At 43.6% G+C, this 115,343-nt stretch carries 99 protein-coding genes and 13 pseudogenes (1 of these 112 only partly in view); 54 read left to right on the top strand and 58 right to left on the bottom strand.

The window, feature by feature from the left end; translation table 11 throughout:
• Nucleotides 1-93 precede the first annotated feature (93 nt).
• Entirely contained in the window at nt 94-1,656 is a 1,563-nt protein-coding gene (locus KW548_24595; GenBank protein ID QXX08749.1) for a methyl-accepting chemotaxis protein, read from the top strand.
• Between the two features lie 29 nt (nt 1,657-1,685).
• Here KW548_24595 and KW548_24590 read toward each other — a convergent pair whose 3' ends face one another.
• Entirely contained in the window at nt 1,686-2,648 is a 963-nt protein-coding gene (locus tag KW548_24590) for a hypothetical protein (GenBank protein ID QXX08748.1), read from the bottom strand.
• Nucleotides 2,649-2,799: 151 nt separating this feature from the next.
• On the opposite strand from KW548_24590, the gene KW548_24585 reads away from it, so the two are divergent.
• Nucleotides 2,800-3,270: an Lrp/AsnC family transcriptional regulator gene (locus KW548_24585; GenBank protein QXX08747.1), complete on the top strand. Its 471-nt coding sequence runs from the start codon at nt 2,800-2,802 to the stop codon at nt 3,268-3,270.
• 50 nt (nt 3,271-3,320) lie between these two features.
• Here the strand turns inward: KW548_24585 and tkt are convergent, their stop codons facing one another.
• Both tkt and tal read right to left on the bottom strand, forming a co-directional pair.
• A complete protein-coding gene (tkt, locus tag KW548_24580; protein ID QXX08746.1) occupies nt 3,321-5,312 on the bottom strand; it encodes a transketolase in 1,992 nt (663 codons plus the stop codon).
• A gap of 83 nt (nt 5,313-5,395) precedes the next feature.
• Nucleotides 5,396-6,346 carry a transaldolase gene (gene tal / locus KW548_24575; GenBank protein QXX08745.1) on the bottom strand — a complete coding sequence of 317 codons (951 nt, stop codon included), beginning with the start codon at nt 6,344-6,346 and terminating at the stop codon, nt 5,396-5,398.
• Between the two features lie 453 nt (nt 6,347-6,799).
• Between tal and KW548_24570 the strand changes: the two genes are divergently transcribed.
• Complete coding sequence (locus KW548_24570; protein QXX08744.1) at nt 6,800-7,780, top strand: sugar-binding transcriptional regulator; 981 nt, start codon at nt 6,800-6,802, stop codon at nt 7,778-7,780.
• Between the two features lie 632 nt (nt 7,781-8,412).
• On the opposite strand, the gene KW548_24565 is transcribed toward KW548_24570, so the two are convergent.
• From KW548_24565 to moeA, 4 genes are all read right to left on the bottom strand, one after another.
• Nucleotides 8,413-9,240, bottom strand: coding sequence for a sulfurtransferase (locus KW548_24565; GenBank protein ID QXX08743.1), 828 nt, complete (start codon nt 9,238-9,240; stop codon nt 8,413-8,415).
• Nucleotides 9,241-9,316: 76 nt separating this feature from the next.
• Entirely contained in the window at nt 9,317-9,637 is a 321-nt protein-coding gene (locus KW548_24560) for a hypothetical protein (protein QXX08742.1), read from the bottom strand.
• Nucleotides 9,638-9,938: 301 nt separating this feature from the next.
• Nucleotides 9,939-10,688, bottom strand: coding sequence for a molybdopterin-synthase adenylyltransferase MoeB (gene moeB, locus KW548_24555; protein ID QXX08741.1), 750 nt, complete (start codon nt 10,686-10,688; stop codon nt 9,939-9,941).
• Nucleotides 10,689-10,699: 11 nt separating this feature from the next.
• Nucleotides 10,700-11,935 carry a molybdopterin molybdotransferase MoeA gene (gene moeA, locus KW548_24550; GenBank protein ID QXX08740.1) on the bottom strand — a complete coding sequence of 412 codons (1,236 nt, stop codon included), beginning with the start codon at nt 11,933-11,935 and terminating at the stop codon, nt 10,700-10,702.
• Between the two features lie 263 nt (nt 11,936-12,198).
• Between moeA and folE the strand changes: the two genes are divergently transcribed.
• Both folE and dbpA read left to right on the top strand, forming a co-directional pair.
• A complete protein-coding gene (folE, locus tag KW548_24545; protein QXX08739.1) occupies nt 12,199-12,852 on the top strand; it encodes a GTP cyclohydrolase I FolE in 654 nt (217 codons plus the stop codon).
• Between the two features lie 112 nt (nt 12,853-12,964).
• The gene (dbpA, locus tag KW548_24540) at nt 12,965-14,341 is read left to right on the top strand and encodes an ATP-dependent RNA helicase DbpA (GenBank protein QXX08738.1); all 1,377 of its coding nucleotides are present in this window, start codon (nt 12,965-12,967) and stop codon (nt 14,339-14,341) included.
• A 231-nt stretch (nt 14,342-14,572) separates the two neighbouring features.
• Here the strand turns inward: dbpA and msrB are convergent, their stop codons facing one another.
• Both msrB and KW548_24530 read right to left on the bottom strand, forming a co-directional pair.
• Nucleotides 14,573-15,709: a peptide-methionine (R)-S-oxide reductase MsrB gene (gene msrB, locus KW548_24535; GenBank protein QXX08737.1), complete on the bottom strand. Its 1,137-nt coding sequence runs from the start codon at nt 15,707-15,709 to the stop codon at nt 14,573-14,575.
• Nucleotides 15,710-15,855: 146 nt separating this feature from the next.
• Nucleotides 15,856-17,061: an aromatic amino acid transporter gene (locus KW548_24530; GenBank protein QXX08736.1), complete on the bottom strand. Its 1,206-nt coding sequence runs from the start codon at nt 17,059-17,061 to the stop codon at nt 15,856-15,858.
• 580 nt (nt 17,062-17,641) lie between these two features.
• Between KW548_24530 and KW548_24525 the strand changes: the two genes are divergently transcribed.
• The 6 genes from KW548_24525 to KW548_24500 all read left to right on the top strand — a co-directional run bounded on the left by KW548_24525 (nt 17,642) and on the right by KW548_24500 (nt 21,988).
• Entirely contained in the window at nt 17,642-18,217 is a 576-nt protein-coding gene (locus KW548_24525; GenBank protein QXX08735.1) for a DUF479 domain-containing protein, read from the top strand.
• 36 nt (nt 18,218-18,253) lie between these two features.
• Nucleotides 18,254-19,516, top strand: coding sequence for a DEAD/DEAH box helicase (locus tag KW548_24520; GenBank protein QXX08734.1), 1,263 nt, complete (start codon nt 18,254-18,256; stop codon nt 19,514-19,516).
• A 132-nt stretch (nt 19,517-19,648) separates the two neighbouring features.
• The gene (locus KW548_24515) at nt 19,649-20,155 is read left to right on the top strand and encodes a GNAT family N-acetyltransferase (protein QXX09524.1); all 507 of its coding nucleotides are present in this window, start codon (nt 19,649-19,651) and stop codon (nt 20,153-20,155) included.
• Between the two features lie 10 nt (nt 20,156-20,165).
• Nucleotides 20,166-20,561: a GFA family protein gene (locus tag KW548_24510; protein QXX08733.1), complete on the top strand. Its 396-nt coding sequence runs from the start codon at nt 20,166-20,168 to the stop codon at nt 20,559-20,561.
• Between the two features lie 19 nt (nt 20,562-20,580).
• On the top strand, nt 20,581-20,994 hold the full coding sequence (locus tag KW548_24505; protein QXX08732.1) for a GFA family protein: 414 nt from the start codon (nt 20,581-20,583) through the stop codon (nt 20,992-20,994).
• A gap of 220 nt (nt 20,995-21,214) precedes the next feature.
• On the top strand, nt 21,215-21,988 hold the full coding sequence (locus tag KW548_24500; protein QXX08731.1) for a transporter substrate-binding domain-containing protein: 774 nt from the start codon (nt 21,215-21,217) through the stop codon (nt 21,986-21,988).
• 572 nt (nt 21,989-22,560) lie between these two features.
• Here KW548_24500 and KW548_24495 read toward each other — a convergent pair.
• Nucleotides 22,561-23,687 (bottom strand): annotated as a pseudogene (locus KW548_24495) (fatty acid desaturase).
• Nucleotides 23,688-23,953: 266 nt separating this feature from the next.
• On the opposite strand from KW548_24495, the gene KW548_24490 reads away from it, so the two are divergent.
• Nucleotides 23,954-24,514, top strand: a complete 561-nt coding sequence (locus tag KW548_24490) for a GNAT family N-acetyltransferase (protein QXX08730.1) — start codon at nt 23,954-23,956, stop codon at nt 24,512-24,514.
• Between the two features lie 244 nt (nt 24,515-24,758).
• On the opposite strand, the gene KW548_24485 is transcribed toward KW548_24490, so the two are convergent.
• The gene (locus tag KW548_24485; protein ID QXX08729.1) at nt 24,759-26,066 is read right to left on the bottom strand and encodes a D-serine ammonia-lyase; all 1,308 of its coding nucleotides are present in this window, start codon (nt 26,064-26,066) and stop codon (nt 24,759-24,761) included.
• Nucleotides 26,067-26,238: 172 nt separating this feature from the next.
• On the opposite strand from KW548_24485, the gene dsdC reads away from it, so the two are divergent.
• Nucleotides 26,239-27,180 (top strand): DNA-binding transcriptional regulator DsdC, encoded by a 942-nt coding sequence (gene dsdC / locus KW548_24480; protein QXX08728.1) that lies wholly within the window; start codon nt 26,239-26,241, stop codon nt 27,178-27,180.
• Nucleotides 27,181-27,222: 42 nt separating this feature from the next.
• Here the strand turns inward: dsdC and KW548_24475 are convergent, their stop codons facing one another.
• Nucleotides 27,223-28,986, bottom strand: coding sequence for a methyl-accepting chemotaxis protein (locus KW548_24475; GenBank protein ID QXX08727.1), 1,764 nt, complete (start codon nt 28,984-28,986; stop codon nt 27,223-27,225).
• Nucleotides 28,987-29,101: 115 nt separating this feature from the next.
• On the opposite strand from KW548_24475, the gene KW548_24470 reads away from it, so the two are divergent.
• Entirely contained in the window at nt 29,102-29,728 is a 627-nt protein-coding gene (locus KW548_24470; GenBank protein ID QXX08726.1) for a beta-phosphoglucomutase family hydrolase, read from the top strand.
• 38 nt (nt 29,729-29,766) lie between these two features.
• Here the strand turns inward: KW548_24470 and KW548_24465 are convergent, their stop codons facing one another.
• Together KW548_24465 and KW548_24460 are read right to left on the bottom strand one after the other, a co-directional pair.
• Nucleotides 29,767-31,071: an inosine/guanosine kinase gene (locus KW548_24465; GenBank protein ID QXX08725.1), complete on the bottom strand. Its 1,305-nt coding sequence runs from the start codon at nt 31,069-31,071 to the stop codon at nt 29,767-29,769.
• A 109-nt stretch (nt 31,072-31,180) separates the two neighbouring features.
• Nucleotides 31,181-31,651 (bottom strand): CreA family protein, encoded by a 471-nt coding sequence (locus KW548_24460; protein ID QXX08724.1) that lies wholly within the window; start codon nt 31,649-31,651, stop codon nt 31,181-31,183.
• A 147-nt stretch (nt 31,652-31,798) separates the two neighbouring features.
• Here KW548_24460 and KW548_24455 point away from each other — a divergent pair, with 147 nt between their 5' ends.
• Entirely contained in the window at nt 31,799-32,299 is a 501-nt protein-coding gene (locus tag KW548_24455; GenBank protein ID QXX08723.1) for a flavodoxin, read from the top strand.
• Between the two features lie 242 nt (nt 32,300-32,541).
• Nucleotides 32,542-33,188: pseudogene (locus tag KW548_24450) on the top strand (HAD-IA family hydrolase).
• Between the two features lie 9 nt (nt 33,189-33,197).
• Here the strand turns inward: KW548_24450 and KW548_24445 are convergent.
• The 4 genes from KW548_24445 to torT form a co-directional block, all read right to left on the bottom strand.
• The gene (locus KW548_24445; GenBank protein QXX08722.1) at nt 33,198-33,395 is read right to left on the bottom strand and encodes a hypothetical protein; all 198 of its coding nucleotides are present in this window, start codon (nt 33,393-33,395) and stop codon (nt 33,198-33,200) included.
• 238 nt (nt 33,396-33,633) lie between these two features.
• Nucleotides 33,634-34,272: a bifunctional 4-hydroxy-2-oxoglutarate aldolase/2-dehydro-3-deoxy-phosphogluconate aldolase gene (locus KW548_24440; GenBank protein QXX08721.1), complete on the bottom strand. Its 639-nt coding sequence runs from the start codon at nt 34,270-34,272 to the stop codon at nt 33,634-33,636.
• Between the two features lie 61 nt (nt 34,273-34,333).
• Nucleotides 34,334-34,789 (bottom strand): methylglyoxal synthase, encoded by a 456-nt coding sequence (locus tag KW548_24435; GenBank protein ID QXX08720.1) that lies wholly within the window; start codon nt 34,787-34,789, stop codon nt 34,334-34,336.
• Between the two features lie 22 nt (nt 34,790-34,811).
• Nucleotides 34,812-35,813 (bottom strand): TMAO reductase system periplasmic protein TorT, encoded by a 1,002-nt coding sequence (torT, locus tag KW548_24430; protein QXX08719.1) that lies wholly within the window; start codon nt 35,811-35,813, stop codon nt 34,812-34,814.
• A gap of 80 nt (nt 35,814-35,893) precedes the next feature.
• Between torT and torS the strand changes: the two genes are divergently transcribed.
• Both torS and KW548_24420 read left to right on the top strand, forming a co-directional pair.
• The gene (torS, locus tag KW548_24425; GenBank protein ID QXX08718.1) at nt 35,894-38,767 is read left to right on the top strand and encodes a TMAO reductase system sensor histidine kinase/response regulator TorS; all 2,874 of its coding nucleotides are present in this window, start codon (nt 35,894-35,896) and stop codon (nt 38,765-38,767) included.
• A 37-nt stretch (nt 38,768-38,804) separates the two neighbouring features.
• Nucleotides 38,805-39,299, top strand: coding sequence for a GNAT family N-acetyltransferase (locus KW548_24420; protein ID QXX08717.1), 495 nt, complete (start codon nt 38,805-38,807; stop codon nt 39,297-39,299).
• 151 nt (nt 39,300-39,450) lie between these two features.
• Here the strand turns inward: KW548_24420 and KW548_24415 are convergent, their stop codons facing one another.
• Entirely contained in the window at nt 39,451-40,599 is a 1,149-nt protein-coding gene (locus KW548_24415) for an iron-containing alcohol dehydrogenase (protein QXX08716.1), read from the bottom strand.
• Nucleotides 40,600-40,784: 185 nt separating this feature from the next.
• On the opposite strand from KW548_24415, the gene KW548_24410 reads away from it, so the two are divergent.
• Nucleotides 40,785-41,672 (top strand): AraC family transcriptional regulator, encoded by an 888-nt coding sequence (locus KW548_24410; protein QXX08715.1) that lies wholly within the window; start codon nt 40,785-40,787, stop codon nt 41,670-41,672.
• A gap of 166 nt (nt 41,673-41,838) precedes the next feature.
• Here KW548_24410 and glgC read toward each other — a convergent pair whose 3' ends face one another.
• The 5 genes and pseudogenes from glgC to fruB form a co-directional block, all read right to left on the bottom strand.
• Nucleotides 41,839-43,056 carry a glucose-1-phosphate adenylyltransferase gene (gene glgC, locus KW548_24405; GenBank protein QXX08714.1) on the bottom strand — a complete coding sequence of 406 codons (1,218 nt, stop codon included), beginning with the start codon at nt 43,054-43,056 and terminating at the stop codon, nt 41,839-41,841.
• A 155-nt stretch (nt 43,057-43,211) separates the two neighbouring features.
• Nucleotides 43,212-45,113: a diguanylate cyclase gene (locus KW548_24400; GenBank protein QXX08713.1), complete on the bottom strand. Its 1,902-nt coding sequence runs from the start codon at nt 45,111-45,113 to the stop codon at nt 43,212-43,214.
• A gap of 210 nt (nt 45,114-45,323) precedes the next feature.
• Nucleotides 45,324-47,061: pseudogene (gene fruA / locus KW548_24395) on the bottom strand (PTS fructose transporter subunit IIBC).
• Nucleotides 47,062-47,078: 17 nt separating this feature from the next.
• Nucleotides 47,079-48,029, bottom strand: coding sequence for a 1-phosphofructokinase (gene pfkB / locus KW548_24390; GenBank protein QXX08712.1), 951 nt, complete (start codon nt 48,027-48,029; stop codon nt 47,079-47,081).
• 9 nt (nt 48,030-48,038) lie between these two features.
• A complete protein-coding gene (gene fruB / locus KW548_24385) occupies nt 48,039-49,175 on the bottom strand; it encodes a fused PTS fructose transporter subunit IIA/HPr protein (GenBank protein QXX08711.1) in 1,137 nt (378 codons plus the stop codon).
• Between the two features lie 264 nt (nt 49,176-49,439).
• Between fruB and cra the strand changes: the two genes are divergently transcribed.
• A complete protein-coding gene (cra, locus tag KW548_24380) occupies nt 49,440-50,420 on the top strand; it encodes a catabolite repressor/activator (protein ID QXX08710.1) in 981 nt (326 codons plus the stop codon).
• Between the two features lie 47 nt (nt 50,421-50,467).
• Here cra and KW548_24375 read toward each other — a convergent pair whose 3' ends face one another.
• A complete protein-coding gene (locus tag KW548_24375; protein QXX08709.1) occupies nt 50,468-50,986 on the bottom strand; it encodes a hypothetical protein in 519 nt (172 codons plus the stop codon).
• A gap of 97 nt (nt 50,987-51,083) precedes the next feature.
• On the bottom strand, nt 51,084-51,452 hold the full coding sequence (locus KW548_24370; protein QXX08708.1) for a NirD/YgiW/YdeI family stress tolerance protein: 369 nt from the start codon (nt 51,450-51,452) through the stop codon (nt 51,084-51,086).
• A 165-nt stretch (nt 51,453-51,617) separates the two neighbouring features.
• On the opposite strand from KW548_24370, the gene KW548_24365 reads away from it, so the two are divergent.
• The 4 genes from KW548_24365 to modC are packed head-to-tail and all read left to right on the top strand — an operon-like array spanning nt 51,618 to nt 55,640.
• Nucleotides 51,618-53,081: a cobyric acid synthase gene (locus KW548_24365; protein QXX08707.1), complete on the top strand. Its 1,464-nt coding sequence runs from the start codon at nt 51,618-51,620 to the stop codon at nt 53,079-53,081.
• A gap of 5 nt (nt 53,082-53,086) precedes the next feature.
• The gene (gene modA / locus KW548_24360; protein QXX08706.1) at nt 53,087-53,833 is read left to right on the top strand and encodes a molybdate ABC transporter substrate-binding protein; all 747 of its coding nucleotides are present in this window, start codon (nt 53,087-53,089) and stop codon (nt 53,831-53,833) included.
• A gap of 11 nt (nt 53,834-53,844) precedes the next feature.
• A complete protein-coding gene (gene modB, locus KW548_24355) occupies nt 53,845-54,537 on the top strand; it encodes a molybdate ABC transporter permease subunit (protein QXX08705.1) in 693 nt (230 codons plus the stop codon).
• Complete coding sequence (modC, locus tag KW548_24350) at nt 54,534-55,640, top strand: molybdenum ABC transporter ATP-binding protein ModC (GenBank protein ID QXX08704.1); 1,107 nt, start codon at nt 54,534-54,536, stop codon at nt 55,638-55,640. Before modB ends, modC begins: the two co-directional genes overlap by 4 nt.
• A gap of 37 nt (nt 55,641-55,677) precedes the next feature.
• On the opposite strand, the gene KW548_24345 is transcribed toward modC, so the two are convergent.
• Complete coding sequence (locus KW548_24345) at nt 55,678-56,115, bottom strand: DUF3069 domain-containing protein (protein QXX08703.1); 438 nt, start codon at nt 56,113-56,115, stop codon at nt 55,678-55,680.
• A gap of 175 nt (nt 56,116-56,290) precedes the next feature.
• Between KW548_24345 and KW548_24340 the strand changes: the two are divergent.
• Nucleotides 56,291-57,222 (top strand): annotated as a pseudogene (locus KW548_24340) (diguanylate cyclase).
• A gap of 67 nt (nt 57,223-57,289) precedes the next feature.
• Here KW548_24340 and KW548_24335 read toward each other — a convergent pair.
• A pseudogene (locus KW548_24335) lies at nt 57,290-58,524 on the bottom strand (GGDEF domain-containing protein).
• A 222-nt stretch (nt 58,525-58,746) separates the two neighbouring features.
• Between KW548_24335 and KW548_24330 the strand changes: the two are divergent.
• The 9 genes from KW548_24330 (at nt 58,747) to KW548_24290 (ending at nt 67,224) form a co-directional block, all read left to right on the top strand.
• Entirely contained in the window at nt 58,747-59,118 is a 372-nt protein-coding gene (locus KW548_24330; protein ID QXX08702.1) for a late competence development ComFB family protein, read from the top strand.
• Between the two features lie 12 nt (nt 59,119-59,130).
• Entirely contained in the window at nt 59,131-59,406 is a 276-nt protein-coding gene (locus tag KW548_24325; GenBank protein ID QXX08701.1) for a transcriptional regulator, read from the top strand.
• Nucleotides 59,407-59,702: 296 nt separating this feature from the next.
• Nucleotides 59,703-61,238 (top strand): Re/Si-specific NAD(P)(+) transhydrogenase subunit alpha, encoded by a 1,536-nt coding sequence (pntA, locus tag KW548_24320; GenBank protein ID QXX08700.1) that lies wholly within the window; start codon nt 59,703-59,705, stop codon nt 61,236-61,238.
• A gap of 12 nt (nt 61,239-61,250) precedes the next feature.
• On the top strand, nt 61,251-62,627 hold the full coding sequence (gene pntB / locus KW548_24315) for a Re/Si-specific NAD(P)(+) transhydrogenase subunit beta (GenBank protein QXX08699.1): 1,377 nt from the start codon (nt 61,251-61,253) through the stop codon (nt 62,625-62,627).
• Between the two features lie 148 nt (nt 62,628-62,775).
• Nucleotides 62,776-64,230: a sensor histidine kinase gene (locus KW548_24310; GenBank protein ID QXX08698.1), complete on the top strand. Its 1,455-nt coding sequence runs from the start codon at nt 62,776-62,778 to the stop codon at nt 64,228-64,230.
• Complete coding sequence (locus KW548_24305; GenBank protein QXX08697.1) at nt 64,205-64,864, top strand: response regulator transcription factor; 660 nt, start codon at nt 64,205-64,207, stop codon at nt 64,862-64,864. The genes KW548_24310 and KW548_24305 overlap by 26 nt, the downstream gene beginning before the upstream one ends.
• Nucleotides 64,864-65,736, top strand: a complete 873-nt coding sequence (locus tag KW548_24300) for a DUF2861 family protein (GenBank protein QXX08696.1) — start codon at nt 64,864-64,866, stop codon at nt 65,734-65,736. The genes KW548_24305 and KW548_24300 overlap by 1 nt, the downstream gene beginning before the upstream one ends.
• A gap of 59 nt (nt 65,737-65,795) precedes the next feature.
• A complete protein-coding gene (locus tag KW548_24295) occupies nt 65,796-67,010 on the top strand; it encodes a conjugal transfer protein TraF (GenBank protein ID QXX08695.1) in 1,215 nt (404 codons plus the stop codon).
• 64 nt (nt 67,011-67,074) lie between these two features.
• Complete coding sequence (locus tag KW548_24290) at nt 67,075-67,224, top strand: YoaH family protein (protein QXX08694.1); 150 nt, start codon at nt 67,075-67,077, stop codon at nt 67,222-67,224.
• Between the two features lie 604 nt (nt 67,225-67,828).
• Here the strand turns inward: KW548_24290 and KW548_24285 are convergent.
• Nucleotides 67,829-68,275, bottom strand: a complete 447-nt coding sequence (locus KW548_24285; protein ID QXX08693.1) for a hypothetical protein — start codon at nt 68,273-68,275, stop codon at nt 67,829-67,831.
• 176 nt (nt 68,276-68,451) lie between these two features.
• Complete coding sequence (locus KW548_24280; protein QXX08692.1) at nt 68,452-68,757, bottom strand: hypothetical protein; 306 nt, start codon at nt 68,755-68,757, stop codon at nt 68,452-68,454.
• A gap of 432 nt (nt 68,758-69,189) precedes the next feature.
• On the opposite strand from KW548_24280, the gene KW548_24275 reads away from it, so the two are divergent.
• The 3 genes from KW548_24275 to KW548_24265 all read left to right on the top strand — a co-directional run bounded on the left by KW548_24275 (nt 69,190) and on the right by KW548_24265 (nt 70,781).
• Nucleotides 69,190-69,876, top strand: coding sequence for a hypothetical protein (locus KW548_24275; protein ID QXX08691.1), 687 nt, complete (start codon nt 69,190-69,192; stop codon nt 69,874-69,876).
• A 169-nt stretch (nt 69,877-70,045) separates the two neighbouring features.
• On the top strand, nt 70,046-70,603 hold the full coding sequence (locus KW548_24270) for a hypothetical protein (GenBank protein ID QXX08690.1): 558 nt from the start codon (nt 70,046-70,048) through the stop codon (nt 70,601-70,603).
• Between the two features lie 10 nt (nt 70,604-70,613).
• On the top strand, nt 70,614-70,781 hold the full coding sequence (locus tag KW548_24265) for a hypothetical protein (GenBank protein ID QXX08689.1): 168 nt from the start codon (nt 70,614-70,616) through the stop codon (nt 70,779-70,781).
• 130 nt (nt 70,782-70,911) lie between these two features.
• On the opposite strand, the gene KW548_24260 is transcribed toward KW548_24265, so the two are convergent.
• Entirely contained in the window at nt 70,912-71,271 is a 360-nt protein-coding gene (locus KW548_24260; protein ID QXX08688.1) for a hypothetical protein, read from the bottom strand.
• 544 nt (nt 71,272-71,815) lie between these two features.
• On the opposite strand from KW548_24260, the gene KW548_24255 reads away from it, so the two are divergent.
• Nucleotides 71,816-72,088 carry a hypothetical protein gene (locus KW548_24255; GenBank protein QXX08687.1) on the top strand — a complete coding sequence of 91 codons (273 nt, stop codon included), beginning with the start codon at nt 71,816-71,818 and terminating at the stop codon, nt 72,086-72,088.
• A gap of 395 nt (nt 72,089-72,483) precedes the next feature.
• On the opposite strand, the gene KW548_24250 is transcribed toward KW548_24255, so the two are convergent.
• The gene (locus tag KW548_24250; protein ID QXX08686.1) at nt 72,484-73,218 is read right to left on the bottom strand and encodes a DUF2799 domain-containing protein; all 735 of its coding nucleotides are present in this window, start codon (nt 73,216-73,218) and stop codon (nt 72,484-72,486) included.
• A gap of 790 nt (nt 73,219-74,008) precedes the next feature.
• Between KW548_24250 and KW548_24245 the strand changes: the two genes are divergently transcribed.
• Both KW548_24245 and KW548_24240 read left to right on the top strand, forming a co-directional pair.
• Nucleotides 74,009-74,251, top strand: coding sequence for a hypothetical protein (locus KW548_24245; GenBank protein ID QXX08685.1), 243 nt, complete (start codon nt 74,009-74,011; stop codon nt 74,249-74,251).
• 149 nt (nt 74,252-74,400) lie between these two features.
• Nucleotides 74,401-74,571: a hypothetical protein gene (locus KW548_24240; GenBank protein ID QXX08684.1), complete on the top strand. Its 171-nt coding sequence runs from the start codon at nt 74,401-74,403 to the stop codon at nt 74,569-74,571.
• On the opposite strand, the gene KW548_24235 is transcribed toward KW548_24240, so the two are convergent.
• The 4 genes from KW548_24235 to KW548_24220 form a co-directional block, all read right to left on the bottom strand.
• Complete coding sequence (locus KW548_24235) at nt 74,568-74,840, bottom strand: hypothetical protein (protein QXX08683.1); 273 nt, start codon at nt 74,838-74,840, stop codon at nt 74,568-74,570. The two genes, KW548_24240 and KW548_24235, sit on opposite strands and share 4 nt — an antisense overlap.
• Before the next feature lie 352 nt (nt 74,841-75,192).
• Nucleotides 75,193-75,507 carry a hypothetical protein gene (locus tag KW548_24230; protein QXX08682.1) on the bottom strand — a complete coding sequence of 105 codons (315 nt, stop codon included), beginning with the start codon at nt 75,505-75,507 and terminating at the stop codon, nt 75,193-75,195.
• Nucleotides 75,508-76,384: 877 nt separating this feature from the next.
• Nucleotides 76,385-76,696 (bottom strand): stress response translation initiation inhibitor YciH, encoded by a 312-nt coding sequence (yciH, locus tag KW548_24225; protein QXX08681.1) that lies wholly within the window; start codon nt 76,694-76,696, stop codon nt 76,385-76,387.
• Between the two features lie 6 nt (nt 76,697-76,702).
• Complete coding sequence (locus KW548_24220) at nt 76,703-77,074, bottom strand: DUF3319 domain-containing protein (GenBank protein QXX08680.1); 372 nt, start codon at nt 77,072-77,074, stop codon at nt 76,703-76,705.
• A 98-nt stretch (nt 77,075-77,172) separates the two neighbouring features.
• Between KW548_24220 and KW548_24215 the strand changes: the two genes are divergently transcribed.
• The gene (locus tag KW548_24215; GenBank protein ID QXX08679.1) at nt 77,173-78,129 is read left to right on the top strand and encodes a tyrosine-type recombinase/integrase; all 957 of its coding nucleotides are present in this window, start codon (nt 77,173-77,175) and stop codon (nt 78,127-78,129) included.
• Here KW548_24215 and KW548_24210 read toward each other — a convergent pair.
• Both KW548_24210 and KW548_24205 read right to left on the bottom strand, forming a co-directional pair.
• Nucleotides 78,126-79,116: pseudogene (locus tag KW548_24210) on the bottom strand (D-alanine--D-alanine ligase). The gene KW548_24215 and the pseudogene KW548_24210 overlap by 4 nt on opposite strands.
• A 158-nt stretch (nt 79,117-79,274) precedes the next feature.
• On the bottom strand, nt 79,275-79,844 hold the full coding sequence (locus tag KW548_24205) for an SPOR domain-containing protein (protein QXX08678.1): 570 nt from the start codon (nt 79,842-79,844) through the stop codon (nt 79,275-79,277).
• 219 nt (nt 79,845-80,063) lie between these two features.
• On the opposite strand from KW548_24205, the gene KW548_24200 reads away from it, so the two are divergent.
• Nucleotides 80,064-82,745, top strand: coding sequence for a bifunctional acetate--CoA ligase family protein/GNAT family N-acetyltransferase (locus KW548_24200; protein ID QXX08677.1), 2,682 nt, complete (start codon nt 80,064-80,066; stop codon nt 82,743-82,745).
• A 38-nt stretch (nt 82,746-82,783) separates the two neighbouring features.
• On the opposite strand, the pseudogene KW548_24195 reads toward KW548_24200, so the two are convergent.
• Nucleotides 82,784-83,675 (bottom strand): annotated as a pseudogene (locus tag KW548_24195) (LysR family transcriptional regulator).
• A 256-nt stretch (nt 83,676-83,931) separates the two neighbouring features.
• On the opposite strand from KW548_24195, the gene KW548_24190 reads away from it, so the two are divergent.
• Entirely contained in the window at nt 83,932-86,064 is a 2,133-nt protein-coding gene (locus KW548_24190; protein ID QXX08676.1) for a TonB-dependent hemoglobin/transferrin/lactoferrin family receptor, read from the top strand.
• A gap of 449 nt (nt 86,065-86,513) precedes the next feature.
• On the opposite strand, the gene KW548_24185 is transcribed toward KW548_24190, so the two are convergent.
• The 4 genes from KW548_24185 to KW548_24170 all read right to left on the bottom strand — a co-directional run bounded on the left by KW548_24185 (nt 86,514) and on the right by KW548_24170 (nt 89,237).
• Nucleotides 86,514-86,765 (bottom strand): hypothetical protein, encoded by a 252-nt coding sequence (locus KW548_24185; GenBank protein QXX08675.1) that lies wholly within the window; start codon nt 86,763-86,765, stop codon nt 86,514-86,516.
• Nucleotides 86,749-88,476 (bottom strand): SgrR family transcriptional regulator, encoded by a 1,728-nt coding sequence (locus KW548_24180; protein QXX08674.1) that lies wholly within the window; start codon nt 88,474-88,476, stop codon nt 86,749-86,751. The genes KW548_24185 and KW548_24180 overlap by 17 nt, the downstream gene beginning before the upstream one ends.
• A gap of 75 nt (nt 88,477-88,551) precedes the next feature.
• Nucleotides 88,552-88,785 carry a DUF3389 domain-containing protein gene (locus tag KW548_24175; protein QXX08673.1) on the bottom strand — a complete coding sequence of 78 codons (234 nt, stop codon included), beginning with the start codon at nt 88,783-88,785 and terminating at the stop codon, nt 88,552-88,554.
• A gap of 2 nt (nt 88,786-88,787) precedes the next feature.
• The gene (locus KW548_24170) at nt 88,788-89,237 is read right to left on the bottom strand and encodes a hotdog fold thioesterase (GenBank protein ID QXX08672.1); all 450 of its coding nucleotides are present in this window, start codon (nt 89,235-89,237) and stop codon (nt 88,788-88,790) included.
• Between the two features lie 85 nt (nt 89,238-89,322).
• Between KW548_24170 and KW548_24165 the strand changes: the two are divergent.
• A pseudogene (locus KW548_24165) lies at nt 89,323-90,110 on the top strand (M48 family metallopeptidase).
• A gap of 35 nt (nt 90,111-90,145) precedes the next feature.
• Here the strand turns inward: KW548_24165 and KW548_24160 are convergent.
• Nucleotides 90,146-91,228 carry a site-2 protease family protein gene (locus KW548_24160; protein QXX08671.1) on the bottom strand — a complete coding sequence of 361 codons (1,083 nt, stop codon included), beginning with the start codon at nt 91,226-91,228 and terminating at the stop codon, nt 90,146-90,148.
• 234 nt (nt 91,229-91,462) lie between these two features.
• Between KW548_24160 and KW548_24155 the strand changes: the two are divergent.
• A pseudogene (locus KW548_24155) lies at nt 91,463-92,021 on the top strand (alkylphosphonate utilization protein).
• 301 nt (nt 92,022-92,322) lie between these two features.
• Here the strand turns inward: KW548_24155 and KW548_24150 are convergent.
• From KW548_24150 to KW548_24125, 6 genes are all read right to left on the bottom strand, one after another.
• Nucleotides 92,323-94,800 carry a cache domain-containing protein gene (locus tag KW548_24150; protein QXX08670.1) on the bottom strand — a complete coding sequence of 826 codons (2,478 nt, stop codon included), beginning with the start codon at nt 94,798-94,800 and terminating at the stop codon, nt 92,323-92,325.
• A 75-nt stretch (nt 94,801-94,875) separates the two neighbouring features.
• Nucleotides 94,876-95,670, bottom strand: coding sequence for a transporter substrate-binding domain-containing protein (locus KW548_24145; GenBank protein QXX08669.1), 795 nt, complete (start codon nt 95,668-95,670; stop codon nt 94,876-94,878).
• 90 nt (nt 95,671-95,760) lie between these two features.
• Nucleotides 95,761-96,459 (bottom strand): DUF1223 domain-containing protein, encoded by a 699-nt coding sequence (locus KW548_24140; GenBank protein QXX08668.1) that lies wholly within the window; start codon nt 96,457-96,459, stop codon nt 95,761-95,763.
• Nucleotides 96,460-96,583: 124 nt separating this feature from the next.
• A complete protein-coding gene (locus KW548_24135; protein ID QXX08667.1) occupies nt 96,584-96,772 on the bottom strand; it encodes a hypothetical protein in 189 nt (62 codons plus the stop codon).
• Between the two features lie 286 nt (nt 96,773-97,058).
• Entirely contained in the window at nt 97,059-98,018 is a 960-nt protein-coding gene (locus KW548_24130; GenBank protein ID QXX08666.1) for a TerC/Alx family metal homeostasis membrane protein, read from the bottom strand.
• Nucleotides 98,019-98,469: 451 nt separating this feature from the next.
• Nucleotides 98,470-100,215 carry a bifunctional metallophosphatase/5'-nucleotidase gene (locus KW548_24125; protein ID QXX08665.1) on the bottom strand — a complete coding sequence of 582 codons (1,746 nt, stop codon included), beginning with the start codon at nt 100,213-100,215 and terminating at the stop codon, nt 98,470-98,472.
• Nucleotides 100,216-100,447: 232 nt separating this feature from the next.
• On the opposite strand from KW548_24125, the pseudogene KW548_24120 reads away from it, so the two are divergent.
• Nucleotides 100,448-102,078: pseudogene (locus KW548_24120) on the top strand (ATP-dependent endonuclease).
• 79 nt (nt 102,079-102,157) lie between these two features.
• On the opposite strand, the gene KW548_24115 reads toward KW548_24120, so the two are convergent.
• Both KW548_24115 and KW548_24110 read right to left on the bottom strand, forming a co-directional pair.
• A complete protein-coding gene (locus tag KW548_24115) occupies nt 102,158-102,643 on the bottom strand; it encodes a DUF1097 domain-containing protein (GenBank protein ID QXX08664.1) in 486 nt (161 codons plus the stop codon).
• Between the two features lie 164 nt (nt 102,644-102,807).
• A complete protein-coding gene (locus tag KW548_24110) occupies nt 102,808-103,713 on the bottom strand; it encodes a LysR family transcriptional regulator (GenBank protein ID QXX08663.1) in 906 nt (301 codons plus the stop codon).
• A 224-nt stretch (nt 103,714-103,937) separates the two neighbouring features.
• Here KW548_24110 and focA point away from each other — a divergent pair, with 224 nt between their 5' ends.
• A complete protein-coding gene (gene focA, locus KW548_24105) occupies nt 103,938-105,392 on the top strand; it encodes a formate transporter FocA (GenBank protein QXX08662.1) in 1,455 nt (484 codons plus the stop codon).
• Between the two features lie 85 nt (nt 105,393-105,477).
• On the opposite strand, the gene KW548_24100 is transcribed toward focA, so the two are convergent.
• The 3 genes from KW548_24100 to KW548_24090 form a co-directional block, all read right to left on the bottom strand.
• On the bottom strand, nt 105,478-106,047 hold the full coding sequence (locus KW548_24100; GenBank protein ID QXX08661.1) for a YceI family protein: 570 nt from the start codon (nt 106,045-106,047) through the stop codon (nt 105,478-105,480).
• Nucleotides 106,044-106,583, bottom strand: coding sequence for a cytochrome b (locus tag KW548_24095; protein ID QXX08660.1), 540 nt, complete (start codon nt 106,581-106,583; stop codon nt 106,044-106,046). The genes KW548_24100 and KW548_24095 overlap by 4 nt, the downstream gene beginning before the upstream one ends.
• Before the next feature lie 162 nt (nt 106,584-106,745).
• Nucleotides 106,746-106,994 (bottom strand): DUF2164 domain-containing protein, encoded by a 249-nt coding sequence (locus KW548_24090; protein QXX08659.1) that lies wholly within the window; start codon nt 106,992-106,994, stop codon nt 106,746-106,748.
• 102 nt (nt 106,995-107,096) lie between these two features.
• On the opposite strand from KW548_24090, the gene KW548_24085 reads away from it, so the two are divergent.
• From KW548_24085 to dcuC, 3 genes are all read left to right on the top strand, one after another.
• Entirely contained in the window at nt 107,097-107,732 is a 636-nt protein-coding gene (locus tag KW548_24085; protein ID QXX08658.1) for a hypothetical protein, read from the top strand.
• 91 nt (nt 107,733-107,823) lie between these two features.
• Nucleotides 107,824-108,612, top strand: coding sequence for a lipase (locus tag KW548_24080; protein ID QXX08657.1), 789 nt, complete (start codon nt 107,824-107,826; stop codon nt 108,610-108,612).
• Nucleotides 108,613-109,092: 480 nt separating this feature from the next.
• Nucleotides 109,093-110,460: an anaerobic C4-dicarboxylate transporter DcuC gene (gene dcuC, locus KW548_24075; GenBank protein ID QXX08656.1), complete on the top strand. Its 1,368-nt coding sequence runs from the start codon at nt 109,093-109,095 to the stop codon at nt 110,458-110,460.
• A 60-nt stretch (nt 110,461-110,520) separates the two neighbouring features.
• On the opposite strand, the pseudogene KW548_24070 reads toward dcuC, so the two are convergent.
• Nucleotides 110,521-110,655 (bottom strand): annotated as a pseudogene (locus tag KW548_24070) (LuxR C-terminal-related transcriptional regulator).
• Between the two features lie 57 nt (nt 110,656-110,712).
• Here KW548_24070 and KW548_24065 point away from each other — a divergent pair.
• Nucleotides 110,713-110,802, top strand: coding sequence for a TIGR02808 family protein (locus KW548_24065; protein QXX09523.1), 90 nt, complete (start codon nt 110,713-110,715; stop codon nt 110,800-110,802).
• A gap of 87 nt (nt 110,803-110,889) precedes the next feature.
• On the opposite strand, the pseudogene galE reads toward KW548_24065, so the two are convergent.
• Nucleotides 110,890-111,907, bottom strand: a pseudogene (gene galE, locus KW548_24060) (UDP-glucose 4-epimerase GalE).
• 244 nt (nt 111,908-112,151) lie between these two features.
• Between galE and KW548_24055 the strand changes: the two are divergent.
• The 3 genes and pseudogenes from KW548_24055 (at nt 112,152) to KW548_24045 (ending at nt 114,538) form a co-directional block, all read left to right on the top strand.
• Nucleotides 112,152-112,886 carry a 5-oxoprolinase subunit PxpA gene (locus tag KW548_24055; GenBank protein QXX08655.1) on the top strand — a complete coding sequence of 245 codons (735 nt, stop codon included), beginning with the start codon at nt 112,152-112,154 and terminating at the stop codon, nt 112,884-112,886.
• 16 nt (nt 112,887-112,902) lie between these two features.
• Nucleotides 112,903-113,610 (top strand): allophanate hydrolase subunit 1, encoded by a 708-nt coding sequence (locus KW548_24050; GenBank protein ID QXX08654.1) that lies wholly within the window; start codon nt 112,903-112,905, stop codon nt 113,608-113,610.
• Nucleotides 113,610-114,538 (top strand): annotated as a pseudogene (locus KW548_24045) (biotin-dependent carboxyltransferase family protein). The gene KW548_24050 and the pseudogene KW548_24045 overlap by 1 nt, the downstream one beginning before the upstream one ends.
• A gap of 40 nt (nt 114,539-114,578) precedes the next feature.
• Here KW548_24045 and KW548_24040 read toward each other — a convergent pair.
• Nucleotides 114,579-115,343 carry the 3' portion of an FAD-binding oxidoreductase gene (locus tag KW548_24040; protein QXX08653.1) on the bottom strand. Its footprint extends 675 nt past the window's final position, so 765 of the gene's 1,440 nt are visible here — the last part of the coding sequence; its start codon lies beyond the right edge, outside the window — the gene reads right to left on this strand; it ends in the stop codon at nt 114,579-114,581.

Below are 115,343 nucleotides of genomic sequence, written 5' to 3'. Positions count from 1 at the left end.
AAAGTGTTACATGTGACTACTTTAATATTTTGTCATAATTTCATTTATTGTTTATATTCCCGTGCCACATAACTACAACAAAAGTTTACATTCATGATTGCTAGTCAAACTTCGTCGGAACGCGAAACCTTGCTTGACGCCAACGAACAGTTGGTGTCGACTACTGATCTGAAAGGCGTCATTACCTACAGTAACGAGGCTTTTTGTCGTATTGCCGAATTCACTCAGGAAGAACTGCTGGGTCAAAATCACAATATTGTGCGTCATAGCACTATGCCTAAAGCTGCATTCGCAGATATGTGGGCGAACCTAAAACAAGGTAAAGCATGGCGGGGTATTGTAAAAAATCGCACTAAAACAGGAGGCTTTTATTGGGTAGATGCCTACGTAACGCCTATCTACGCAAATGGTGAGATAACGGGTTATCAGTCGGTGCGTGTTAAACCTAAAAGAGAGTGGGTCACAGTGGCTGACAAAGCCTATCAATCTTTGCTGCACGCTGAGAAAACAGGCAAAAGTGTCTCACTGAAAATTCCCGACACTCTGCGTTATGCCATGTTAATTGGTTCTCTATCTGCCCCCATCATTGCGAATCTATTGTCACTCGAAGGCATTGCGAGTTGGGTCGCTAGTGCACTCCCAATCTCGGTGGCCGTATTGCTTTTCAGGCAAGAATTGGTCGATACGCCTAAACAGTTGAAAAAGCTTCAGTCAAAATATGATAGTGTCAGTCGTCTGATCTATTCTGGCAATACTCAATTCTCAATTGCAGATTTCCATATTAAGCTTCTTTCTGCACGAATTAGAACCGTGTTAGGCAGGATGACGGATTCAGCTAAACCGCTGCAAGATCTGTCTGATGGCTTAAGCGCAACAACCTTGCAGGTAACGCAAGCCCTTGAGCAGCAAACGAAAGATATTCGTCAAGTTCGTGAAGCGACCGAAGACGTGGAAGCGTCCGCCAACGAGGTTTCAACCAGCACACACGAAGCACATGATTTGATTGATGTGACACTCAAAACGTGTCTGCTTGCGAAAGACACTATCGACCAGACTCATGTCAATTTAGAGAAACTCAGTGTTCAGGCTGAAAAAGCGACCAATACCACGTATCAACTGAGTGAACAGGCTCAAAACGTCAGCCAGATGATGGAAGAAATCGGTGGGATCGCAGAACAAACCAACTTACTGGCGTTAAACGCTGCGATTGAGGCCGCCCGTGCTGGTGAGCAGGGACGTGGTTTTGCGGTGGTAGCGGACGAAGTTCGTGCATTGTCAGGCAGAACTTCCAATGCCACATTGCAAATTAAAGACAGTATTGAAACCATGTTGACGACGATTGAAGGTTGGCAACGCGACATCATTGCCAACCGTGAACAAACAGATGCATGTGGTGCAGTAGCAGAAGTAAGCGCAAAGCGTTTATCTGAAGTCGAAACCATGATGCAATCGATGAACGACTTGATGAGTACGGTTGAAGATGCGGCAACGAAACAACGCCAGCTTTCCAGCGATGTAAATTTGCACATTCAGTCAATAGCCTCTGCGGCTGAGCAAAACCTAGCAGCGACGCATTCCGTTAATCTGCACTCACAAGAGTTACGCAATCAAGTCAACGAGTTTTATCAGTTAGCTCAGCGATTTGAAGAAAAATAAACCAAGGCCCTGCACCAGCAGGGCCTTTATTATTGCTGAACGCTTTTGTAAAGATATCTCTGACAGGTGGGCTCGCTTATACGCTTAAGGATCTGTGACATAATAGCGATGACGACAAAAGCAAACAGCAACCTTCCCCAAAATATCGATACGAAGTCTGCACCAATCAACAATACGAGAATGGTGTCTTCAATCATGCTGTGGGCCAAGTTAAGCAACATGACGGCGGTAAACACATCTCGTGCTGGTATGTGGCCTCGTTTCGCTTCGTTGATCAGCAGGCCGCCACCGAAAGAAATACCTAATGTAATGCCGACTATGGTTAGGTTAGTCGCCTCTCTGCTTATCCCTAATACAGATAGAACAGGCTTGAGTGCCATCGCCATTAACTTCTCCACACCGAGCAGCTTTAGCATCTTTAAGGTAAATAATAAGACGGCAATGATGACAAGTATCACGAATAAGTTTTCGACTTGTGACCACGCCCATTGCAAATAAGTTTGCTCTGGAGGTACTTCTGGATTCCAAACGATCTGGGCCGGTGTATTTAGCAAATCGCCGAACTGATAAATCTGGTGGAGAACCCACGCAAACACCAGTCCACCCCCAACTCTGACTAACGTTGTCATCGCAATACTCACACCAGCGCGCTTGGCAATTGCTGCTTCAATCGGGATTGAGTGTGCGATGAGCATTAATGACCCCAAAATCGAGATCTGAGCCACGGTGAGTTCACTGTTGGTGCTCATAAAGATCAATAGCCCTGCGTACATATTAGTAAGCAGAGTTGTCGCCCAAACTAAGCCCATTTCATCGGGTAAACCGACAAAATTCATCAAAGGACTCAGCCATTGGCTAAGCAATGCAACGCCTCCTAGCTCTTCAACAACTTTAATGACGATGATAATTGGAATCATCACTTTATACAGAGTCCAGGTGACATCGATTATTTCTTTAAAAAGGTCATAAAAGAAACGTTGTAACTTTTCCATGTTGAATTCCACACTGAATGATTCGATGGCACAAATATTAATAAAGACATGAGAAATATGGATGTGTAATTTGCATGCTTGCTATGCCTCATATTTCTTTATTGAGTTAACTTTGTGTTAAAATTTCTTAAAAGTGCTCTCTGGAGAAATTATGGAAATTGACCGTTTAGACAGGAAGATTTTGTCGATACTGCAAAAGAATAATCGTATTGCGAATGTAGAGTTGGCGGAAGAAGTGGGGTTGTCGCCGCCAGCTTGTTTGAAGAGGGTAAAACGGCTTCGGGAAGACAAGGTGATCACGGGTGATGTCTCTATCATCAATCCCGAGCTGGCCGGTAATAAGATGAACTTGATTGTTTCAGTCGAAATGGAGCGAGATAGACCTGATATATACAGCGTGTTTCGCCAATCGATAACCAAAGCACCTGAAGTCACTCAATGCTATCAGATCACGGGAGGCTACGATTTCATGCTGGTGGTGAGCGTTCCAGATATCAAAGCGTATGAAAAGTTTATTGAACAGGTCTTGCATCAAGATAAGAACATACGCAAATTTCATACATCGGTCTCGACTCGCACGGTAAAGTTCAGCACTGAAGTGAATGTAGAAGAGATTGAATAAAAAAACGCCCTGCTAGCGTAGCAGGGCGTTTTCGTTCAATGATTCAATAATTAAGCTAAAAGCTCTTTCGCTGTGTTGACAACGTTTTCAGTGGTGAAGCCGAACATCTTGAACAGCTCACCTGCTGGTGCAGATTCACCGAAGGTGGTCATACCGATGATACGCCCGTCGAAACCAACGTACTTGTACCAGAAGTCAGCAATACCCGCTTCTACCGCGATACGTGCCGTCACGTCAGATGGCAGAACCGCTTCACGGTAAGCGGCATCTTGCTTGTCGAATGCATCTGTTGATGGCATGGAAACAACACGTACTTGCTTGCCTTCAGCAGTCAGTTCAGCCGCAGCGTTCACTGCTAGCTCAACTTCAGAGCCGGTTGCGATAAGGATAAGCTCTGGCTTGCCTGCGCAATCTTTCAGGATGTAACCACCCTTAGCAATGTTCGCTACTTGCTCAGCGTCACGCTCTTGCTGTGCAAGGTTTTGACGAGAGAAGATAAGTGACGTCGGTGCATCTTTACGTTCGATAGCCAGTTTCCAAGCCACTGCTGATTCCACTTGGTCACATGGGCGCCATGTGCTCATGTTTGGCGTTAGACGTAGAGAAGCCATTTGCTCAACCGGTTGGTGAGTTGGGCCATCTTCGCCAAGGCCAATAGAGTCGTGCGTGTAAACTTGGATGTTTTGCACTTTCATCAGAGCCGCCATACGCATTGCGTTACGCGCGTATTCCATGAACATTAGGAAGGTTGCGCCGTATGGTACGAAACCACCGTGCAGAGCGATACCGTTCATGATAGCCGTCATACCGAATTCACGTACACCATAGTGGATGTAGTTACCTGCTGGGTTTTCAGCTGAAACAGACTTAGAACCAGACCACATAGTTAGGTTAGAAGGGGCAAGGTCAGCAGAGCCGCCTAGGAATTCAGGTAGCATAGCACCGAATGCTTCTAGTGCGTTTTGAGACGCTTTACGTGATGCGATGTTGGCAGGGTTAGCTTGAAGGTCTGCAATGATTTGTGTTGCTTTCTCTTCCCACTCAGCTGGCAGCTCACCGTTCAGGCGACGCTTAAGCTCTGCCGCTTCTGCAGGATAAGCTGCAGCGTATGCGTCAAACTTCGCATTCCACGCCGCTTCTTTCGCTGCGCCCGCTTCTTTTGCATCCCACTCAGCGTATACATCTGCTGGGATTTCAAAAGGACCGTGCTCCCAACCAAGTTCTTTACGTGTAGCTGCAATTTCTTCAGCGCCTAGTGGAGCACCATGGCAGTCGTGTGACCCCGATTTGTTTGGTGAACCAAAACCAATGATAGTTTTAGTACAGATTAGGGTAGGACGTGGGTCTGCTTTCGCCGCGATAATCGCTGCGTTAATCGCTTCAGAGTCGTGACCGTCTACTGCTGGGATGACGTGCCAGCCGTACGCTTCGAAACGCTTAGGTGTATCGTCAGAGAACCAACCTTCTACTTCACCATCGATAGAGATGCCGTTGTCATCCCAGAACGCGATTAACTTACCAAGACCTAGCGTACCTGCTAAAGAACAGGCTTCGTGAGAAATACCTTCCATCAGACAGCCGTCACCCATGAATGCATAAGTGAAGTGGTCAACGATGTCGTGGCCTTCTTTGTTGAATTGTGCTGCTAGTGTTTTCTCAGCCAGCGCCATACCTACCGCGTTAGTGATACCTTGACCTAGTGGGCCAGTCGTCGTTTCGATACCCGGTGCGTAACCGTACTCTGGGTGACCTGGCGTCTTAGAGTGCAGTTGACGGAAGTTTTTCAGGTCATCGATAGACAACTCGTAACCGGCAAGGTGAAGCAGAGAGTAAATCAGCATTGAGCCGTGGCCATTTGATAGCACGAAACGGTCGCGGTCAGCCCACTCTGGGTTTGCTGGGTTGTGATTTAGGTGAGAGCGCCAAAGAACTTCAGCGATGTCAGCCATACCCATAGGTGCGCCTGGGTGACCAGAGTTGGCTTGTTGTACGCCGTCCATGCTAAGGGCACGGATAGCATTAGCTAGATGTTTACGATCCATAATAAATACCGAATATTATTAAATTCTATAAAGGAAAATTAAGAGGGGAACGCCAACGTTCCCCTTTTTAAAATAATTTGAGATTAAAGCTTAGCTTCGATCATCGCTTCAAGTTTGCCTTGGTCAACAGCGAAGTTGCGGATACCTTCAGCCAGTTTCTCAACGGCCATTGCATCTTGGTTGTGATCCCATAGGAACTCTGCGTGAGTCATAGCAGCAGGGCGCTCTTTAGCACCTTTAGAGTCAACTAGCTTCTCTACCACTTCACCTTCCGCAGCTTCTAGTTCAGCAAGAAGAGCAGGAGCGATAGTTAGACGGTCACAGCCAGCAAGTTCTAGGATCTCGCCGATGTTACGGAAGCTTGCGCCCATAACCACTGTGTTGTAGCCGTATTCTTTGTAGTAGTTGTAGATCTTAGATACAGATAGTACGCCTGGATCTTCTGAAGCTTCGAAATCACGGCCTTCTTTCGCTTTGTACCAGTCCATGATACGACCAACGAATGGAGAAATTAGGAACACGCCAGCTTCAGCACAAGCACGAGCCTGAGCAAATGAGAATAGAAGCGTTAGGTTACAGTTGATGCCTTCTTTTTCAAGGATCTCAGCTGCGCGGATACCTTCCCAAGTAGAAGCCAGTTTGATTAGGATGCGGTCGTTAGTGATGCCCGCATCGTTGTACATTTTTACTAGCTGGCGAGCTTTAGCAACGCTGCCTTCCATGTCGTAAGAAAGACGAGCGTCTACTTCTGTAGAGATACGACCAGGGATAGTCTTTAGGATTTCTTTACCGATGTTGACTGCAAGCATGTCGCAAGTGTCTTGTACTTGCTGAGCTTTGTCGCTGCTTTGAGATTTTGCGTATTCGATAGAAGCGTCGATAAGAGGCGCGTATTCTTCGATTTGAGCGGCTTTAAGAATCAGAGAAGGGTTAGTCGTTGCATCTTCTGGCTGGTATTTTTTAATCGCATCGATTTCACCAGTGTCTGCTACGACAGTCGTTAGTTTACGAAGTTGCTCTAATTTGTTGCTCATTTCGATCATCCTATTTAATGGGCGTTCACATAAAAACAGTTAATGTGAGTGGTGCAATTGCAAGCGAGTTAGCTAATCGTTTTTTAACCCTTTCCGAGTTCATTAAATCAACTAACCGGAATAAATTTCAGCGTGAGAGCATTTGTTGTGAACATTTGCTCTAACGATGAGTAAATGATGGGTTCATATTTATCTCATCCAGACAGAATGTCAATCGCTAATTGAAGGTTATGGTGATGTTCATCAACTATTTTTCCAATTGCTTTTGTCGGCTATTCGATTTAAACGTTTGCCAAGGCATGGCAAGGGTTAGAGAGAATATGCAGAGCATAATAAATAGCCTGAGAATTTGTCGCAGTGGTGAGCAAATGTTGCAATTATCTATAGTGATGACATATGCTACAGCACTGAGCAGATGTCATAGGTATTTTACCCTATAGGAACCCAAGCAAAATGAGCAAGTCACAACAAGATATGTCTGATGACAGCGCTGATCTACTGACCGAAATCTCCGTTGCCTATTATCAGGACGGGGCAACCCAGGAAGAAATATCCAAGAAGTTTTCTGTATCGCGGGCAAAAGTAGGGCGGATGCTAAAGCAGGCTCGTGATGAGGGTATCGTTGAGATTACCGTCAAATATCACCCCGTATTCAGTGCCAAGATCGAGCAAAGGCTCATTGAAAGGTTTGGTGTTAAGCGCGCTCTGGTTGCACTTGATCAGCCGAGCGAAGAGCAGCAACGTTTGCAAGTGGCAGGGTTAGTATCCAAATACATGGCCAGCTCCATTCAAAATGGGTCTGTTGTGACTGTCGGTCAGGGAAGGAATGTCTCCGCGGTTGCCCATCATATTGGCGTTATTCCTCAACGAGATGTGAAGTTTGTCTGTGGTATCGGCGGGATTCACCCTCGCGGCGGTATGTTTAACGCTGATCATATCTGCCGACAATTTGCCAAGAGCTATGGTGGTACATCAGAAACGCTTTATGCTCCTGCATACGCAGAAAACCCAGAACAGAAACACGCGTTTATGCAAAATGCGACAGTCAAGCAAACGCTGGATCTCGCTCGTAAGGCCGATGTCGCTTTGGTCGGGATTGGCGATATGAGTGAGAACAGCTATATGGTCGACTTAGGTTGGTTTACAGCAGATGAAGTGGTTCAATCTCGCATGCTTCAAGGGGTTGTTGGTGATTTTGCTGGCTATGATTTCTTCGATATTCAGGGGCAGTCTGCCAAAACCGTCATGAGTGATCGCGTTATTGGTCTAAGTATTGAAGAATTTCGCCCAATCTCAGAAGTGATTGCCATTGCGGCTGAGAACAGTAAGCCATTGGCGATGCTCGGGGCGCTGAGAACAGGCGTGATTGATGTGATTGCCACCAGCGTAAGCAACGCACTCACTGTACTTAACCTAGATGAGCAAATGAAATGACCGCGAGAGAATGTTCGCCCAAAAGCACGAGTCATGTCCTCGTGCTTCTCTTATAATTTGCCCTTTGCTTTCTCTTTTACGAAATCCATAAATGCCCTAATTCTAGCGGGCATCTGCAAGCCGCAGTTGTGTACAGCTAAGACTGACGCTTTAAGGCTCATCCCATCCGCTTTTAATCGCGTAAACTTGCCTTCCTTTAAGTCGTCTTCAACGGCGAGAATAGGTCAGCACATAATTCCATCAGGCTAGACACGATTTCACATCGCAGGGCAATTGGGTATCAATGAGCTTAGCGAAGTACCTAAGATCAGGTTGTACAGGTTTGACAACATGCACGTGGCGTGTTGCAAGCCAACAGAATCGATATACATGACCTAATTAGTACACGGATTTACATAGTAAATCGTCAAAATCTTGAAGGCCATCATGGAGCTAAGGAGCGCATTTGATTTGATGTCGGCGCTTTACCTACTACGTTTTTATTCGTCAATGGCCTGTTCGACAAAATGGGAAAGTTGAAATAGATGCGCCAACTGCTTTCAAGGCAGCGACATACTTAGGCATTTTTGATTGTAGGTTCAGTAAAAAAGAAAAGGCAGCCGTTATTGGCTGCCCTTGGTGTGAAATGAACGCTAGCTGATCGGTAAACTGTCGTCTGCACCCCATTCGGTCCACGAACCGTCATACACTGAAAGGTTTTGATATCCGCAAAGTTGTGCAGCGAGAAGAACAATCGCTGCCGTTACCCCTGAGCCACAGCTGAAAATGTGTTGAGATTTGCTGCTATCCATTGAGCGTTCCAAGATTGATTTTAGATCGCTAATAGGTTTGAGTTTGTGACCTTCCATCAACTCAGCGAAAGGCTGACATACTGAATTTGGAATATGGCCAGCTCGCACACCAGGTCTTGGCTCGGCGACTTCGGCATTGAATCGCGCATGAGAGCGTGCGTCAACGGTCTGGTTGGACGCGTTCGGGATTTGGTCAAGTACGTATTGCGCATCAACAAAGAAAGAAGGGTCGAGTTTGCCGTTAAAGTTACCTTCAGTAGCGGCATTTTTGTAAGAAGTGACAGTGTCATATCCAGCTAGCTTCCACTCGGTCAGGCCACCATTCAATATATACACTTCTTTATGTCCCATTGCTCTTAGCATCCACCATGCGCGCGGAGAAGCAAAAGTCCCGCTGTTGTCGTAGACCGCAATGATGGAATCTTGATTCAGACCAATGCTCTTTGCTAGCTGGTTGAAGCGGTATTCTGAAGGCATCATATGAGGAAGAGAAGCGTCAGGATCGCAAAACACAGAATCGTAATCAAAGCGAATAGTATTTGGAATTAAGTTCTGATTGTCTTTTTCCGGCTCTGATGGGATCTGAAATTCAATACTTGTATCTAGTACAACCAACTTTCCCGTTTGTTGCAGTTCAGCGAGCTGTTTTGGAGTGATCAAGGGTGACATAATACTTCCTTATATAAGTTTATGAATTTTATGCAACTAATTTACAACAGGGCTGTAGAGGTCACAACAGGGACAGTTAATGTTTATTGGTATAGGTGTTGCACTGTACATAGCGATAGCTGATAGCGTCAGAAAAGGGTGAGGATTTCTTGTCAAGTTCCACGATGGAATTGACAGGGCATTCAGTTTGAGGCGGGATGCTAATCATAGTTTGGCCACCATCGCCAAATTCAATATTCAGAAAGCGTCGATTTCCATCAAGTGACTGGGTGAGAGTTTGAGTTAAGACAAGCGCTTGAACTCTAGTGGTTTGCTTTGGCTTATTGATCGCTATCAGTCCAAGCAAGACCAGTGCTAACAGGAGCAGGGCGGCCAGAAATATTTTCGGGTTGTTCATAGGGTCTGTTGACCTTTTGCGGTTAAATTTTGTTCGAGATAAAAGCGTTTTAGTCGCGGCGAGAGGTTTGTCGCCTAGTGACCTAAGCAAAACACCTCTCAACAAAGAGTAAAACGCTTTTAGCCGAACCCTCTGGGCAGCGTTTGTGGTTCCTTTCTACTGCGTTATCGGCTTATCAGGTAGGGCAACTACATTTCAAACCCTCTGCCTTGTATAAAGAACCCACAAACTGCTGCAAAAATCAGCTCAAAAGGTCAACAGATCCTAATAACCTTTGTACTCCTGACCGTTTATGGTGAGTTTAGCTACAAACGGGGCAATTCGGCATTTTCATCAGATTCATTTCTCGCCATGACATGGTCATCGCATCGAGAATCAAAACCTTACCTTCTTTCGCCCGTCCATAATTGGCGATAACTTTGATCGCTTCCATAGCTTGTACCGCGCCGATGATGCCGACAACTGGCGCCATGACTCCAGCTTCAACACAGCTTAATGCTGCTGAGCCGAATAGCGAGCTTAAACACTGGTAACAAGGTTGTGCTTTATCCTGATAAGTGAAGACACTGACTTGGCCTTCCATTCTTATTGCTGCACCTGAAACAAGTGGTGTTTTTAACTGGTAGCAGAGGCGGTTAAGCTGATTACGAGTCTCTACGTTATCCGATGCATCAAGCACTAATGTATGCTGCTCGATTTCTGTCTTTAAATCCTCATCACTCAAACGTTGATCTATCGTTCGCACTTCTAGGTGAGGGTTCAGTTGTTGCAGAGATTCAGAGGCCGAGAGGACTTTCTTCTTACCAACGTCATCGTCATGATGAAGTACTTGGCGTTGCAGATTAGACAGTTCTACAACGTCATCATCAATTAAGGTCAGAGAGCCGACCCCTGCTGTTGCTAGGTATTGGCTTGACGCGCAGCCAAGCCCACCAGCACCAAGAATCAAAATCGAGCTTTGCTTTAGTGCTTCCTGGCCGTCAAAATCAAACTGCTTGAGTATGATTTGACGGTTGTAGCGAAGCATTTCTTGATCGGAAAGGATCTCCAATGTGCTCACTCCTAATATAGGGTTGAATTGAACAACTGGATATTCACGGTTTCACCGACTTCAACACGGCCACGCTCACGTTCCAAAACGACAAAGCAATTTGCCAAGCTCATAGAGCGGAAAGCGCCTGAACTTTGGTTTCCTGTCGTTTCTACCACAAACTTGCCATCTTCGATGGTGTAAACGCCGCGTTGATAGTCTGTGCGTCCCGGTGCTTTCTTAAATGCACTGCGAGTGATAGCTGGAATGGATTCAGGTGCTTTCCATTCAGTGTGTCCGGCAAGTTTCGCTAACATAGGCTGAACAAGAACGTACATTGTTAGCACTGCTGACACTGGGTTACCTGGAAGTCCGCAGAACCAAGCGGTCGATAACTTGCCAAATGCAAATGGCTTACCCGGCTTGATGGCAAGCTTCCAGAAGCCGATTTGCCCGAGTTGTTCCAATAACTCTTTGGTATAGTCGGCTTCACCGACACTCACACCACCCGATGTTACAACAACGTCAGCTAAAGTCTGCGCTTTTTCGAACGTTGCTTTTAGCTCTTGTGGGCAATCAGGAACAATACCAAGATCGACAGGTTCACAGCCGAAGTTTTCAATCAGAGGTTTTATGCCGTAACGATTACTGTCGTAAATCTGGCCTGCTTCGAGAGGCTCACCAAGGGGCTTCAGCTCATCACCTGTTGAGAAGAAGGCAACGCGAGGCTTACGAACGACAGTGACATGGCTGATACCCAAAGTGGCAATCATCGGGATATCTCGCGCGGTAAGGCGCGCACCTTTAGGCAGTACCACGTCATCTTTGCGAATGTCATCACCTGTAGGACGAATGTTATTCTGCGGCTTCACGTTAGTTTGATTGAACTGCACGCCTTGTTCTGTCTGCTCGGTATTTTCCTGCATGATGACGGCATCACAGCCATCAGGAATTTGAGCGCCCGTCATAATGCGAACGCATGTGCCTTTGGGCCATTCGCCCTCAAAAGGTTGGCCTGCAAAAGATTTACCCGCTAAAGGCAGAACATTATTGTTGTTTAAGTCGGCAATACGAATTGCGTATCCGTCCATTGCTGAGTTATCAAAAGGCGGAACGAAAATAGGGGAAAGTATATCTTCAGCAAGAACATAGCCAATGGCTTCGGCAAGAGGCAGTTGTAAGGTGGTTTGGATTGGTTTAATTGGCGACAGCATTTGTTCCATCGCATCTTCGATTGGCATCAAGCCAGGAGCATCACAGCAACCCATAATCGTGTCCTAAATCGTTATTATATGAGCTATTAATGAAAATTACTCTATCACAGAAGTCGTAGTCATAATAATGACCACGGATAAAATATGGATGTAATTACTCAAAAATCCGAGTATCCTTGTCAGCCATCCAAAAGGGGAAAGTCCCTTTATTTATGGGTATGTTCAGTTGCTCAGTAGTGGGCCGAGAGTTTGTCTGTCGCCTCAATCAAATCAAGTGGTTGAAGTTTAAACGGCAAGGTTATGTAAGAGGAAGTCGAATGTCAGGTCTTAGCGAATCCGCGAAGTTGGTAAAAGATGCGCTAGAAAGCCGCGGTTTGGAGACGCCAATGTTACCGAACCAAATCAGTCGTGAGGAGAAAAAAGAAAAGATTCAGTATCACATGCGTGAAATTCTTTCTCTTCTTGAGCTCGATCTTACCGATGACAGTCTTGAAGAAACGCCGCATCGCATTGCAAAGATGTACGTTGACGAGATTTTCTCTGGCCTTGATTACGCCAACTTCCCAAAAATCACGGTGATTGAAAACAAGATGGACGTGAGTGAAATGGTGCGCGTAAAAGGCATCACACTGACAAGCACTTGTGAGCATCACCTAGTGACGATTGATGGCCGTGCGACTGTGGCGTATATTCCGCGCGGAAAAATCATTGGCTTGTCTAAGATTAACCGCATCGTTCGTTTCTTTGCGCAGCGCCCTCAAGTGCAAGAGCGCATGACTCAACAAATTCTAGTCGCACTACAAACTCTGCTAGAATCTGATGATGTTGCAGTCACCATTGATGCCACACACTACTGTGTGAAATCACGTGGTGTGATGGATGCAACAAGCGAAACCACCACCACCGCGTTAGGTGGTATTTTTAAGAGCAACTCGGCGACGCGCCACGAGTTCCTACACGGAATTCGTTAGAGCGGCCGATACGCTTTACGAATTATTCAAAACCGCTTCCTTGTTGAAGCGGTTTTTACATTTTAACTGCTTACGGATCTACATTCGTTAGCCATCCTTGAAGGATACACTTGTGACAACCTCATTTAAGAGCCTGAATCTTAGAAGTGAACTGATAGAGACACTGAACAGCCTTAACTACACGGAAATGACGCCAATACAGCAACAGGCATTGCCGATTGTTCTTGAAGGCAAAGACGTGATTGGCCAAGGCAAGACAGGCTCGGGCAAAACAGCGGCGTTTACTCTTGGATTACTGAGTAATTTGAACGTTAAACGCTTCCGTGTTCAGACCTTGGTACTTTGTCCAACTCGCGAGCTCGCCGATCAGGTAGCAAAAGAGGTTCGTACACTGGCACGTGGCATTCACAACATCAAAGTGCTCACATTGTGTGGCGGTATGCCGATGGGGCCTCAAATTGGCTCGCTAGAGCATGGCGCGCATATCTTGGTGGGTACGCCTGGGCGTATTTTGGATCACCTTTCTAAAGGTCGTATCAATCTCGCTGAGATGAACACTTTGGTTCTGGATGAAGCTGATCGAATGTTGGAAATGGGCTTTGAAGAGGCCATTGACGCCATCATTGATGAAGCGCCTCAAGAAAGACAAACTTTATTGTTTAGTGCGACGTTCCCGAAAAACATTGAGTCCTTAGCGTCGAAAGTGATGCGTGATCCGCAAATGATCAAAGTGGAGTCAACGCATCAGACAACGACCATCGAACAGCGATTCTACAAGTTAAACACAACAGAAGAGCGTGATAATGCTCTGGAAGCGTTATTACTGACACACAAACCTGAGTCGTCCGTTGTGTTCTGTAACACCAAGAAAGAAGTCCAGAAGGTGACTGATGAGCTAAGCCACCGTGGGTTTAGCGTTGTCGAGCTTCATGGTGATATGGAGCAGCGTGAACGCGAACAGGCATTGACCATGTTTGCTAACAAAAGTGTCTCAATTCTTGTAGCGACGGACGTAGCAGCGCGTGGCCTTGATGTTGATAACCTTGATGCTGTGTTCAATTTTGAATTGTCACGCGACCCTGAAGTGCATGTCCATCGAATTGGCCGCACTGGTCGAGCAGGTTCTAAAGGTGTTGCGTTTAGCTTCTACAGTGAGAAAGAAGAATATCGTGTCGCACGTATAGATGAATACATGGATATCGAGATCTCTCCAGCTGTACTACCAGAAAAACCAGTTGAGAGACCTTTCTACCCTAAAATGCAGACGATTCAGATCCTGGGCGGTAAGAAGCAGAAAGTTCGTGCTGGAGATATATTAGGTGCTCTGACGAAACAGGCTGGACTGGATGGGAAGAAAATCGGCAAGATCAACATTCTTCCAATGGTTTCTTATGTAGCCGTTGAACACGAGATTGTAAAACCCGCATTGAAGCAGCTTCAAAATGGTAAAATGAAAGGGCGTAACTTTAAAGCTCGTGTGATGAAGTAACGCTCCCACTCAGTTTTTTTAAGGCCTCCGCACCGGAGGCTTTTTTCGTTTGCTACTGCGTAAATTTGTAAGTAACCCCAAGGCTTACAGACCAGCCGAGATCGCTTTGAATTAATGGGCTGTCCGAGTCGTGATGTTCCAACTCAAACTTTGTATGCATTTAGCAGCGGCAATAAAAAGAAAAGCCGACCCTTTGTTTAGGTTGGCTTTGGTCTCGACTGTTTGGATGGATTAACTGTCGAATAGATACATGTACTCACCGTAACCTTGTTCTTCCAACTCCTCGACCGGAATGAACTTCATGGCGGCTGAATTCATGCAATAGCGCAGGCCCGTTGGTGCGGGACCATCTTTAAAAACGTGGCCCAAGTGGGAGTCAGCAAATCGACTTCTCACTTCTGTTCTTGGGTAGACCAAATGGAAATCCGTTTTAGTGACGATGTACGCCTCATTAATAGGTTTGGTAAAACTCGGCCATCCTGTCCCCGACTTGTACTTATCAGTAGAAGAAAACAGAGGCTCACCCGACACGATGTCTACGTAAATACCGTGTTGTTTGTTATCCCAATACTCGTTACTGAAAGCTCGCTCGGTTCCTTCTTCCTGAGTAACGTAATACTGGAGATCGGTTAACTTAGCTTTAATCTGTTTATCAGAGGGCTTGCTGTAAGGTTTTACGTTTGAAACAGCCTTGTGATCATCAATCAGCTGGCGCAGTGTCTTAGGATTTTTTTCTCGATCATCACCAAAGATGTCATCTAGGTACTGATCGCGGCCTGATGCGTAACGATAATAGTTGTAACGGATCTTATTACGTTTGTAGTAATCCTGATGATAGTTCTCTGCTGGCCAGAACTTGGTGAACTGAATCAGCTCGGTTTTAAGCGGCTTTTTAAAAACACCAAGTGCTTCGATTTCCGCCATAAAGTTTTCTGCAACCTGCTTTTGTTCATCGTTATGGTAGAAAATCGCAGGGCGGTACTGAGGGCCACGGTCAACAAAGGAGCCTTTGTTGTCTGTTGGATCTATATGACGGAAGAATTGGTCGAGGACTTGTTCGTAACTCACGGCTTCTGGGTCATATTTTACTTCGATCACTTCAATGTGACCGGACTTACCAGAAGAGACCTGCTGGTAGGTCGGGTTTTCTAGCTCGCCACCCGAATAACCAGAAACGACATCAATCACACCATGTAGTTTTTCCAAGTCCGACTCTGTACACCAGAAACAGCCACCCGCTAATGTAGCGACCTGATAGTCGCCGTAAGCCGAGTTTCTTGTAACATCGCTACTTGCTGTGCCAAAAAACGACGCGAGCACAGCGGTTAGGGCAATAGCGGCAAACACTATCTTCGACTTCACTTTCATATCAACCTCTTCGATTGCTTTGTCTTTGACTAATAAGAAAGGCAAGTTGAAGGAAAAATTGCATTCGATTTCATTTTTCTGCAGATTTTTCGATTAGAAAACAAAAAGGGCAGCTGAAAAGCCGCCCTTTAAATGAAACGTTGAAATTAGCCTAGTGAAGGCAAAACACCCATAGTGATGAGCAGCTGGGCTGCGATGATGACAAAGCCAACGGTACCGCTGATCATCAAACCTGCTGTACCACCAAACACTTGGTAGCCACCTTGAGTTTCCTCTGCTATACGAGCTCTCTTGACCATCATAATAGGAAGGAAGATGGCTAAAACTGCTAGCGCAATCGCTGCGTATCCAAGAGCCATAATAAAGCCTTGTGGGTAGAACAGGGCGAAGCCCATTGGCGGGACAAAGGTAATAGCACCAACGACGATGCGGCTAGAAGCGGTTTTCTTCTTGTTGAAGCTATCGCCTAGGAATTCAAACAGACCCAAACTCACGCCTAAGAAAGAAGTCAGCAGTGCTAAGTCAGCAAAAACACCGATTGTCTGACCAAGGCCTGACTGGTGAACTTTGGTCGACAGCGTTGAAATCAGCCCGCTTAGACCTTGGTTATCGACCAACGTATCTTGGCTGACCACACCAAGGGTTACAATTTGCCAGAAAACGTAAATGATCAAAGGAATAGAAGAGCCAACAATAATGGCTTTGCGCAGCGAAGGGGTATTGCCATCTAGGTAGTTCACGATAGCAGGGATACTGCCGTGGAATCCGAAAGACGTAAAGATGACCGGAATAGCGGCGACGACAAGACCTTGCTCGACAGGCATGCTCAGCAGGTACGACTCAGTCACATTCGGTGCAAGAAACGTCAAAACCATCGCCATCGCGATCAGTTTGATAGTGAACAGTATGCGATTCACTTTGTCGACCGTAGCAGTGCCGATGGTCACCACAGCGGCGACTACTATCGTAAAGATGACGGTTGAGGTCATTCCCGAGATTTCGACACCAGTAAATTGCGAAATGCGCTCACCAAACTGTGCACCACCGCCTGCTATGTATGCTGCACAAAGTGAGTAGAACAAAAACAGCATAGAAAAGCTGGCGACCCATTTGCCTTTTTGCCCCAGAAACTGCTTGGCAAGAGTATGCAATGTTGCACTCGCGTCTGCGTGTTGGTGGAGTTCAACCATCAGTAGAGCGGTATAAGCCATTAGTGCCCAAAGCGCGACCATGATGATGAGTGAAGTAGTGAAGCCAATTCCGGCAGAAGCAAGAGGTAGAGCGAGCATACCTGCACCGATAGTCGTGCCGGCGATGATCAAAGTACTACCCAGAACCTTTGATTTAGTCATGTATAATTTTCTTTACGTTTTCTATTTGATTTGGATTTTAAAACTGAAATGAATGCATATTCCAGTAGGCAAAATCTACTTTTAAGGCATTTTGTGGAATTAAATCGATAATTACAAGCTAAATGTACATTTAAATAACCACGTGTGTAATTTTTTATTTACGGTTAGTCCGGTTTTAGATGACATTCAGCAAGGCAAACGTTTACTTGCGATAAAAATCATATCGCATTGATTATTTACTTTGTTCTTTCAAAAAACTGTCATATAAGTGGTTTAAAAAGGAGCAATAGACCTTATATTCATGTACAGACTTGAAAGCAGGTCTATAAAGTTGTTTGTAATTAAGGAGGTCAGAATGAGTGACCAAACATTGAACGAAGAATGCCTTGAATTGCTAGATGCTATGGAGATTGGTTTTGAACTGTCAGAGTATGAACAGTCAATCGAAGCGCTAGCAGAAGAAATCTTCAATAAATAATCGTTCGTTGAAATCAACATTCACGTTGATACCAGAAAGAGCCAGTGCAAATGCGCTGGCTTTGTGCTTTTATGAAATGATTGTTTCGTACTAGTTAGCACTATGAATTACCTCGCCCACCTTCACATAGCACAACACTGCGAGTCGAGCATGTTGGGAAATTTGCTCGGGGACTTTGTAAAAGGTAACCCTGAACACCGCTATTCAGCCGATATCGTCCAAGGAATAAAGCTGCACCGGTTTGTCGACACTACAACCGACAGTCATGCACTGATGTTAAAAGCCAAAGAGTACTTTCCCGGAAAGAGTCGGCGTTTTTCTGGAATTGCATTGGATATGTTCTGGGATCACTGTCTGGCGTCTGAGTGGCAACAGTACCATGCCACTAGCTTGCGAGATTTTTGTCTTGATGCCGAACGTAAAGTCCTTGCTGAATACCCAGAAACACTTCCCGAGCGTTTTATGGCTGTCAGCGGGGCGATGTGGAAAGGTCGGTGGTTAGAATCCTATCAAGAAATTGAGAATATCGAATACGCGCTGCAAAGAATGTCTACTCGTTCGCCAAGAATGGGGGAGCTCTCGCATTGTTTCGATACGTTAGAACAGCGTTATCAACCATTGAAAGAAATATTCCATACCTTGTACCCAGAGGTACTAAACGCTGCGAAAAGATTCTGATAGAATCGGCGACCCTGTTTCATTTGGAAAGTTACCATGTCTTCATTTCAACATCTGGGCCTGTCTCAAGCACTTGCATCTACTGTAGAAAAATTAGGTTTTGACACGCCAACGCCTATTCAAGAGCAAGCCATTCCTCACGTACTTGAAGGAAAAGATTTGCTGGCGGGCGCTCAGACAGGAACAGGGAAAACCGCTGCCTTTGGCTTGCCACTACTCAACAAGCTACTTGATCAGGAAACGTCGCGAGATCTTCAATCAAATGATGTCTTAGCCTTGGTGGTTGTTCCTACCCGTGAGTTGGCGCAGCAAGTTTTCGACAGCTTAACGGCTTATGCGAGTGCGACTGAGATCAAAATTGTGACCGCTTACGGTGGCACCAGTATGAATGTTCAGACGCAAAATCTGAGGCAGGGTTGTGACGTATTGATCGCAACCCCTGGACGTTTATTGGATCATCTCTACTGCAAAAACATCAATCTTAGAAAAACCAGCTACTTGGTACTGGATGAAGCCGATCGCATGCTAGATATGGGATTCATGCCAGATATCCAACGTATATTGAAAAAGCTCAACCCTGAGCGTCAGACTTTGTTCTTCTCTGCGACATTTGATAAGCGCATCAAGGCCATTGCTCATAAATTGATGAACGAGCCAGTAGAGGTTCAGGTAACGCCGTCAAATAGTACGGCTGAGACAGTCAAACAGATGGTTTACCCCGTCGATAAAAAGCGTAAAGCTGAACTTCTTGCCTACTTAATTGGTTCACGGAACTGGCAGCAGGTATTGGTGTTTACCAAGACTAAGCAGGGCAGCGATGCGCTTGCGAAGGAGCTTAAACTTGATGGAATCAAAGCAGCGTCGATCAATGGGGATAAAAGCCAAGGTGCACGTCAGAAAGCATTAGACGATTTTAAATTGGGTACAATTAGGGCGTTGATTGCAACCGATGTAGCGGCGAGAGGGTTGGATATTAATCAGCTAGAACAGGTGGTTAACTTTGATATGCCATACAAAGCCGAAGACTACGTTCATCGAATTGGTCGTACTGGCCGAGCTGGTCAAGAAGGTCTGGCGGTATCGCTGATGAGTAAAGATGAAGAATACTTGCTCGAAGCGATAGAGAGGCTCCTGGATGCTCGTTTGCCACAAGAGTGGCTACAGGGCTTTGAACCGAGTATTGAAGCGCCAACTGAAAATGAACGCGAGCGCGGTGCAAGACGAAAAAGTCGCTCTTCGGAAAAACGAAAGATGAAAGCGAAGCTCAAGATTCATGCGAATAGAGGCAAGAAGAAGTAGTTAGCCAAATTATTAAGAGCCGCAGAGATGCGGCTCTTTTTATGCGTGATTAACAAATTATCAATATAAACATAGGACTAACTGTATTTGAGCGATATATTGATCGCGGGCATTATTCATAAAGGACTTGATATGCAGCTTGAGCTACTCAAAGAAGGTGATGTTGAGAAACTTCTTGAGTTCGAGATTCAAAACAGAGAATGGTTTGAAGCCAATATCCCTCCGCGTGAGACAGACTTCTATTCACTTGAAGGTGTAAAAGAACACATTCAGGTATTCCTACTGGAGTTTGCCGCGAAAACTTTGGTTCCAATGTTAATCGTTGATGAAAGCGGCGCGATTCTTGGCAGAGTTAATGTCTCTAACATTAGCCAGCGCAGGAAAATTGCCCATATTGGCTATCGAGTTGGGAAATCCTTCACCAACCGTGGTGTTGCGAAATTTGCCGTCTCAAACATTATTCGAGTTGTTGAAAAAATGGGCGTTGAAAAGTTGGTAGCTTACGCATCCACTGAAAACTTGGCGTCACAGAAGGTATTAACGGCTAACGGATTTCGGCCAATGAAAGTAGTAAACAATTACGCGGAAATGCACGGAAAGCCGATTGACTGTATTGAGTATCAGTTACTAATCAATTGAGGAGCAATGGATGATCAAGCAAGTAGGTACAACACAAATCAAAGAATACCACAAAGCAACCTGCCACTGCGGAAGTGTTGAAATCGAGCTGCACCTTCCACAAGGGATCGATAAACCAAGACGCTGCGACTGTTCGATTTGCCGAAGAAAGGGGGCGATTGTCGCTTCCGTAAAACTAGACGGAATTCGTATACTTAAAGGCCAAGCGTTGCTTAAGCTTTACCAATTTAATACAGGAACGGCTAAGCACTACTTTTGCTCTGAATGCGGTATTTACACGCACCACCAACGACGCTCAGACCCAACGGAATATGGCTACAATGTAGGGTGTTTAGAAGGCGTTAATCCTTATGATTTGGGTGACGTTGTCACTTATGATGGTGTCAATCATCCAGCGGATCGTTGAACCTTAGTAAGGAGTTATCATGGAATTTCCGATCAAAGCGTCTTGCCAGTGTGGGCAACTCTCCTATCAACTTAAAGCAGCACCGATAAAAGTTGTTGCATGTCACTGCCAAGAGTGCCAGAAATTATCGACTAGCCCGTACAGCGTTACAGCTATTGTTAAGACTGAAGATATTGAATTTCAGGGAAAGTTGAATGAGTGGCAACGTATAGCGGACAGTGGCAACAAAAATATTGCCAAATTCTGTGGCCAATGCGGTAATCGTATTTATCACTATAACCCAGATGATACTGCTACTATCAAGTTGAAGTTGAAGCCAGTTGGTCGACAATATAGTGCTATGTTCGAGCCCGAGATACATCTGTGGTTAAGTGAAAAACAGAATTGGGTTCAAATTCCAAAACATATTCAGTGTTTTGACAAACAACCTTGATATTAGGAGCCGTTCAGGCTCCTTTTTGATACACAACATTTGGTCTTTAAATACTTAATTATCTCCATTAAAGCTTTTAATATTAATGACTTATTTTGTTTTTCTTGTCATAAGCAAAGATCTATCACGTTAACTGTGGCTTGACTTAGCGGGGGCTTGAACTATTACTTACCGATAGCAACAACGTTATGCTGATTGAACAGTTTTTGGAGTTATTACTATGAAAAAAACCTTAACTTTGCTGTGCGCAGTTATGGCTTCCTCCTCGGTCTTGGCAAAAAGTGATGTCACTGTGTATGGTGACGATTCATATCCTCCTTATTCGTACGTTGAAAGCGGTAGAGTAACAGGCATTTATACCGTTATTCTCGAACGGATTTTTTCCAAAATGCCCGATTACAATGTGACGATAAAAGGCGTGCCATGGAAAAGAGGGCTATCAGAAATTGAAGGTGGCAAGATCTTTGCTCTTTATCCACCATATAAACGCCCAGAGCAGCGTCCTTATATGGAATACGATGTGCCTATACTTGACGAAAAGCTGGTTGTGGTTTGCCAGAAATCGGTGTTAAGTAGCCCGAAACCCAATTGGCCAGGAGATTACATGGGTTTAACGATAGGCAACAATTCGGGTTTCTCAGCGGGCGGCGATGAATTCAGAGCCGCAGTGAAGGCGGGTAAAATCAAGCTCAACGAAACAAAAGGTACGCCTAAAAACCTGCTTAAACTCATTGCCGGACGCGTTGATTGCTACATGAATGATGCGCTTTCAATCCAGTGGGAACTGAAAAAGCTACAAAACGAAGGTAAGTATGACGGTCAAAGTGTTGTTGAAGGCGCTACGATAAGTTCTGAGCAGGGTTTCTTGGGTATAGTTACTGATGGTAGTCAGTTCCCATACAAAGAGGGCTTTAAAACTCAATATCATAAGATACTGTCTGAGATGAAAGAGAGTGGAGAAATTGACCAGATAGTCAATGAATTTATTAAATAAATAATACTTAAAACTGACAAAAAAAACGGAAGTGTTCAACTTCCGTTTTTTTTGTTTAAAATTGAATGTACTGGCTTCAATCTCTTGTAGATATAATTATATAAATAACATTATCCATTTTATGAAGGGTATAAATAATATAGATATTTGTGTTGCTTTTAATTGTGATATAAATTCACTTTCTATAGTTATTTGTCAAATATATCAATGACATGAGGTTAAGAAATGTGAGTTTTTATAGAGAGCTCCCTCTCAAAATGAATCTTTTTTTCTTATATTGTCCCATTTTTAAGACATACAGTTTATAATGCTCGCCAATAGTTTGTAAGTGATGGATAAACGCGTTGGTAAATAGCGTGGTTTGTTGTGTATGAAATATGAGTGCTAAGCATCTATTAGTAACGACAGTGATCCTGTCTATTTGTAATAGTATTTTATGGTGGTGTGTTTATCAGCTGGCTAGCCAAGCATAAAGCGGCTTTTGTGAACAGTAAGTACTGGTCTGGCATTGGTATAATAGAAATTCGCACTGTTACGAATGAAAAAGCCACCTAGTAAAGGTGGCTTTGATGTTACGCGTAGCGTGCAACAAGTAATTGCCAACTTCGTCGTTGTGCTTTGAAGTCTTGCTTCATCTGATGGTAGCGGACTTTGAGCACGGAATGTTCATACTTCTTTGCTAAATCGCTTTTCTTGCTCTCAAGGATTTCTTTCTTCAATTCATAATAGTCTGACATCTTACTCATCAGCACATCGAATTCCTTGTTTAACGTTTCGTTAAGCAGTGATGCATTGGGAAGCTTACTCACGTTCAGAGACGCTTTCGCTAACGCTTGCTTTGCCATCGCTTTTTCAATCTTCATCTTTGGCGTAACGCGGAGCTTTCTCGTCAGCCCAAGCCACGAACAAGATTTGATTAGCCACTTGGTTGGATCGTATTGCCACCAATGAATACCGTTACGATAATCGTTCTCAAAGATATGATGATAGTTATGGTAACCTTCACCAAAAGTGAATACTGCTAGGACGGCATTGTCACGTGCCGTATTTTTATCCGTGTAAGGCTGTGAACCCCAGATGTGGGCGAGTGAGTTGATAAAAAATGTCGAATGGTGACTCAGCACTAAGCGAACCACACACACCATAAGCAGCATTCCCCATATATCCTGATAAATCACACCGAGCAATAGGGGAGGCCAATGTTCATCACTATGGCTAGTAGCAAGTAGTATTTATGTTGCCACATCACGATTTTATCTTTCTGCAAATCGCGACAGTTGCCGTAATCAGAATAAGTGGCCGGCTTATAATGTCTTAGCATCCACCCAATGTGGGAGAACCAAAATCCACGTTTCGCAGAGTAAGGGTCTTTATCATTGTTATCGACATGTTTGTGATGAACTCGGTGATCAGAGCTCCAGTGCAACGCACTGTTTTGCAGTGCAAATGCGCCACCAAGAGCGAAAAGTAATCTTAGAGACCAATGGGCATCGTATGTTTTGTGGGACCACAGGCGGTGATAACCCGCTGTGATTGAAAGGTTACAAAAAGAAAAGGTGATCAGCAGCCAAAGCCAATGCTCCGCCTCGTATCCGAATTCAAAGCCATACCAAGGAGCAATGACAACGGCGACGATAAAACTAGAGAGAAAAAGCGTAACATTTAGCCATATTAGCGGTGGCTTTTCCTTTACAGACATGTCAATTATCCATTCAGCTAACAGTTGTGCGCCAGAATATCAGCGTACATGTGTAAGTCAAATGAAAGTTAAGTGTGGTGTGAGATCAATGAAGGATAAATCGGCTAGAAGTTATAAACCGAATGGTCAATAAGCATCATTGCGTGAGTATCAGAGCAGCCGTGGCAAATAATGTTGAATTTTCTTTAGTATGATTGGCTTTTAGTTAAATGTTTTATAGTATGAAGAGATACGCAATCCTTACAGGAAGTAATAAGGAACTATAAATGGAATTAAAAGTAGCTGAATATAGCGACTACGAACGCATTGCTTCTCTACACGCTCAAAGCTGGAAGAAATTCTATCAAGGCTTACTGGCCCCTGACTATCTTAACCATGATGTGATGGATGAACGACTCGCTATCTGGCAAACACGGCTGATCAACCCTCCTTTTAACCAGCATGTTCTTTTGCTGGAAGAAGGCGGACTGCTATGTGGATTCATTTGTGCTTTTGGTAATCATGACTTTGAAAAAGGCACCATTATCGACGCTTTACACATTGACGAGAATTATCGTGGAAGAGGGCTGGGGGTCAAATTGATTGCAGAAATGGCAAAGTGGATTGCGCAACACTTCCCTGACAACGGCGTATATTTAGAAGTGATTAAGGACAATCAACAAGCCGTAGAGTTTTACAACCACATTGGTGGTCAACTGGCTCAAGAGCGTTTGTGGAAAGCGCCTTGTGGTAGTCAGGTTCCTGAATTGGTTTACGCCTGGAACTCTGGTGATGATCTACTTGAACGTATCGGTGGCCATATTCAGGTAGAGGTCGTAACAGATTGATACAGTGCGGTCCTTTCTCCTGATAATTCTTGGACCATACCCAGAAGGTCGTTAGGCAATTTGGCATCAGCCTTTTCATTCACCTAATGGTCTGTGTTAAGACGAAACGTGATTAATCCATACGTTCTGGTGGGGTATTTCTGTTAGTCGAGCAAAATTAGGGGCAGAAGGGCCTAACAGCGCCACTGGTTGTCGCTGAACAAGCCCTCGTTATTTCTTATCAACAAAGTAGGGCATTGGTCGTTTATTTGGCCAGATACTTGTCCATTTCCTCTTTTGGTACCATTCCTCCACCTGTCGCCCAAACTAGATGAGTGGCGTTTTCAAGCTGTGTGTCGGATAGACCAAGCCTAACTAAGTATTCGTGATCTTGCGAGACGATGATTGGCCCCTTCATTCCGGCTAATGCGGAGGGCTCAAGTTTGATGTTTTCTGTTTGATTGAGTTTTTTAAGGTGAGCGAACAGGGTTTCATCTGACACCGTGTAATAGCCATCTATCATTCGTTCCATTGCTCTACCTACAAAACCGGATGCTCGGCCAACCGCTAGGCCATCTGCTGCCGTGACGTTATCCAGTCCAATATCCTGAACTGAAATTTCATCATGCAAACCTGTGTGAACGCCCAACATCATACATGGTGAATGTGTTGGCTCAGCAAAAAGACAATGTACGTGATCGCCAAAAGCGAGTTTCAATCCAAAAGCAACGCCTCCTGGGCCGCCACCAACCCCACAAGGTAAATAAACAAAAAGAGGGTGCTCTTCATCCACTAGAATGTTCATCTCTTCAAACTGCGCTTTGACTCTCTCTCCAGCCACCGAATAACCGAGAAAAAGCGTTTTTGAGTTCTCATCGTCAATAAAAAAGCAGTTCGGGTCTTGTTCTGCGTCAAGACGCCCTTGCTCAACGGCGACACCATAATCACTGTCATACTCTCGAACGATGACACCATGTTGACGGAGTTTGGCCTTTTTCCACTCTCTGGCATCTGATGACATGTGCACAGTGACATTAAAGCCAAGTTTTGCGCTCATAATACCAATAGACAGCCCGAGATTACCTGTTGACCCAACAGCGATGCTAAATTGCGAGAAGAAGGTTCTTAGTTCAGGTCTATTCAGATTTATATAATTGTCGTCCTCGTTCAGCAGCCCATGTTGAAACGCCAGTTTTTCTGCGTGGGTCAGCACTTCATAAATCCCACCGCGCGCTTTAATAGAACCGGAAATAGGTAGTTGGCTATCCATTTTGAGCATCAACTGACCCGCAATGTTGGTTTGGTACTCGGCCTCCAACGCTGATTTCATAGAAGAAATCTCACGAATGGGTGATTCAATAATGCCATTGCTGTCTTTGGTTTGAGGGAATACGTGAGCCAAGAAAGGCGCAAAACGTTTCAAGCGTGCGGAGGCGTCATCGGTATCCGCTTTGCCCAGCCCTACATATGGGAGGGCAATGTGAGTTGTCGTTACGGAGGGATTAAACCAGCTCGTTTCTACCAATTGAGTAAGGGTATCAATGAGAGGGTACTGTTTTATTAGATGGCGCATAGTCTTTCATCGGCTTAAAGGTGATGGTTTGATTAAACCTTTGTTCAGCAACTCTGGCAAATGATCAATTCTCACTTATAGATGAATCAGTTTCACTCAAATTAAGGGAGAGTTCTAGATTGAGTTGGTTTAAGATAAATTTGTTCACGTATAGCGAAATCAACCTAAAGCAATGAAAATTGATATAAGCACACGCCTCAATACTCAGTTAAATGCTCTCCAGCTCTCAAAGCTTTATACATTTGAGGTCGCTGCTCGTATGGGTTCTTTCGCTTTGGCAGCACATGAACTTTGTTTAACCCCTAGTGCGGTGTCTCATCAGATAAGCAAGTTAGAGAATGAGCTAAAGCTTCAATTGTTTGAACGTCAACATCGTAAGGTGACTCTGACTTCTGATGGGGAGCAGTTGTTTATGTCCGTGACGTTAGCCTTGTCGCAACTTAATAACAGCATCGAACAGGTAAAAAACGGTCATATATCGGGTGGTTTAACTGTGTATTCTAGGCCATCGTTTGCACATGACTGGTTGGTTCCAAGGCTATGTGATTTCAGTGAGCATTACCCATCAATCGACCTCAAATTGATCACGGGTAACGACACACTTGATTTAAATCGACATGGCATTGATCTGGCTATTTACTATAGCAATGTCACCCCTGATACCAATTGGAGCCTAAAATTGAATGAAGAGCATATGGTTCCTGTATGCTCGCCAAATTATGCTTCGCAATATGCTTTAAATAATGAAACGCAAGATCTTTCGAATTGCACCCTATTGCATGATAACCAGGCGTGGCACATTGATTCTTTGCTCGATGAATGGAAATATTGGCATGAACATTTTACTCAGTTTGAACTGAAAAATTGTCGTTCGATTGGATTTGATCAGTCGACCTTGGCGGTAAGCGCAGCTAAGCATGGGGCAGGAATCGCGATGGGGAGATGGAGCTTGGTAAAACAGGAGATAGAACGAGGCAACCTGATGATGCCGTTCCCAGAGCGAATGATTAAATCGGGGTATTACTATTATCTTATTGCGGTGCAAAGTACCTTGTCCGCTAAGCAGAAGTGTTTTGTGGATTGGATGAGCGGCCAACTGAAAACGTATAAATAAAAAGCGCTTTAGATAAAGCGCTTTTTAACTGCGTATTTCACTCTACTTAGATGTTTGGAATTCGGCGACAGCTTGGTCCATCTCACTTGCCTGTAAAGACACTTTGTCGACTTCAGTCAGGCAGTTTTGCGCTGAGTGCATGTTCCCTTCCGAGATACTATTCAGTTCAGTGATAGACTCGCTGACCTGGTTCATAACGATGCCTTGCTCTTCAATCGCAGATGCAATCCGTTCGGAGTTCGCCTGAATATTCGTCATGTCGGTAATAATTTGACCTAGACTTTCATCCAGTGTTTCTGAAGCACCAAGTGTTTGCTGGCCTTGATCGTTACATTGATCAATATTGGTCACTACCGTCGCCATTTGCGTTTGAATGGCTGTCACAACTTTTGTGATCTCCTCCGTCGATTGATGCGTTCTGCTGGCAAGCGCTCGAACTTCGTCGGCAACAACCGCAAAACCTCGCCCTTGTTCACCCGCGCGTGCCGCCTCTATCGCCGCGTTTAGTGCTAATAAGTTAGTTTGCTCTGCAATGCCTTGGATGATATTGACCGCGTCGCCAATTTTATCAACGTGATCGTTCAATGAGCTGATAGAGCCTTGGCTGTCTGATAGGATTTGCGATAACTGGCTGATATTTTTAACTGTTTCTTCTACAACTTCTCGTCCATGCTGAGCATTGACAGACGCTTGCTGAACGCCTTCAACCGCGACTGCTGTGCTTTCGGAAATCTCATTAATGGTCGCGACCATTTCTTGTACCGAGGTTGCCATCGTAGAGGTGTGATCAGCTTGAACATGAAATTGCTCAATGACACTTTGCAGCTCGTCGTGCATACTTTGAGTGCTTTGTGACAAGTCTGAAGATTTGGATTGAGTACCAGAAATAAGCGCTTCTAGTTTGTCGAGTAGTCGGTTGAAATAGTTACCGATCGCGACGAGCTCATTTTTCCCTGAAAGTTGAGCGCGGAGGGCAACGTTATTTGAGCGAGCGATCTCCTGAATAATGGAAAGTAGGGCCGAGACCTGTTGGTTTATTGATCGGGAAATTTGGAAAATAAAGCCGAGAATAAAGACCATAACAGCAACACTGACCCCTTGTTTAATCAAGGTGAGCTCTTTTCTGGTTGTCTCACTTTGTTCGTCGAGTGCAGCTGCGAAGGTTTTGAACTGTGTCTCCACCGCATGGGAGAGGCTACGAGCTTCGCCGAGCAGGCCTTCGTTATACTTTAGGCCGATGAGTTTCTTCTGAGCAACAACCTGATTCGCTGCAGCGATTAGTTCGCTGGCGTTGCTAGGAAGTAACTGGGTTTGAACCTCTCCTTTGGCAATATGCTTATCGAATTCGAACAGGTCAACCAACTGCTCGCTGGACAACGACGGTTTCAATGCCTTTAACTCTGTGTTGTAGGCACCGAGGGTTTTGACTTCAGGTTTGAGCCCTAGAGCATTGAACGCATTGACGAGATTGGTAAAACCGTTTTGATAACTGACGATATCCTGCCTTACCTGGGAGCTTGAAGGCAAATCATTACCCTCTAGAACAGGGGCGAGTTCAGATTCGAGATCAAGAAAGATGTCCATATTCTTGTTAAATTTATCAAGGTATTTCATGTCCATCCTGAGAAGAAAATCCTTTTCGTTTCTCCTGAGATTAAGAAGACGAATTTCCAGTTCAGCGACGAGTAAATTTGCTTTATTTAGTTGCTTGGTGGTTTGGGCAAAATGAGAGGTTGTTAAAAGTAACGAGACAACCCCTAAAATAGCGACTGCACCTAATGAATACAGTTTGTTCTTGATATTCATGAGACTACCTGAGTTAATTGAGCGGTTAGTTTTATCGGCTTCTGTTTGAAGAGTAGTTGTTGTTTATAGATATATCAATTAATCTGGTCTGGCCAGATTTTTATGGATGATAGCAATGTTTAATGTGGCAAATATCATAAAACTTAAACAATTGGAGCGGTATCAAGGTTTCATCTTTGATATGGACGGCACCCTAATCGATACCATGCCCGCACACCTGAAAGCTTGGGCGACAACAGCCATCGAGTTTGGATTTCCTTTTGCACAAGAATGGCTCCATAGCTTGGGTGGTATGCCAAGCTATAAAATAGCGTCTGAAATCAATAAGAAATATGGTTTGACGCTAGACCCCATGGCAGTATCCTGCTTTAAGATGAAGACCTTCGGTGCACTGGAGGATTTCGGACGACCAATAGAGTCTACCAATGAAGTACTCTCGCATTTTTACGGTAAAAAGAAAATTGCGGTAGGGACAGGAAGTCAACGCGAAAGCGCTTTGCGACTGCTGTCAGAAAGCCAGATCCTCGACAAACTGGATACTGTCGTGACGGCGACAGATGTCAAGCGTCACAAACCTCACCCAGAGACATTTTTAATCGCAGCTCAAGAACTTAACTTGTTACCAAGTGAGTGCGTTGTCTTTGAAGATACAGAGTTAGGAAAGCAAGCTGCACACGCAGCTCAAATGGACTGTGTCATGGTTGAAGGAAGTGGGTTAGCTTTCTATCCCTGCCCACACTAATAAATATAGAGCCGCATGACGGCGGCTCTATTAGTTTGTTATCTGTCCCAGTATGTCTCTTCAAGGCTATCTTCGCGTTCTGGCAGTGCGCGGCTTAGACGAGGGGAGTGCTGAGTTAACACTTCGTAACTGACTCGGTTTGCGTATTTACAGATCTGAGACAAAGAAGAATACGTCAGGTAAGGCTGATCATGCTTAGATGAGTTTGGCACGTTTACTTGGTGGTGGCTATTGGCTGCCATATCATGCAAAAGTGCCGACAGTGCCGCGTCTCCAGCGCCGTTGGTATTCTTAATTTCTAATGGTCCACCTAAGTATGGGCCAATGTGGGAGTATACTTTGACTGGTGTTGCACAGTCACTTTTACGCATGGCTCGACTAAATTCGTACTTATTGAACTCTGGAATGTTACCCGGCAGCAATGGAAGCTCAGTGGTACGCTTTACTGACTCTTCAGTGTAGCCAGCCATATAAAGACCCACTGGGCCAGATGTACACAATACCAGATCAACCCATTCCAATGCTTTATCGGCAGCAAGAAGAGGATCTTTTTCACCGGTAAGTGCTTCACCTTCCTCTTCGTTCATAGCAACGATAGAAATGTTTTCCTTAATGTAGTTTTGCCACCATTCAGCATTGCCTTCGATGACCCATTTTGTGCCAAGAGTCAGCACAACAGGTACATTTTTCGACTTGGCAATCTCGATAGCGCGAGCAACCGCTTGCGGCATTGGGTCCTCAGGATTACCACGCATCAGATAGGAAGATACGACCAAAGCAGAGGCTTTATCAAAGACGTCTTCAGGAATACTATCCGGACGCAGCTTATTCATATGGCCTTCATTAATGGCAAACGTACGCTCACCATTTTCTGAGATTAAGGTGTAACAACGGCCAATTGAACCTTCGACCATTTGAAGATGGTTTAAGTTCATACGAGAAGAAGTACGACATAGATAGCGGTAAGCAAAAGAACCAACTTCAATGTTCTTAGACATGACGCCTAGCAACACAGACTTACTATCTGCCAATACCGAATAGTTGTGAAGCGTATTACCTATGGTATCACCGGGGTATTGATGAGTGATTAGTTCACGCTCTACCAGCTCTTTATACAGCGCGTCCGCTTTGCTTTCTTCTAAGACCAGAGAATGTCCTTTACTCAAGTCGTATTTAGCTAGGAAGTCGTCATCCACACGAGCTTCGATATCCACAATTGTTTGACCAACACCGACAATGATAGGTCGGTAAAGCTTTGGCGTTTGCTTCATCTGGTTGACAAGTGGATCACGGGCGTGAGTAGGGAAGTAGTGCTTAGATTTGCGCTGTCCAGGAAACTTCATTTTTTGAGTGTAGTTGGAAATTTTCGCGCATCATATCACACCAATGAAAGATTGCTTTCATTTTTATTTCATAAAAGAGCCAACCAGAGAGAGTTGGCTCTTCTTCCATCTACTTCTCGGTCGTCGATGCTCCGTAGGCTTTTGTGCCCCAGAGCGGTACCGTCGAAAGGCTATGTTTGAAGCTGCCTGATGTTTCTTTGGTAGAGTAGGACAAATACATTAAAGTTTGGTTTTCGACATCCAAAATCCTACGTACCTTCATGCTTTTAAAGAAAATACTTTTTGATTTCTTGAACACCACTTCTCCGTTTTTGGATTGATCAATTTCAGCAATCATTTCTGGGGTGATTTCTCCTGTTTGACGGCAAGAAATTGAGCTATCACTTGGATCAGCAAGACTAAAATCTGCTTCAATAGACGCTATATGGCAGGTCACGCCAGTGACAACCGGATCTTTAAGGTGATTCAGTTTGATGTCTTTCATCGTGAATAAGCCGAGGCTGACATCGCCAACTTCTGTGTTGTCACAGGCCGTTAATCCCAACGCAAGCAATGATACGATCGCGACTTGTTTTAGCATATTGTTGTTTGTCCCAATAATTTAATTCTGTCTTTGAATGACTCTAGTTTGACACAGATATAAGAAGATATCTTCCAAAATACTTGAGACATCAGATCGTTATCGCTAAGCTTCACGTTAATTAAGAAAAAAGCAGTAATGATCTATATGAGCGAAAGTGCTAATTCAATTATCGTCGCCAAGAATCAATGGCTAAGTCAGCACGTAGATGTGGAGTTTCCGACCCAGGAAAGTCTTTTAGGCAGAGCACTATTTTTAGAGAAGAGTGCTGCTTGTGAGGTCAGAAAATTAAGTCATGAATCGGAGTCACACGAAGAATCTCGCACTCTCGATATATATAAAGTGGACTTTCATCGGTTGACAGTAATGTTTGCTTTATTGCAGTCAAAAAGGTGGGATAAGCATCATGAGCAAAAGCTTATTGTCGAGTTTCTTAGTCAGATCATATTCTCTGAGCCTTGTGATCTTTATATCGCTTTCCTAAATGGTGAGCCTGCCGCTTCAGCTATTGTGACTAAACAGCAAAATACCCTGCTGATTTCTGATATCGTCACATTAGGCAGCGAACGTGAAGCGTTTATCGCCTCTTTATTGAGTCATCAAAGCATTGAGTCAACACTATTCTCTGATATTTACATTGAATCTTAATTTCGATGTCTACCCTCGGTGAGATGCTTCCCTTTTGAATATCTCAACTCTCATGTTCGTTGTTCTACTACTTAGCTTTATGTCATTATTATTAAATTCATACAATTAGCGCGTGAATTAGTGACAGACTTGGTGTTTTTATCATCAACTCAGTGACATTTAATCGAAGTGTTAACCCCATCATTCCAATATCGATGACCTGGAATAATATTTTACCTAGTGCATGATAAAAGGAAGATAGGATGGGCAAACCTCAAACTCAGTGTGTGATATTCGATTGTGACGGCACCTTGGTGGACAGTGAGAAACTTTGTTGTCAGGCTTTGTGTGATGTGTTCAATCGATATGATGTTCATCTGTCTTTAGACATGGCAATAGAGCATTTTGAGGGGGGAAGCTGGCTGATATTCTTACTGATATGCGTGATAGACTCGGTCTTAATGTTTCACTGGACGAACTAGAACCCATATATCGTCAAGTGTTAGAGAAGCTTTTTGAGGCTCATCTTAAGCCAATGGACGGTGTATTTGAAGTGATTAGCTACCTAGAGGCGAAAGGGATTGAATATTGTGTCGCTTCAAATGGACCCAAGACAAAAATCGAGAAAACGCTACAAATTACGGGTTTGTTGCCTTATTTCGAAGGTAAGATCTTTTCAGCGTTTGATACGAATAGTTGGAAGCCTGATCCTGACTTAGTACACTACAGTGCTATGAATATGGGTTTTCGCCTTAACGAATGCATATATGTTGATGATACGCCCAAAGGTTTGGAAGCAGGTATTAGAGCTGGGGTGAAGACGATTCACCTAGTGGGGCTTAATGATAAGGTCCATTCCGATAAAGTTTTGAGAATCAGAACGCTGAAAGACCTAGAGGCTCTGGTTTAGTAATTGAAATCAATGAGTGTATTGATTCGTCACTGTTGTATCTAGCTTGTTGGTCGTCACAATAGGTTGTAAGGCAACCGCTTGTTCAATATCTTCGAAAAATGTTCCACATTGAGCACACAACATACTGCCTGTTTCTGACAACAGATATTCTTCGCTGCCGCATAAAGGACAACAAAGTATTTTTTCGTCTTGTCTCGATTCCATGAAAGCTCCAGCTGGCAACGGCCAAATTATATAACTAACGCTCTTTTTCTGTGAATAAACTAGAACACGCCTGTGCAACGCTATTCTAGTTAAATAATCGTTTGAATATAGCCAGTTTAACGAGTTTTCATAAACAATGGGAGTCGACTCATAAAATTATCAAAGCCGATACCCATCTCGGACTAGAGTTCAAAAAGTGTCAAACAAGAGCAATTCCTCGATCTAAGAGGAGTTTTATTTAGCGGTCGATATTGTTTACCAGTTCCACAGCTTCGCGCGTAAGGTTCGCCAACTCTGGCCAGTTTTTTTCTTCAATTAACCGCTTGTCAACCATCCAAGTCCCGCCACACGCCAGAACGCGAGGGATAGAGAGGTAATCTCTAATATTCTTTGAGTTGATTCCACCAGTAGGCATGAGCTGAATATCCGCATAGGGTGCCAATAGAGATTTGACCATATTTACACCACCAGATGCTTCAGCAGGGAAAAACTTGAGCGTCGTTAAACCAAGCTCTAAGGCGGCTTCGATGGTACTTGGGTTGTTCACACCAGGAATAATGTCAATACCAATCTGTTGGCACGCTTTGACTGTATTGGGGTTTAATCCTGGTGAAACGATGAAAGTAGCCCCTGCTTCTTTCGCCGCTACTGCCTGTTCTCTATTGAGTACAGTTCCAGCCCCAATCAACATGTTTGGCTGAGATTCTCTCAATAAACGAATGGCTTCAATCGCCGCATCAGATCTGAATGTAATTTCTGCCGCGGGCAACCCATTTTCCACTAAAACCTTGCCAAGATGCACAATATCTTCTGCATTGTCTATTGCTATCACTGGGATGACTTTAAGATTTCGTAGTTGTTCGCTAATCATTGACATGGATACACCTTATGTAGTGGAGTTAACGAGCCTATGTCTCTTTGGAGTATTGTTGTCATGTTTAAGTACGCTCAGCTAAATATGCTTCGTAATCTGGGATTTCTATGTCGACTTCAGATTCGATTAAGTCAGACTCGATTAGGAAGTTTGCCGTTGCGCGGTTTGTGGCGACTGGGATGTTCCAAACACTGGCGATACGGAGTAGGGCCTTTACATCAGGATCATGCGGCACAGCATTGAGTGGATCCCAGAAGAAGATAAGCATATCGATTTTTCCTTCCGAAATCAGAGCACCAAGTTGTTGGTCACCGCCCATCGGTCCGGAAATCATGCTCTTTATCGCTAGGCCTGTTTCTTTACTCAGCATAGAGCCTGTTGTGCCTGTCGCGTACAGAAAATGGCGCTGAAGCTTCTCTTTGTGCTCAGTAACCCAGCGAAGTAGCTCTGGTTTACAGTTATCATGCGCAACAAGAGCAACATGTTTGTGTGCAGGCATAGTGCGAGTTGTTTTCTGCATTCTAGATTGTTCCCTGATATCTCTAATTATTGACGTAAAATGTGGGTCGATACTCTGATGGAGACAAAGAATCCGATATCACCTGAGGTTTTAAGTTTTCAGGTGTCAGTGCCTCAATGCTCGGAGCTTCACTTTTCTCGTAAGGTTGACCTTTTAGATAGCTTACCGCTTGTTTTACAGATAATCGACCTTGTTTAACCATTTTGTCAGTAGGCGCAAATTCCACGCGATTTCTCAGCAGTCCGCGGTAAACGCCGTGACTGAGGTAGGTTGATATGAGTCCGATCTGATCCGTTTTTCCCACTGTCCTTAATTCGCTGATCGCCGCTTCAATCGCTACAGCACTACCAACTATATAGTCTAGGTCTTCGCGCTCGATAGATTGCTGAACAAGATTTCGCTGAAGCTCCTTGTCATTATCTGCCCAGTAGGTTTCAACAATCTGAATATCACTGTCTTCAATAGCAGTGAGAAAACCACGGATAACAGGCTTAGTGCCACCGCTAGAATCCGGACCGGGGAGTAAAACAATATTTTTAGTCCCGGAGCCTAGAGGATGTTTATCTTTCAAATATTGCCCTGTGTAATAGCCCATCCAATACCAATCGACGCCAACTTCGCCTTTGAGCTGTTTTCTTGAGTGACTACCCAAAATCAGTTCATTAACACTGGCAAAAACAGGAGTATCAACTGCGAATTGGCGCAAACTGTTCATATACAGATCAGGAGCGACTGTGCCCAAGATAATGGCGTCCGCTTTCCACCGCTGGCAGTTTTCAAGTTGTTCTTTTTGTTTAGCCTGATTTGGGTACCCGCCGGCTTCAAATACTTTCAAATCAACCCCAAGCTTTTTAGCCTCGTCTACCATGCCATAATTAACGGAAAGCCAATAAGAGTCTTTAAGGTGGGGGTAAAGCGCGCACAGTCTTAGAGGTCCTTCAGCGGCAGACAAAGAAGCCGGTATGAACGAGCACACCGCAATGGCCATTATAAACAGTCTTATTAGGGAGAAAGCTGGAAGCATGATGTATATCGTTGGTAATCGTTACATAAACACTGCAAAATATAGCGTATTCCCACAGTGCAAAGAAGTGTAATTACTTAATGTTACTTGCTAAAGCCAGTATTGGTCGGAAGTTGCTGTTTGCTTTTCTCGCAATGGCGCTGCTAGTACTGATTTCCGCCTTGATTGGTGTGTTCGGCTTTTCCTCGGTTGCGAAGACAGAAAGGAATGTTGTGAATTCCGCTATCCCTTCCATGATTGAAGCTAGACAAGTGTCTGAACTGAGTTCACGAATCATTGCTTCTGTGCAAACTCTCTCAAATTCTAAATCCGAACTTCAGCGCCAAAAGTCGGGTAAAGAATTGTTCTCTCAGTTGGAAAGTTTACTTCAACATATTAAACAGCTGGGTTCAGACTCTTTTGATTCCAAACTGTTAAGCACGCTAGAAGTTGACGTTCAAACCGTAATCGATACTTTGGTCGAGCTAGGTATCGTTGTAGAGAAGAGACTGGTTCTGGAAAAAGAATTGGGCACGCGGACGGGGGAACTTCGAGAGCAAGCCTCTGAACTAGAGGTCTTGACGCGTACACAGGTTTCAAATACCAGTACTATTGCCATCGCGAATGTCACTCATATTTATGATTTGTTGGAGAAGCAACGCACAGAGCAAGCCTATCAGGCTCTGGACACCTTAGTTGAAGTCGATTTAGACCTAGCCGAGCGCCTACATGAATTGCACTTATTAGCATTCAAAATGCTCAACCATATTGAAGAAACACGCACGATCTCTGACATTGACCGACTTCATACGGTGAGAGAAGAATTCAGTGACAACCTTGAAATCATGAAGCGTCGTGTCAAATCAGTGGAAGATCCTACGCGCTCTATTCAGATGGTCGAATTACTTGACAATTTAGAGCAGGGCAAGGTGGTTTTTGACGTGTTATTGCAACGTTACTCCAATGAAAAATCAGCCCAACAGCTGATGCAAGACACACTAACCCAACTAACAGCATTGAATACGACGGTTAACAAACTGGTGGATCACTCAAACCAAGCAACCACAGATGCAGTTGATGAGTTGAAGACGACACTTAAATACGCTCAACTCAGCCTGACCATTATTACTGTACTCGGTATGTTGACTGCTATCTTTATCGTTTGGAAAGTTGTCTATCTTTCTGTCCTCAAGCGCTTAGCAGAGTACTCGTCTGCATTGCTTTCTATTGCGCAAGGTCAGTTGAACGTTGATGTTGCAGTCAAGGGTAGTGACGAACTTGCCCATATGGGGCAAGCTATTATTACTGCCAGAAACACGGCTCAGGCGCTACAAGTGGTTGCCGAAAGTGAAGCTACAGCCAAACATGAATTGCAACAACATAAAGAGCACCTCGAAGAGCTCGTTACAGAGCGGACATATCAGCTACAAGACACCAACGAGCGCCTCAATCATGCGGTGTTAAATCATGCCAAGGCACGGAGACAGGCTGAGCAAGCCAGTCGCGCTAAATCAGCTTTCCTTGCAACCATGAGTCATGAAATTCGTACACCGATGAATGGCGTACTTGGAACCGCAAGACTGTTAAAAGAGACAGATTTGAATAAGCAGCAAGCGCACTTCGTGGACGTGATAAACCGAAGTGGTACGACACTACTGGCTATCCTCAATGATGTCCTCGACTATTCCAAAATCGAAGCGGGGCACCTAGAGATAAGAGCGGTTGACTTTAGCTTGTATGACATGGTTAACGACGTGAAACAACTCTTTGTAGGGCGCGCAACGGAAAAAGAAATCGACATTAGTGTCCTCATAGAAAGTGATGTGCATAAATTCCTCTATGGTGATGTCACTCGGATTAGTCAGGTACTCACCAATCTGGTAGGAAACGCCGTTAAGTTTACCGATCAAGGGCATGTTGATATCTATATCACCAACGATCCTGAGGTGCGAGGAAATGTGTTGTTTGACGTTTCAGACACTGGCATTGGTATCAGTGAACAAGAACAAGAGAACTTATTTGAGGCATTCACTCAGGCATCAGGTGGGATTGGTGCTAAAGGTGGAACTGGCCTTGGGCTAGCTATTAGCAAACGTATCGTCGAAGCCATGAAAGGGATTCTGACACTAGACTCAGAGGTCGGTCAGGGAAGCCGCTTTAGTTTTAGTATACCTTTAAGCCAAGGGTCAAAAGTGTCCGTAAAAGCGCCGAGTTTACGCGCTCTCCATGCCGCCAAAGTTTTGCTAGTTGAAGACAATCCAATAAACTGCATGGTCGCTGAAGGGTTCCTAAAGAGTTTGGGACACGAGGTTGTTATTGCCCCAGATGGAGAGTCTGCCCAAAAGTTGTACTCTGAGTGTGACTTTGATATTGCGCTGCTCGACATTAACTTACCGGATTGTAATGGTATTGAGTTGTTGGATAAGCTAAAAAGCTTGAGGAGTGACAGTGTCACTCCAATGGTTGCCGTTTCTGCTCATGTGTATAACGAAGAGGTCGAGAGCTATCTTTCTGCAGGGTTCGATGGATATCTACCCAAACCATTAGACAAGGATGCGCTTTGTAGTCTGATACAAGACAGTATCAAAGGACACCAGTTATCGCTTGCTCAAACAGCCGGTAAACAAACGCAAGGCGCCCCTTCATTGGTTCTGGACCCGAGCATTGTTCGTCGAGACAGTCTAGTTTTAGGGAATGATAAAATGAAAAAAATCATTAACTTGTTCGATGAAGGCGCCGATGAAACGATGCATCTTATGCAAACTGCCGTTGAGCATAATGACGCGAATCAAATAAAACAACTCGCGCATAAATTGAAGGGTTCAGCAGGAAGCTTGGGTCTGCTAGCATTATCGGATGTGTGTTTGAGGATTGAAAGTTCAACACAGCCCATCGCCGAGTATTTGGCGGCTCGGACGAAGCTCCAGGCCCTCATTGAAGATTCAAAACAGGCACTAAATGAACTGGTTGACTAGGTATAATTATGATAGAAATTGCCTCCCCCGACTTTTGATGTGTCAGATTAAAGAAACCGACTGGCCTCTATTTCTTCGCTTACATCAAGAGGAGGATGTAATACGTTACGCCTTTGATCAACCTGAGTTGGATGACATTCGCCAACGTTTTGAATCACGACTTCCTGTTTGGCAATGGGGAAGTGCCCATTGGTTGTGTTTAGTGATTACTGATAGCGTCAATCAGAGAGCCGTTGGTGTGACTGGGCTATGTATTGAAGACGAATCTGATGATTCTGTAGAGATAGGCTACCTACTACTTCCAGAATATCATGGCAAAGGTATCGGGACAGAATCACTCTTGGCTTTGATAAAACATATTAAACAATTTTTTCCAACGGTTAAAAACATTAATGCGATCGTTACTGATGGTAATGTTGCTTCATGTAAAGTCTTGGAAAAAGCTGGTTTTGAGCTTATGGAACGGGAAGAAAATGCCTATCAGATAGGTGGTAAGCTCTATGATGATTTGATTTATCGCTTTCACATCTGATTGTTATACCTAGATATAGAGGCAGCGTATAGGCGTCGCACTGCACACCACCCAACTGGAAGAGAACGCTAGGGAAAGCCGCCAAATTTGTTATTTATCCAAATGCTAAAAAGCAGCGTTTTGCTGCTTTTTAGCGTACCAACTGGGTGGGCTAAGCAATAGCCTGTGTGAGTATCTCACGACTTTCTTTGAGAGTAATCGCCTGATTTTCACCTAGCGCTTTCATACCATGCAGCTCTAGTTGATTCACTACGGAATCAATCGCATTTTGCTTATCGCTTCCGTGCTCAGTTAAGCGTGTAGGCACATGCATGGTTTGGTAGAAGCTTTCAATGGCATCAACCGTTCGCTCCGCCAAGTCAGCGCCTGACTCTAAGCCAAATACATTGGTTCCCATTTGCTCTAACTTGGCGCGTTTGTGTGTCATTTGATTGCGCAATAGCGAAGGTTGCACGATAGCCAGAGAGCGAGCATGGTCAACGCCCCAAAGAGCAGTCAGCTCGTGACCGATCATGTGTGTTGCCCAGTCTTGTGGAACGCCACTACCTATTAAACCGTTTAGCGCTTGGTTGGCCGACCACATCAGGTTTGCGCGCCACGCATCGTCGTCACGACTATCAAATTCTTCCCCCAGTTTCTTCAATGTGCGAAGTAAAGTTTCTGCATAGCCGTCTTGTACCATTGCTCCATGGTTAGTGGTTAAGTACTGTTCACAAACATGTACCCAAGCGTCGACAATACCGTTGACCAGCTGTTTTTCTGGTAGTGTTTTCATTACATCAGGATCCATCACGGCAAACTTTGGCTGTACAAATGGACTGAGGAAAGCGAGCTTGTCTTGTGTTTCCGCTTTTGTAATGACCGCCCCCATGTTTGACTCTGAACCTGTCGCAGGAAGGGTCAATACAGCACCGATTGGCGTCGCTTGTGTCACTGGGTGGCTACCTGTCAGAATATCCCAGCCATCACCGTCGTATTTAGATGCTGCCGCAACATACTTAGAACCATCGATCACTGAACCGCCGCCAACAGCGAGAATAAAATCAATGCCTTGTTGTTTTACGATATCAACGGCTTTATCAAGAGTCTCTTTTGTTGGGTTTGGCTCAACGCCTGAAAATTCAACCCACTCATGGCCTGTTAGAGCGTCCAAGACTTGATCATAAACGCCGTTGCGTTTTATCGAACCACCACCGTAGATGATTAAGACTTTATCTGTCGGTTGAATAGATGACTGGATAGAACTGATTTGACCTTGGCCAAAAAGGATTTGGGTAGGGTTAGCGTAAGTAAATTGCATTGTCATTCCTCTTGCTTCAGTTTATCGCCTGATAAGGCAGACTGATTAAGCACTTCGTCATGCGAAGCACTGGACTGTTTTAATGCATATTAGTATTGAAAAATGGTTTTAAAAATATCGAATCCTCTGTTTTTGTTGCCTAATCCTACTTTTTGTATATGCTGATAGAAAAATTGGGAGATAACATGACACTTGCTCAGTTAATGCAACAGTATGTTGATATCTATGAATTAAGCGATCTTGAAGGGGCGAGGGAAACCCAACTAGACGGTGTTTGGTTTTATCGCAGCAGTAAAGGAAACAAACGCCAACCTTTTGTTTACCAATCTGGCGTGATTGTTTTGGGGCAAGGCAATAAAAATATTCACCTTGGCGATCAGCCTGTGCAATACGGGCCTAACGACTACCTAGTGGTGGGCGTCCCTATGCCTCTTGAATGTGAGGCAATCCCAACTAACGGTCAACCTTTACTGGGTCTGACGATAGATATTGACTCACAACTACTGCACCGTTTGGTGAACAAACTTGAAGCTTTAGGCTTTACACCTTGCAAAGAGAACTTGCAGCAAACGTGTGGGTTGAGATCGGTCAGTATGGAAGCGTCAATGTTGGATGTGTGTAAACGTATCATACAGGCACTATGCAATCCGCTAGAACTAGCCTTGTTAGGAGACTCGCTAAAAGAGGAATTAGCTTATCGAGCGTTAACTAGCAGTGAAGGGCACGTGTTGTTTGATTTAGCTCACCACGAAGGGAAATATGCCCGAGTTGCCAAAGCGTTGGATAAAGTCCATCGAAACTACAGCGAGTCGCTTTCAGTACAGCACCTAGCGGAAGAGGCCAATATGAGTATGTCGGCTTTTCACAGTGCATTTCGTCAGATCACACTTGAGTCACCTATCCAGTATATTAAGAAAGTACGCTTAAATAAGGCCAAAGAACTGATTCAGCTCGAAGGGAAAAAGGTCAATGATGCGGCTAGGCTAGTGGGCTATAACAGTGCTTCTCAGTTTTCTCGCGAGTACAAGCGCCACTTTAATGAGACGCCGACAGGTTTGAAACTGCTTAATTAAGAAAAAGAGGAAAGGTTCCTTGAGAAAATTACTGTTTTTTTAAGGGGTTAGTATTGCCATACTCAGCCGAGTAACAAGAGCGGTCTAAATCGCTCTTGTTATACCCCTATAGGAGATCTAGTCAGTCTCTTATGCTAGCCCTCTTACATAAAATGAGAGGGCTTTTTTACAAAAACTGATAACTTTCTGGGACGACCACAATACCTTTTGGTGAAACATGGAACCTTTTGGCATCTTCGATTTTATTTAAGCCAATCTGCGTGTTTGGTGGGATTTTTACATGCTTATCAATAATACAGTTAACTAGTTGACTGCCTTCGCCTACCTCAACATCATCGAAGAGAATACTGTCGACAACCGTTGCACTGTCATTAATTCGCACATTGGGGGAAACAACAGAGTGTTGTACTGACCCACCTGAATTAATTACGCCGTTAGCAATGATCGAGTTGATGAAAATACCTTCATTTCCCGTTGCGGAAGAGACCGTACGAGCAGGGGGGCATTGAGCTTCATAGGTCCTTACTGCCCAATCAGGCTGGTAAAGATTCATTGGCGGAACGGGTTCCAGTAAATCCATATTAGCTTCATAAAAAGAATCCAATGTGCCGACATCTCGCCAGTAACAATCTTTGGCTACTCGTCCTTTATCATTGCAAAAATCATAAGCGTATACGCCCTTTGTATCGATGAGCTTGGGAATAATATCCTTTCCAAAATCATGGCTCGATTCTGAGCAGTCCGCGTCGTCGTCCAGCGCACTGCGAAGGACGTCCATATCAAAAATGTAGATTCCCATTGATGCAAGACTGCGATCAGGTTTACTAGGGATGGTGGGAGGGTTTTGAGGTTTTTCAACGAACGAGGTGATCATGCCGCTTTGGTCTATATCCATGACACCAAACTGTGTGGCTTCTTCTCGACTCACATCCATGCAGGCAATTGTCAGCTTAGCATTATTTAGTTTGTGTTCCTCAAGCATGGCAGCATAATCCATGCGGTATATATGGTCTCCCGATAGTACGACAACATATTTGGCGTCACTTCGCGATAGCAACCACAGGTTGTGATAGATTGCGTCCGCTGTGCCTTCATACCACTTACCACCGCCCCGCATTTGTGGTGGTACAACAGAGATGAACTCGCCAAGTTCAGGGTTAAAAATAGACCAGCCATCACGTAAATGCTTTTGTAGAGAGTGGGATTTATACTGAGTTAAGACAAGAATCTTTCTTAAACCAGAGTGTAGGCAATTGGTAAGCGTAAAATCGATGATGCGATACTTACCGCCAAAGGGCACAGCGGGTTTAGCGCGATCGTCAGTTAACGGGCTAAGCCGTGAACCCATTCCGCCAGCTAAAACTACCGTTAATGTGTCTTGCATGTCTTTCTCCCCGAATCAGTGCGTGTCGTTGCTTCTAAGAAAGTTAGTACAAGTTTCGAGCCAATATTCAACTTATTGAATTTGTGTGCGTTGCGTCTAAATGTGATGGCTTTGTCTTTTAAGTGGGTGCACTAATGTAGGGCGTTGCACCAAAATTAGGCAACCGTATTCATTTCTGCTGAAGAGAGAATGGACACACTATTTCGGCCTAGGGATTTAGACTCGTAAAGCGCAACATCAGCGCGTTTGTAGGTATTTTCGATAGAGTCATCCATTTCAGTGACGCCAATGCTGACAGTAATTTGTTCTTGATGTGCAAGTGACACCGATGTGCGTAATCGATTTGTGACGATTTCAGCTTCCTGTAGACGAGTATGAGGCATGATAATCGCAAACTCTTCACCACCGATTCGTGCGATGAAATCAGTTTCTCTAAGATGTAAATTTAGTGCAACGCCAACAGACTTAATAATTTTATCACCCTCATCATGACCCAATTGATCGTTGACGCGTTTAAAGTGGTCAATATCGACAATCGCGAAACACGTTGGTTCTGAGTCTCTATAGCGTTTGGTCCGTAAACATTGCATGGCCATTTCCTGATCGAATTTACGCCTGTTCCATAGACCGGTCATTGAGTCCTTTTCACTCATCTCCCGAAGCCTATTTTCGAGCTCTTTACGATGTGTAATATCAACAAATGACGCGACATAAAACTGGATCACGCCATTATTGTCAGTCACAGTCTGCATGCGCAAAATCTCAGTAATGAGTGAACCGTCTCGCCGTTTATTGACGACTTCACCTTCCCATAGCCCTTCTTTTTCAAGAGTTTTCCACACATTAATATAGAATTCCTGCTCATGTTTGTTCGCGGCAAAGAAAGAAGGTTGTTTCCCTTTCACTTCTTCAAAGGTATAGCCACTAACACGAGTAAATTCTTCATTCGTCTTAATGATTCGATTGTGACGATCGGTAATTAACATTGCGGACATGCCATTCATAGCGGCTCGCGCAATCTGGCTCTCCAAACTGTTCTTGGTGTGGTTAGAGTTCCAAGTAAGGAAACTAAAGGTGATGAAGACAATAATCACATAGATGGAAATAGCTTGAATCGTCAGTTCTTGTTTACGAGCAAGGTATAATTGCGAGGCCTCCTGCTGCGAGACCTCCGCCACTAAAATAAACTGAATGGGCCTATCTAGGGTATCGATCTCTGCTTTGACGTAAGAAAGCCATTTGCCTTGTTCGAAAATTGTACCATGTTGGTTTAGTAGAAGCTGACGCCACAGTTTAGGGTACATTCTACTCAACTGATATTGCGCATTCTCTTCCACAAGATGGCCCATGATGCGGTCCATTTTTTCCGACATGACGTAGTAGCCTTGTGCATTATATACATCAGGTAGTTCGCTGTTGAATTTGTTGTAAGCAAGGCGCTGATACAAATATTCGAAGTTTAAATTGGCAATGAAATACCCACGACGTTGAGATTGAATATCAACCGGCACAATGATGCGTAAGCTAGGCGTTAGAGGTTTCGCGATATCATTGTTTTCTAGCTCCAAATCGATCCCAAAGGTCCCCAATGTGTTGCTAGGAAGCTGTTGCGCGAATTCAAAGTAATCTCGATGTGATTTGTCTTGCAGTAAATGCTTAGGTACCACTATGCTCGCTCGCTGGTGATGATTGATTCGGACCACTTCTTGACCACTATTATCCAAGTAACGCAGTTGAGAAAAGTAGCCTTGGGTACGCACAACCAGTAACCAAAAGTCCTGCAACGTATCGAGATTCATCCTGTTTGGTTCAAGAACGGCACGGCGAAAAACCCCATTAGTTGAAAGAACGTTAATGGATTCTATAACTTTCGAAGAATGGGATTTTAATTCAGAACGCGCGTATTCAAGTTTGGTTTGTGTAAGCAGATCAACTTGCTTACGTGCTTGTTCTTCAACTTTCGACAACTCACTGGCAAAGTAAAGGGTAGGCACGAAGGCTAAAGTGATGAAAACGAGTACGAATTGCATAAGAATTCGGGAATTTAACTTGAACATTTAGCCCAGCGGCACCACAAACTTATCTAACAATACTATGAATAATTATATGGTCTTCAATCAATTTTACTGTGAGCGGTGTTGAATATCCTATGATACTGATTTAGATGCTGAGCAATGTGATGCACTTTCACAGTATAAGTATCTAACCGGAAAAACCTAAAGACCCTACTCATAGAGTAGGGTCTAGAAGGGCTAAAAGCGTTTTACTTAAGCCGTCACTGCTTCTGACTTGTTTTCGCCGTTGCGATTTTTCAAAAAGGCATAGCCAAATCCAGTCAATACTGTACCTGCGGCAATCGCGGCAAGGTACATTAGAACGGGAGAAATGGCATTAGGAATCAAAAGAACAAACAATCCGCCATGGGGAGCCATTAACTTTGCACCAAACAGCATCGATAGGGCACCAGTCAGTGCACCACCTGCCATGCATGTTGGAATAACGCGCATAGGATCTTTAGCTGCAAATGGAATCGCGCCCTCTGAAATGAAACATAATCCTAGCACGAAAGAGGCTTTACCGGCTTCTCGTTCACTGGGTTCAAACTTGTCTCTGGCGATAAACGTCGCTAGCCCCATGCCAAGAGCCGGAACCATGCCCGCTGCCATAATTGCCGCCATCGGAGCGTATGTCTGAGAAGCGAGTAGGCCAACACCAAATGTGTAAGCCGCCTTGTTGACAGGTCCACCAAGGTCAAAACACATCATCGCGCCTAGAATAACACCCAATAGAACCGCGTTTGTAGAGCCCATAGTGTTGAGGAAATCAGTCATTGCGGCCATAACACCAGAAACTGGACCACCCACGATGTAAATCATCACCAGACCAGTAAAGAGACTCGCAATAAACGGTATGATCAGAATCGGCTTTAATGCGTCCATTGATTGAGGAAGTTGGACTTTGTCGGCGATGAGTTTCGCTGAGTAACCAGCAATAAAACCAGCTGCGATCCCGCCAAGGAAGCCGGCACCCGTTGAACTGGCTAACATACCTCCAATAAGACCTGGCGCTAAACCAGGTCGGTCTGCGATAGAAAATGCGATAAAACCTGCAAGAACAGGGATCATTAAAGCAAAGGCTGAGCCACCACCTATAGTCATCAGGGCCGCCGCAAGCGTTCCCTCTTCTTTAAACGCTTCAATACCAAATACGAACGACAAGGCTATAATTAAACCGCCGGCCACGACAACAGGCAACATATGAGAAACACCAGTCATTAGGTGCTTATAGACACCTTTTTTTCTCTTCAACAGTCGCAGACTCACCAGAACCTGTATGCTGGTAAATAGTGGCTTCAGAGAAGGCTTTATTTAGCTCTTGCTCAGTCTTTTTAAGTGCTGGCCCCGTCTTAGTGCGGTACATAGGTTTGCCATTGAAGCGATCAAGTGGGACGTCAATATCCGCAGCGATGATAACCAGATCAGCGTCAGAAATGTCAGCCTCAGTCAGTTGGTTTTTCGCACCTACTGAGCCGCGAGTTTCGACTTTGATTTGGTGGCCCTGACGTTTAGCTTCATTTTCTAGTGCTTCGGCAGCCATGAAGGTGTGAGCCACGCCTGTAGGGCAGGCAGTAATAGCGACAATCTTCTTAGCAGAAACGTTTGCAGGCGATGCTACAGACTGAACACTCTCAACATTTAACTCGGTTGCATTGCTAACCGCGTGTTGAAGAAAATCCGCCGGGTTTTCGGTGACTTCATTGATAGAGGCTTGATACACCTTTTTACCAACAAAACGCGACGTGTCGACAGGAGTATTGGTTGCAATGACCACTACATCTGCTTTAGCAATATCTTCTGCGGATAGTGTGTAACCAGCTAATACACTGGACTGGCATTCTATATTGGCGCTGAACTTGAGTTGATTAGCGGCTTTTTCTAAAAGCCCAGCGGCTATGATGCTGTTTGCAACCCCGCTAGGGCAAGCTGTAATAATCGCAATATTCATAATCTCGACCTTTGTCCTTAAGCTTTCTGATCAGAGAGCAGGTTGATTTTGATTTGTTCTTGTAGGGTATGTACTTGTTTAATATCTGGGACGCCAACGCCGACTTGACTAACGGCCAAAGCGGATAACGCTGTAGCAAAAGACAACAGTTCTGTTTTATTGAGGGATTGCATATGACCCCAGCAAAGGCCAGCAACGAGTGTATCTCCTGCACCGACAGTACTCACGACGTTCATACTAGGAGGCTGACACTGAATCCATTCGTTTTGGCTTAGCCACATCACGCCTTGTGAACCCATAGAAACCACCACATTCTCGATCCCAAGCTTGCTAAGCTCTTCTGCGGCAGATTGGCACTCTTTTGCTGATTTTAAGGGGTGTCCGACGTAGTCGGAAAGTTCTTCATCGTTCGGTTTTATTAACCACGGTGCGGACGAAATTCCGGCTTTTAATGCTGCACGGCTAGAGTCGAATAAGACTTTCTTGCCTTTTTCTTGCAGGTAAGATATCCAAGATGCACACCGTTCTGGTGTTATGCCTTTTGGTAAGCTACCCGCTAGAACAAAGTAGTCATTGACTTCTACAAGTTGCTCAAGCTTTTGTTCAAATTGAACAAGTGCGGATTCGTCTACGGTGACTCCCGGAAAGTTAACGTCACTCACTTTGCCGCTTTGTTCGACCAGTTTGACGTTAATTCTCGTTGCCCCATGAACACGAATGAACTGGTCATCAGCGCCAATATCTTTGAATAGCTGACAGAACATCTCCTGATTGTCTTTGCCAAGAAAACCAGTAACGGTCACTTCAGCACCTAGGTCTGATAATACCTTTGCGACGTTAACCCCTTTGCCAGCAGCATGCAGTGAACTTTCGTTGACTAGGCTTACTGAACCGGGTTTAAGGCTGGTAAGGCTTCCTGTTAGATCCAATGCTGGATTGAGAGTGATGGTAACGACTTTATTTGTCATAGTGGTTCCTTAGCTTTCACCTAAGCCTGCCTCAATGGCAGCACCGATGGAGGCCAACGCCTCGTTCGCATCAGGACCTTCAGCAGTGAATTGCAGTTGATGGCCCTTTTTCACACCTAGAGCAATGACTTTCATTAAGCTTTTCGCATTGACAACTGAACCTTCGCCATCAAGATTTGCAACTTGTATGTTTGATTCGAATCTTTTGGCTTCGGCAACAAGCATTGCGCCCGGCCTAGCATGTAACCCATGCGCATTTCTAATCACAAAAATCGCACTATTTCCTCTATCTGTTGACGCTTTAGTTGCCATTTCCCCCGTTTTGAACAAAGCAATCAGCTGGTCTGTAGTGGCTTCCGTCAAAAGGCTTTGCTTTCCTTCGAATACCACTTGGCTAATGATCTCTAATTGAGGTGTATGGCTGTTGTTGCAAGCTGAAAACGCGAGCAAGGCTTTGACACTCTTGCCTTGATATTCGCAGTGGTTAGCCGTTGATACGAAAGCTAGGCCGTTACGGCGCACGGCGCGGTTGGAGCTGACAAGCCATAAACCCTTTCCAAGGTGGGTTGGGGGAGTCGTGACCAAGCTCGCCACAAACTCACTACCGACACAACCTGTATTCTTCAGCAATCCGCCGGCAACCGCAGACATTTGAACCATATCGCTCGCTGGGAAGTTAAGCTGAATCAAAGCAGGGTCAAAATCGATTTCTAGTTGTAACTCCCCAGTGAGAAGAGCGATGATTTCATCTTCACTGCTTGCATTTCTTAGTTTCGCCTCGACACCGTCGGCAGATAACACCTTGGTCAGCTGTTTCAAAATGCCCAGATGCTCGTCTGATTTAGCGGCTATCCCAATCGCGACGTAAGCGATATTTCCTTGTCCCCAATCCACACCCTGCGGAAAGTGTGCGATTGAGACACCGGTGGTTTTAACAAGAGAGCGAGTATCAGTAGTGCCATGTGGTATCGCGATACCATTACCAAGAAATGTGGAGTTCTGGTTTTCACGGTCCAACATACCTTGTGCGTAACCGCTTTCTACCAACCCCTTGTTGGTGAGCGATTGAGCGAGAAAGGTAATGGCTTCTTTTTTATCCGAGAAGGATTGCTGTAGCGAGATATCTTGTTTTGTTAGCTTGAGCATAAGCGCCTCAATGGGTTTATTTATCCAATTCAACGGCGTTGAATAATAGAGCTGAATCGTTTCAGCCAATTGATAAAAAAATTCAGCAAATCAAAATATGGCACTTTTGCTTGCTGTGTTATTCAAAATTCAAATCTTTATCAAATATTTCATTTTGCTGAATCCTTTCAGCTTTTATGCTGAATCGTTTCAGTTTATAATGCAAACATTGTAAGGATCATGATTTGGGATTTTTGATCCTATTCACAGAATACATAGGCTTATATGACACTTGATGAAATAGCCAAATTGGCAGGTGTATCGAAGACGACAGCGAGCTATGTCATTAATGGCAAGGCGCAGAAGTATCGAATTAGCGAGAAAACACAAAAGAGAGTCTTGGCGGTTGTTGAAGCACACAATTATCGACCGGACCTCGCTGCAAGTACATTGAGAGCCGGGCAAAGCCGTTCATTTGGTTTGGTCATCCCTGATTTGGAAAACACCAGTTATGCTCGTTTGGCGAAACTGCTTGAACAAAACTCTCGTGCAGCAGGATATCAAATATTAATCGCCTGTTCCGACGATGAGCCTGATACTGAAAAAAATGTGGTTGAAGCCTTAATTAGCCGCAAGGTGGATGCGTTATTTGTTGCCAGTGCAATCCCAGAAGCTAGCGACTTTTATCGCGAGCTACAGAACAATGGAACCCCCGTCATTGCGATAGACCGACCTCTCGATGATGAACATTTTTCCTGTGTCATTAGTGAAGATTTTGGCGCGGCATTTGAGCTAACGTCGTCCATAATAAGTGACAATGTAACTAAAATTGGACTAATCGGCGCACTGCCTGAGCTGAACATTTCGCGAGAGCGAGAGTTGGGTTTTCGGTCGGTTGTCCAAAAAGTGCCAATAGAGGCTATTGTTGGCTACGGTGCACACTTTTACCGTCAAGATGGTCGCGAAGTCCTCGAAGGCTGGATTGCTGCAGGCGATATACCCCAAGCCATCATTACAACCTCTTATACCCTCTTAGAAGGCGTATTAGATGTTCTGTTGGAACAGCCGGACGTGATGGCTAAAGTAAAACTCGCGACTTTTGGTGATAATCGGCTGCTGGATTTCCTGCCGGTAAAAATCAATTCTTTACCTCAACAATTTGAACTGATAGCAGATAGCGCACTTGCGTTGGCATTAAATGCGGCGGCCAAGCGATATCAACCAGGTGTAGAGCTGGTGCCAAGAAAAATCATAGTAAGGCAATAAAGAGAGCCCGGCATTTCAAATGGCCGGGCTCTTTTTTGCGCGTCTAATCAGTATTGGAAACGAACAGACATCGTCACTTGTGGGCCATACAAACCATTGTTGCGAGTTTCTGCAGAAAGAGACAACTGATCGGTTGAGTGAAAACGTACACCCGCGTGAAAGACTGAACTGTCGTCATTACGGCCAATTCTACCCGTCGCTTCAATCTGATCAGCGAGCCACATACGCACACCTATGTTTACTTCAGCCACAGTATCAGACTCGCCACCCGCTTCTTTGGTATATTTGGTCTGGTGGACAAGTAATTGACCATAGACGTCAGCAAACTGACTCATTGGTCCATTGAACCCGATACCGCCTGCCAAATCGTAGTCTTTGTCAAACTGCGTATCTGCTCTCAGAATAAAATGAGAGTTATCAGTGAACAGTGTACTGAATTCAACGCCGCTCATTTCAGGGTTCACCGCTGTGCGTACTTCAAAGAAGTTATAGTTAAAGTTGTTCGCATTGACCGCGCCAGCGAAACCAGTACAAACGAGTGCACTGGTTAGGATGATCTTTTTCAAAGGTAGTACTCCGACTAGCATCAAGTTTTTGACTATAAAAAAGGCTTGCAATAAGCAAGCCAAATACTAGCGCAGTGGGAATACAATTGCTTTAAATTTAAAGTAGTTGAATACGATCGACTTCAATTTCTGGTGTATTTCCACCTTCAAACTCGCCAAAAATACGTAGGTTGGTCGTAGCATCAATCGCTTGGTTTAAATGAACCTTGTTGTCGATTTCAATTTGAATTTCGCTTTTTCCATCAGAGAATACGAACGTATCGCCTTTAATTTGACGAACAATGTTTCCGTCGATTACGACGTTTTTTTCAGTAAACATGTTGCTATCCGCAAGTAGAGTGTCGACGGTAGTCAGGTCAACAGGACCATTAAATTGAATCCCTGACGTTGAGTGGTCTTCTTTTGCAAGTACTAGAGTCGGCAAAAGAACTAGGGCTGCCGCGGTCGTCAAAATCACTTTTTTCATGTTGTTTCCTTTTAAGATAGTGCGTTGTTGATGGTGCTATTACACCATTGCTATTTTGAATAACCTCTGAGGAGAACATTCATGTTCGATTCATTATTGAGTCAACTAAACGAAAGAGGCTATGATTAGGACACACCGCAAAAAGACTCGCAAAATTAGTAGATTATGCAATCAGCATTAAAAGCCTTAATGATTCAGGGTACAACGTCCGATGCCGGTAAGAGCGTATTAGTGGCAGCGTTATGCCGTGTATTGGCAAGAAAAGGGGTAAAGGTGGCGCCTTTTAAGCCGCAAAATATGGCGCTCAACAGTGCGGTCACATTAGATGGCGGTGAAATTGGTCGTGCTCAAGCAGTACAAGCCAGTGCCGCGAATGTTGAAACTACGGTACATATGAATCCAGTCCTACTTAAACCCAATTCGGATACTGGGGCTCAGGTAATCCTGCAAGGCAAAGCTCTCAGTAACATGGAAGCGGTGGGATATCAAAACTACAAGCAAATCGCTTTACCTACCGTACTTGAGTCTTTTTCAATACTCCAAGAGCAATTTGAATCTGTCATGATCGAGGGAGCCGGTAGTCCAGCGGAAATTAACTTACGCGAGAATGACATTGCCAATATGGGATTTGCTGAAGAGGCTGATGTACCCGTTATTATAATCGCTGATATAGACCGAGGAGGTGTGTTTGCTCATCTAGTCGGTACACTGGACCTTTTGACCAAATCAGAGCAAGAGCGAGTCGTGGGATTTGTTATCAACCGGTTCCGCGGTGATATTTCACTACTTCAATCGGGGTTGGATTGGCTTGAAGAAAGAACAGGTAAACCAGTTTTGGGGGTGTTGCCTTATCTTCACGGATTTGACCTTGAAGCAGAGGATGCCATCAATAATCAACAACATACTGGTGAGTCAGCCAAGCTAAACGTCGTTGTCCCCGTACTCACCCGAATCAGCAATCACACCGATTTTGATGTGCTAAGGCAAAATCCAGACATTAACTTTCGCTATGTAGGTAAAGGTGAAAAGCTTGATAAAGCAGATTTGATAATTCTACCAGGCACCAAATCTGTGAGAGCCGATCTCGACTATTTACGTAGCCAAGGTTGGGATAAAGATATCGCCCGACATTTAAGATTAGGTGGGAAGGTGATGGGAATTTGTGGCGGGTACCAGATGTTAGGACGTCATATTAGCGATCCTTTAGGCGTAGAAAGCGTTGCTGGTGAATCACAAGGCCTCGATTATTTATCGGTTTCCACAGAGTTAACCAAAGAAAAAGCACTGACAAACGTATCCGGAGTGTTGGAGTTGAATAATCAAACTGCACCAGTGAAAGGGTATGAAATTCATGTCGGTAGAACATTAGGGAATGGCAACTCTCCAGTCTCCTTAGAATCCGGTCCATCAGATGGTGCTATCAGTGACTGTAATCAAATCTTTGGGACTTATTTACATGGTATTTTGGATACCCCACAAGCGTTAGCATTGATTTGTCGTTGGGCGGGGGCGGAAAGCATTGCTTCTATCGACCATCAACAGAATCAAGAAAATGCAATCAACCGAATAGCCGATGCTGTCGAACAACACATGAAGCTAGACTTAATCTGGCCGGAACTTTATACCTGATATTGATGAAATTTTTTACTCAGCGACTCTTTTGCACCTTTTTGACTCTCATTTTCTCTGCGACAGTTCATGCCTCAGTTAACGTTTATGCTGCGTCTTCTATGACCAATGTGATTAAAACGTTAGCTGAAAAATACCAAGCAGAAACAGGCGTAAAGGTAACGCCTGTATTCGCGGGTTCTTCTTCCCTTGCTCGGCAAATATTGAGTGGAGCACCTGCTGATCTCTATATATCAGCCAATACTAAATGGACTGATTATCTAGTTCAGCAAGGTGTGATTAATAGTGACGCCGTCACAAAAATTGCTCATAATCAGTTAGTCGTGATCTCACCTAAGACCGATGCAGCACCACTGGAGTTAGAGAGCCGAGAACAATGGTCAAAGCGCTTATCAGGTCAAAGACTAGCGATTGGTCAAACCAATGCCGTTCCTGCAGGAATGTATGCCAAAGAAGCCCTTGAGTCGCTTGGCTTGTGGAGTGGCTTGAATGAGCAACTCGCCCCCGTAAACAATGTAAGAGTCGCCCTTACTTTAGTTGAACGTGGCGAAACGCCACTTGGGATTGTTTATAAGACGGACGCGCTAGTGAGTGATAAAGTAAAAGTCATTGGTACGTTTCCGGCTTCGAGCCACACGGCTATTACGTACCCTATGGCAAAGCTGAACGACAAGCAAACCACCAAGGACTTTGCTGCCTTTATAGAAAGCGCCCAAGCTCAGTCAGTGTTTAAACAAAACGGATTTAACTAGGATTATCTTCATTGCTTTCTGATTACGAATATCAGGCGCTACTGCTTAGCCTGAAAGTTGCGTTTTATACTATCTGTTGGCTGATTCCTATCGGGATCGGATTTGGTTGGCTGCTGGCTAAAAAGCAGTTTGTCGGTAAAAGCTGGCTCGACAGCTTAATTCACCTTCCTTTGGTACTTCCTCCTGTCGTTATTGGTTATTTACTCCTCATTTCAATGGGACGCCAAGGCTTTATTGGCCAATGGTTATATGAATATTTCGGATTGGTCTTCTCTTTTAACTGGAAAGGGGCTGTACTTGCGTGCGTGATCGTTGCTCTACCTTTGATGGTTCGCTCAATTCGCCTCAGCTTAGAGAATGTGGATCCTAAACTTGAGCAAGCAGCCGCGACCCTTGGTGCCTCTCCGCTTAAAATATTCTTTACCATCACAATACCGCTGACAATTCCAGGAATCATCACAGGGACGATGCTTTCATTCGCACGTAGCCTTGGTGAGTTCGGAGCAACAATCAGCTTTGTGTCGAATATTCCAGGTGAAACGCAGACCATTCCTTTAGCTATGTTCACCTTCATTGAAACTCCGGGCGCAGAGCTTGAAACGATGCGTTTATGCATTATATCCATTGTCATTGCCTTAGCCTCATTACTTGGTTCAGAAGTCCTGACTCGTCATTGTGCGAAGAGATTGGGGACACAGCGATGAGTGATATTCGAATTCAGTTCAAGCAAACATTAGGCGAGCAGAAGTTTGACATCGATGTGTCGGTGCCAGAAAAAGGCATTACCGCTATTTTTGGTCGCTCCGGAGCAGGTAAAACTTCACTTATCGACGTGATTGCAGGCTTGAGAACACCTGATGAAGGTGAGATTACTGTTTCAGGCAAACCTCTTTATAGCTCGCAATCAAAAATAAACGTTTCTGCCCATAAACGCCGCGTAGGTTACGTTTTTCAGGAATCGAGGTTATTCCCGCACTATCGGGTCAAAGGTAATCTTTTGTATGGTGTGCGTGAATTGGATCAAAAGCATTTTGACAAGGTAATCAAATTACTGGCGCTAGAACCTCTTCTTAAACGATACCCGATACAGCTCTCTGGGGGAGAGAAACAACGCGTAGCAATCGGTCGAGCACTACTTTCCAAACCAGAAATACTTTTGATGGATGAGCCACTGGCATCGCTAGATATTCCACGCAAGCGCGAAGTATTGCCATTTTTAGAGCAGCTTGCCAGTGAGATTGAAACTCCCATCATTTATGTTTCGCATAGCCTCAATGAGGTCGTGCGCTTGGCAAACCACATTGTTGTTATCGATGATGGCAAAGTGGTAACTTCAGGTAGCCTAGAAGATGTTTGGTCATCTAGAGCTATGAGGCCATGGCAATCCTTCTCGGGCCAAAGCTCGTTGTTTGAAGCGACGGTTGTTCACCACAACACAAACTATGCACTGTCTAAAGTGAAATTGGCGGATAATGTGTGTATTTGGGTGCAGCGTTTAGAAATTGCGCCAGAAGCGAAAGTGAGACTACAGGTGAGAGCGAGTGACGTGTCGATCGCCTTGGATAAGCCTGAAAAAAGTTCAATTCGGAATATTCTCCAAGCGAAGATTGCTCAAATCCAAAGCCATTCTCAAGGCACAAATCGGCAGAGCGTATCAGTTAAATTAGAACTCAGCGCAAACTGCTATTTATGGGCGACGATCACCGCTTGGGCTAAGGACGAGCTAGAACTCCAAGAAGGGATGGAAGTCTATGCACAAATCAAAGGGGTAAGTGTAACCCAAAGAGATGTGGTATTGAGCCATTAAAAAAACGCCGCATATTACGGCGCTGATTCACTGTGGTTTATTTGACGAATACGTCAGTGAAGTCACGTTTAAGGACGGGGTCGCGACGCGCTTTCTTAATCTGCTTCACCATATCTTTGACACAGTTGTGAAGAACTTGGTCTAGCAGCTCCGCACGGTATTCTTCTTTCTGTTCATCGGTCATGTCTTTAGGCAGGTTAAGGGTAGGGAACTCTTCCATAACATTAAGGCCTGCGAACGCCTGACTCACCGAGATCAGAGCATGAAACTGCTCAAAGCTATCGAGAACATTTTGAGCACTTTTTGGTAACTCATCCCAAGCTTCACGAACCGCTTCTTCAGACACTTCATGAATTGATGTCACCATTAAGTGCATTGCCTCAGGCACTTCGTCGAATTCGATCACTTGGCGAAGTTCTGCTGAAACCGTAGAAAGATCTACTTTGGGTTGTTCTGTTTGATTTTCGTCAGACATTAGTACTATCTCATAAATTATACGTATAAAGCGGAGTTATCCTAAAAAATCCTCATTAAATGTCAACCTTAGTGGAGGATTTGGTGTACTTGGCGTATTCTTTAATATAACCAGCTGATTTTACGGCGAGTTTACAGACAAAAAGGTAGCAGAATTGGAACTGTCGGGATCATCGATGAAAATACTTTTGGTCGACGATGTGCAAATGGAGCGCATGCAGTTGGCTATACGTCTAAAACAGCTGGGGCATACTGTCGAAATGGCAGCGTCAGGGGAACAAGCGTTGGAATTATATCCAACCTTCGAACCTGAACTCATATTACTTGATATTTCAATGCCTGAGATGGATGGCTTTGAAGTGTCTCAACGCATTCGCTCTATGTACACGGAGTGGATACCGATTATTTTCTTGAGTAGCCACGATGAGCCTGCAATGATCGCCAATGCAATCGACGCCGGTGGGGATGATTACCTGACAAAACCTGTCGACAAGTTGGTTCTCGCCTCAAAGCTCATCGCGATGCAGCGCATTGCTTTTATGCGACGTGAACTCAATCAGAAAACGTCAGAGCTAGCAAAAGCGAATCAAGAGCTGGAAAAACTGGCCAGTGAAGACGGTCTGACCAAAGTGAAAAACCGCCGTTACATTGATGAGAAACTTCGTGAAATGATCGCTAATCACGGCCGTCATAATTTGCCTCTGAGCCTAATCTTAATCGATGTCGATCACTTCAAGTTGTTTAATGATAACTACGGTCATATAGAAGGTGATAAGTGCTTAGTCGAGATTGCCCAGGCTTTAGCCTCTCTCTTTTCACGTAGTGGCGAGATTGTTGGGCGTTACGGGGGGAGGAATTCGTGATTGTGCTGGGGCATACAAATGCTGAGCACGCCCGAAAGCACGCTATGCGTATTCATTCCACTCTAGAAAAACTGGCAATTAGACACGGCCATAGCTCAGTGTCCGGTTTTGTTACAGTGTCGCAAGGGGTTTGCAGCATCACACCGACCGGAAGAGAGACACCGGACGATTTGTATTCTAAAGCGGATCAAGGTTTGTATCAGTCAAAGAGTGATGGAAGAAACCGATTTAGTTATATTGATTGATGCTTCGGGACAAGAGAAAAACAGGTTCAGCAATCGCTGAACCTGTTTTTCTCTTATTCATCGTTATTCACGCTGCTTCTATACGGTTTCTACCTGCACGTTTCGCTTTATATAAGGCTTCGTCAGCGCTTTTCATTACATCGCTGACGCTTTCTGCGTCGCTATGATCTGCCACCCCTATACTAATTGTGACGTTCACGTGATCATGCGAGCTGGATTTTTACGCTTTTTGACACCTGTTTTGTCGTTTTTGGGCCTAGATTTCTCATTCCTGACTACCATTTCATAATCTTCTATCGAAGCCCGTAGGAGTTCTAAGTGTTCCAAACTTTCATCGACGTTTTTATTTTTAAACAATACGGTAAATTCTTCGCCACCATAGCGATATACCTTAGCACGACCGCCCACTTGCTTCATTCTAGTCGCAACAAGCTTGAGTACATCATCGCCCGTCTCATGACCGTAGGTATCATTAAAAGATTTGAAGTGATCAATATCGAGCATAGCAATGGTGTAACGTTTCCCTAAATGACGTAAGTCAGACTCCAAGGCTAGACGGCCGGGTATATCCGTCAGCCTGTCTTTAAAAGCTAGCTCGTAACTTGCTGAAAACATGTAGATTAGCAATAGGAACCCAGAAAGGGTAAACATAGTACTGGATACATATTTTACGTGGAAGAAAATAAAAGTTGCCGCATTGAGGGTGATGGCGGAATACACGACAACATCGATAATACGGTTCAATTTTAGGACGAAAATCGCACTCAGTAGAACTGCCCCCAAAGAGTACAAAACCAGTATCAATGGGAGCCTTGATATACTGGGTTCAGAGTATAGATAGGTATCTTGAAAGCTTTGGAAACCGCCCTCATACAAATAAGTGAGAACTAGATAACACCAGAGTGCAACAAGTGACAGTGTCACTAAATACAGCAAAAAGGATTTGCTTAATACGCTTCTTTCCTTGTATGGATAGACCAATGCACATGCAATAGGGACGACAAAGGAGAGCAGGGAGAGCTCAAGTAAAGTCGAACCAGTTGAAAGTGAGCTCTGTAAATGTTCTTGTATGTACCAGTATACAATCAGCATTGTGACTGCGACCATAGCAATCCGAGACTGTTTAAAGGCATGGCCTAGGCCAATAACACTCAGGAACAAAAAGTATGGGAGGTTAGAAGTAATGCTAAAATTGGCCTGAGTGAGAACAATGACGCTATTCATACCCAAACCTATCATCGCTAACAGCAGTACTGGAAACGTTAAACGAAACCAATTTGTTGTTACCAAAGAAAACGACATTTACTTAGCCTTTGCTTTATTCATTAACTTCTTAATATACGACTCTTAGAATACTTTGATTTAATGATTTTCCAAGCTTTTTACTAAACTAATGAATGAAAAGTGAGTGTTAGTATGAACATTAGCCAAAAAGTGAGGGCAAAGCATCCGTAAAACAGAATTGTGTTTTATAGTTAACTGATACTCATAAGAAAAGTGAGAATCTTAAAGGAGTTAAGGTTTATGCAAATTAGTGTTGATGTTCACAACTACATGGAAACACTGGTAGGACAGGTTTTAGCCGACAGTCAGTATACTGACAGGTTTGATCATGAACAACTCGCAGATTTGGCCTGTTTGGCATTAAGTCAACTCAGACCCGTATACATTAGACATGATATCGACTTTTTGTCTGCCTTGTCTGAAGAACGGTTAGTCGTACTAAAGAAATATTCTGAGACCGCGGTAGAAGCGGCACTGACCATGATAGTTGACGATAGACGCAGAAATCGTAAAGATGAAGTACCAATCATGTTCAGTAAACCGCGATTCGATGACGATACCGAACTCGAATGGTTTGAAAAACCTCTGATCGTAAATAACCAAGATGCCTAAAGGAGTGATTAGGTGGGACTATTTTCTCGTTTGTTTGGTGGTGTTGATAAAGCCAAAACTATCGTTGAACCAGTGGAATACAAAGGTTTCTTGATTTATCAAGAATCACTACCTGAAGGCGGCCAATATCGAATTGCCGGCCGAATTACAAAAGAATTAGAAGGGCAAATCAAAGAGCACAGATTCATACGCTCAGACGTTCTTGCGTCACAAGCAGACGCCGATGAGTTTATGTTAAAAAAAGCACAAATGTTCATTGATCAGATGGGAGACACTATTTTTAATTAGTCTTTTGCAATGTTGACGGACGTCATAAATATGGGAGCCATTAGCCGTTATGCTGATGGCTCTTTTATTTTGTGTATTGCCTCTACTTGTGTGATTTAACAATCATTCAAGCCAACTGGTTCGACCTCTCATTTTGAAGTGAAAGCGTCGTTTCATTATCACGTAATACTCGAAGTGCTTCATTACCAAAGGTTATATGTAATGATATTTTGTGTTTTTGTTACAAATTGCTTGAAGTTAATGAATCCGTTAGATAAAAACAATTAATCATTGTAGCCAGTAGTCAAGGAATAACTATGCAGATTGGTGTGCCAAAAGAAATACTCGCGGGAGAAACGCGAGTGGCAGCCTCGCCCAAGTCGGTTGAGCAGCTGTTGAAATTAGGATTCGATGTGAATGTCGAATCCAGTGCAGGAGAACTTGCCAGTTTCGATGATCCCGCATTTGAATCATCAGGGGCAAAGATTGTCACCACGGAAGAGGTGTGGCAGTCAGACCTTATTCTTAAAGTCAATGCACCAAGCGATGAAGAAATTGACCTAATCCAAGAAGGAACAACACTCGTTAGCTTTATTTGGCCTGCTCAAAATCCAGAGTTAATGGAAAAACTGTCGAGTAAGAAGATTAACGTGATGGCGATGGATTCAGTGCCAAGAATCTCAAGGGCTCAAGCGTTAGATGCATTGTCTTCAATGGCTAATATTGCTGGTTATCGTGCTGTAGTAGAAGCAGCTCATGAATTTGGTCGATTCTTCACAGGCCAGATAACCGCTGCTGGTAAGGTACCGCCTGCAAAAGTACTTGTTGCTGGAGCAGGGGTAGCTGGTCTTGCGGCTATCGGCGCGGCAGGGAGTTTAGGCGCCATTGTGCGTGCCTTTGATGTTCGCCCGGAAGTGAAAGAGCAAGTTCAATCAATGGGAGCGGAATTCCTAGAAGTTGATTTCAAAGAAGACTCTGGCGCGGGAGATGGCTACGCGAAAGAAATGTCCGAGGAATTTAACAAAAAAGCGGAAGAGCTGTACGCTGAACAAGCGAAAGATGTTGATATCATCATCACCACGGCACTCATACCTGGGCGACCAGCGCCTAAGCTCATTACAAAAGACATGGTCGATAGTATGAAAGCAGGCAGTGTCATCGTCGATTTAGCGGCCGCAAATGGTGGCAACTGTGAATACACCCAAGCTGATAAAGTCATCACAACCGCGAATGGTGTTAAAGTTGTTGGCTACACTGATATGGTAGGTCGTCTCCCGACTCAATCATCTCAACTTTATGCCACCAACTTGGTCAATCTGCTTAAACTTCTCAGTAAAGAAAAAGACGGAAATATTGATATCGACTTTGAAGATGTCGTATTGCGCGGTGTGACGGTTGTTAAAGAAGGTGAAGTTACTTGGCCAGCACCACCAATTAAAGTGTCTGTTCAACCAGAGCAAAAACCGATCGAGCCAGTCAAAGTTGCAGAAAAAGTGGAACAGCCCGTTTCTCCAATCAAGAAACTTGCGGCACTGGCAATCGGTGTAGGCGGTTTTGCCTGGGTCGCCTCTGTTGCTCCTCCCGCTTTTCTCTCTCACTTTACAGTATTCGTTTTAGCTTGTGTTGTTGGTTACTACGTTGTCTGGAATGTGACACATGCACTTCACACTCCCTTAATGTCAGTGACTAATGCGATTTCAGGCATCATTGTCGTCGGTGCTTTGTTACAGATTGGTCAGGGAAATGGCGTGGTCTCTTTCTTAGCATTTATTGCCGTTTTGATAGCAAGTATCAACATATTTGGCGGCTTTACCGTCACGAAACGTATGCTTGAAATGTTCCGTAAAGATTAAGGAGTAACGAGAATGTCTGCAGGACTAGTACAAGCAGCTTATATTGTTGCTGCATTATTCTTCATTCTGAGCCTTGCTGGTTTATCTAAGCAAGAATCAGCAAAATCAGGTAACTACTACGGCATTGCCGGTATGACGATCGCTTTGATCGCAACGATCTTCGGCCCTGAGTCACAAGGCTTTATTTGGATCATTATCGCTATGGCTATTGGTGGCACTATCGGTATCCATTACGCCAAGAAAGTGGAAATGACGGAAATGCCAGAGCTTGTTGCAATTCTGCACAGCTTTGTTGGTATGGCGGCAGTATTGGTGGGTTACAATAGCTATCTCGACGCTCCTGAAGCGGCGACGCATGCTGAACATGTTATTCATTTAGTGGAAGTCTTCCTCGGTGTCTTTATTGGTGCGGTGACCTTTACCGGTTCAGTGGTCGCATTTGGTAAGCTTCGTGGTATTGTTTCGTCTTCACCTTTAAACCTGCCTCACAAGCACAAGATGAATCTCGCTGCGGTGGTTGTTTCAACCTTGCTGATGCTGCATTTCGTCAATGCTGATGGCAGCATGTTTGCGCTTATCGTGATGACACTGATTGCTTTCGCGTTTGGCTATCATCTGGTCGCGTCAATTGGTGGTGCGGATATGCCAGTTGTTGTATCCATGCTTAACTCATATTCTGGTTGGGCAGCAGCTGCTGCAGGCTTCATGCTTGCCAATGACCTTCTCATTGTCACTGGCGCGTTGGTCGGTTCTTCAGGCGCTATCCTTTCCTACATAATGTGTAAAGCAATGAACCGTTCTTTTGTCAGTGTGATCGCTGGTGGTTTTGGTCAAGAAATCTCTGTGAGTGCAGATGTTGAGTATGGAGACCATCGCGAATCTACAGCCGATGAAATCGCTGAAATGCTCAAGAACTCAAAATCAGTGATCATTACTCCTGGGTACGGTATGGCCGTCGCACAAGCACAGTACCCTGTGCATGAAATTACTGAAAAGTTAAGAGCTAAGGGAATAGAAGTACGCTTTGGTATCCACCCTGTGGCGGGTCGATTGCCAGGCCACATGAACGTACTACTGGCAGAGGCCAAGGTGCCGTACGATATTGTTCTAGAAATGGACGAGATTAACGACGATTTTGAAGAAACCGATACCGTTTTGGTTATTGGTGCCAATGATACTGTTAACCCCGCAGCACAAGAAGACCCAAACAGCCCAATCGCTGGCATGCCGGTTCTAGAAGTTTGGAATGCAAAAAACGTCGTCGTATTCAAACGATCAATGAACACTGGCTATGCAGGCGTGCAAAACCCACTGTTCTTTAAAGACAATACGCAAATGCTGTTCGGTGATGCGAAGGAGAGTGTAGACGCCATTTCCAAAGCTCTGTAACATGATATAACTAACTAAGAAGCCAGCAACTGCTGGCTTCTTTTGTTTTATGACTAGCATTATTGACACCAATATTACATTTGAAATTCATATTTTTGCGATAATGCTTTACTCTAAATCTAACCTACTGATTTATAGATTTTTTGCATTGATTAAAACGGCTTTCAATATATTCACAGTATGCACAGCAGCGCTGAGCTTTAGCGTCAGCGCTAATTCGCTGCCAGAACGCATCGACCAATTTGTCGATGCGTTCAGTCACGATCAATTCAGCGCATCTTACGACATTCGCATCATGCAGTCTGATTATCCGACCCGTTTGATTACACCAGATTCAATGCTCCCTCAAACATCATCGTATCCGCTGAGAGATATTCAGCGTTTATATCAATTGGCACAAAACTGTACTGGCAAGCTGCCGTTAAGCCCGTTGATTACTGAACCACTCGTATTTACTCGCGCCGTTTGCAAAGGAACAAAACTGAGTGAAAAGTGGTTCGCACGCAGTGGATTGATTCACCCCGGCGGTGGTACCTATGCAAAACGTTATGTTGCTTTGCACCCTGAAAGACAAGGGCAGTTGCAACAGTACATGCATATTAAGGAGCGACCATTAGCACCAAGAGCAACATTGCTTGGCCGTTTACAGAGGATGAATGAAGAAACCATACTCGCTTTGCTTTCAGGCTCTAGTATGTTTCTTGAGCAGGGCGAGTTGTGGCTGCGACAAAATGATAGCTACTTAATTTTTAGCGAAAGCGTTTGGAAACAGAATGCCGACAATGCAGGGTTAAGCGTTCAGCTAAAAAGTGAATCAAATAGCTGTTTCGTTCAAAGAGGCAACCTTTGTTGGGATATAGAAGATCATTCTCAAGTATTGCGAATCAGCATGGTCGTGTTGGTGATTGCCAATATCCTGCTTGTTTTGGGATGGTCTGTTTACCGATGGAATACAAAACGACAAGAGATGAAGAGTCGAATGTTGATTCTTCAGATACTTACACATGAACTTAGGACCCCGATCGCGAGTCTATCACTAACAGTAGAGGGGTTTCGTCGGGAATTCGAGAAGCTGCCGGAATCCGTATATGATGAATTTCGACGTTTGTGTGAAGATTCGCGACGCCTGCGTCAGCTGGCGGAAGCGAGCAAAGATTATTTGCAGTCAGATAATAAACCTTTGGCCACTGAATGGGTGCCCTCCGTCAAAGAATGGCTGGAGTTTAAGGTAGACGAAGAATTTAATGGCAAGATCGAATTAAAGATCAATGAAGACATAGCAGCTAAGCTGAATGTTTATTGGTTAGGAACTTGTATTGATAACCTGATACGCAACGCGACTAAATATGGTGTTGCGCCGATAGTGCTAGATATCAGCACTGATGATAATTTAATTACCGTTAAGGTCATTGACCAAGGTGAGCTAACTCATAAGGATTGGCGACAATTACGTAAGCCATTCGTTAGCAAAGCTGGTCTTGGTTTAGGCTTAACTATCGTTGAATCAATGGTGGGAAGAATGGGGGGTAAAATGACTCTGATCGGTCCACCAACAACGTTTATATTGGAGATACCTTGTGAAACAGACACTGCTTCTTGTTGAAGACGACAAAAACCTGGCCGACGGCCTGTTAGTAAGCCTGGAGCAAGCAGGATATGAGTGTTTTCACGCTGAAACAATTGCTGATGTAGAGCAATATTGGAAGAAAGCGGACCTTGTTATTTTGGACCGACAATTGCCAGATGGCGATTCAGTTGAACACTTGGTCGGATGGAAAGAGACCAAAGATGTCCCTGTCATTTTGTTGACTGCACTTGTCACTGTAAAAGACAAAGTCACAGGCTTGGATGCAGGTGCCAACGACTATCTAACAAAACCATTTGCAGAAGCTGAACTGTTTGCACGCATTCGTGCTCAACTTAGAGCGCCCGAATCTGATACACAGGACGAGAGTAAGGTAAAGACCCAGCATTTAGTGATAGATAAAGCAACACGTGAAGTCTTCTACAAAGAAGCGTCGATTACTTTAACTCGGACTGAATTTGATTTACTTCTATTCTTAGCAAGCAATTTGGGACGCGTATTTACGCGCGATGAATTGCTGGACCATGTGTGGGGCTATAATCATTTTCCAACTACGCGTACCGTAGATACGCATGTTCTTCAGTTACGACAAAAACTTCCTGGACTGGAAATCGAAACGCTTCGTGGCGTTGGATACAAAATGAAGGCCTAATGAAAGTTAAAGCGTTAGTTTTAGGCGTGCTAATGAGCACGCCTGTCTTTGCTGCCAATCCTCCTTGGTTTGAGAGCAATTCGCCGCTGACTCAAGCGCACCGTTATCTTCTCAATGATGACTTGCCTGCGATGTTTTCATCGATAGTTGAAGTGTGGCAACAGGATAAGAGCCAAGCGATATCACCACACCTCAATGAGTTGTTTCAACAATCACTGCAAGTTGATTGTGGAAAGGGGCTCGATTCAAAACCTTTTCCTGATTGGGTAAAAGGCGTCACGGTTCGTGCCATCGAAACACAAAGTCCGGGCCGAGATTCCTATCGAGCTTTGGTTGAAGTTGCCTCACGCAAGGATATCACTGATATTTCGCTCACTCGCTGGGTTCAAAAAAGCATTTCTACTGACAATTCCTTCGTGACACTTACTGAGGGAGAAAATCAGGTTAAGTCTTACGTTAAGCGTTACAACCTAAATAGTAAAATCCCTATGGGGCTATATCGTTTAGACGTCACCGCAAAAGACCAAACCTCATGGAGCTCTTGGATTGTATTTGGTGAACCCAAAGCAAAAGTTACAGTTCGCTGGCAATCTAAAGAGCAATGGCGAGTCGATAGAAACGCATTGTTGAATTCTCACTGCCCATTACCAAAACTCGATACGGCGCTTTATGACTATGTCGATGGCCAATACAACAAAGTATGGGGAGCTACCTACGTATCTGATTATCCAACCACATTAGAGCCAAACATTGTTGACCCAGGTAGATACGTTTTAGCCATTTCGATGACCCACCAAAGATGGCAAGGTCCAATAATTGTTGAACAATCCCAAATAATTAGTAAAACATACGACGTTTCTATAGAGGAATAACTAAAGTTAAGACACAATAGGTCGATGTAAACACATGGAAATAGAAAGTTTATATCGATATGAAAAATTCAATAAAAATCCTATCGTTGTCTATTGCGTTAGCTTCCTCAAGTTCATACGCAGCCACTTATGCGGTCGAAGCACGTGGTGATGCAATGGGTGGCGTCGGGGTTGTTTCTGCAAACTTCTTAACCGCCCCTTTTTATAACCCGGCGATCACTGCGATTTATCGGCGCAATGACGATGTTGGCATGCTCATTCCTTCTTTTGGCTTAGCCTACAATGATGAACATGAGATGGTCGACGGATTAGACCAAGCTGCAGACATCATTAATAGTGCCGTTAGCAGTAAAACCATTACTGCTGAAGATTCAGCACGCCTACAGACAACGCTTGATGGCTTGGAAAATGACATCGCCAAGCTCGAAATTGGCGGTGTTGTCGCGTTCGCTATACCAAATAGTTTTGTTGCGGCTAACTTATTCGGGAAAGTATACGCTGAGTCCTTTGCCCAAACTGATATTTACTCAGGCGCAAACACAGGTAACAGCGACTTAAATACCGCTGTTAACGCAGAGCTCAGCGCAGTCAACGCGGTTGCGATAGGGGTGGCTGAAGTTGGCGTATCCCTGGCAAAGTATCAAACTTTCCTCGGTCAGCATATTTCTTTTGGTGTTTCACCTAAAATTCAACGCGTTTATACCTATGTCTACAGTGCCAATCTAAACAACTACGACATTAAAGATGTGCGTGATAATGGCACTGGCGAAACCATGTTCAATATGGACGCTGGCTTTCTTTGGTTCCGTGGTCCTCTGCGTGTTGGCGTCTCTGCCATGAATTTGGTGTCCCGTGATATTATGACACAAACGCTTCCTGCTCAGACACTGACGTCAAGTATCGACTCGAGCCAATCACGTACAGTTTCTGCGACTTCATACGCCTATCAGATGAAACCACAATACACCGTGGGACTTGGCTTGGTTGCAGACTACGCCACACTGAGTGTCGATTACGATATCAATGAAGACGAGCGATATACCAACTTCAAAGACAACACTCAATATGTGAGAGTCGGTGGAGAAATCGATATCATGCGTCAACTTAAGCTGAGGGCAGGGTGGCGAAGAAACCTGGCTTACGATAATTTGGACGACACCATTACAGCGGGTATTGGCTTATCACCATTGAACCTATTCCAAATGGATATCGGCGCGAGCTATACCAACGAAAACTCAATGGGGGCTTACGTTAACTTCCTAGGAAGTTATTAGAAGCGCTGGCGATAGTAAAGAAATCGTAATATAGTCGGCTCCTAAATAAACAGGAGCCTTTTTTATGTTAGATGATTTTCCCCCTCTGTCCCATCAAGACCAACAGAAAGCCGTTGAAAAGATCCAACAGCTGATGGCACAGGGAGTCAGTACAGCTGAAGCCATAAAAATTGTCGCAGAGGAAATCAGACAGCAGGCCGAGCCTAAAGAGTAAAACATTCATTTTTATAAAAAGAGAGCAAGAGATTGCTCTCTTTTTTTTTATGTCACCGGCAAAAGATAGGTAGGTAGTTGCCACATATTTCTCAATAAAAAATATCTTTCTGCATTATTCCCAAGCACCTGGCTTCACTCCCGAAGCATTAAATACCAAGCCAATACAATAACTTACAACAGAGCTTTTGACTGCAAGATGCCCTTGCTCAGTGCGCCGTGTAATAAAATTACACTTTTGATAACTTAGTCTGTAAGCGCTTACTGTCAGCTAGGGGATTACTCTGTGGTGTTATGCCGTAACAATTGATAATGTATTGTTCTGTCCCATTCCATTATCGGTGCGCCAATTCGTAAACTTGCCGTAATAGGCGATGAGAGTGGCTGAACTTGATGTGTTGGTGAGAGTCTCAAACAATGAGCCAGTCCAAGTATTGTCGTTCAATGCGAGTTACAACGTAACATGTTATGTGGATTTGAAAAGAAAAATCAGGTAAGTATTGGCCTAATAAACAGCATGCGGGCAAAGGTGCAGGCTACAGTTTTGATGGATTATCAAACTGGTTGGCTGCTCTGTCCTTGCCATTTATCTGATTAAATAAACACTACCAATTAAACTCAACGGTGGTTGATTCAATAATCGTGTCGTTAGCGTATCTTTTGAGAGGATGAGCAATCGAGTTCGGTGTATAAACAGCCTTATATTGGGCAAGCTTTTTCTTCAGTGGAACGTAAACGTGCTTGCCTTCAACGGACATAGTTCGAAAGCCCAGTAACAAGTTAAGCTCGTAAGATAAAGCATATTTTCCGTTAACCAAAGGAGTAATCGCGAGCCAGGAATCACAATTCACTTTCGTACGTGAAATGTTTGCTAGATCAACTTGACTCAATCCAACATAAACTCCGTTGTTTTCGCAGAGTTTAAAACGTATTTCAATCGGTTCGACATCAACATTGACGACGACCGTTCTGTCTCTTTCACCTGCTCGACTATACACAAACGTTACCTGCTTCTTTTCCGGATTGAGTCCACCAATGACATGTTCAAACATAGTGTTTTCTAGAAATGGCGTCGGTTGATTGTTCGCAGGGAGAGTACAGCCGGAGAGTGTCAATAGAGATAAGGTTAAAGCAAGTGGTCTCATTGGGTAAGAAGGAAAGAATGAGTGAAACACATTGCATTGTCGCACAAGGTGTATACTCTTTACTAGCACCAGCCAGTCAAAAGTTAATAACGACCACCATGTCTCTTGAGCGTACAAACTTCCGACATCACAAACAAGTAAAGCATGATTACTATCGGTCCTGTTGCTAGATTCCACCATTGATTACCGACAAAAATAGTAGAGGCAGGCCAATTTAAATTGATCACACCGATGGCACACAACCAACCTGAAACTAGGCCGGTGAGAAAAAGAACAAAGCTTGGCAGAATCAAACCGCAGGCTAGCGTTGCTGAAAGACGCTCACTTCTGACCAATGAAAACACCAACCACGGAATGGTCAACATCAATAGTTCTAAGGCAGCAACCATGGGATATCTCCTAACCCTAACACTAGCAGTGTAGTAAAACTTATGGATGAGATTGTGAATATCAGTGCGTTTCTTGAATATGAGACAGCATCGTACTCGCACTTCACCTGCTCAAAGGCTTTAGAGTCTTTTTCTCAAATTCTGGTCCCTATCGCAGAAATTAGACGCAAACCAATTCTTCCTTCCGAATGAAGGGGCAGGGTGTGCCAAAAAATACACACCTCAAGTTCGCTGTAAAAGATAAATAATCATAATCATAATCATTATGTATATCTTTGTTACCTAATAATTTATTTGATCATCTATAATATTTTATTTTAATTAATGAATTTCTCCTCTCGTGCAAGCCTCAATAAGTCTTTAACTTATATTTAATCTAGTAATTCACCTTAACTCATTAAAAAACATAAAAAGCTAAGAGGGTTGGTCCCCATGAATAAAGCAACGTCACTACAACGGCAATCAATTGATGTTCAGTTTCTACAGAAGCTGCTCAATCGTACTAATTTAGAACTAAAAATATCTTCGCTGAATGAACAGCGCTATCGGTCAATAGTTTTAGACGACAGTTCGATGACGAAGTGGCTCAATAGCCATCATGTTTCCTGTTCTTTAAAACGAAATTTTCATATCAATATTAACCATTTCAAAAAACAGCCGGAGCTCGGTACTTTTATTGGTGTATACGATAGTCGGATTAGGAGATTACATCCGCTGTTTCTGGAGCCGCTAAAGGAAGGTTTAGCCCAAGAAATTACCGATAGATTAATGTCGATGGTCACTTATATCGCGTTGTATTTTCTCTCGACGTATCCAAATAGTGCTGGTGTGTACATCGTCGATCCACCCAAAACATTTCTATCAAATTATGGTCTTTATGGATATAAAGTATTGGACTATGGGTGTGAGCAGGATACGCCAGTGATGTTTGGTACGTTTGAGAGCCTTTACGAACGTCAACAAGACGTGCTGTTCGAGATGCTACTTGACCATGAGTTGGACTTATTAGTTTCTAGAAAACAGCACTACCCAGCGCCGCAAACAGACCGACTAAAGTTACGTCCGACAACAAGGACAAATTTAGCCTCTGGCCCGCTCAGCAAAGCTAACTCATCATAAAACGGCAAACACCGTGGACAAACCATGGATGTTAATCAACACAACAGCTCAACAATAAACTGAGTTCATTAATAGCTCTTGAGAAAAAAGAATAAATAATTCTTATTTATATGTCGAGCGAACGAAGGCCTCCTATGGTTAAACTTGGCATTCAACGCGAGGTGGAAAAATGGAAGCAACAATAAACAGAGAGGTACTCGAAACCGTATCATTTCTTCAGCAAATCATGGACAAAGCCCAAATGGGCGTTTTGGTGACGGCACTCGACGACCATGATTATGAAGGGCTCGTCAATCACGAACCCAGTGTTTTGAATTGGTTAGATTATTATTCGATGATGTGTTCGACCAAAAGCACACTTCATATGGGACTGAAAGTGATCAATAACGCAGACTTTCAAGGCGCAGTGCTTGGAATATATGATGATCTTACACAGCAGTTTCATGTGATTTTGCTTGAGCAGTTGGCCCTCAGCGTCCATGAACAACAACTCCAACACCGATTGGTCTCTTTAGTTTCCATTGCCTCGGTCTACTTTATGTCACTCTATCCCAACCATTCTGGTATACATATTGTCGAGCCATTTGAAAATTTGATTCCACATTATGAAACCTTTGGCTTTTATAAAACTGATGCTGATGCCAGTACCATGTACGCCACATTTGACGAGCTGTTTGAATGCCAGCAAGATTTGTTCTTCAGCGTATCTGTGCAAAATGCTTATTAGGAGAGACACTATGATGTTCAAGCAGACACGAAAGAAACACCCGAAAGTAAAGGCCAAACGGCCATCAAAACACCAAGTCAGGAAGGTACTTCTCCAGACAGCTTGTGTGTTACTGCAAGATGAGCGTTACAAAGTGTCGATAGAAGAAAGCGAAGCATTTAAGCGCTTAAGCGGGTGATAAACCACAAACATCAAACATTTCACTAAAGGAGGAACAGAGATGGAAAAAGTGCTAAAAAATGGGCTGATAACGATAGTTTGTCTCGTATATCAGCCCGCTTCAAATGCTATAAAAGCGCCTTACTTATTTAATTATGTGGGTCATATTGAGAGACAGTACAAAAGCCTCCTTGAACACCATCAGTATAAATTGTTGCCATTCCTTTACCCTGCGCTCTCATAGCAAGAGCAACAGATATCATTGTTTTGTTCTCTTCTTTTATTAGCATCCAACCACTGGGGTTAACGCCATTGCAGTCTGTTGGCACTTTGCGTTCGTCAACTCTAATCAACAATCCATCTCGAGTACTAGTTATGTCATAAACTTCACCAGAAACGTAAGTCTTGAACGCTGTTGATGAAAATACGATTGACGGGAAAAGACACAATACAAGCAGAAAATATTTCTTCAAAACAAGAACTTCCTTTGATTGAATAGAAAAGAACAAGATCTTATCCAATGAGTCAGTTTTAATCAATCAAATGAATGTTTTTAAATGAGAAGACTAGCAAATAATTTGCATTCAATATCACTATAGACTTCTTACAGTATTCCTTTCCCGACACCAATAGCAGGCATCTGCTCAATGTTTATGCGAAAGATGCGGATTAGGGAGCTTAGACCGAATATAGATCGCGCATTCCGATACTTTACGCTGTGTTTTTAGCAAAGTAGGGGGACGAGTAAAACAATGAATAAGGTGTAGAGCAAGGGTAGCAATAATTTGAGCGACATTACAAGGCGTTGGTGCCAGCAATTGAAAGAGGGGCAAGATAGAATGATGATTATATTCAGGCAGCTATCGAATCATTAAAGACCTTACCACCAAATGGAGCAAGAAGAACTAATTTTTATAGAGCCTACTTAAGAGATATTGACGGGCTATCCCGTTTACCCAAGAACCCAAACTCTCTTTCTACTGCGTACTGGTGGTAGTCAATGTTAAACAAGGCAATATTTTTTTACTTCTAGTGATAACAAGTTTCTCATATATGGGCTTTATTGAACAAGCTACAGCGAACTGGTACCAGATCACTAGTGCTATTATTATGTTTTACTTTATGTACCTCGGTACTTTTAAGAAAAGAGTCTCCCGCATTCTTGTTTATGTTGTGTTGATTAATACGTTAATCGCAGGCTTGCTTGGTGTCTATGATGAACTCAATGATGGCTATATTCACCTAATCAGTGAGACGGAGTTAGTAGGTTATCTGAGCTTTGTTTCGGCGTACTATTATTTGTCTCTTAAACTGATTCTAGAATAGAAAGAGTAGGCTGTTTCATTTTGAAGGAAGGTGATTTTCGTTCATTTTTCAGCTAGAATTGCACTCAAAAAGGGAGTGGTACCGTTAAAAAGGCCCAAATATTTATGAGCATCATTGAGCAGATTTATACCGTTATCTTAATGGGAAGGTAGGCAAGAGGTACTGTTTTCTCCTATAGCCGCCATAAGAAAAAGACCACTTGTTTTCCTTAAACAACTATTTCTTAGGGTCATTTACGTGACAGTGTAACCAATAATGCGAAAATATTAAAAATGAAATCTAATGCCAGCAACAGGTGCCCGCATTAAACTAACAAAACCAAGTACACCGACGTTTATAATCTAACCCGCCGGTGTAGCACGCCCTTAATTGAATTGTAATGCGGGCCCAACTCACTAAAACAAGTCAGCAATTCCTTTTATGCTTCGTATTGTATTTTCCGTTTGTGATAAGTTTTCATAGAATGATTGCTGCTTATCCAGAGTATTTAATCGTTTATTTAACTGATCTTTCCGGCTGTTAGGCAAATCATTGTTAGAAAGCTCTTCAACTATCTTGTTCTTCTCAACCTGAATCTTATGCAGTGCGAGTTCATTCTCGTATTTGCTTACCTTGTATTCTGCTTGGTCTAACTTATATCTCGCAGATTTAAGGTTCGCCTCATAGGTTTTTCTATCACTATCGCTGAGGCTTTGACCATCAAGCAATGCAACATAATGGTTTATATTACTTTCATACGAGCGTTGTTCTGATTGCGCACTTGCCAAATTGTGATATGGCGTATATCCCGATAAAAATTCGAGCGAAAGTTCCGCAGGGCATACATTATTATAGCTTTGGTTGGACTTACCAAGTGATACACCATTTTCATAAGTGCAAAATGATTTAAGCCCTTCACTTCGACCTTCGCTATAGAGCTTAACATCCACTTGCACTTGATACTCTGAACAGTCTTTATTATATTCGGCAGCATGACTATCTTTACCTTTCTGACCATCAGATAGGCCTACCTGATACCAATCCCCAAGCAAACATTCTTCTTCACTAATAGATGAACAGCCTGATACAGATCCTAGTAAAATGGCATAAAGTGGGACAATGCAATATTTGCGCATAAAATTAAATTCCATATTGATTTTTTAGATTAGATCGAATTTTGAAGACAACACATAAAATGTTCACTTTGTTTGTAAAATGAGCAAAAAGATTCATTTTATGAATCAATGTTAACTTATTGAAAAAACGAAATAAACTTATAAGTTCAAAGAGAATGAATGCTTAAAATTGCGCTACACCCATTGAGCTGCAAAATAGGCAGTCAAAATGTGCAAAAGTTGATCGGCAGTGTTGGGATAGTTCAGTAGGTCGTTCGCGATTCCTTCGCATTTGTTGGTGAGTACGTGTTGCTCGCGCAGTATAAGCAACAACATCAGACAAACCAATTCAATACGCATTGCGATGACCATCGATGAGCGAGCTCTCGCAGACCACCATTAACGTTATGCCCTAAGCAGAGCACGCAATTGAAAAGACAAAAAGCGAACCAAGCGAACAAGAAGAAGCCCCGTAGACTCCGAAAGCTTGCGGCAGCGTTTGATGTACCGCTTGAAAGCGATGTGAATCTGCTAAAAGAAGCGCAGTACCACAAGAACCAGCGATACTGCGCACTCACATTATCTTTGCCGACTAATTAACAAACATTTTTAAACATTATTTACTTCTAGTTAGGGTTGGCTTGAATAACCTTTCATATGAATACAAGGATGAAGAACTGTTTTTTTACAGAGTGTTACTCCATATAATATCGCGAATATCCTGTCTGTTTCTTCTGCTCCGCCCGGCATCTGCATGGTGTAAGCATGATTCTAATTGACTTAATTTTTTAAGTGTTATGATATGAATAATTAGAAGGTTTATAATATGGCTATTTGTAAATCTAACTTAGACAACCTCGAATACAATATTGAAAGTAACATGGCTGCAATGAGCCTTCCTTTGCCAAAAACAGTTTTTGGCTCAATAACAACGGTCAGTGCTGCTCTTGCAGCAATAAAAACAGCCTTATCAGTAAAGCATATGATGTTCCTCTTTCTGTTGTTTCTGCAGGAAGAGCAAGTAAACAATTGGCAGGCATTGGTGCTACTTTTTGGGCTGGTGCCATAATTGGTTCCGCTCTTATGGCTTCAAAGAGAGCAACATCATGTAACAGGTTAGAGTTTAAGGAGGCTTTCGAACTTTGGGCCTTCCTTCGTGGGCTGCTGACGCTGCACTAAGTAGTCATGATGGTCATAAACTTTTGCCTAAGAATTAATATGATTTTATTTATTAAAGACAAGATAAAGCTAATACTGTTCTCTCTTCTTTGTGCTTTGGCCGCATGGGGTTTCTGGTATTTTCTTGATATGGCTGGCTTTTATGTGATTGGGGTTATTCTTATTGCTTCTTACTCAATAAGAATATGGAATAAGTTCTATCGTAGCTAAATAGCGGCGCCGATGCCGGCACACAGCCAACCGGAACCTTTGGAATTAGGGGCAGGGGATTCGGGTCCTTGAGGCATTTCCAAGGTGCTTGATGTGTCTTCGGTTAGCACTTCTTCAAGCTCTACCACCTGGTTAAGTTCCTTGAGTGGTTTACACGCCTGAAGGCAGTTTTGCGTATTGGCATTGCTGCGCTGCTCGGTGCATTCACAGGTATGACAGCGGCCTTTGAGATACTTACTGCGCTTACCGCTGCATTGGCTCACTTCCATCGCAGCATCACAACCAGAGTTGTCGATCGCGTACTGCTTTAAAGTCGACGCGAGTTTAAGGGTAGGGATGTTGGCCCAATTGGGGGGATTGGTCTTCGAGTGTTTGACGGATGCGCTTGATGTCGTCCACCAAGCGCGAGAATTGTGTTCTTAGAGACATGGCTCGTTACCTTAACTGACGTTAAAATAAACAAGCAGGGAGTTATGTATTTATCAAGGTGATTATAAAGAAAATGCCATGAGTTGGGGATCCCTCCTAATCACTTAATATGCTCTAAATATCCTTATATAGAGGTTATATCTACACATTAAATAAAGTTACGAACCTGTCTTAAACGCTTTACTATAATATTTATCTCTGCCTAACCTCTGAAATTTGTACTCTTTTATATCCTGCTTCAAGCATGCATTTATCACTAACTTTCAAAGCTTCCAAATCGTTCTGAACTTCTTCTAAGTATTCATCTCCACTCTCACCATTAAATATGGCCTTGGTCATTTTGGCCATTCCTGGTAACGGCTGATCTGCTTGACAGGTCTTCTTAGCATTTTCAAACTCGATACTCTCAGCTGGGTATAAGTCTTTGTCTACCCATACGACATCCTCAGGTAGATTCAAGCACCCAGTCAAAGTCGAAGATACGAGTAACGAGACAATATATTTCAAAACAATCGTTCCTTTTTATTAAATCAATAAGTTAAATGAATATATCATAACACCCAGTTAAGGTGTGAGGCAACGCAAGCCCAATTGGAGGATTAGGCTTCAGGCGTTTAACGGATGCGCTTGATGTCGTCCAGCAAGTGCGAGACATCGATGTAGACCAAGAGACAGCACTTGGGGCTGCGTCCTTCAAACCAATCGTGGTGTGAACTATCAATCTGAACCAATTCACTAAACAGTCACGACGATAACGGGGTTGGTAAACATGAGGCTGACGTTGCGAATGTGGCATCCAGAGACCATCATCCACTGACGCAGTTTTTCGACAGACAGGACCAAGTTGTGTTGTTCCGTCAGCTTCTCACAAGCAAATGTTGGTGAAAAGTAAGCGTATTGAGATCGTATGATGTTCAGAGCTTCAGCACGAAAAGCATCAGTATAACGTCGGTTGCTCGGTCGGCCACGTGAGCCATGAGCTAAAGAAGAAGCCCCATACTGGCTTAATCAATAAACGCCGAACTTGTCGAGGGCTGACGAAGGCGGCGCTCACGAACATCTTGCAGTACTTTAAAACGATTAATGTCTCGGTCACTCATTGGAATTAGCATCGGTTAAGATCCTCAAAGCTCAGTGTGTTCATTAAGCGTAAGAGGACATTTTAATATTGCTCAAACCAAACATTACTAAATTGCGCCTACAACCTTAGTGCGCATTATGTACGTTATGTTAAATTGATAACCATGAAAAGAAAGCACTCTTGCACAAGTGCTTTCTTCGACTCTCTATTGGCTTAGTCATTAAACATAATGCTATTTACCATAAAATACCTAATAAACATTTCGTTTAATCAGAGATTAACTTAACTTTTATTAGTTAAGATTCAGCCACCGGCAAGTTTGACTGTATGGCCTTTCTTTTCAAGATGCGCCTTGATCTTATCTCTGGCATCACCTTGGATTTCAATGTTGCCATCTTTGACGGAACCGCCACATCCACAAACTTTCTTTAACTCAGCGGCTAGCAGTTTAAGTGGTGCGTCATCCAGATCCAGTCCCGAGACAATACACACACCTTTACCTTTGCGTCCTTTCGTTTGACGCTGGATACGAATGATCCCGTCGCCTTTGGGTCGCTGGACTTTTTCTTCTTCAGGTTTGATGCGACCAACTTCTGTCGAATAAACAAGACTCATGAATAACTACTTCTTCTGTTCGGCTTTTTGTTTGGCCAGCAAGTATGCCTCTATATGCTTCTGGATCGCAAGCTTTCCGCCTTTAATCAGCTTTCCATTGAAGAAACAGTACCAAGAGTTAGGATCGCCAGTATCATTTTTTATGGTGTAACCGTGAAAGTTCTCTTGAGATGGATTGTTTTCTGCCTGCTTTTTATTTCCCAGCGAGCCAAACTCCTTGGGATCTATTATTGTGGCAGTATCACAAAACCAATCAATACTCTTTTTTACTGCTGGCATGCTTCCAGATAAAACATGGTTTTTTATCTGTACTTGCCATACATCGGTAGAACTTCCAGCAGTCTTGAGGGTGAAACCTCGATATGTCGCAGCAGCCATAGTCATATTTATTTAGTCATGAGTTAAATTAATAATAATTGTATATCGCCCTTAATCAAGTATATTGGACAAGGATAATATTGTTATAGTGCGCTCAAATGAGAAAAAACATTAGGACAATCACAGATTTAGATACAAAAAATCGATTCATTCAGCAGCTTACTCAAGCCGTAAACGTCGACATTATGAACTCACTCACAGATGGTCAATATGCACATAACTCACTGTTAGCATTAACAAAAGATTGGAATCTCTTTACCAGCTATTGCCACAAGAAATCGGTCACTGCTCTACCCGCTTCAGCGACCGCAGTCCGATTGTTTATAGAAAGAGAGTCTATACAAAGAAAGTATTCAACATTAAGGCGTTACGTTGTGACAATATCTCTTATCCATAGAATATTAGCAATGACGGACCCTACAATCCTCTCCAATGTACAGCAATCATTATCTAAGTTACGAATTGACAAATCTGGTGATGCTCGCTCTGCTGTCCCCTTTGAACGAAAGCATCTTGAGCAACTGACACAGAAACTCGACAACAAATCCTCGATTAGAGTGGTACGTGATATAGCGATTTATCATCTCATGTTCGAGTGTATGCTAAAACGTTCCGAGTTAAAGAAGTTGACCCGAAATGACCTTAAGCTAGATATGGCTGAGTGTACTGTTTTTGTGGGTGATTCTCATTATGTGCTTTCCGATCATGCTTACCAGTATTTAACGAGATGGCTGAGACACCTCCCACGACAAAACACGTATTTGTTCAGCGCGATTGATAAGCACAATAATATTAGTCTTGAGCCATTGAATGATTCGTCTATTTATAGAATTCTAAGGGCTGCAAGTGACAAGCTTAAACTGAATGTGAAATTTTCAGGACAATCATTGAGAGTTGGCGCGGTAAAAGAAATGTCTCGTAAAGGGGTGAAAACTATCGATATACAACATTATGGTCGATGGTTAAGTCCTGCGATGCCCTATCAGTACTTAGGAAGCAAGGTCACCGCAGAAGCAGAGATGATGATATTTAAACGTTTTAAACCCTGGGATTAAAGCGAGCTTTTTACGCAATCAGCCAAGAACTCTGAGAACTTTAAGCCATGATTCTCAACCATTTTCGGAAACATTGAAATAGGTGTCATTCCAGGGAAGGTATTGATCTCATTTAAGTAAACGTCCCCTTCCGGAGTCAGGAAAAAGTCGATACGTGACAAGTGACGAAGTTTCATTTGTTTGAACACTTTTTCAGCCGCTTGCTGTATAACGATAAGTTGGTCCTTGGTTAAATCCGTTGCTTCCACATCTGTTGTTGAATGGCTATCTGCACTGTATTTTTCCTCATACGAGTAAAATGAATCTTCAGGTGCTTTTATTTCACCTGGTGGCGTAACATGCAGTACACCTTGATATTCATATGCTGCGACTTCTAGTTCACGAGGCTTGACCGCTTTTTCAACCAACACTTGATCTGAATAACCAAAGGCATCGTCTATCGCTTGACTAAGTTGCTCTTTTTGCGTCACTTTGTAACAGCCAACAGATGACCCCTGTCTTGCCGCTTTGACAAATACACTTCCCCATTCTTCGAATGCCGCTACGCTCTGATCATACGCTTGTTGGTTGTTTTCAGACAAAAAAGATGTATGGCGTATTAGGTATATTGAGCGCATCATACCAAAGCTTTGACGTAATTTTATTGAAGCTGTTTGTGCTCGCTTCAGAACCGCAGCCCAGATAAGGAATGCCAGATAATTCAAGCATCGACTGGATATCCCCCGTTTCTCCCGGAAAACCGTGAATACAAGGCACCACAAAGTCGAGATTGGTTGCTTCCATTTCTGAGTTGAGTGTTCCGGCATTGGTATCCAAGTACACTAATTGGTCACCGTGATACCAACCTTCGGGTTTCATTTCCACTCGAATAACCTCAAATTCTGGGGTAAGTTCAAGTTGAGACTGAACGAAATCTGCTGATACGAGTGACACTTCATGCTCAGCCGCACCGCCACCACAAAGAAGTAAAATTGTTGTAATCGCCATTAAAGATCTTTCCGTGAAATAACAGAGGGATTGGTAAAGCAATCATAATCAAATCTCGGTTCCGGATTCATTGTTTTAACCGAATTATGACTGTTTGACGGTTTGATTGGTCGTTAAATATGCATTAAAAAAGGGGCTAATGCCCCTTTTGAGTAGAATTAGTTAAGTTTGTTTAATGATGGGAACTCAGAGTTCTTAATCGCATCGATACTTTTAACAAAAGGTTTCATATCCTGCAGCTCACTAGGAAGCTTCGAAATCGCTTTTTTCGCATCAGATCGAGTGGCGTAGTCTCCATAGAGAACAGTATACCACTTAGTGCCATTTACGACTTTATAGTTCTCCCAAACAGGTTCACCGTCACGCGGTAATTTGCGCGCAAATTGGTCAACCTTAGTTTGACTTCCCACAGCAACCACTTGGATTGTGAAGCCATAACGTGGGTTCGACGCTTTCTGTTTAGCGGTGGGTGGAATAATCGCCACTGCTGGCTTGGCATTCGTGTGAGATTGCATCTTAGTCATTTGCTTCTCAGCCATCGGCCTAACCGTCTTAACCGCTTCTTCCGTGACGCCGTTGGTAACGCCTTGCTCCGAAACAATCGGCTTTTCTATTGCCGCTGTTTTGTAATCTTCACGATAACTTTCAGACGCTACGTCGGTGACGTAATCACTAGATACACACGCTGAAAGCACCACTGATAAGCCAACTATTGCGATTTTTTTCATGAATTCTTCAAATGCCTTTTGTAGAAATTACTGTAAATCATGCCGTTAGATAGCGAGAGAATCAAGCCAACATTTTAATTATATATCAATACACTGTGACCCATGACACAAAGTCGAAGTCGTAGCAGGTGATCTGATTAAAACAACACCTAATTATCTCTGAATTCGTTCAATTGCTTGGTTAATATTAGTCTGAACACTGAATATCGGAGTTTAAAAATGAACAGTCTGAGCCACTTATTTAAACCAACGTCAGTCGCTGTTGTTGGCGCTTCGATCAGAACGATGAGAGCCGGTAATATCGTGATGAAAAACCTTCTTCAAGGGGGATTTGAAGGCGCAATTATGCCAGTTACGCCTCGCTATAGTTCGGTGTGCGGTGTGCTCGCTTACAAGACTATCGAATCACTGCCAATTACACCCGATGTCGCTATTTTATGTACCAACGCCAGCAGAAATCTAGACCTATTCAAACAACTAGCGAAGAAAAAGGTCAAAGCCGCCATTGTTCTCTCTGCCGATATGCATCGGGAAACCAGTGAAGGCTTTAGTATCCAAGACGCTTGTCTCGATATTGCACAAAAGTTCAACATACGAATATTGGGACCAAACAGCCTTGGAATCATGTTACCGTGGGTAAACTTCAACGCCTCATTTTCCCCAATCACGGCACAAAAAGGCAAAATTGCTTTTATTTCCCAGTCAGCGGCTATGTGTACCACCATCCTCGATTGGGCGAACGATAAAAATATTGGGTTTTCAGCTTTTATCTCAATTGGAAATGCACATGATATAGATTTTGCAGATTTACTTGATCACTTAAGTAGGGACTCTCACACTGAAGCCATATTGCTTTACGTAGACACAATCAAAGAGGCAAGACGATTTATGTCGGCGGCGAGGGCGGCCTCTCGTAATCGTCGCATTCTCGTTTTGAAAGGTGGAAAAACCTCAGCGGGTAGACGTGCGGCTCAAGCTCATACGGGCGGAGATAACACTCTCGATATTATTTACGATTCCGCCATTCGCCGCACTGGGATGCTACGAGTAAACAACTCGCATGAACTCTTTGCCGCTGTAGAAACACTCACGCATTCGGTCCCACTTCGTGGCGAACGACTTGCCATCATCACCAACGGCGGTGGCCCGGCTATCATGGCGGTGGATACCTTATTGGTTCGTGGCGGTAAACTTGCGGTTCTTCCAGATGACATCACTGATAAAATAAGTCACATCTTGCCTTCTAGTTGGAGCTACAACAACCCCATTGATCTAGTGGGTGATGCAGGGCATCAGCGCTACATCGATACACTTAACATTTTAATGGATAGTGATTGTGCTGATGCCATTCTGATTATGTACAGCCCCTCCGCCATCGCCCACTCTGAACAAACGGCGCTCGCGATCGTCGAAGCAATCAAAGCCCACCCCAGACACAAACACTTCAACATATTGACTAACTGGTCTGGTGAAATGACAGCCAGACCTGCGCGACACATATTTACTCATGCAGGCATACCGACGTATAGAACTCCGGAAAGCGCTGTTGTCGCTTTCATGCATCTAGTAGAATACCGAAGAAACCAAAAGCAATTGATGGAAACACCAACGACAGCTGAACCCGTTCACGTAGCAGAATTGAAGGAAGCCAAGAAATGGATTGATAGCAAATTACTGGATAAAAACACAGTATCACTAGATACCCATCAAATTGGTCATTTTCTTAAATGTTTTGATTTTAATGTCTTACCAACTTGGATCGCCTCAGATGCCAGTGAGGCCGTTCATGTTGCCGAACAGATAGGGTATCCGGTTGCGGTTAAACTTCGTTCTCCAGATATTGCGCACAAGTCAGACGTACAGGGTGTCATGCTTAACTTACGCAATAGTCAGGAAGTCGCCAGTGCTGCGCAGGCAATACTTGATAGAACCAAATTTTCTTATCCTTCTGCACACGTGTACGGCCTCTTGGTTCAAGGCATGGCAAAACTTGCCGGTGGTGAAGAGATCCGCATAAAAGTAAAAACGGATGAAATCTTTGGCCCCGTTATATTGGTCGGCCAAGGAGGCTCAGAATGGGATGAGTCAATCGATGCCGCTGCCGCTCTTCCCCCACTTAATATGACGCTCGCTCGCTATTTGATCGTTAGAGCAATTAAGAGTGGTAAAATACGTCCTCAAAAACTGCCGATGCCGATGGATATTAAAGGGCTATCTGAACTATTAGTAAGGATTTCTCAGATGATTGTGGATTGCCCTCAGGTTTATGAGCTGGATATTCATCCAGTACTCGCGATTGGGGATAGTTTTACGATTCTCGACGCAGATTTAGTGCTTAAGACATATCAAGGAGATGCTCAAAAACGCTTAGCAATTCGCCCTTACCCCGTTGAATATGAGCAAAAAATAAAGTTAAGAGATGGTGATTCTATTTTATTACGCCCTATTCTTCCCGAAGATGAGCCTGGCCATGCAGACTTTATAAATAATGTATCGAAAGAAGATCTATATAAGCGCTTCTTTAGTGATGTCGGAGAGTTTAATCATGAGGCGTTGGCTAACCTGACACAAATTGATTACGACCGTGAAATGGCGTTTGTCGCGGTGGCTAATTATGATTCAAACCCCACTATTATCGGTGTATCGCGCGCCTTGATCAATTCAGAAAATACGGATGCTGAATTCGCTATATTGATTCGCTCTGATTTGAAAGGGAAAGGATTAGGTAAGATTTTGATGGATAAAATCATAGAATATTGTCGCCAGAAAGGAACCAAGCAAATATCTGGGATGACAATGCCCACCAACAGGGGAATGTTAATGCTCGCACAGAAGCTCGGCTTTAAGCTGGATGTCAATTTTGAAGATGGCATCGCCGATATGGTGTTACCACTTGGTTAGACGGGCGGATCGTGTTTGATCCACCCGAACAAACTCGATCACTCTTTTAGTGTCCAGTTTTTCTTGAGGTACTTAATGCACCAAGATTTGGCTTCGCCCATCTGGTTTCTTTTCCAAGCCATAATGATGTCCATCTCAAAAGTTTCACTGTCTGAGATTTTGGCTAGTGTTCCTTTATCAATAAGAGGCTGCGCCACGGATAATGGCATGGTGCCTATACCTAAACCGGATTGCAACGCATCAATTTTTGCAGACAAGTTACTAACTGTTAGTCTAGGTTGTTTTTGCAATATGTTGACACTGATAGCGGGTTGCTCTCTTGCGGTATCCGAAATCGCAATGACGCGATATTTAGCTCTAGCGTCTTCGTTAAATGGTCCATTTCGTTGGTGCACATAGTGGTTGGGGGCAGCAACCCAGATCATTTTCAAGGCCCCGATCGTCTCGGACTTAACGTCTAATGGTAAGGTGTCAGGTTTAGTACAAACTAGCAGATCTGCCCTGCCCTCATCGAGTGATTCCCAACAACCCGCTAGGATCTCTTCTTGCAGTCGAATACGTGTGGAGCTCACATTCCCAAGGGCATCGACCAGAGGGAAAAAAATTCTGAATAGACACAATACCATCATAAGCAAGTGTCATATCGAGTTCCCAACCGTTAGCAAGAACACTGGCATCGTTAACCAGTTTTTCGGTCGCAGACAAGATCACTCTCCCTCTTTCAAGAATAAGCTTCCCTGCTTGTGTAAAACTGGCTTTGTGACCTGAACGGTCAAAGATCATGATATCCAAATCCTGTTCAAGCTTTTGAATCTGATAGCTTAACGATGAGGGCGCACGATCAAGTTCATTCGCCGCTGCCGCGAAGCTTCCTCTGCGATCAATCGCATCTAGGATATGCATCGCTTCTAATGTTATTGGACTTTGCAATATTATTATTCCTATTAATACATTAAATCAATAAAGTGATTTAAATCACGATTTGGGTGGGTAAATGGAACCTTTACAATTGTTAATGGAATGTTCATCTATCTGTATTTTATATATTTTTTAATAATTAGAATGAAAATCGGTAAAAAACATACAAACAACAGTAATGCAAACGATAGTAATTATCATTTAGATGCTATAGAGTTCTTGCCGTTCAAGCATAAGCCTAATTATGGATTTAAAGGTAATTACAACAATGTATAAAAAATCATTATTGTCAGCTTCTATTATACTCGCTCTACTACCAAGTGCGCATGCAGAAGAGTATGCATTATTTGATGAAGTCGTGGTATCGGCCACTCGTACAGAGCAAAATAAAAATGATGTATCTTCTTCCGTTGCGACAATTTCGGAAGACCAAATTGACAACTTGCTGGCCAAAGATGTTAAAGATGCACTTAAGTATGAACCTGGTGTTCAGGCTCAAGGGACTGGGCGATTTGGTATCTCCGGCTTTAACATCCGAGGTATGGAAGAGAGTCGAGTAAAGGTCATGGTTGACGATGTTCAGCAGCCCGTCCCTTATAACTCCGGTGGCGGTACTCAAGCTAAACACCAAAATACATTTGAAGTCGATACGCTTAAAGCTATCGAAGTCAATAAAGGAGCTTCATCGTCGCTTTATGGTTCTGACGCATTAGGCGGTACCGTATTACTTAGAACGAAGAACCCAAATGATATTCTTACAACAGATGGCAATGAACATCGTTTTGGTTTCAAGACGGGTTATACGTCAGCAGATGAAACATTCAAAACAACGGGTACTTGGGCCATGCGCAAAGATCAGTTGGAAACCCTTTTAATGCTTACCTATGCTGATGGCAAAGAAACTCAAAAGCATGGTGATGGTTCAGAAGTCGAAGGTGATGACCGAGGCGCAGCAAACCCTGCTGACAAAGAGATTCAGAACCTACTTGCTAAAGTATATTATCAATTAAACGAAGAACATCGCGTAGGTCTGACTCTTGAACACCATGATTTCACTTACAGAGAAACCGATCTAGAAAAGTTATCTTCTACTCCTCCATTCAACTACAGTAATGCATTTAACGACGACAATAATACACGTACACGTGTAACGTTTGAGCATAAGTGGTTGATGAATCATGCTATTGCTGATGAACTTGACTGGTCGATCTCTTATCAAGATTCTCAGTCAGTTAATGACAATGGGGATACAACTGACAGATATAACCGACGCGTACGTAAACGTGACACACAAGATACGTCTATCCAGTTCAACAGCCAATTTGACAAAGTATTGTCTAGTGAGTCAGCAATTCACCAGCTAACTTACGGCCTAAGTTATATCCATAACGATTTTGAACTAACTAACACCGACTTTTTCTTGGATTCCGGCACCTCATCTCCAAGTACTAGAGGTACGAGTCCAAACGCCAAATTGACTCAATGGGGAGCATTTCTGCAAGATCACGCCTTTTTCCTTGATGAAAAGTTAGTGATCACTGGCGGTGTTCGATTCGATTCATTTGAATCTGATCCAGAACAAACCGACAGCTATACCAATACTGTTTCTAAGAACAGTGACTCAGCGATGACAGGGAATCTCGGTGCCGTTTATCACCTTACTGACAAATTCTCAACTTTTGCAAAAATAAGTACTGGGTTTAAGGCACCGACTGTTTATGACCTTTATTATCTTTATGATCAAGGCGCAATTGTAGAGCCAAACCCAGATCTTAAAGCGGAAAGCAGTATTTCTTATGAGGTAGGTTTCAGAGGCAATAACGAATTTGCTCAGTTTGAACTTGCTACATTCTTCAACGAGTATGATAACTTTATTGAAACCATACAAACTGGTACCAGCGGTAGTAAAACGGTATATACCAACCAAAACTTAGACAAAGTTGAAATATACGGAGCTGAACTTTCTAGTACATTATTGTTGGATAAATCATTCGATTTACCTCAAGGTACCTACAGCAAGTTTTCGGTTGCGTATGCAGAAGGTGAAGACAAAAAGACTGGCAATGCTATTGATAGTGTAGCGCCATTGTCAGCGGTATTTGGTGTGGGGTATGATCATCCTGAACGCCACTACGGTGGTTTACTGAATGTCACTATGGTTGACGCCAAAACTGAATGGTCTTCAGAAGACAACGTAGATGCCAATGGTTATACTGTGGTTGATCTAACTGGTTACTACCGCCCTATTAAGGACCTTACATTGCGTGCAGGCTTATTCAATGCACTGGATAAGAAATATCATCTGTATGATGACCTGACAGGAAAAACTTCAGTTTCAAACATGGATTACTACAGTCAACCAGGTCGTAACTGGGGTGTGAGTGTAGATTACCAGTTCTAACAGAACGCAATACACAGCCTATCATTCAAAGCCAGTTTTATACTGGCTTTTTTACATTCAAATCACGGATAAACCAAGGTAAAAACAAAAAGCCCCCAAATTTGGGAGCTTTTATCGTTCATTCAAAAAAGATAACCAAAATGTTATGAATGAAACGGTAATTATTTTGAGCTTGTCATCTCTTTCTTGACCATTACAGCTGACGTGACGATGAAAGCGATGATGAGACCTAGCTCCATTGATAACCCCTATTGTTTGCAAAGTTGATAGATTGGACTGATTTTTAAACAGCGACATTCTAACACTTTTAAAATTCAATGATAGCTCTTAACGATATTTTTACGATTTTTAGCGATTAAGATCAAAATCAGTGCGCCTCACCTCATTTTCAACAGAATTCTCAATCAATAGTACTGTTATTTTTGTTAAAAGATTATGTTAACTGTGCTCTACTTCATAGTGACTTTTCCGCCAATAATCTTGTAGGCGGGAGCACCTCGAATCAATGCTTCTCTCGCAAACTCTCGGCCACATTCAGGACAATGACACGCCATTTTTGTGTAATCTTCGACAATACGCTCTTTAAAACACTTAACCAGTGCCCCTTTGCCACCCTTTCGGTATTTGAAGAGCTGAGATTTACACTTAGAACAATAAATATCGACGGTTTTACTGGGTTGTTTCTTATTCGGTTTTGCCATGTACCATCTCTAAATCTTCGCTTAGCTTCTCCGGTTTCAGCCAAACCTGACTAAAATCAAACCAACCAAGCGCATTACATTTAGCGTTTTGCAGCGAGCCACATTGGTCTTTACTGATCCCCAACCAACAATGAAACATAGGAATGATCTGCATTTTCTCTACCAGAGATTTTCCTAAGTCTTTTGCTGGGAAAAGGCTATTTTCTTCTGCTTGCCAAACCTCAACAAGGCTAGACCAATATTTAAAGTCTTCAGGCTTACTCAACTGCTCAATATCGCTATAGTTAAGTAGCCAACCTGCTAAGCCATCTTCGCGATTGTTAGCAATGCCCATCGGTTTGACCCACACATCCACATCATCAATATCCGGTAGAGTGATGTCATACTTAATGAGTTCAACTTCTAAGTTATCTTGCTTCAATAGCGACTCAATACACTTTACCAATGTTGGGAACATTGGGTGTTGTCCGTGGTATGCAATGGTTACTTTTCGGTAGGCAGGCGGCGACGTATAGTGCCCTTGCCTAGTATGGTGATACCAGCCTGGCTTCAGCCCATGGGCAGGTAACACACCTAATTCCACTATCTTTTCCTGAGGAAGCTCCTGATATAAATTCAGGGATCCAAGACGGTGACTAAAGTAATTCGCCCATTCATCAGATTTCGCTAATCCGCTACGACGATTGAGCAACAAATAGGTACAGCCTGGGTCAAGTTCAACGTCATCACTATAGGTATCAGTTTCAGGCTTGATGGGATTGGTCATACTCGGAAATACCATTGATGAATGAATATCGTCAATGACCCAGACTTCTACGCGGTCAATTAAAGGTCTGAAACCGAAATAGCCATCAAAAGCTTGCAAAACAAGCCTTTTGTCATCATTTTGAATCACTTTGTATGGCCCTGTTCCAACAGGGTTTATGTCGTAATCTTCTGCTCTAGAATTCTCTGGCAATAGGACTTTAGCATCAGATTCGGACAATAAAAGCGGTAAGTGGTAGTTATTTTTTCTAAGCGTAACGTCGACAACGCAACGGCCTGGGCTAACCACGTCCTCTATGTGCGAATACAGGTTTTTGTTCTTTAGTGCAAGTAATGAGTTAACGACCATATCCGTTGTAAGCAGGTCGCCGTTGTGAAAACGGACATTTGGTCTGAGATAGAACCGCCAATGCTTAGGAGAGAGCATTTCCCATGTGTGGGCAAGATCAGGACAGAGCTTCTCACTGTCATCAAGGCGAGTCAGCCCACTAAAGATTTGACGAGCAATATGCTGCTCTGAACGACGAACTGGCTTTTCAGGATTGAGCATGGATAGAGGGCGGTAGTATGGCAATCGTAAGACTTGTTGCCCTTCTAGCTGCTGCACGCCCAGATAACTTTCAACTACTTGCGCAAGTTTCGCAGAATCTTGGTCTAGAACTTTAAGCGCTTGGCCAATTTTCCCTTCTTCAAGATATCGCCTAGCGAGGTTTTCGCTGACATCAGTACGGCTGCGTTTGAAGTTCAGTTGAGAAAGCTTACCTCGCCCCGGAGAAGGATGCCATTCGATCCATCCCTCTTCTTCCATTTTATTGAGTACGATGCGTGCGTTACGTCGAGTACAAAACAGAATATCGGTAATCTCTTCAAGTTGAACACCACAATCTTTGCCATTGTAGTGTTCAAATAAGGTTTCAAATTGAACACGAAGTCTGGGGCTACTCATAAAGAGGAAATCTCACATATATATGACCAGACTAAGTTTCCTTATTTATACCGAAGAAGCAAGTAAGTTTTAGGGTTATTGAATATCGATCCCGATTTGGTTTGCGATTTTGAACAGTTGTTGTTCATTATCAAGCTTGATAGACCATTTGGTCTCCGAGCCATTGGCAGCAATAACGTTAGCACCTCGACCAATAAGCTGAACTGCATCCACTTGAGCCTGCAATGTAATCATGTGTTCTGTAGCTACTTTCACCACAACTTCATGCGCTGTAATAATGATTTTTCCGCTTTTAAATTCAACAACCATGATCAGTTAACCTTAAGAGACTGCTTTGCATTGCGTTTCTTCTTAATCGCAATCGTCAAACGACTGGTACATACAAGCCGTTCTCGTTCATCAGTAATATTGATTTGCCACACTTGCGTTGAGACACCAAGATGAATCGGTTCCGCCCGCCCAATCACATTACCTTCTCTCATAGAACGAATATGGTTGGCATTAATCTCTAGCCCAACGCAGTAAGCATCATCAGCGACGCAGAAATTGGCTGCAACTGAACCCAACGTTTCAGCGAGCACGACCGAAGCACCACCATGCAGCATACCCAAAGGCTGATGTGTGAAATGACAGACTGGCATTTTGGCTTCAATGAAATCTTCGCCAACTTTGGTATAAATGATCTTTAGGTGGTCTATCAAAGTATTTTCAGAAGTCGCATTCAGGCGATCAAGGTCAATAGGTCGTTTCCAAATAGTCATACAATTACTCGTGATAATGCGTTACAACGCATTGTAACCTAATGGTATGATAAGCAACATTATTAAGATCGAAACGGAGCATTACATGCGTAACTGGTTGAAATACACAGCCTTAGCTACCGTTGTAGGATTAGCCGCCTGCACCTCATCACCCACAGGGCGAAACCAACTGCTGCTTTTTCGGATCAAGACATGAGTGCACTCGGCGCCCAATCTTTTGAGCAAATGAAGCAGCAGCAAAAAATTAGTAAAGATAATAAGATAAACGCCTATGTCCAGTGCGTCGCGAAAGCCGTCACTAAACAAGTCCCTCAGCAACCTGAGTTTAAAGACTGGGAAGTTGTGGTTTTTGATAGTGAACAAGTCAATGCTTTTGCACTACCTGGCGGAAAAATTGGCGTTTATACTGGGTTACTCAACGTCGCAAAGAATGAAGATCAATTGGCCACTGTTATTGGCCATGAAATCGCTCACGTTCTGGCTGACCATAGTAATGAACGCCTGTCTCAGTCTCAATTAACTAGCGCCGGATTACAAATTACCAGCGCGGTTTTGGGGTCTTCCGAGTACGCTCAATACCAAAGTGCGACAATGGCTGCTTTAGGGTTGGGGCTGCAATACGGGGTGTTGCTGCCTTACGGACGAACTCAGGAATCTGAAGCCGATATTGTTGGTTTAGAGCTCATGGCGAAAGCTGGTTTTGACCCGAATCAAAGTATTAGCTTATGGCAGAACATGGCGAAAGCTTCAGGTGGAAGCCAACCCCCAGAATTGCTCTCTACACACCCTTCACACGGCACTCGCATAAAGGATTTATCAGCTAAGATAAAGACATTGCCCAACTACAATGTAAAGCGACCAAACTGTTCATGAATACAATGGGGAGTGAAATGCTCCCCAATCTGTTTCTAAGTCCCTAAGATCATAAGTGGTAACTGTAAAAGCTGATCACCTGTCCCAGCAAAATACCAAATGATACCAATCAGACCTGCCACCAGCGCAACGTACCAAACCGCAGCAACAACCTGACCATATCTATCGAGCGGTAATAGATGACTATGGTGTCGTCCTCTCCACTCGATGACGATTTCTAATGTCCCCATGATAAGCAAGAAGCCAAACAGCGTTAATCCCAATGAATAGCTCAACGCAACGCCACCTAGCGCAGCAGCGGTACACAGCACAATTCCCATCAGGCTGTTCATGGAGAAGCTGATGCTTTTGATAACATGGCCTCCATCGAGCGGTAAAATTGGCAAGAGGTTAAATAAATTTAGGAAGGCATTAAAAACGGCCAACCCCGCAAAGAACATTTCACCCGTGATCCAATAGAGGCCAACCAAAATGAGTGACAACACAAAGCCAAACATCGGGCCCATGATGGAAATGACGACATCCTGCCAACGCGTATTGATCTTTTCATCGCTTAACGCCAGTCCACCGAGAAAAGGCACTAAGTAAATGCCTTTGGTTTTCATACCAAAGTACTTCATCGCCTTAACGTGGCCATACTCATGGAATACCAAACACGCGATCAATGCCAAAGCAAACTGAAAGGAAAACAGCCACGAATATGCCGCTAGGCTCGCTGATGCCAGAACGACTTTAATCAGCTTTGCACTTTTGAAAGCTTTCATGCCAAGTGACAACAAACCAATCAGGCTAAACCTTTTCTCTGGCTCTGGTGGCGTAAACGGTGTTTGCTGCTCTATATCTTTTGTATCGCGGCTACCTTGAGCAATTAACTGTTCATTGAGTATCGCTTTATATTCAATTAAAAAAGGTTGCCAATCGAGTGATGTTTCAAGTCGGCATATCAGCTCTTCTTCGCCGTTGAGGAGTTTGAATTCATGCGACGACTCTTTACCACGTTCAGAGTCCGCATCAAGCTGGGAAACTAATTGATTATCCCAGAAGAGTTGCTGCCAACCAGCCAAAGAGCCCTCTAGGCGCAAAGGCTTGCCCAAAAAATCGATAGAAAGCAGTTCCAATGTCAGTCCTACAAAATTGATATATAAACGCCGCTCATTATGCCGTTTGTTATAAAAATGGTAAAGAATAGGAACAAACTTAGTGACGGCGTCACAAATATCAGTTAACTATTGCGGGAATAACCGCTAAATCAAGGCTGCTCGTACTCGCCAAAGACAATGCCCCTTTATTTTCGATGGATAAAGTGGATAATAGCGCTCTTGATTTAATACCTATTTATATGTGAGCCCATTATGTCTTCAGAAGCGACCATGCTAGAACGTTGCCAATCTAAGTGTGAATTGTGCAGTGCTGAATCTCAGCTAACCGCCTACGCCGTTCCACCACACAGCCACGTGACAGTGGATCACGCTATTATGGTTTGCGACACATGTCTGGGTGAAATTGACGAGCCTAAAGACATCAACCACTGGCGTTGTTTGAACGATAGTATGTGGAGCCAAGTTCCAGGTGTACAAGTCACAGCATGGCGCCAGTTAACGCGCTTAAACAGCGAAAGCTGGGCACAAGATGCACTAGACATGATGTACATGGAAGAAGAACAAATGAACTGGGCCATGATTGGTATGTCTGCTGATGACAAACCACTTGATTGCAACGGCGTCGAACTGAAAAAAAGGTGACGACGTAACGGTCATCAAAGACCTACCAGTTAAAGGCACTAACCAAGTAATCAAGCAAGGCACGGTTATCCGCGGCATCAGCATTGGCGACGATCCTAAGCTTGTTTCTGGTAAAGCGAACGGCGGCCAATCTATGTACGTTATTGCGGAATACTGCCGTAAGAAGTAGTGATGAATTGATGATTTTCCTAAGGGCGCTATTTAGCGCCTTTTTTAATGCGCCAAAGCTTCTACTAGAGTCTAAATCATAATGATTCACTGTTAGCAAATTAATAAAAATTTCACTGAGCTTTTGAGCTTGTCCGTACAGAAATAGCAGCACGCAAAGCAGCAAGAGTGTCGTCGCGGAGGTTGGGAGGAAAGGAGCGGCTGTCCTAGCTTCGATTCCCTGACTAACGCCAGAAAACAAAGGGCAATGGGTAAGCTATTTTTGTGCTGTTTAGACTCAACAACAATGTACAAGGATTCTGCTACGCTAGCTCTCGTTGAATATACTTGTCACATAGCTGTTTGAAGAGCAGCGGTTTATCAAAATAGTAGCCTTGAAGCACTTGGCAACCCATTTGATTGAGTAATTCTGCTTGACGCTTTGTCTCCACCCCTTCCGCCACTAAATTGAGCTGATTGGAGTGTCCAATTGCTATGATGGTATTCGCTAAACTATCCAAGTAGTTGTCATCATTGATATCAAGAATGAACTGTCGATCAATTTTGATTTCAGTGATTGGCAGATCATTGACATATCGAAGAGAACTGTAACCCGTGCCAAAATCATCAAGAGAAACGCCAAAACCTTCCAAGCTTAGCTTGGTCAATATATCTTTGACTCTGTGTGTATCTTCAATGACGACATTCTCTGTAATTTCAAAAGTAACAAGCTGATTGGCCAACTCATTCGAAGTGAGGATATTTTTGGTTTTCAATTCAAAATCTTTATGAAGAAGCTGCAGTGGCGAAATGTTTATCGCGACACTTATTTGGCTATGATTTAATCGATTAAACAAAACGATATCTTTACAGGCTTGTTTCATCACGAAATCCCCGATTTCGATAATTAATCCTTTTTTTTCAGCGACTTCAATAAACTCATCGGGAGGAACGTAGCCAAGTTCTGATGAGTGCCAGCGGCATAGGGCCTCAACTCCGATCAGCTCACCACTTGCCGCATTGATTTTAGGCTGGTATTCAACGCTTATTTCTTCTCTCGCCAAAGCAAGGCTCAGCTGCTCTTCTAGTGCAAACTGATACTCCAGTACCTCACTAATCCTTTTAGTGAATAGCTGTATCTGACCTTTTTTTTGTTCCTTGGAAGTGTAAAGCGCAACATCTGAGTGAGACAATAACTCCGAAGAATTAGCGCCATGATCGGGAAACATAGCGATACCAATACTGCAGTTGGTTGATAACTGAACACCATTAAACAGAATAGGGATAGCAATCGATTCTTGAATTCTTTCCGCTCTGAGCATTGCCTCTTCTTCTTCAATGACTGGAAAGCCAAAAACAAACTCATCTCCTCCGAAACGAACCAGTATTTCATCGTCACGTCTGAGCTTTGAAAATGTTGTACTGACGGCTTTAAGCAACTCATCACCAGCATGATGACCATATTTATCATTGATCCTTTTAAAATCATCTAAATCAACAAATAAGACCGCATACTTCGACTTCTCTATCCGGCATTGCTCAATGCAGCGATCCAATTGCTCATCCAGTTGACTGCGATTGGGAATGCCTGTCAATGAATCGATATGGGCAGACCTTTCTAATTGTACGCGGCTTATCTCGAGTTGTTTAATATCATCTTCGATTCTTTGCTGATAGTCATCAAAGCGTCGTTTTACCAACTTACTGGCCCAAAACGACAAAGTGACAAGAAGCAACATCAATCCCGATAAGATAAGAATCACACGAAGGAGATCTTCTGAATGAGACTGTTTCAACTTGACCACTTGGGGGCTTAAGACACGTTCAACATGTTCAGTAAAAAAACCCGTCCCAATGATCCATCCCCATTCCGGCAATACCTGAACATAACTTACCTTGTTTGAATTGAATATCCCTTTAGGAACATAAGGGCTTTGATATTCGACAAACCCTGACAATTCACCATTTAATGTTGTTCTAATTGTTTCAAGGAGATCAGGTTCTGGGTCTCCGATTCGGTCGGGATCTTTATGCGCTAATGTTACGCCTTTCATATCCATCACAAATACGTAGTTATCTTCTCCATATCTTAATGCTGTTAACCATTCCAGAAGATCTTGCTTTATTTCGTCCTCAACGTCAGAAACATATTCCCCCGTACCAATAAACCAATCAAAAGGCTCAAATCTCTTACCAAAACCTATTTTTTCAAACTCGACATCACTTTGTCCTGGCTTCCTATACCACCACTGATAAAAGGCCTCACCGTTGGCTGATTGTCGAATGAGATCAATATGTTGTTTTAAAATCAATGTTCCTTTGCTGTCTTTTGCATCAATTTTGGACGTTCCCTCAATATGCGGAAGCAACCCATGCATGATGCTGATACCTTCCATCGAGAAAATAAAAAAGTAGCCTCGACCTTCATTAAATCTTACTTCTCTCAATGCTTCAGAGATTAAGGATTGGAGTTCTGCCTCTTCTCTATTGGGAAAAGCGCGATACAATCCACTGGCAATGCTATGCGCTTCATAAATGCGTTCTCGAATATCCGCTTTTAATACGCCGACAGCTTGAGAGGTTTCGAAGAGTAAATGTTGATGAATATTATCCAGTTGACGTTTTGCTTGCTCACGTTGGCTAGTCAAAAAGTCTTGCCTGAAGCCATCAATCAACTCATCAATTTTTCTCTGCTCCTCTCCAACCAAGATCAGAGTTATGGCAAGCATGACTGTCATAGTCAGTGTTACTGGTAACACTTTGATACATCTCAATAGCCATAATTCTGAATCATTTGCCATAAAATGATCTTCTCATCGTGATTACAATCTCTTAATTATAGTCATTGATTGTTAACCAATTTTCCGATTAAAAGATCACTTGGTGCTGGGGATCGCATATTTCAATTTTCCCTCATTGTTCAACATTTCATAATACTTCCCTGATTCAATCATACTTCGAAATCCTGATTCGCACAGAGCTAGAATTTGTTTAGCATTAGGGTATGAACGAGAAACCATCAAATGAAGAGACGTGCCGGGAAAAGGTTCAGGTAAAATATCAAAGTGATGAACAGAATCAGGAAAGAGTTTAGCAATCCATTTCCATCCAGATTCAGGGTCTGCAGGCAGGTAATCTATCCGGCCTTTTTGAAGCAATTTAAAGGCTTGCTCTTCTGTTTGTGCTAGAACGTACTCCTGACCCATCTCATCAAGCTTTTCTTTAATGTAATAGCCAAGATATGTACCTACTCGATAGGTCATGAGTTCTTGCAGGCTGATGGATTCAGCCTTAGGAACAAGAGGTAAATAATAAAATATACGCGGAGGATTCGCCGACTGAGTTAAAGCGATCGAAAAATCGGCAAACTGTTTTCTGGTTTGTGTAACCGCGTAAGGAAAAGCGGCGAAAGCAGAACCATGCTTGACCATAGTTTCCGCTCTGAGCCATGGAACATAAGTAATCTCGACTTTCAGCCCTTCGGTCTCACACATTTCCACAACAAGATCAACAAAAAAGCCTTTGCCCTGATTGCTGGATGCATTGAGTACATAGGGAGGCCAAACATCAGTGACAAATGATACTGTTTTCGCAGAAACCTCTTGAAAAGGAGAAACCAGCAGCATCAATGATAAAAGTGGTACACGTGCGAAATAGCTGACAACACCCATATTGATGCCCTGAAAACAAATCCTCTAAATTTTCTTAGTACAGAAGTAACAGTACCTCAAGCGATACAATGTAACATATTGCAACATCACCTACTCTATCTTACCGCCAACCGTTTGAATTCTTTCAAAACTACCAGGCTTTGTGACCCAAGCGACGACAGCGTCAATATCTTTTAGCTCGTTAGTGAGTTCAAAATGCCATTGACCTGTATTTGAGCGACTTTGCTGACGTTCCTTAGCGATAAAATCGTGTTCAAGTGACTTCCCTCTGTTTTCTCCGCCCTTCACTATCGTGGTTCGATTGTTAGCAAGAAACACAATCGTCGCGTCGAGATGTCCAGATTTGTCGAAGTTAAGAATGAATTTATTTCCTTTGCGACTAAGTGTCAGTCTCTCTGCGTTTCTAGGCTCTAAAGCTGGAAGCTCGCGGTTAACCCAATTGAAGAAGCCGCGCCATTCTTTACCATCAACAATGAATCCTGGCGTATAGACGCTACCCACGACATCATATGCACGATAAAGACGCTGCAGTTGGGAGTATTCAGGTTTAGCAAAGTCGTCTTGCCAACCAAGGTAGTCCCAATAATCAACGTGATACGCAACAGGAATAATTTCCTTCCATAATCGATCACTTTCTTCAAATGTTGATAAATACTTGTCCGCTGGTGGGCAACTGGAACACCCTTCTGACGTAAATAGCTCAATAACTTGAGCAGGTTGGCCTTCGTGTGACCAGATTTGTCCACTAGAGAAGGTTGAGGCGACGGATATCGCTAATAATGTGTTCATAGACAGATCCTCTGATGTTCTACTGACTATGACCGACCTAATGCTAACTCTATTTCACTAAAATAAAACAAAAAAAAACGCCAGCATTTCTGCTGGCGCTTAATAGTCTTTAAGTGTGGGTCTATTAACGATATAGACCGATATCCTTTTGAATATGACCAGACATGTCACTTGCGTAATGTGCGCGAGGTGTGTTGTCGGTGAAAAGAATATCTAGTAGGTGTGCAATCAATCCTTTGAAAGTAACCGAGTAGGTTTTTTTGTCCATAGAGATTGGAGCGTTGATAGTTCCGATGTGCATTGCCTGTGCCATGATTGCCTCTCTATAAATCGTGTAATTCGTTTCGTTGAGGGAATATTAATCAATAAATTACTGCTCAAAAAATGACAAATTTTACTTCTTGACATTAGTTTTTCTAATAAAACAAACCATTAACATGACACTTTGTAAAAAATGCAACCAAATCTAGATATAGTGCTTATTTATTTACTTTTATTGCATTTACTATTTATCAACCACTCAAAAACACGTTTCAAGTCACAAATATTTTACAACCTTATACATATTCAAGCTGGTAATTTGTCTCGATTGAATTAGTTTATTTATCGATACTTACTTCAACTTCTGATGCCAATCTCTTTTGTTTGGCTACCGATGCCACAACTGCGATAGAGATAGTAATCAGCAATACAACTAATGACAACGGAGTGGGAATCTCCCAACTTGATCCAACTAGCATCATCTTAACTCCGATGAAAGTCATGATAAAAGCCAGTGCTGTTTTCAGGTAGATAAACTTATCCATCATGCCTTGTAAAACAAAATACAACGTCCGAAGACCTAACAGGGCAAATACGTTCGCCGCAAGTACGAGAAACGGTTCTTGCGTTACAGCGAAGATGGCAGGAATAGAGTCAAGCGCAAACATGACGTCCATAAATGCAATTACACTAATCACAATCGCCATCGGTGTTAACATTCGTTTACCCTGTTCGACAACGGTCAATGCGTTACCACGAAAGCCATCGGTGACTTGCGCCCACTTCCGTATCAACGTTTCTGGTAATGGATTTACCTCATCTTCTCCTTTGTTTTTTGCCAACTGAACGCCAGTCCAAATGAGGAACACAGCAAAGACATAGAGAACCCAGTGGTACTGAGCGAGTAACTGAGCGCCAACCGCAATCATGATGGCACGCAGGACAAGCGCACCAATCACGCCCCAGAGTAATGCTCGTGGACGTAAGTGTTCTGGTACTAAGTACTGATGGAAGATGATGGCAAACACAAACAGGTTATCAACACTCAGTGACTTTTCTAGCAGATAGCCGGTTATGAATGATACGGTCGCTTTCTCAGCGCTGTAACTGCTTGCTGGAGCATAAACATCCCAAAAGAAATAGATGCTAGCAGCGAAGATGAACGTGATCAAAAACCAGAATAAGCTCCAAGCTGTCGCTTTTTTGATAGTGATGTTGCCGCCACGAGTTTGCCATATATCTAAAGCCACCATAGATAGCGTTAGCAAACCAAAACCGAGATAAATAGATAGGGTCATTATTCCTCCTGAGCGGAGGGATCAGAGTAATGCTTTGACGATCCCGCCGCAAACAAACCAATCCAATGTTCTTTTACATTGGTTACTTGATTGCGTTGGTCTCGTCGAAATAGATGCCGTAAAAAGAAGGCAACATTTATACTTACCGGATAGAACAACGTCTAACGAGATGACGATAAGTAAACCAGAGGCGACTACTCCCCAAACAATTGAGATTGTATTCTGGCGCTAACATTTCGTCTATAGCGAAGATCAAAAAAGGAGCCCAATGGGCTCCTTTTACATTAAACGTTGATTTTACCGCTAAGCTATACTCCCCAACAGGGATAAAGTATACTAATGCAGACCAAACGCCTATCCAGCTAATCACGACCGCAACGTCGATCCAGTCTCTACTCCACATAGATTCCTCCGAGTAATATTCACTTACCCAATTAACTCGAAGAATAAATTAGCAACCTTTGTGCCACCATATTTGAGCTCTTTCCCGAGGTCTGTTTAATGTTTCAGGAGCGTCAGTTAACAATTCAATAAAACAATCTGCCATAGAGGTAGCCGTCACTATACCTTCGCCAGACATGTTTAGCATGGCTTCGTAGCCCTCTTTGCCTTTCATCGTATAGGCTGAAGACGTTCCAGTGTAGTACTTTTCATTCGATACTTCCTGCCAACCTAACGCCAAGCTGTAGATCTTGAGACTCCGGATTCGACTTCCTTTTTCCGCTTCCGGAAGATATTCAAAGCTCAGGTTGTAGGTGTAAGGATAAGAACCATCACCAGTCCCTTCCACGCCGTTATTAGTGGCGTTATTTATTGCCCCCTCAAGCGCAGCGGCAATGTCCTTCCCTTTAAGCTGATAAACACCGATCGGAACGGCAAATGGTAGCAGCTTACCCGCGATATCAGCGACGGACACATTACCAACATTGAACGAATTTCGAACACCACCGGCGTTGTGAATGGCAAACTCCGCATTGTGTCCCAGCTTATTCATTGAGTGCACAAAGGACTCAGCGACCAACGGAGCCAACTCGCTGGCACCGACCTCATCAGGAACTCTGACATGACGTAGTGGCTTATCGGCGCAAGCAATCACCTGACGTTGTAGTTCTCTAACGCGTGATACGTACTTTTCATTCAATACGTCCTGTACTTGCTTATCTTTTTTACACACCAGCACGTTAGGGTGTTCATCAATAAAACGTCGGGCTAGGTTATAGGGCAATTCGTTCGTGCTTTGACTCATGCTTGCGTCAAGGAATAATCGACGACCCAGCAAAAGTTCATTTCTCCCATTAAAGGAGACGATCTCACCTTCTACATTGAAGTCAATATCACAGTGCCCCATGCTTAGAGCGTGATAACCCGCTTGGACAATATGTGTACCATTGATCTTAATCCCGTATTCATCATCCTTTTTCAGGCCCAACGCACTGAAATCACCTTGCAAGCGATGGCTATGGCCGCCAACAATAAGACTGATCCCTTCAACTTTCTCCGCCATATCCAAATCGGCATCATAGCCCATATGACTTAATAAAATGATCTTATTGATACCGTGATTTCTGATTTCCTCAACGGTATGTTTTGCCGTTGTAATCGAGTTCACAAATGGTGTGTCTGAGTCAGGGTTAGAAATGTCTGCCATTTTATCGAGCGCTAGGGAAAAGATAGCAATGGGCTCTCCATTTACTTCTTTCACTATCCATTGAGCACAATGGCTTGCAGGGACAAAAGAGTAAACCTGTAATTTATTTTTCAGCGTGCAGGCTTTCTGTTGATTTTCATTAGACAGATCCCAGTTACCAGCAAGCAGTGGGAACTCGATTTTCTCTACGAACTTAGCAACTGGTAAGTTGCCCATGTCCAATTCATGGTTACCTAAGGCCATCGCATCTATATTGAGGGCATTGAGCATGGTCGCATTCGCTTCCCCTTTAAACAGGGAGAAATACAAAGTGCCCTGAAAACAATCTCCTGCGTGGAGGAACACCATTTGGCGATTGTCAGATATGGATTCTTCGAGCTGTTTTTTACGTGTCGCTATACGCGCAAAGCCCCCGGCACTCACATATGGAGTAAGGGTTTCGCCTTCTACATTGATCGTAAGCTGTAGCGACGTTGGTTCAAAATAAGAATGGGTATCGTTAATGTGGGCAAGCCTAATCTTAGCCGCTTTATTGTTTTTATATTTCATATTTTCTTCTCTCATATTCGGCTACATCGTATCCCATCCTTTATGACAAATTCATTAACTTTCACACTTTTGTTGTATACGCTGTTCTATATACATTAACTAAGTTGATCAAGATCTCTTGTTATTGATAGCAGATTACACCGAGCAAGCACAAACTTTGTGAGGTAAGCTTCTGCTTATGCGAGGTTTTTCTATTATGCTTAGGTAACAATAGCTCAAACGGAGTCACTTCATGCTGCTAGAGCGGATTGAAATTTCCGGCTTTCGTGGGATCAAACGGCTATCCATCGCTTTTGACGAGCTCACGACCCTAATTGGTGAAAATACGTGGGGCAAATCTTCTCTGCTAGATGCCCTATCGGTCGCCTTACCTCCCGAAGGAATACCTTATCAATTTGAAATGACAGATTTTCATGTCGATTACTCAATTGCACATCCACAAACACAGCACTTACAAATCGTCATCAGCTTAGTATCCAACGATAAGAACGAAATCAAATCTGGTCGTTATCGCAAAATAAGACCAGTCTGGATACAGGATCAGCAAGGCATCAACAAGATCATCTATCGCTTAAGTGCTAGCCGAGACGGCCACGATGTGTCTACTCGCTACGCTTTTCTTGATCGTGAAGGTAACCCATTACCACTGCATCACTCAGAAAAGTTAGCGCAGGAACTCATGACACTCCACCCTGCCATTCGTCTCAAAGATTCGCGTCGTTTCGAACGTCCGCTCGGTAATCTGGGAGATACCAATGACCGCATCGAGAAACGGATCAATAATACCTGTCGGCGCTTAATGGCGATTCCCGGCCATGTAAACAAAGGAGAAATGAAAAGTAGCCTGAATTCTATGAATGTATTAGTTGACCACTACTTTTCATTTAAATCCAATGCACGTAAAAACCTTCGTAAACAACGAGATGGTATCTTTTTCAGTGGCTCACCAAATAACAAAAGTATCTCTCAAGTTGTGGAGGAAACCAAAAGTAAACAGACACGTCTCTTGTTTATGGGCTTGCTCAATGCCTATCTTCAGGCGAAAGGTCCCAATAAACTCCGCCGTTGTGCTCGGCCTTTATTGATCCTAGAAGATCCAGAGGGTCGATTGCACCCTACTCATCTTGCAAGAGCCTGGAGCCTGCTCCAACTACTTCCTATGCAAAAAATCCTGACGACAAATAGTGGTGACTTGTTGGGGCAAGTACCGCTCAACAGTATTCGGCGTCTAGTGAGGCAATCCGATCGAACCATCACTACCTATCTTCCAGCACAGGGGTTCAGTAAAGACGAACTAAGACGAATTGGCTTTCATATCAGATTTCACCGCTCTGGAGCATTGTTTGCGAGATGTTGGTTACTGGTCGAAGGTGAAACCGAAGTCTGGTTATTTAATGAGTTAGCGAATCAGTGCGGGTATAATTTGGCCGCTGAAGGCGTACAAATCATTGAGTTTGCTCAATCGGGACTCAAATCTTTAGTCAAAATCGCTAAGGCTTTCGGCATCGACTGGCACGTAGTGACAGATGGAGATGCAGCGGGTAAAAAGTACGCCGCTGCAGTTCGTGCTCAACTAGGAAACGATCAAGAGCGTCATCGCCTCACTGAACTGCCCGATCGAGATATTGAACACTACCTTTACAACAATGGTTTTGAACCTTTTTTTAAAGATATGGTACGAATTCCACTCGATCATCCTATTCCAGCTAAAAAGTGGTGACTAGAGTACTCAAGAAATTTGCTAAGCCCGATCTTGCGCTAGCGATTGTTTCCTACTGTGAGGATAAAGGAACAGAGTGCATCCCATTACTGCTTAGGTGGACGTTAAAGCGCGTAGTAACAATGGCGAATGGCAACACATAAAAAAGCGGCCTTGGCTACCTATCGTTGCCAAGGCCGCGTATCAAATATCAAACGATACTAATCAATCAGGGGGTCACAATCATGAACGAGTTGGTAACTCACTAGTAGATTGTGTTTGAGAAGACTTTTGATGTAGCCACAAACCACTTGCTTTCATCAGGTAGCCAAAGATACCACCTAAGATCAACGAAGGGACAACGAGCTGCCAGTCACCGTCTGCTGCGAAAGTCGCGCAAGAGCCAATAAAAGTACCCGGTATGTATCCAAGCCAGTTTTGCTTTGCCTGAATACACATCATAAATGCCACGAGAGAAGTGATCACATAACCAAGGATTTCTAGGGAAGCAAATTGTGAAGCGTGAATAATTACCATCGCCCAAAATACTCCCGTCATGTTGGTGACTAAACTCTCTGCTAAGCCTTTCAGCCCGCTGGTTGGAGACGCAAAGTAGCTGGTACAACCTAAGAAACCAGCCCATGACAATAGGCCAAGTGAGATGGCAATCCAACCCCATAGACCTGAAAGTATACCCGTAGTTAATGAAATCGCGACAAGTGTGCTCATACCGCCTCGCTAAGTGTGCTTCTTCACACATCAAAAGTACAAGATGGCATGGTAAGGGGTAAGTCAGCAAAACGAAACGATATAGATCACATTAATTAGGCAACAAAATGAAATTGAAACTTATTATTGTGACGCAAACGCTATTTCAACAGATATAGGAAATATTATAGAACAGAAGGCCTGCCTTTCATCATTCGCAGTCCCTCGCGTTTAATGCACTCTATCAACGGATTTTCTACCATGTCTGCTCGCCATATAAAAGACAAGGTTCGTTCCATACTGAGCTCTGGGACGTTAAGCGCAACCAATTGGCCGTTTTCGATAAACCGCTCAACATCCAAATATGGCAGGCAGGTAAGATATTGACCATTTTCAACCATGCTTCTAAGAACAGGCACATGTTCGTATTCACGCCAAACGTCAAGATCTTCGATTAAATGGTGAATAGAACTATCAAAAATCTTACGAGTGCCGCTGCCCTGCTCTCTCAATACCCATCTTGCTTGCTCCAGCTGCGCTAGGCTCACTGTGTCATGCTTTGCGAAAGGATGGTGCGCAGCGGCAACAACGGTTAAGTGGTCACGACACCAAACCTCTTGGTGAAGCCGGTTATCGTCGCAACGACCTTCCATGACCCCCAAATCGTATTTGTAGTCTAAAACGCCTTGTATGACACTATCGGTACTTTTGACTTTAAGAGAGATTCTCATCTCAGGAAATGAGTTATCAATAATACTGATAAGGTCTGGAACTAAATGTTCTGCAGGGGTTTGGCTTGCTCCAAGTTTGACATGACCACTCAACAAATGCTGCTCGTAAAAGCCCATCTCAATTTGTTGCGCATCCTGCAGCAACCGCTTAGCTTTTGGCCTTAGCCACATGCCCCAGTGCGTTAAGGCCATCTGTTTACCTTGACGTTCAAACAACGGCCGTCCTAGCATTTTTTCAAGTTGAGCCAGTGACATACTGGTTGCTGACTGCGTCAATGCCAGCTTATCTGCGGCCATGCTAACACTTCCCATATCTGCGACGGTATCAAATACAGCAAGTTGTTTAAGAGAATATCTCATTAAGCTTCAATCCTTTGCCCAGAGAATAACAACGACTAAAATTGCTTACAAATAAGCAAGTTGTTTCATTTACTTCTCTCTCAGGCCATATCAACAATTTTGATAAGGTTTTTAAACATTATCAATTTTACGTGTATGACTGAGCACCATAACCTGAATGCGCAGTGAGGCTTTCTCACTGACATAACAGGAGGTAATCATGACTATTAGATTCGGGGGCAACGATGGCGCAACAAGCTCAGACGAATAATCTTTATTTCTCGCCCAGTGAAATGATGGCTGAGGCGGAAAAGTTTGCACTCAGTAAAGCCAATAAGACCAGCGGTACAACGTTGGGGCTCGCGATAATGGCTGGCGCGTTTATTGGACTGGCTTTTCTTTTTTACATTACCGTCACCACAGGCAATATCCAGTCTGGCTGGGGTCTAAGTCGACTAGCAGGAGGATTGGCGTTCAGTATGGGGTTGATCCTCATCGTACTTTGTGGAGGAGAACTATTTACTAGCTCTGTTCTGTCCAGTATTGCATGGGCTAACAAGCAAATCAGCTTCGGAAAAATGTTATCCATATGGGGAAAAGTGTATTTGGGTAATTTTTTAGGTGCCATGCTGTTACTGCTCATCGTTACTGCTGCTGGTCTCTATCAAATGGACAACGGTCAATGGGGCCTTAACGCACTCAATATCGCACAACACAAGCTCCATCACTCTTTGGTCGAAGCATTTGCTTTGGGTGTTTTGTGTAACTTATTGGTTTGTCTTGCTATTTGGTTAACATTTAGCAGCGCAAACGCGATGACTAAAGCGGTAATGACCATAATGCCAGTGGCAATGTTTGTGTCCAGTGGGTTCGAACACTGCGTCGCAAACATGTTCATGGTGCCACTTGGTATCGTCATTCAAAACTTCGCAACTGAAGCCTTTTGGAGTCAAGTAGGCGCGACATCTGCTCAATTCAGTGATCTCAATATCTATCAATTTGTTACTGCAAACCTCATCCCAGTGACATTAGGCAACATTGTCGGCGGAGCAGTATTAGTCGGCCTTGCCAATTGGAGCATCTATCGTAGACCACAAATCAAAGTCGCATCAATTTCAAGTATTACTACAACCACTAACATTACGTCAGCCAAGGAAAACTCTATGAATAACTTACTCTTCGTCAATGACATTATGGACCGTAATCCAGTCATCTTATCACCTGAAATGACGACACCCGCTGCCATCGATATATTACTTGATAAACATGTTGTTAGTGCACCAGTTGTTAATGAAGAGGGTCGCCTAATTGGTTTCTTTTCCGCTCATGACGTCATGGTCGATTTATGGTGCCAAGACTATATCCCGGTAGAGGGACAAAAAGTCGTAGATCTGATGTCTCGAGATGTCATCGCTATCAACGTAAATGACAAGTTAATTGACGTCGCCGAGTTTCTTTGTGTCGATAAAGAGCAATTGTATCCGACGACCAGTTTTGGAATAGCAACAACATTAACATCTCTCTCATTGGAGGAACGGGCCAAAAGCATCAAGGTCCACAAACCTCATGTCTTGCCAATCCTAGACAATGGAAAGTTCGTAGGGGTAGTAACAAGGGAGGATGTACTAAGGGCTTTGCGTACCATCTATGGTGACAGGGTAACCATTGTAGACAACAGCACACATCTAGAATCTGCGTAATAGATTTTGGTCAGGAAATAAGTCGCTTGATCAAAAAGCCCCCGACGCAAGTTGGGGGCTATTTAGTTGTTAAGCAGTAAATGGATTATTTCTTGATACCTTCTACATGAAGTTCCATATCAACGTAGCTCGACGCACCCATCACTGGAATATTGAAGTCTGCAAGTTCCAAGCGAGTTGAGCCTAAGAAACCAGCACGCTCACCACCCCAAGGGTCTTGACCAGCACCAATGAACTCAGCGTCAATAGTAATTGGCTTTGTCACACCGTGTAGGTTTAAGTCACCATTGACTTCAAGCTTACCGTTACCTTTGTCGACAACACTGGTACTTGTGAATGTCGCAGTCGAAAACTTCGACGCGTCAATAAAATCTGAGCTGCGGATATGCTTATCACGCTCAGCATGGTTTGAGTCTAAACTTGTAGTATCAATTGTTACTTCTACTTTAGAGGCACTAATGTTTGCAGGGTCGTAAGAAAAGTCACCTTCAAATGTGTTAAAACGACCTTTGATAAAGCTGTAGCCTAGGTGACTTACTTTGAAGTTAACCGAGGCGTGAGCGCCTTTGTTGTCAATTACGTAGTCCGCTGCGCTTGCACCAAATGGCAATGCCATTGCCATAGCTAGTCCGGTAGCAAATAACGTTTTTTTCATTTTGAAGCTCCTATCATCTTGCGTAGCGTGTTGTCTTTGTTAATCACGTGATGTTTGATCGCAGCCAAAGCATGAACGGCTGCCATTAAAATAAGTGCCCAGGCGGCGTAAAAGTGAATTTCACCCGATAGATCGGCTTGGTTCTCAAACAAAGCACCAAGTCCTGGAACAGTAAACCAGTCGAAGACGTCAATACCTCTGCCATCTTCGGTAGAAATAAGGTAACCGGAAGCAAACAGTACAACCAAAACAAGGTACATAGCGAAATGAACTAACTTTGCGCCGAGAATTTCATACGCTTTTCCTTCAACTTTTGGAGAAGGTGTTGCGTGCTTCCAAACGAAACGAAATAGCGTCAGAGCAGCAAGTAAGATGCCCACCGACTTGTGCCAGTGTGGGGCGGTTTTATACCATTCACTATAATATGTAAGGTCTACCATCCATAGGCCCGCAGCAAACATGCCGATAATGACAATAGCTGAGACCCAATGAACTCCCCGCGCTACAAGGTTGTAATTCTTAACTTCTGATTTCATTGCGCTAATACCAATTGTTGAATACTTCTCTTTTTCAACGAGACTATCGTCTCTCCTATTTCCAGAACAGATTATTTACCATTCTTTACATTCGAAAAACGGAGCAAATTTGATTAAGTCATTCAAAATTTTTGAAGGAACTTTCTCATCGTCTTTAGTAACTTAATACTCACTGACTTGTTTAATCTCATCAATCTCGTCAGCAATATCCATCACCTTTCGTTGCATGACCATCTGCGCATCGGTGAGCCCCTTGTTATAAAATGCAGGGCCGAAGGCTTCTATAATGAAATCCATCATAAATTCCGCATCAAACTGACCAATTTCAATGTTTAGTTCATCTTCCAAATATCGCAATAAAGCGGATGACATCGCTTGTTTTTGTTGTGATGTAAATTCAATCTTAGACATAAACCCTTAACCATACTCAATATTTCTCAGGCTAAGTGTAACTAAACAATACTTTCACATGCTAATCTTCATTGTGTAGATATTGACTTGTGGAGAGAAGTCTTGCTTTTAGATGTGCTAATTCAAAGCGTAAATGAATTTCAAGCAGACTGTATGAAGCTGTGTGAAAAACACTACCCAACAATTCACAATAAAGGAATGAGTGAACACCACCTGAGCTTGGCATTTTCTCGGCGTTTGTCCCGAACGTTAACCGAATTTGGACACCACTGCGAATATGTTGCGTTAGAGTCTCTCCCGACTACGGAACAACCTCATCACTATAGAGTGACATCTGACGCTGGCACGGTTTGGATACTTTCTTCACATTTATTGAGTGCAGGCAGCAATTGTCGGCAAAAATTATTTAAAGCCGTAACAAACTGGCAAGAAGAATACGCTTTCGCTATTCAGCCCAATGATCTTTTGTTATTAATCAGCGATCATTGGATTTCTCGAAATAAGCAGAGCCGAGAGCTACTGCACTGGTGGACAGGGCAATTACCCGATGAGATAGACCAATATAAGTTACAAGGGATCAGCTTATATGAAAGTGAATCACAACTCGCTTGTTCGTTAGAGCACCACTTTGGCTTAAGCCCCTATTTTGTTAAGTTCACCCACCCTCTTAGACGTTCAACGGATCAACAGTTGGTTCGCAAGTATATTCAGCTCTACTCTGTCGTCCAGTTAAGCTAACCAACCTCACTCACTGGCACTGCTTGTAGTGTCATCGCAATTTCACGTTCTTCGACCATACTCAAACAATGATTCGGTGCGTGAGCTAAGTGTGAAGAAACTAAAGCGTTATCAATATGAACGTTACGCCGTTTTATGCAATCTGGCGTACTCTAGAGTCCTCAAACAGACACGATATGGTTTTGCACCTAACGGACAACGCGTTATAGCCAATCGATTTGGAAAACCTATGATGCGCGTGCTCTGGTCCAACGACAGCGAAGAAGTCATTGTGGTTATCAAAGGTTCCCACAACCCTTGGGACTGGTTACTCAATCTTGCATTGTGGCAACGAAAGTGCAAACCGCTTGCTCTCAACTATGCCATTCATGCGGGCTACCACTACCTAATGTTTCAAGAGAGTTTACCGCTGCACAAGAATGACAAGCTCGGTGCGAGCGTATACGAGCAACTCTCTTCTGTCCTAGTCCCTCTTATTGATCAGGGAAAACGCCTCACCTTTACAGGTCATTCTTCGGGAGGGGCAATAGGATGTGTATTAGCAGACGCGTTTGAAGAACAATTTCCCAAATCAATCAAACGTGTTGTCACCTTTGGTCAACCGTCTATTGGAGGGTACGGATTTAAAACTCATTACAAGCTCGGTCACAAGACGTATCGAATTTGCTGCGATCTCGATATCGTGACTTTCCTTCCTCCAATACCATTGCTTTACTGGCATGTAGGCAAAGTACTTTGGCTGTACAATGGTCGTATTTATGAGAACACGCCTACTTTTATACGACTAGGTCGTTCGCTCGGATCTTGGCTTATCCGCCCATTTTCATACCACTTGATGACAAAATATATTCGTAACAAAGACTTCTTTGACGAAAGATAACACGTATCACTTACTGCTTTTGCATGATATTGACGGTTAGGGGCGCATTGGTTTCTCAAATTGAGCAACACGAACGAGTCACAGTAGAAGGAATGGAGACACAAAATCAACGAAAGATATAGGGCTCGACAGGCATCAAGCTCTTTTCTCGTCAAATCGGAAGCAATTTGCCTTACATCAATTCAACGGACTCACCTGATGACAAATAGAAATGGATATCGTTCTTTAAGTAGTATTGAGGCCACAAGTGCATTACTTCTGTCATGTTGAACCATCCAGATATGGCTTTCAAATTATTAACAACATCTAAAACACCAATCTTTTACAACATTAATCACCATTTTAAATAAGACAATCCATTTATTGCTCTAGATCATCAGAAGTTTAACTAGCACTCGTGCTACAGCATAGTTTTATGTACATTCCTTGTCATAGTTTGAAACAGTTTTTATATAATTTTCATATCTTAAGGTGATATCTATGCTGGAGCTCTTCATTGGGTTAGTCGTCACTGTGGCGGTCGGCTATTTCATTGTTAAAGGTTACAAACCTGCGGGTGTACTTTTAACAGCAGGTGTTTTACTACTTATTCTTACAGGCCTCATTGGCCACACGGTTCTACCATCAAAAATAACCTCGACTGGCAATATGTTTACAGACGCCCTAGAGTACGTGAAATACATGCTCCAATATCGTGGTGGCGGTTTGGGGATGCAAATCATGTTGCTTTGTGGTTTTGCTTCTTACATGACACATATTGGTGCTAATAACGTCGTTGTTAAACAGTTTTCTAAGCCTCTTTCTGTCATCAAATCACCTTACGTTCTGCTGGTCGCGGCTTATATCGTTGCGTGTCTCATGTCACTAGCAGTAAGTTCTGCCACTGGTTTGGGTGTTCTGTTGATGGCAACTCTATTCCCAATGATGACGGCAATGGGTATCTCACGCCCAGCAGCGGTAGCGGTGTGCGCGTCACCAGCCGCGATCATTCTTTCACCAACGTCGGGCGATGTCGTTATTGCTGCAGAAAAGTCAGGGTTGGATTTGGATGTGTTTGCTGTTCAAACCGTTCTACCAGTGTCTATTTGTGCCATTATCGTCATGGCGGCGGCAGCCTTCTTTTGGAACAAATATCTGGATAAGAAAGACAACTCACCAATGGAACGCGTTGACGTTTCTGAAATCGAAGTTAATTCCCCAGCGTATTACGCAGTGTTGCCGTTTCTACCTATCATCGGTGTTTTTCTGTTCAATGGACGCACCATTCCGGGCCTAAAACTGGACATCTATACCATTGTTGTTTTGTCGATTTTCATTGGTGCACTTGTCGACTTTGTCACTAAACGATTCAAAGGCAAAGAGACGCTTGAGGACTTAGAGTCTTGCTATCAAGGTATGGCAGATGCATTCAAGGGCGTGGTAATGCTGTTAGTTGCGGCTGGTGTATTCGCCCAAGGTCTGATGTCAATTGGAGCCATTGATAACCTACTTCATCTTGCTGAAACAGCTGGGGCTGGTGGTATTGCGCTCATGCTTATACTGACAGGTTTAACCGTTGCAGCAGCAATCGCGACCGGTTCGGGTAACGCGCCTTTCTATGCGTTTGTAGAGTTGGCACCTGCTCTAGCGGCAAAAATGGGGTTAAACCCGGCCTTTTTGATCATTCCTATGCTTCAGGCTTCAAACTTGGGCCGTACTGTTTCACCTGTGTCTGGTGTGGTAGTTGCGACATCAGGTATGGGTAAGATCAGCCCATTTGAAGTGGTAAAACGTACGTCAGTGCCCGTTCTATGCGGCTTAATCACGGTTATCTTAGGAACATTAGTCTTAGTTCCAATGTCAGCATAACCTAGACAAAAACAGTAAGGGCGCTCGTTGAGCGCCCTTTTTGATAATGTCTAAAACCAATTATTTTATTTCGCCGTAACGCTCAAGATACAAAACGGTTGCCGCGGTGCGCGATGGAACCTTAAGTTTTTTTAGCAAGCTTTTCATGTGAACCTTCACTGTAGACTCAGAAATGAACAAGTTATCCGCGATTTGTACCCTTTGCGACCTCTGTTAGAATCCCTTATCTGGCATATCTTGGGCTACGGCGCGATGCCTTTCATTATCTTGTCTGGCTTTGCCGTTGTCGCCGCAATCTCTGTCTGGCCACTGTCGCTGGGCAAAGATAAAGAGGTGGATTAACCTCATCCGCATTGTCAATTTTGTCAATTTTGTATAATGCGTAAAAAAGCCACCGCTTGCGGTGGCTATCTTCTTTGTAAGGATAAGTTATGCGTCTGGATACCCTTGAGGATTATTGGACTGCCAACGCCACGTATCAGTGGTCATTTCTTCCAATGTACGATCCGCTTTCCACTCCAAATCACGCATTGCTTTAGAAGGGTCTGCCCAACATTCAGCGATGTCACCAGGACGACGTTTGACGATTTGATAAGGCACCTGCTTACCAGACGCCAATTCAAAAGCTTTTACCATATCTAGAACACTGTAGCCGTTGCCAGTACCCAAGTTGTAGACATGCAAACCGCCTTTTTGGCCGACTTTCTTAAGCGCTGCGATATGTCCATCGGCAAGGTCCATCACGTGAATGTAATCACGCACCCCCGTCCCATCTTTGGTTGGGTAATCATCACCAAATACAGACAAACATTCACGTCGACCAACCGCTACCTGAGAAACAAAAGGCATTAGGTTATTTGGTATACCCTGGGGATCTTCACCTAAATGACCTGATGGGTGTGAGCCTACTGGATTGAAATATCGAAGTAGCGTGACGCTCCAATCTGGGTTCGCTTTCTGGAAATCCGTCAGGCATTCTTCCACCATTAACTTACTGCGGCCATATGGATTCGTCGCGCTGGTTGGGAAATCTTCAGTAATTGGCACACTTGCAGGGTCACCATAAACCGTGGCAGAAGATGAAAAAACAATAGACTTAACGCCAACTTCACGCATAGCATCGACGAGTACCAAGGTACCATTAACGTTGTTATCGTAATATTCGAGCGGCTTCTCTACTGACTCACCGACAGCTTTCAAACCAGCAAAATGGATAACAGCGTTGATCTGATGCGCTTTCATTACCGCCACAAGCGCCTGTTTGTCACGAATATCCCCTTCGATGAAGGATGGCGCCACACCTGTGACTTGTTCTACTCTTTTTGAGAACACTCTTTTTACTGTTGTATAGGTTGTCGAAAATGACAGGTGTCATCCCTGCTTCGATCATTTGTATACATGTGTGGCTGCCTATGTACCCCATACCGCCTGTAACCAGTACGTTCATATCCCTAACCTTCTGATAAATTTGGTGCAAATACTAACGAATCTTCATGTTAAAACATAGCTTATTAATGAGAATCAAACCGCTAAATCCGCTCCTAGATGCCTTAAGCGAACCATAAGTACAAGATGCTTACAATATAAAGCAATAAATAGGCTTAGCGTTGGCAAAATAATGAAATAGATCATTGATTGTTTGTTATTTTTATAACATGTTGACTCAATAGATGAATGTTGGAATGGATTCAATGACAAAGCGTTCTATTACACTAAATTGCGATATGGGTGAAAGCTTTGGCTCTTGGCGTATGGGCAACGATGAAGCGGTCATGCCTTGGATAGACATGGCAAACATTGCTTGCGGGTTTCACGCCTCCGATCCTCAGATTATGTCCAATACCATTAAACTGGCCATTGAGCATGACACTCAAATAGGTGCTCATCCGAGCTACCCAGATTTACAGGGCTTTGGTCGTCGGTCTATTCCAATGGCGACAGAAGAAATCACCAACATGCTTATCTATCAGGTAGGCGCACTTAAATCTTTGGCAGAAAGCCATAACGCGCAAGTTGGCTACGTTAAGCCACATGGCGCTCTATATAATGACATGATGCGAGATATCTCAATATTTGATGCGGTTGCAGATGCTGTATCGTGTTTTGATGTACCGCTAATGATGCTGGCCATTAATGATAGCGAAAAACATTTGGATATTGCTGACAAGTATGAACTTCCTGTTCTATTCGAAGCATTTGCCGATCGCGCCTATCTATCAAACGGTTCATTGTCTCCGCGTTCAATGCCTGGTGCCGTATTGCATAAAGAAGAAGATATACTCGATCAAATCAAACAGATTGTGCACTACGGAAAAGTGAGGACCATTGACGGCTTTTTAATCCCTATTGAAGCTGACACGATTTGTGTTCACGGCGACAACGAGCACGCGATTAGAATGATTCAGAAAATACGAAACGTCCTTTAGCGTAAGGAGAGCATGAGTGAATATCGAAACATCTGTCGATCCCGTTGCTGAATGTTCAATACTCATCCATTTTGAGGCAGAACCCAGTCACAAGCTATCTCTCTTGATTGGAGAGATAAGTCAGTATCTGAGTAATCAACTTGGGGCTATGATAATGAACGTGACCCCTTCGTTTGATTCCATCCTAATTGATTACCTTCCTCACCGAGTCTCAATATTCGAATTTGTGCCTTATTTGGAAAAACTGGTCACAGAAGCCATTAAAGCGCTTCCAGATGATACTGACTCACAGCATATCGAATTGCCTGTCTATTATCATGACGATGTCGGCCCAGATTTAGCTTATTACTACGATCAAGGGCTAAAGCTCGACGATGTGATTGAACTGCATTGCGCTCAGGAATACACGGTAGGCGCCATTGGATTTGCACCAGGCTTTGCGTTTTTAACTTCGGTAAATGAATCACTGCGATTACCTAGAAAATCTACGCCAAGAGTTAAGTTGCCAAAGGGCAGTGTCGGCATTGCCAATTCGAACACAGCAATCTACCCCGCAGAGTCTCCCGGCGGCTGGAATATTATTGGTAATTGCCCAATAAATCTTTATACACCGGACAACTCACCAATATTGCCCTTTTCTATTGGCACCAAAGTTCGTTTTCAACCAATTTCCGGTGATGAGTTTCTTCGTTTAGGCGGGCGTATCGCCAAGGGGTGGCAGTGATGAATAGCAATGCAATGACTGTAATTAAACCCGGCCAGCAAACGCTCATCCAAGATTTTGGTCGATTCGGGTTAGCTCATTTCGGTATTACTCAAGGTGGCCCTCTCGATGACTATGCCTATAGCTGGGCGAATCACCTTTTGGGCAATACTACCAATTGTCCTTGTTTAGAGATTACTCTTGGTCAGGCTGAATTCCTCATTCACTCAAAATGTGAAATGGCCATCACTGGTGGAGACCTTAATGCTCGCCTTGACGGTGTAGCGATTGAAAACTGGTCTACGTTTGTTGCACGCCAGGGGCAAACTCTGACCTTTTCTTTACCAAAGAATGGGTTAAGAAGTTATCTCGCCGTAAAAGGCGGTTTTAAGGTTAAAACTCAACTTGGTAGCTGCGCCACCGTCACTAGAGATCAACTCGGGGGCACTCAGTCAGGCCAGCCAGTACAAGCAGGTGAAATCATTGGTTTCGAGCCTCATGAAGTGAGAGAAAAGTCACTACAGATGACTTTCCGCTATAAACCAGACTACAATTTACCGCTGGAGCTGCGTGTAATCGAAGGCTATCAGGTGGATGACTTTTCACAAGATGCAATAAACGCCCTCTACAAACAAGAATTTACCGTCAGTCAGTTGGTTGACCGAATGGGCTATCGACTCTGTGATGCTAAAATCACCCCACCCAACCAAGAATATCTCAGCGAAGGTATTGCACTTGGCGCGGTCCAGATCCCCCTAATGGGGAACCTATCGTACTACTTAATGACAGGCAAACGATTGGGGGTTACCCCAAAATTGGTTGCGTAGCGCGTATTGACCTACCTAGACTCGCTCAAGCCAAACCAGGGCAAAAAGTTCGCTTTGTTAGAGGGGATTTACTGGGATTGCAAGACGTTTGGTGTCAGTGGGCAAGGTTCTTTGGCTACTAGCCGATACAAAGAAAAAGCGCCAATTTCGGGCGCTTTTTCATTATTGCCCATAAACACTGGCGAGCTCTGGCGGGTAATCTCGCAGTATTGCCAATTCTTCCGCTTTGGATTCAATCACTTTCGGGTCCAATGCCATACTAACAGGGTGAAGAGACTCAATGGACTCACCCTTGTAGTCAAACAGCGACCACTCATCAACCAGCTTGATAGCAGCTTCTAGAGCAGAGGAACCTTTGACCACTTCAATCCTTGCATAATGACGTCCTTCGAAGGTGACATCTGCCGCTCGAAGCGTCTCATCTGAGCCAGGGATCTGCTGAGCGCCAAATAAAGGCGTACCAAACTCATAGGCGTTCTTGTAGCCAGGTACAAAATTAGCCATGTGTTCAATGGCGCGTCTCGTCCGTTCCAAAACCACTGATTCATCCCAACCTTGTTGAATTTTCCGTTTCAACCTAAGTGGAAGCGTTGGCTGAGAAGATTGCTCACCAGAAGCAACCAAACCGTCATCAAACAACGTGATATCTTTCGTCATACCATGCAATTGGAATACGCCGTTCGGATAAGGCGTTAACTGAGCCATACCTTTAGGTGTTCCTCTTGGGCCATGAAAAATAACTTCTGGCCAGAGTTCATCGCTTTCATCCCAACGCGTTACATAAGCTGCTTTAAACTCGACTAGGCGATCACGCGGCGTCTGCGCTAAATCATCAATACTTCCAGTCTCATAACCACAAGCATTGACCAAGTAGTCCACTTTTAAAACACTGACCTCGCCGATCGTGTTTCTGTATTCTACATTCCA

Source organism: Vibrio neptunius (genome assembly GCA_019339365.1).
GTDB classification, from domain to species: Bacteria; Pseudomonadota; Gammaproteobacteria; order Enterobacterales; family Vibrionaceae; genus Vibrio; species Vibrio neptunius.
The sequence above is the reverse complement of the archived record's forward strand: the minus strand, read 5'-3'. Positions and strand labels throughout refer to the sequence as shown.

Excerpts from the sequence above, each read along its gene's own strand:
- KW548_24595 (QXX08749.1), top strand. The coding sequence starts at position 94 with ATGATTGCTAGTCAAACTTCGTCGGAACGCGAAACCTTGCTTGACGCC.
- KW548_24590 (QXX08748.1), bottom strand. The coding sequence starts at position 2,648 with ATGGAAAAGTTACAACGTTTCTTTTATGACCTTTTTAAAGAAATAATC.
- KW548_24585 (QXX08747.1), top strand. The coding sequence starts at position 2,800 with ATGGAAATTGACCGTTTAGACAGGAAGATTTTGTCGATACTGCAAAAG.
- tkt (QXX08746.1), bottom strand. The coding sequence starts at position 5,312 with ATGGATCGTAAACATCTAGCTAATGCTATCCGTGCCCTTAGCATGGAC.
- tal (QXX08745.1), bottom strand. The coding sequence starts at position 6,346 with ATGAGCAACAAATTAGAGCAACTTCGTAAACTAACGACTGTCGTAGCA.
- KW548_24570 (QXX08744.1), top strand. The coding sequence starts at position 6,800 with ATGAGCAAGTCACAACAAGATATGTCTGATGACAGCGCTGATCTACTG.
- KW548_24565 (QXX08743.1), bottom strand. The coding sequence starts at position 9,240 with ATGTCACCCTTGATCACTCCAAAACAGCTCGCTGAACTGCAACAAACG.
- KW548_24560 (QXX08742.1), bottom strand. The coding sequence starts at position 9,637 with ATGAACAACCCGAAAATATTTCTGGCCGCCCTGCTCCTGTTAGCACTG.
- moeA (QXX08740.1), bottom strand. The coding sequence starts at position 11,935 with ATGGGTTGCTGTGATGCTCCTGGCTTGATGCCAATCGAAGATGCGATG.
- folE (QXX08739.1), top strand. The coding sequence starts at position 12,199 with ATGTCAGGTCTTAGCGAATCCGCGAAGTTGGTAAAAGATGCGCTAGAA.
- msrB (QXX08737.1), bottom strand. The coding sequence starts at position 15,709 with ATGAAAGTGAAGTCGAAGATAGTGTTTGCCGCTATTGCCCTAACCGCT.
- KW548_24530 (QXX08736.1), bottom strand. The coding sequence starts at position 17,061 with ATGACTAAATCAAAGGTTCTGGGTAGTACTTTGATCATCGCCGGCACG.
- KW548_24525 (QXX08735.1), top strand. The coding sequence starts at position 17,642 with ATGAATTACCTCGCCCACCTTCACATAGCACAACACTGCGAGTCGAGC.
- KW548_24520 (QXX08734.1), top strand. The coding sequence starts at position 18,254 with ATGTCTTCATTTCAACATCTGGGCCTGTCTCAAGCACTTGCATCTACT.
- KW548_24515 (QXX09524.1), top strand. The coding sequence starts at position 19,649 with ATGCAGCTTGAGCTACTCAAAGAAGGTGATGTTGAGAAACTTCTTGAG.
- KW548_24510 (QXX08733.1), top strand. The coding sequence starts at position 20,166 with ATGATCAAGCAAGTAGGTACAACACAAATCAAAGAATACCACAAAGCA.
- KW548_24505 (QXX08732.1), top strand. The coding sequence starts at position 20,581 with ATGGAATTTCCGATCAAAGCGTCTTGCCAGTGTGGGCAACTCTCCTAT.
- KW548_24500 (QXX08731.1), top strand. The coding sequence starts at position 21,215 with ATGAAAAAAACCTTAACTTTGCTGTGCGCAGTTATGGCTTCCTCCTCG.
- KW548_24490 (QXX08730.1), top strand. The coding sequence starts at position 23,954 with ATGGAATTAAAAGTAGCTGAATATAGCGACTACGAACGCATTGCTTCT.
- KW548_24485 (QXX08729.1), bottom strand. The coding sequence starts at position 26,066 with ATGCGCCATCTAATAAAACAGTACCCTCTCATTGATACCCTTACTCAA.
- dsdC (QXX08728.1), top strand. The coding sequence starts at position 26,239 with ATGAAAATTGATATAAGCACACGCCTCAATACTCAGTTAAATGCTCTC.
- KW548_24475 (QXX08727.1), bottom strand. The coding sequence starts at position 28,986 with ATGAATATCAAGAACAAACTGTATTCATTAGGTGCAGTCGCTATTTTA.
- KW548_24470 (QXX08726.1), top strand. The coding sequence starts at position 29,102 with ATGTTTAATGTGGCAAATATCATAAAACTTAAACAATTGGAGCGGTAT.
- KW548_24465 (QXX08725.1), bottom strand. The coding sequence starts at position 31,071 with ATGAAGTTTCCTGGACAGCGCAAATCTAAGCACTACTTCCCTACTCAC.
- KW548_24460 (QXX08724.1), bottom strand. The coding sequence starts at position 31,651 with ATGCTAAAACAAGTCGCGATCGTATCATTGCTTGCGTTGGGATTAACG.
- KW548_24455 (QXX08723.1), top strand. The coding sequence starts at position 31,799 with ATGAGCGAAAGTGCTAATTCAATTATCGTCGCCAAGAATCAATGGCTA.
- KW548_24445 (QXX08722.1), bottom strand. The coding sequence starts at position 33,395 with ATGGAATCGAGACAAGACGAAAAAATACTTTGTTGTCCTTTATGCGGC.
- KW548_24440 (QXX08721.1), bottom strand. The coding sequence starts at position 34,272 with ATGTCAATGATTAGCGAACAACTACGAAATCTTAAAGTCATCCCAGTG.
- KW548_24435 (QXX08720.1), bottom strand. The coding sequence starts at position 34,789 with ATGCAGAAAACAACTCGCACTATGCCTGCACACAAACATGTTGCTCTT.
- torT (QXX08719.1), bottom strand. The coding sequence starts at position 35,813 with ATGCTTCCAGCTTTCTCCCTAATAAGACTGTTTATAATGGCCATTGCG.
- torS (QXX08718.1), top strand. The coding sequence starts at position 35,894 with ATGTTACTTGCTAAAGCCAGTATTGGTCGGAAGTTGCTGTTTGCTTTT.
- KW548_24420 (QXX08717.1), top strand. The coding sequence starts at position 38,805 with ATGTGTCAGATTAAAGAAACCGACTGGCCTCTATTTCTTCGCTTACAT.
- KW548_24415 (QXX08716.1), bottom strand. The coding sequence starts at position 40,599 with ATGCAATTTACTTACGCTAACCCTACCCAAATCCTTTTTGGCCAAGGT.
- KW548_24410 (QXX08715.1), top strand. The coding sequence starts at position 40,785 with ATGACACTTGCTCAGTTAATGCAACAGTATGTTGATATCTATGAATTA.
- glgC (QXX08714.1), bottom strand. The coding sequence starts at position 43,056 with ATGCAAGACACATTAACGGTAGTTTTAGCTGGCGGAATGGGTTCACGG.
- KW548_24400 (QXX08713.1), bottom strand. The coding sequence starts at position 45,113 with ATGTTCAAGTTAAATTCCCGAATTCTTATGCAATTCGTACTCGTTTTC.
- pfkB (QXX08712.1), bottom strand. The coding sequence starts at position 48,029 with ATGACAAATAAAGTCGTTACCATCACTCTCAATCCAGCATTGGATCTA.
- fruB (QXX08711.1), bottom strand. The coding sequence starts at position 49,175 with ATGCTCAAGCTAACAAAACAAGATATCTCGCTACAGCAATCCTTCTCG.
- cra (QXX08710.1), top strand. The coding sequence starts at position 49,440 with ATGACACTTGATGAAATAGCCAAATTGGCAGGTGTATCGAAGACGACA.
- KW548_24370 (QXX08708.1), bottom strand. The coding sequence starts at position 51,452 with ATGAAAAAAGTGATTTTGACGACCGCGGCAGCCCTAGTTCTTTTGCCG.
- KW548_24365 (QXX08707.1), top strand. The coding sequence starts at position 51,618 with ATGCAATCAGCATTAAAAGCCTTAATGATTCAGGGTACAACGTCCGAT.
- modA (QXX08706.1), top strand. The coding sequence starts at position 53,087 with ATGAAATTTTTTACTCAGCGACTCTTTTGCACCTTTTTGACTCTCATT.
- modC (QXX08704.1), top strand. The coding sequence starts at position 54,534 with ATGAGTGATATTCGAATTCAGTTCAAGCAAACATTAGGCGAGCAGAAG.
- KW548_24345 (QXX08703.1), bottom strand. The coding sequence starts at position 56,115 with ATGTCTGACGAAAATCAAACAGAACAACCCAAAGTAGATCTTTCTACG.
- KW548_24330 (QXX08702.1), top strand. The coding sequence starts at position 58,747 with ATGCAAATTAGTGTTGATGTTCACAACTACATGGAAACACTGGTAGGA.
- pntA (QXX08700.1), top strand. The coding sequence starts at position 59,703 with ATGCAGATTGGTGTGCCAAAAGAAATACTCGCGGGAGAAACGCGAGTG.
- pntB (QXX08699.1), top strand. The coding sequence starts at position 61,251 with ATGTCTGCAGGACTAGTACAAGCAGCTTATATTGTTGCTGCATTATTC.
- KW548_24300 (QXX08696.1), top strand. The coding sequence starts at position 64,864 with ATGAAAGTTAAAGCGTTAGTTTTAGGCGTGCTAATGAGCACGCCTGTC.
- KW548_24295 (QXX08695.1), top strand. The coding sequence starts at position 65,796 with ATGAAAAATTCAATAAAAATCCTATCGTTGTCTATTGCGTTAGCTTCC.
- KW548_24290 (QXX08694.1), top strand. The coding sequence starts at position 67,075 with ATGTTAGATGATTTTCCCCCTCTGTCCCATCAAGACCAACAGAAAGCC.
- KW548_24285 (QXX08693.1), bottom strand. The coding sequence starts at position 68,275 with ATGTTTGAACATGTCATTGGTGGACTCAATCCGGAAAAGAAGCAGGTA.
- KW548_24280 (QXX08692.1), bottom strand. The coding sequence starts at position 68,757 with ATGGTTGCTGCCTTAGAACTATTGATGTTGACCATTCCGTGGTTGGTG.
- KW548_24275 (QXX08691.1), top strand. The coding sequence starts at position 69,190 with ATGAATAAAGCAACGTCACTACAACGGCAATCAATTGATGTTCAGTTT.
- KW548_24270 (QXX08690.1), top strand. The coding sequence starts at position 70,046 with ATGGAAGCAACAATAAACAGAGAGGTACTCGAAACCGTATCATTTCTT.
- KW548_24265 (QXX08689.1), top strand. The coding sequence starts at position 70,614 with ATGATGTTCAAGCAGACACGAAAGAAACACCCGAAAGTAAAGGCCAAA.
- KW548_24255 (QXX08687.1), top strand. The coding sequence starts at position 71,816 with ATGGGCTTTATTGAACAAGCTACAGCGAACTGGTACCAGATCACTAGT.
- KW548_24250 (QXX08686.1), bottom strand. The coding sequence starts at position 73,218 with ATGGAATTTAATTTTATGCGCAAATATTGCATTGTCCCACTTTATGCC.
- KW548_24245 (QXX08685.1), top strand. The coding sequence starts at position 74,009 with ATGGCTATTTGTAAATCTAACTTAGACAACCTCGAATACAATATTGAA.
- KW548_24240 (QXX08684.1), top strand. The coding sequence starts at position 74,401 with ATGATTTTATTTATTAAAGACAAGATAAAGCTAATACTGTTCTCTCTT.
- KW548_24235 (QXX08683.1), bottom strand. The coding sequence starts at position 74,840 with ATGGAAGTGAGCCAATGCAGCGGTAAGCGCAGTAAGTATCTCAAAGGC.
- yciH (QXX08681.1), bottom strand. The coding sequence starts at position 76,696 with ATGAGTCTTGTTTATTCGACAGAAGTTGGTCGCATCAAACCTGAAGAA.
- KW548_24220 (QXX08680.1), bottom strand. The coding sequence starts at position 77,074 with ATGGCTGCTGCGACATATCGAGGTTTCACCCTCAAGACTGCTGGAAGT.
- KW548_24215 (QXX08679.1), top strand. The coding sequence starts at position 77,173 with ATGAGAAAAAACATTAGGACAATCACAGATTTAGATACAAAAAATCGA.
- KW548_24205 (QXX08678.1), bottom strand. The coding sequence starts at position 79,844 with ATGAAAAAAATCGCAATAGTTGGCTTATCAGTGGTGCTTTCAGCGTGT.
- KW548_24200 (QXX08677.1), top strand. The coding sequence starts at position 80,064 with ATGAACAGTCTGAGCCACTTATTTAAACCAACGTCAGTCGCTGTTGTT.
- KW548_24190 (QXX08676.1), top strand. The coding sequence starts at position 83,932 with ATGTATAAAAAATCATTATTGTCAGCTTCTATTATACTCGCTCTACTA.
- KW548_24185 (QXX08675.1), bottom strand. The coding sequence starts at position 86,765 with ATGGCAAAACCGAATAAGAAACAACCCAGTAAAACCGTCGATATTTAT.
- KW548_24180 (QXX08674.1), bottom strand. The coding sequence starts at position 88,476 with ATGAGTAGCCCCAGACTTCGTGTTCAATTTGAAACCTTATTTGAACAC.
- KW548_24175 (QXX08673.1), bottom strand. The coding sequence starts at position 88,785 with ATGGTTGTTGAATTTAAAAGCGGAAAAATCATTATTACAGCGCATGAA.
- KW548_24170 (QXX08672.1), bottom strand. The coding sequence starts at position 89,237 with ATGACTATTTGGAAACGACCTATTGACCTTGATCGCCTGAATGCGACT.
- KW548_24150 (QXX08670.1), bottom strand. The coding sequence starts at position 94,800 with ATGGCAAATGATTCAGAATTATGGCTATTGAGATGTATCAAAGTGTTA.
- KW548_24145 (QXX08669.1), bottom strand. The coding sequence starts at position 95,670 with ATGGGTGTTGTCAGCTATTTCGCACGTGTACCACTTTTATCATTGATG.
- KW548_24140 (QXX08668.1), bottom strand. The coding sequence starts at position 96,459 with ATGAACACATTATTAGCGATATCCGTCGCCTCAACCTTCTCTAGTGGA.
- KW548_24135 (QXX08667.1), bottom strand. The coding sequence starts at position 96,772 with ATGGCACAGGCAATGCACATCGGAACTATCAACGCTCCAATCTCTATG.
- KW548_24130 (QXX08666.1), bottom strand. The coding sequence starts at position 98,018 with ATGACCCTATCTATTTATCTCGGTTTTGGTTTGCTAACGCTATCTATG.
- KW548_24125 (QXX08665.1), bottom strand. The coding sequence starts at position 100,215 with ATGAAATATAAAAACAATAAAGCGGCTAAGATTAGGCTTGCCCACATT.
- KW548_24115 (QXX08664.1), bottom strand. The coding sequence starts at position 102,643 with ATGAGCACACTTGTCGCGATTTCATTAACTACGGGTATACTTTCAGGT.
- KW548_24110 (QXX08663.1), bottom strand. The coding sequence starts at position 103,713 with ATGAGATATTCTCTTAAACAACTTGCTGTATTTGATACCGTCGCAGAT.
- focA (QXX08662.1), top strand. The coding sequence starts at position 103,938 with ATGGCGCAACAAGCTCAGACGAATAATCTTTATTTCTCGCCCAGTGAA.
- KW548_24100 (QXX08661.1), bottom strand. The coding sequence starts at position 106,047 with ATGAAAAAAACGTTATTTGCTACCGGACTAGCTATGGCAATGGCATTG.
- KW548_24095 (QXX08660.1), bottom strand. The coding sequence starts at position 106,583 with ATGAAATCAGAAGTTAAGAATTACAACCTTGTAGCGCGGGGAGTTCAT.
- KW548_24090 (QXX08659.1), bottom strand. The coding sequence starts at position 106,994 with ATGTCTAAGATTGAATTTACATCACAACAAAAACAAGCGATGTCATCC.
- dcuC (QXX08656.1), top strand. The coding sequence starts at position 109,093 with ATGCTGGAGCTCTTCATTGGGTTAGTCGTCACTGTGGCGGTCGGCTAT.
- KW548_24065 (QXX09523.1), top strand. The coding sequence starts at position 110,713 with ATGCCTTTCATTATCTTGTCTGGCTTTGCCGTTGTCGCCGCAATCTCT.
- KW548_24055 (QXX08655.1), top strand. The coding sequence starts at position 112,152 with ATGACAAAGCGTTCTATTACACTAAATTGCGATATGGGTGAAAGCTTT.